Source organism: Micromonospora sp. NPDC005205 (assembly GCF_040608275.1).
GTDB lineage: Bacteria > Actinomycetota > Actinomycetes > Mycobacteriales > Micromonosporaceae > Micromonospora.
Window position 1 is genome coordinate 114685 of the sequence record NZ_JBEXHV010000002.1, and the last position, 113100, is coordinate 227784.

Sequence of the window (113100 nt, forward strand, 5' to 3'; positions counted from 1 at the left end):
GCGTTCGGTCGACCCTTGAGGTACGCGAAGGTGGTCTCGTCCGGCGCGATCATGCCGGCCTTGGCGCCCCACTCGATGGACATGTTGGCGATGGTCATTCGCCCCTCCATGGAGAGGGCGCGGATCGCCTCGCCGCGGTACTCGACGATGTGCCCGCGACCTCCACCGGTGCCGACCTGCGTGATCAGCGCGAGCACCAGGTCCTTGGCGGTCACGCCTGGCGCGAGCCGGCCGGTGACGTTCACGGCCATCGTCTTCGGCCGGCTCTGCGGCAGCGTCTGGGTGGCCAGAACGTGCTCCACCTCGCTGGTGCCGATGCCGAAGGCGAGCGCTCCGAAGGCGCCGTGGGTGGCGGTGTGCGAATCGCCACAGACGATCGTCATGCCCGGCTGGGTGACACCGAGCTGCGGGCCGATCACGTGCACGATGCCCTGGTTGTCGTCGCCGAGCGGGTGCAGCCGCACTCCGAACTCGGCGCAGTTGCGGCGCAACGTCTCGATCTGCGTACGCGACGTGGGGTCCGCGATGGTGAGCAGGTCACCACGGCGGAGGCGGAACGCCGGGTCGTCGTACCCGGTCGGGGTGTTGTGGTCCTCGGTCGCGAGGGTCAGGTCGGTACGACGCACCCGGCGCCCGGCGAGCCGCAGCCCGTCGAAGGCCTGCGGGCTGGTCACCTCGTGCAGCAGGTGCAGGTCGATGAAGAGCAGGTCCGGCTCACCAGCGGCGGACCGTACGACGTGCGCGTCCCAGACCTTCTCGGCCAGGGTCCTCGGCTCAGGAGTGACTCCCACCATCTGGACATCCTAAATTCTGGGAGGTAAGTTTCGGCTTGTGGGACACAGTATGAGCGGTGTCGGCGTTCTCGACAAGGCGGTGGTCATCCTGGCCGCCTGCGTGGACGGCGCCAGCCTGGCCGAACTCGTCGAACGCACCAAGCTGCCCCGGGCCACAGCACATCGCCTGGCCCAGGCCCTGGAGATCCACCGAATGCTGGTGCGTGACACCCAGGGCAGATGGCGGCCCGGCCCCCGCCTGGGGGAGCTGGCGAACGCCGCACCGGACGTTCTGCTGACCGCCGCCGAGCCGCTGCTGGCCGCGCTGCGCGACGCCACCGGTGAGAGCGCGCAGCTCTACCTGCGCCGTGCCGACGAGCGGATCTGCGTGGCGGCGGCGGAACGCGCCAGCGGTCTACGGGACACGGTTCCGGTGGGCTCGGTGCTGCCGATGACGGCCGGCTCAGCGGCCCAGATCCTGCTCGCCTGGGAGCCGCCGGAGGCGGTCATGCCGCTGCTGCCGCGCAGCAAGTTCACCGGCCGCACCCTCGCCGAGGTACGCCGTCGCGGCTGGGCGCAGAGCGTCGCCGAGCGGGAGGCCGGCGTGGCGAGCGTCTCCGCCCCGATCCGCGACCGCACCGGCCGGGTCATCGCCTCGGTCAGCATCTCCGGCCCGATCGAGCGCCTGGGCCGCCGCCCCGGCGAACGCCACGCCATGGCAGTGGTGAGAGCCGGCCAACGCCTGTCCGGCCTCTAACCCCCACCCCCACCCCCTGCCCGCCCTCCACCCCGGCCCGCCCTCCACCCCGGCCCGCCCTCCACCCCGGCCCGCCCTCCACCCCGGCCCGCCCTCGTTGATCATGAAGTTATTGTCATGACACGCCGAGGGCGAGGGCAATAACTTCATGATCAACCGGGGCGGAGGTAGGTGCGCGGGGCGGGGTGGGTGCGGGTTGGGGTGGGGTGGGACGGGGTGGGACGGGGTGGGACGGGGTGGGACGGGGTGGGACGGGAAAAGGCTCATCTCGCTGGGCGAGATGAGCCTTTGGTTGTAGCCCCGACCGGATTCGAACCGGCGCTACCGCCTTGAGAGGGCGGCGTCCTGGGCCGCTAGACGACGGGGCCAGAACTTTTCCGTTCACCACCCTCGCGGGCGGTGCGAATGTAGTCTAGCGGCACCGTACCGGGGTGCGAGCGCGGGGTGCGCCGCCGCCCGAGGGCCCGGCGGAGGCCGGACGGGGCACCGAACGGCGGACACGAAACAGCCCGCCTCACGAGGTGAGACGGGCTGTGCACGCTGTAGCCCCGACCGGATTCGAACCGGCGCTACCGCCTTGAGAGGGCGGCGTCCTGGGCCGCTAGACGACGGGGCCAGAACAACTTTTGCTCCCCCACCTTGGCGGCGGAGGAGCTGCACTCTACCGAAGACCACCCTCCGCCCCCGAAGGGGCGGAGTCGAACTCCGTCAGAATCCAGCGTCTGGAAATTCTCGCGAACTCCAGCAGCGCTGGGGTACCAGGACTCGAACCTAGACTAACTGAACCAGAATCAGTCGGGCTGCCAATTACCCCATACCCCATTGGCCCCTTGCGGCGCCGGGAGTGAACTTTACCCTCCCGGTGCCGACAGGCCAAATCCGATCCCCCCGAACCACCGTGAGCTGCGGAAACAGGGGCATCATACGGATCAGGCGACGGGAACCACCGGGTTGGTGAGCTCGCCGATGCCGTCGATCCGCACGGTGACCGTATCCCCCTCGACAAGCGGGCTAACCCCGGCTGGAGTGCCGGTGAGAACGACGTCGCCGGGCAGCAGAGTCATGACGTGCGAGATGTACGACACCAGGCCCGGCACGTCGAAGACCATGTCCTTCGTCCGGCCGAGTTGGCGTACCTCCATCTCCTCCGGGTTGCGACCCACCTCACACCGGATCTCCAGGTCGGACACGTCCAGCCCGGTGGTGATCCACGGACCGATCGGGCAGAACGAGTCGAAGCCCTTGGCCCGGGTCCACTGCCCGTCCGACCGCTGGAGGTCCCGGGCGGTGACGTCGTTGGCGCAGGTGTAGCCGAAGATGGCGCGTTCGGCGGCGGCGCGGTCGGCGCGGCGGGCACCCGGCGCCCCGATCACGACCGCCAGCTCCGCCTCGTGCTCGACCTGCTTGGAGAAGATCGGCAGCCGGATGGCGTCCCGGGGGCCGATCACCGAGGTGGACGGCTTGAGGAAGAGCAGCGGCTCCTTGGGCACCTCGTTGCCGAGCTCGGCGGCGTGGTCGGCGTAGTTGCGGCCGACACAGACCACCTTGCTGGGCAGGATCGGCGAGAGCAGCCGAACGTCGGAGAGGGCCCAGCGGGCCCCACTGAAGGAGAGATTGCCGAACGGGTGGCCCTCGATCTCGGCGATGGTCAGACCCTGCGGCCCGGCCTCCGCTTCGCCTTCGACGGCACCGAACGACATTCCCTTGGCATGGGCGAAACGAGCGATACGCACCCGGCCAATCTAGCGCCGCCGGCACCCCGAACGGCCAGGACAGGCGGTCGGGTGTGCTCAACCCGTCAACGCGCGGCACCCTATCGGAGCTGGAGGTGACCGGGGCGGACTTCTCGACTTCGTACCCGCACGGAGGCGGCTGGCCCCTAGCGTCGGCTCCGGAGGTTCGTCGTATGCCTGCATCGACACGACACCACAGAGCCCTCGCAGTGTTCGTGCACTGCCTCGGCATCCTCGCCGCCGTGCCGGCCCTGCCGACGGCGGCCCCGGAGGCGGCGGCCACGCCACGACCACCGGCGGCCACGCCACAACCAACGGCCGCCGCACCACCGGCCGCCGCACCACAACCAACGGCGGTCGGGCCACCACCGGCCGCCACACCAGCACCAGTGGGAACCCGGCCGCCGGTGGCGATGGTCGCGCGGGTGACCGAGCCCACCCCGCCCTCGGCGCCACCGGCGATGGCACCACCGACCCGGGCACCGGCTTCGGCACCCCCGCAACAGGTCACTGTCGCGGTCGCCACGGAGAGCAGCCCGGCACCGAGGTACCGGATCCAGGTGCGCAACGTGAGCAACTCGCCGCTGGAGACCACTGTGCGTCAGGAACTGCCGCCCGGCTCGTCGACGACCGCGATCAGCGGTGGTGGCCGATCCAGCTCGGCCGGCGGGTCGGCCACCGAGGTGACCTGGCGGCTGCGGCTGCCCGCGCACAGCACCACCACCCTGGGCACCGCGCTCGCGGCGACCGCGCCGGGCCGGCCGCTGACCGCGCCGACCTGCGCGTTCACCAGTGACGGCAGCCGGCCGTACGACTGCGCCACGGCCACCTGGCAGGCGGCAGCGGCACCGCCGGCCGAGGTGAGCGAGGCGCCACCGTGGCGCCGTTACCCGGTGCTGCTCGCCGGACTGGCGGTCCTGCTGCTGATCAGCGCCGCAGTGGTCTGGGTGTGGCGACGTCGGCGCGGGCGTCGGGTGACGGCTGCCGCGCTCTCCACCGGCGGCGGCGCCGAGGGTGGCCGCGGGACGGTCTATCCCCGGCCGGCGGCCCCGAGTCCGGTGCGACGTCGGCGTACCCCGCCGGTGTGGATGTTGGTGGGTGCCGCCGTGGTGGTGCTCGCCGGCGTGGTCGGCACCGCGGGCTGGACGGCGACCCGGCAGGTCGCGGCGATCGACACGCAGAAACAGCCCACCAGCGGCGCGTGGGTGGGCACCGGGGTCGCCGGGGCCATGGGAGTGCCGCTGCGCGAGTCGGCGTTCGAGTTCACCGTGTACCGGATGACCTGCGGCGCGCCCGGCACCGCCGGGAAGACCGACGGTGGCGGTGCCGCACCGGCCAACGGGCGACGCTGCGAGGCCACCGTCGGAGTGCGCAACGTCACCGGCGACCACCAGCCCTGGCACAGCGAGCTGCAACGGGCGTACCTGCCCGATGGGCGCTGGGTGAGCACCGACGAGCCGGCCACCCGGACGGCGAACCTGGGTCGGGACGTCTTCGCCGACCCGATGGCGGCGGGCACCCGGATGGTGCTCCCGCTGGTCTTCACCGTCGACGGGCGGGACCCTCCCCAGCAGTTGGAGCTGCGCAGCGGGGTGTTCTCCGCAGGCGTCCGGGTGCAGATGCCCTGACCGGTGCGCGGGCGGCGGTCGTACCCTGGGGTGCGTGACCGCCGCCCTCGCCCCCGCCGTGCTCGACGCGGCGCAGTGGCAGGCCCGCCGGCGGGCCCACGAGGAGCGGGTGGATGTCTGGCTGACCCCGCACCTGGCCCGGCGACGACGCGGTGAGCGGCATCCGGTGGCCGACTTCCTGTTCACCTACTACTCGCACCGCCCGGCCCAGCTGCGGCGCTGGCATCCGGGGCCCGGGGTCGAGCTACGGGACGCCGACCCGGGCGAGTTCGGCCGCGACTACCGCGCCGGCACCGCCGGGGTCACCCTCGACACCGAGGGGGTACGCGCGCGGCGCGGCGAGTCGATCGCCTGGATCCGCTCCCTGCTGGAGGCGACGCGGGGACGGGCGCCGCACTTCGGCTGCTTCGGGATGCACGAGTGGGCGATGGTCTACCGGCAGACCCGGGAGGAGTTGCGGCACAACGCCTGGCCGTTGCGGCTCAGCGCGGAACGCACCGCCGAGGTCGTCGAGGAGCGGGGCGTGCGGTGCAGCCACTTCGACGCGTTCCGGTTCTTCACCCCGCCGGCCCGCCCGTTGAACCTGCTCACCCCGACCCGGGAGACGCAGCACGCGAACGAGCAGCCGGGCTGCCTGCACGCCAACATGGATCTGTACAAGTGGGCGTACAAGCTGTCGCCGTTGGTCACCTCGGAACTGGTGGCCGACGCGTTCGACCTGGCCCGGGACATCCGCACGCTGGACATGCGGGCCAGCCCGTACGACCTGGCTGCCCTCGGCTACCCGCCGGTGCGGGTGGAGACTCCGGACGGCCGGGCGGAGTACGCGGCGGCGCAGCGCGGCTTCGCCGAGCGTGCCGCCGTGCTGCGCGACCGGCTGCTCGCCGCCGTCCCGGGATAGTCGTCGGCGCGGCGCTGTCCCCGTTTGGGCTGGGGCCTAGTCGTCGTCGGCGCGGCGGTCCCGTTTGCGTTGGGACTGGCGCTTCTTCTCGGCCAGTCGGCGTTCCTTGGCCCCACGGGACGGCCGGGTGGCTCGGCGGGTCGGCGGTGGAGGCGCGGCGGCCTCCCGCAGCAGAGCTGTCATGCGGGCCCGGGCCGCCTCCCGGTTGGCCAGCTGGGCACGGTGCTCGCTGGCGGCGATCGTCAGCACCCCGTCGACGAGGCGGTTGGCCAGCCGGGCCAGCGCCCGCGCCCGCAGCCACTCGGGCACGGCCGGCGAGTTGGCCACGTCGTAGCTCAGCTCGACCCGGGAGTCCGCGGTGTTCACGCCCTGCCCGCCCGGCCCCGACGAGCGGGAGAAGCGCTCCCGCAGCTCCCCGGCGGGGACGACCCACCGGTCGGTCACCCGCAGTCCGTCGTCCACGCCCCGAGGCTAACCCGCGACGACCTGCCGGGGGTCATCGGTGCGGAGGCTCACTCTGCGTCGGGGACTGGCTGGGCGGCGGCCCGGCGGTCTCCTCGTCGGAGCCGACGGCCGCGTACGCCACCGCGCCGAAGAGCAGCACCCCGATGACCGCGGCCTTCACGACGACGCCGCGGATCAGTGACCAGGCGCCGCGGCGGGCGCCTGGCACCGATTTCTTGACGGTCTGGTAATCGTTCCACCCGCGCCGTGCCCGGGCGTACGCCGACCCCACTGCACATCCGATGACCAGGCCCACCAGCAGGAGGACCGTGAGAAGAGGACGCTCCACCTCAGCCAGTATCCATACCGAGCGTAATATTTCCATTGTCCGATGCCGTCCGGCCGGATATCCGACAGTGCTGGCACCGTCAGGGTGTTCGGGCAGCTCAGCCGCCCTTGCCGATGATCGTGTCGGCGGTCTGCTGCACCTGGTCGATCGGGATGGCGAACCCGATGCCAATCGAGCCGTTTCCATCGATGGTGGCGATCGCGGTGTTCACCCCGACCACTTCCCCGCGTGCGTTGACCAGTGGCCCACCGGAGTTGCCGGGGTTGATTGACGCGTCGGTCTGCACCGCGGTGTGCCGGTTGTTGCCGAGCCGCACCTCCCGGTCGAGCGCGCTGACGATGCCTGCGGTGACCGTCCCCGCCAGACCGAGCGGTGAACCGACAGCGAGCACCGGCTCACCGACCCGGGTCGCGCCGGGCTTGGCCAGGGGCAGCGGGGTGAGACCCGCCGATGCCGGCACCTTCAGCACCGCCAGGTCGCTGCGCGGCTCCCGTCCGACCACCTCGGCGGCGAACCGGCGACCGTCGGGCAGCTCGACGGTCACCGGTCCGCCACCCCCCTTGGCCAGGATGTGGTCGTTGGTGATCAGGTGCTGCTGGTCGTCCACGGCGAAGCCGGAGCCGGTCGCGGACCCGCTGGTCGCGCCGCCGGCCAGCACCGACACCACCCCGGGTACGGTCCGCTCGGCCGCGGTGACCAGCTCGGCCGGCACCGGAGCGGCGGACGCCGCAGCCGGGCCACCAGCCCCGTCCCGACTGGCCACCACGCCGCCGGCGAGAGCACCGGAGACGGCCGAGACCACCACCACGGCCAACACGGTGAACAGCCGCCCGGGCCCTCGCCTGCCCGGGTCGCGCTCGGGCGCGTCCCACCACCCGCGCCCGTCCGGGTCGAGTTCCGGTGAGATGAACCAGGGACCGCGCGGTTCGCCCAGTCCGGTCTGCACTGCCATGCGCACTCCTCACTGTCGACGTCGGTTGTGCGTGCAGGTCAGGGCAGCCGCGAGAACCAGCGCATCGAGCCGGCGGCGGCGCCCATCGCGAACACCAGTCCGAGGCCGATGAAGCGGGCCGAGATGTCCTGCCGCTCCGTGCGGTAGCCGACCGAACTGCCGATGTCGTCGTAGACGGCCCGCAGTTCGTCGGTGGTGCTGGCCTCGTGGAACATGCCGCCGGTCTCCTCGGCGACCGCCTTGAGGGTCTGTCCGTCCACCGGCACCTGGATGGGCCGTCCACCTCTGTCGACGAACCCGGACGGGGTTCCGAACGAGATCGAGTGCACCGGCACCTCTGCCTTCACCGCTTCCGCCGCCGCCTCCATGGGGTCCATTCCGGAGGTGTTGGCGCCGTCGGAGAGCAGGATGACCCGGGCCGGTGGGGTCTCCTTCGCGGCCTCGCTGTCCAGGCTCTTGACCGCACCGAGCGAGGTGTTGATGGCCTCGCCGATCGCGGTGCCCTGGACGCCGGTGATGCCCTCGGCGAGCCGGTCGATCCCCTCGTCGAGGGCGTCCCGGTCGGTGCTCGGGGGCACCAGTACGGCGGCACTGCCGGCGAACGCGACGAGACCGACGTTGAACTCGTCGGGCAGGCCATCGACGAAGCGCCGGGCGGCCTCCTTCGCCGCAGCCAGCCGGTCCGGTTCGACGTCGGTGGCGAGCATCGACGTGGAGACGTCCACCGCCACCATCACCGTGGCCCGTTCCCGGGGCACCCGGACCTCGGCGCTGGGTCGGGCGAAGCCGACCACGAGCAGCGCCAGCATGGCCAGGAAGAGTCCGGCCGGTACGTGCCGACGCCAGGCGGGCCGCTGCGGCGCCACCCGGTCCAGCAGCCGCAGGTTGGTGAAGCGGACCGCGTACCGGCTGCGTCGCCGCTGCAGCACCAGGTAGGCGACGACCAGGGCGAGCACGCCGAGCAGCAGCCAGAGGCGCAGCGGCGACTGCCAGATCACGCGGCACCTCCCCGGGGCCGGCCGGCCGGCGCGGCGGCCAGCCGACGCTGGGCGTGCACGTGCCGGACGATGTCGGCGCTCCAGTCGCCGTCGGTGCGCAGCGGCAGATGGGTGGCCCCGCTGCGGCGCAGCGCCTGGTGGACCTGTTCGCGCTGGGCGGCGGCGGCCTCGGCGTACCGCTCGCGCAGCCCACGGTCCGATGTGCACACCTCACGGTGCCGACCGGTCTCCGGGTCGACGAGCGTGATCAGGCCGACGTCCGGTAGTTCGAGCTCACGCGGGTCGGTCACCTCGATCGCCAGCACCTGGTGCCGGACGGCCAGCCGGCGCATGGTCCGCTCCCAGGGCGCTGTCTGGGCGGGGTCGTCGGGCAGTCCGTCGAGGAAGTCGGAGACCACCACGACCAGCCCACGCCGGTTGGCGATCCGGTGCAGCGCGTCGAGGCCGTCCGCCAGGTCGGGCGGTCGGGTCGCCGGCCCACGCCCCGGCCGGTCGGTGGGCGCGGTGGCCCGGGGGGCGGCGAGCAGCGCGCGGAGCAGGGAGAGCAGATGGGTACGCCCGCTGCGGGCCGGGAAGCGGCGTACCCCGTCGGCGCGGAGCACCTGTGCGCCGAGGCGGTTGCCGACGCCCGCGGTCAGGAAACCGACCGCCGCGACGGCAGCTACCGCCAGTTCCCGTTTGTCCAGTTCGGCGGTGCCGAACTCCATGCTGGCGCTGCCGTCGACGAGCAGCCAGGTGGTCAGCTCCCGGTCGGCGTCGACCTGCCGGACGTGCGGCACGGCGGTCCGGGCGGTCACCGCCCAGTCCATCCGGCGCACCTCGTCCTCGCCCGGCCGGTATTCGCGACTGCCGGAGGGTTCACTGCCGGGACCGGGCAGCAGACCACGGTACTGGCCGTGCAACAGGCCGTTCAGCCGGCGGGTGACGGTCAGCTCCAGGCGACGCAGGCGCTGGTCCGGGGCCAGCTCGGCCAGGCCGGGGTCGGCTGGCGCGACAGTGGCGCGCCTCATGCCGCCGCCAGATCCGGTGTCTGCAGCGGGTGTCCGGTGGCCAGCCGGGGCGGCGGCACCGCCTCCACAAGCCGTCGCACCACGCTCTCGGCCGTCACCCCGTCGGCCACCGCGTCGAAGGAGAGCACCAGCCGGTGGGCGAGGACGTCGACTGCCAGCTCGCGGACGTCCTCGGGCAGCACGTACTCCCGCCCTCGCAGCAGAGCCTGCGCCCGGGCCGCCGCGACCAGGCCCAGTGTTGCTCGGGGACTGGCCCCGTACGCCAACAGCGGGGCGATCTCCGGTAGCCCGAACCGACCCGGGTCGCGGGTGGCGAGGATCAGCCGCACCACGTACTCGGCCAACGCGTGGTGGACGAAGACCCGCTCGGCGTGGATCTGGAGGTCCCGCAGCCGTTGGGCGTCGAGCACCTGACGCGGGGTCGGCCGGTCGGTGCTCATCCGGTAGAGGATGGCCAGCTCGTCGGCGTCGCTGGGGTAGTCGACAACCACCTTCATCAGGAACCGGTCACGCTGCGCCTCCGGGAGCTGGTAGACCCCCTCGGACTCGATCGGGTTCTGGGTGGCCAGCACCAGGAACGGCTCCGGCACCGGCCAGCTGCGCCCGCCGATGGAGACCTGCCGTTCGGCCATCGCCTCCAGCAGCGCCGACTGGACCTTGGCCGGGGCCCGGTTGATCTCGTCGGCCAGCACCAGGTTGGCCATGATCGGGCCCAGCTCGATGTCGAAGGTCTCCTTCGACGCCCGGTAGATCCGGGTGCCGACGATGTCGGAGGGCACCAGGTCCGGGGTGAACTGGATCCGGGAGAAGGTGCCGCCGACCACCGTCGCGAGGGTCTGCGCGGCCAGTGTCTTGGCCACGCCGGGTACCCCCTCCAGGAGGCAGTGTCCGTTGGCGACCAGGGCGGTGAGCAGGCGTTCGACGAGGCGATCCTGCCCGACGATCACGCGTTTGACCTCGAAGAGGGTCTGTTCCAGCTCGATGCCGGTCGGCTCCGGATCGACCGGGCTGGGCATGCTGGCCAGGGTGTCCGAGATGTCCGTCACGGTGCTTGCTTCCCGGGCACAGGCCCGGCAAACGTGGGATTGTGCGGGCCGGACCGCCCCGCAGTGGCCGGAATGGGGATGAGCCGCGCGTAAGGGTGACGACCGTCGCGAGCCTGCCGAGGGGCGCCCAACCGGCAGGTGACCGACCGCAGGGTGCCCGACCGGGGACGAACCGGTCGAGGACGGCCCTCGCCGACCGCCGATCTGGCGGCGGCGGCGAGCGCGCCGATCCGCTCGGTTTCAGGGCAGTCGGGGCGTCCGCATCCTCAGGACACCCCGACTTGGGCGAAAGCCGAGCGGATCGGGTTGTCCGGCCGGGCCGGCCGAGGGAGCGGCCAGCGGGCCGGCACGCTGGAGCGGACAAGGTCCGGCCCCCGCGCCGGATGCGACGGGGGCCGGGTGTCGGTTTGGTCAGGGTGTGTGGGTGAGCAGGGTGAAGCCCAGGTTGGCCGGTGTCCCGGCCGAGTTTCGGGTCTGCACGAAGACCGCGTTGGGCGTCAGCAACCGCGGGGCGACCGAGACCTCGCCGCCCGGCGGAATGCAGCAGGAGCCGGAGAGGGACAGGGTGGCCAGGAAGGCACCGGCCGAGACGGTGTAACCGAAGATCACCTCGTACTCCCCGACGCCCAACTTGACCACGGTGCCGGTGCCGCGCGCCTTGGTGCCGTTGGAGTTGACGACGGTGAAGACGTTGGTGGCCACCAGTGGGGTGGCGGCGCTCGCCTTCAGCGCGGCTTTCGCGATACGCGCCGACTCGGCGCTGACCGGCGGCTGGGAGTTTGTGCCGCGTGCCGGCTGGACCGTTTCCTGCGGCGCCTTCGCCGACGGCTGGGCGATAGCGATGCCCCCGCCGGCGAGACTGAGCCCCAGGACAGCGAACGTGACCGCCGCCACCTTACGTCGGAAGGATGTGCTCATGACAGGTCCCCCTTGTGTGAGCGTGCGAATTCGGCCGACCCGCGGGGCGGGACGGATGACTGCCAACAAATAGGCGTACGACGACAGTTGGGCGGGGAAAGCTGCCTTGCTCACACCCGGCGAGATTGACTTCTCAGCAATCCGCATCCCCTCTGAGCTGCTGTTACTACTCAGAGTTGCGTCGTTTAAGCCAGATGGAACGTAGCACCGGAAAAAGCTGCCAGTCAATAGTTGATCTCGCTTTTCCGGGGTGTCAACCACCCGTCAGACAATTATGAAATGTGAGCGCATCACCATTCATGAAATGGTTTCGTCGAGCCCGACTACGATCATCTTCGTGATCGTCGACGCACCACCCGCGCACCGGAACGCCCGGCTCGGCACTGCGCTCTGCTGGCTTGCCGTCGTACCCACCACCCTCTGGGCGGCCGCCCGACTGCTCGGCCTGGACCGGGGGCCGTTGGTGCAGGCGCTCGCGTTCACGCCGTACGTCGCGGGAGTCAGCGTGCTCGTCCTGGCCCTCGCGCTCGCCCTGCGGCGCTGGTGGCCGGCGGCGGTCGCGGCCCTGGCGGCGGTGGCGTTGCTCGGCACCGTCGCACCTCGGGCGCTGGCCAACCCGCAGCCGGCAGCGGCCGGGCCGACCATGCGGCTGCTCACCGCCAATCTGCTCGCCGGCGGCGGCGACGCGCGGACACTGGTGGAGCTGGTCCGGCGACACCAGGTGGACGTGCTCACCGTGCAGGAGTTCACGCCGGACGCGCAGGCCGCACTGGATCAATTCGGCCTCGCCGCGCTGCTGCCGCACCGGCAGCTCAACCCCGAGATCGGCACTCCCGGCTCCGGGCTCTACTCGCGGTGGCCCATCACCGACGGCGGCGTCCGACGCAACCTCGAGGGCTGGGGCTTCAGCCAGGCGTACGCGACGGTGTCCGTCCCCGGCGGGCCCCCGGTCCGCGTCGAGTCGGCCCACCCCTCGGCGCCGTACGCGCTGGACCAGGTGGGTGCCTGGCGTGCCGACCTGACCGCCCAACCACCGGCCACTCCCGACGGTGGCCTGCGGATCCTCGCCGGAGACTTCAACGCGACCCTCGACCACGGTCCACTGCGGGCACTGCTGCGCAGCGGTTACGTCGACGCCGCCGATGCCACCGGGGCGGGCCTGACCGGCACCTGGGGTCCCTACGACGGCGACCTCATCCCACCCGTCACCATCGACCACGTCCTGGTCGACCACCGGATAGCAGTCCGCTCAGTCCAGGTGTTCACCCTGCCCGGCAGCGACCACCGTCCCGTCCAAGCCACCCTCACCCTCCCCCAAACCCCCTAACCCCGCCCCCGCGCCCGCGCCCCCTAACCCCGCCCCCGCGCCGATCATGGACTTGTGGTGGGGGTTTTGGGCACCGAAGCCCGGTACGTACACCACCACAACTCCATGATCGACCAGGAAGGGCGGGTGGGGCGGGGGTGTGGGGTGGGGTTAGACGGAGGTGGGGGCCAGGCCGTAGGTCAGGGCGTCTACCAGGGCGTGCCAGCTGGCCTCGACCACGTTGGGGTGGACGCCGACAGTGGTCCAGTCGCGGCCATTGCCGTTCGAGGTTTCCAGCAGGACCCGGGTGACCGCGCCGGTGCCGTGACTGCCCTCCAGGATCCGCACCTTGTAGTCGGCCAACTCGAAGTCGCGCAGTTGCGGATAGTGCCGCGTCAGCCCCACCCGCAGCGCCTCGTCGAGGGCGTTGACGGGGCCGTTGCCCTCGGCGGTGGCGATCACCCGCTCACCGCGAACCCGGATCTTGACGGTCGCCTCGGAGACCACAGCGCCGTCCTCACGGTGCTCGACCAACACCCGGTACGACTCCAGGGTGAACGGTCGGGCCGGGCTGCCCTCCGGCATCTCGGAGCGGACCAGCAGCTCGAACGAGGCGTCGGCCGCCTCGAACGACCAGCCGCCCGCCTCCAGCTCCTTGACCCGCTTGGTGACCCGGTTCAGGGCGTCCGGGCTGGCGGCCAGGTCCAGGCCGAGCTCACGACTCTTGAGCTCGACGCTGGCCCGACCGGCCATCTCCGTGATGAGGATCCGCATGTCGTTGCCCACCACCGACGGGTCCACGTGGTTGTAGAGCAACGGGTCGACCTTGATCGCGCTCGCGTGCAGCCCCGCCTTGTGGGCGAAGGCGGCGGCTCCGGCGTACGCCTGGTGGGTGTCGGGGGCGATGTTGGCGATCTCGGCGATGGCGTGCGAGACCCGCACCATCTGTGCCAGGCAGCCCTCCGGTAGGACGGGCATGCCGAGCTTGAGTTGAAGGTTGGCGACGACAGCGAAGATGTCGGCGTTGCCTGGGCGCTCGCCGTACCCGTTGGCGGTGCCCTGCACGTGGCGGACGCCCGCCTCGACGGCGGCGATGGTGTTGGCCACCGCGCAGGAGGTGTCGTTCTGGGCGTGCATACCGAGCAGCCCGGCGTCGATCCCCAGCCTGTTCGTCAGGTCGTGGATCACGGCGCTCACCTGGGACGGCAGCATGCCGCCGTTGGTGTCGCAGAGCACCATCCGCTCGGCGCCGGCGGCGAGCGCGGTCTGCACCACGGCGGCGCCGTACGCGGGGTCGTGCCGGTAGCCGTCGAAGAAGTGTTCGCCGTCGACGAAGACCCGTCGACCCTCGCGGACAAGGTGGTCGACGGTGTCGTGGATCATCGCGAGGTTCTCCGCGCCGGTGGTGCGCAGCGCGCGCTCGACGTGCCGGGTGTCGGCCTTGGCGACCAGGGCCACGGCCGGGGTCTGCGCGTCCAGCAGGGCGCGTACCTGGGGGTCGTTCGCAACCGCGACGCCGGCCTTGCGGGTGGCGCCGAACGCGACGAGTACGGCGTGCCGCAGGTCCAGTTCGGTGCGGGCGCGGCGGAAGAACTCGGTGTCCTTGGGCACCGCGCCCGGCCAGCCGCCTTCGATGAAGCCGACGCCGAACTCGTCGAGCAGCCGGGCCACAGCCAGCTTGTCGACCACCGAGTAGGTGAGCCCCTCGCGCTGAGCGCCGTCGCGCAACGTGGTGTCGAAGACCTGGAACGTCATCAGGATCCTTTCTCGGAGCAACAAAAAGACCTCCCGCGGATGCGGGAGGTCTGCGCGCTCGGCAGAGGGGAGAGCCGGCGCGCTAGGTCGCAATAATCAGGGCGGTGCTGGTCACGATGGCCACTCTGCCACCCCTCCCCCGAATGTGGGAGGAACAATCCATATAGCGGGATGGTGACGGAGGGTTCGTACGCCCCGAACCGCCGCTCGTGATCGGCTTCACAAGCCACCCAGCCCACTCATCGGGGGAACCAGCCATGCGGAAGCATCTGGAACGGATCCGATGATGGCCACCGTGCCGTCTGCAAGGAGGACCTGTGCTCACCGTCAGTGACCGCTTACCTGAGCACGGCCTCGCCGCCTGCGTATCGCTGGGCGCCAACAAGGCGTCCACGGCGGTCAACCACACGTCCCACGAGGGCACGTGGTGTGTGGTCTTCGTCGGGCCGATGGGTTTCACCTCCATCAGCCCGACGGGGATCGCCGACGAGACCTCCGCCGCCGGATTCTGACCATGGGCCTGGACGCGATCAAGGCAGCCCTGCCGGAGTACGCCAACGACATCAGGCTCAACCTGGGCGCCACAATCGGTTCCTCGGCGTTGACCCCGCCGCAGACCTGGGGCGTCGCGCTGGCCTGTGCGGTGACCGCTCGCAACCCGGTGGTCCTGCGGGAGATCGCAGCCGAGGCGCTCGGGCACCTCGGGCCGGACGGTGTCGAGGCGGCCAAGGGCGCTGCGGCGATCATGGCGATGAACAACATCTACTACCGGGCCAAGCACCTGATCGGCGACGAGCGGTACGCCTCGATGCCGGCCCGACTGCGGATGCGGATCATCGCGCGGCCGGGGGTGGACAAGGGCGACTTCGAGCTCTGGTGTTTCGCCGTGTCGGCCATCACCGGTTGTGAAGTGTGCCTGGAGTTGCACGAGAAGAAGCTGCGCGGCAGCGGCTTCACCAGGGAGCAGCTGCACGAGGCCCTGCGGATCTCCGCCGTGGTGCACGCCGCGGCGGTCACCCTGGACGCCGAGACCGCCCTGGCCTGACCACAGCCGCCCGAAACGGGCCGACGCCGCACCTCGCCGTACAGCGGCCTGTCGCCGTGCCGCGCCCTGATCGCCGTTTCCGGCCCCCGACGGCCGGGTAGCTCCTGCGGGGACGCACCCAGCTTCGGCGAGACGATCGGCGACAGTCAGGAGTCAACGGCATGGACAGGATCGATCCGCACGCCACCCACGCGGGGCCGGACCCGCTGCGCGGCGGCGACCAGGGCGCGGTGCCCGGCGGCGCGCCGGCCGGCACGTTCGACCCCTGGCGCTACCGGGACCAGGCCGGCGTGGCCGACGTCGACCTGGTCGGCTACAAGGTCGAGGCCACCGACGGGGGAATTGGCAAGATCGACAGCGCCAGTCACGAGGTGGGCGGCAGCTACCTGGTCGTGGACACCGGGCCCTGGATCTTCGGCAAGAAGGTGATGTTGCCGGCCGGCACCGTCAACCAGGTCGACCACGACCAGCGCACAGTCTCCGTCGACCGGACCCAGGACCAGATCAAGGCCGCCCCGGAGTACGACGAGACCAGCCACAGCGACCCGAGCTACCGGGATCAGCTCGGCGGCTACTACGACGAGACGTACGGCGCGCTCCCGCCCGGCACCGCACGCTGACTGTTCGACCCGACGGCCGGTGGGGCGCTGTCCCACCGGCCGTTACCGTGTGAACGTGGACGTCACCGAGAACAACCCCCAGCTCTCGCTCCCCGCCACCTTCAACTTCCGCGACGTCGGTGGCCACCTCGGCCACGACGACCGGTCGGTACGCCGAGGTCGGCTCTACCGCTCCGACTCGCTGCACCGCCTCACCGAGCAGGACCGCGACGCGTTCGCCGCGATCGGGATCCGCACCGTCATCGACCTGCGCCGCCCCACCGAGGTGGAGCGCGACGGCCGGGTGCCGGAGTACCAGGGACTGACCTACCGGAACATCCACCCGGAGCACGCCGACTGGGCGGGTACGCCGCACGAGGAGGGCGCCAGCCTGGCCCGCTACCTCGCGGACCGGTACGCCGACCTGGCCCAGACCGGCACCGCCGGGCTGGCCGAGGCGGTCGGCCTGATCGCCGACTCCGCCAACGCCCCGGTGGTGGTGCACTGCGTCGCCGGCAAGGACCGCACCGGCATCGTGTGCGCGTTGACCCTCGCCGTGCTCGGCGTCGACGACGCGGACATCACCGCGGACTACGCGTTGAGCAGTGTGGCGTCGGCCCGGTACAGCGCCTGGCTGGCTTCCGTGACCCCGGGCGGTGTGGACGTGCCGGCGCCGTTCCTGAGCTCACCCGCGGAGGCGATGCAGATCTTCCTCGACGAGTTGCGCGCGGGGCACGGCTCGGTCGAGGCGTACCTGAACCACGCCGGGGTGACCGAGGAACAGCTCGCCGCGCTCCGCGACCACCTGCTCGACGAGCCCACTGAGGCGCAGCCCAGCGACGCGTAGCGCCGACTGCGCCGGCCCGTCCGGGTGGACGGGCCGGCGCGGCGACGGAGATCAGAAGACCCGCTGCACCCAGCCGTGCGGGTCGGCCGCCTTGCCCCGCTGGATGTCGACCAACTGCTGACGCAGGGCCATGGTGACCTGACCGGGCTCGCCACCACCGATCAGGAACTCGCCGTCCGGGAAGCGGACCCCACCGATCGGGGTGACCACCGCGGCGGTGCCGCAGGCGAACACCTCCTTCAGGCGTCCGCTGGCGGCGTCGGCCTGCCAGTCGGCGAAGCTCACCGGCCGCTCCTCGACCTGGTGTCCGGCCCCGGCGGCCAGCGCGAGGACGGCGTCGCGAGTGATGCCCGGCAGGATCGTGCCGGTCAACGGTGGGGTGACCACTGTGCCGTCGTCGTAGACGAAGAAGACGTTCATGCCGCCCAACTCGTCGACGAAGCGGCGCTCCACCGCGTCCAGGAAGACGACCTGGTCGCAGCCGGCCTCGATGGCCTCCGCCTGGGCGGCGAGCGACGCGGCGTAGTTGCCGCCGCACTTGGCCGCGCCGGTGCCGCCGGGCGCGGCCCGGGTGTAGTCCGGGGAGACCCAGACGGTGACCGGCTTGACGCCACCGGTGAAGTACGCCCCGACCGGTGAGGCGATCACCATGTAGAGGTACTCGTTGGCCGGCCGGACGCCGAGGAAGACCTCGCTGGCGAACATGAACGGCCGCAGGTAGAGGCTGCCGTCCTCGCCGGTGGGGATCCACTCCCGGTCGATCTCGATGAGCTTGTGCAGCGAGTCGACGAACACGTCCGGCGGCAGCACCGGCATCGCCATCCGCTGCGCGGAGGTGGCGAAGCGGGCCGCGTTGGCGTCCGGCCGGAACATCGTCACGCCACCGTCGGCGGTGCGGTACGCCTTGAGCCCTTCGAAGATCTCCTGCGCGTAGTGCAGCACCGCGCTGGCCGGGTCCATCGGGATCGGGGCTCGGGCCTCCACCCGGGCGTCGTACCAGCCCTTGCCGTCGGCGTAGCGGACGGTGACCATGTGGTCGGTGAAGACCCGGCCGAACCCGGGGTTGGTCAACAGTGCGGCCCGATCGGCGACGGATACCGGCGCGAGATTCGGACGGATCTCGAAGTCGAGCTTGTCACCACCGCTCATCGCGCTGACCTCCCTGCGGGACAACGGCATGCGGGACCGCACACCGACATGGCTGTGCCAGAAACTTACCCCGAACGCTCGTTCAGCGGGTAACGCCGGTCGGCTGCCTGCGGCAGACCGGTCGCCGCGCGGGCCGGGATGATCAGGCTACGGCGTGGGCGGCGAGCCGGTCGCCGACCTCTTCGGTACGCAGCGTCACGCCCGGCACGCGGCTGGCCAGCTCGGCGGCGACCGCCGCGTTGACCCGAGCGGCCGACTCGCTGTGCCCGAGCTGCTCCAGCAGCAACGCGGCGGAGAGCACCGCGGCGACCGGGTCGGCGATGCCCTGCCCGGCGATGTCCGGCGCCGAGCCGTGCACCGGCTCGAACATCGAGGGGTACGCCCCCTCGGGGTTGATGCAACCGCTGGCGGCCAGCCCGATGCCGCCGGTGACGGCCGCGGCGATGTCGGTGAGGATGTCGCCGAAGAGGTTGTCGGTGACCACCACGTCGTAGCGCTGCGGCTGGGTGACCAGGAACATGGCCGCCGCGTCGACGTGCTGGTACTCGGTCTCGATGTCCGGGTGCTCGGCGGCGACCGCGTCGAACGTACGCGCCCAGAGCGACCCGGCGTGGGTGAGCACGTTGGTCTTGTGCACCAGGGTGACCTTGCGCCGTTCCCGGCGGCCGGCGCGGGCGAACGCGTCGCGGATCACGCGCTCCACGCCGTGCCGGGTGTTCAGGCTCTCCTCGGTGGCGACCTCGGCCGGGGTGTCCCGGTGCAGGGAACCACCGGCGCCGGCGTAGAGCCCCTCGGTGCCCTCGCGCACCACCACGAGGTCGACCTCGCCCGGCTTCACGTTGCCCAGCGGGCCGGCGACCCCGGGCCAGAGCCGGGACGGGCGCAGGTTGACGTACTGGTCGAAGGCGAAACGGAGCTTGAGCAGCAGCCCACGCTCCAGCACACCCGGCGGGACCGTCGGGTCACCGACCGCGCCGAGCAGGATCGCGTCGTGCCCGGCCAGCTCGGTCAGCACCGAGTCGGGCAGCACCTCTCCGGTACGGTGCCAGCGGGCGGCGCCGAGGTCGTACTCGGTGGCCTGCACGTCGGGCAGCACCGCGTCGAGGACCTTGCGGGCCTGCGCGACCACCTCGGGCCCGATGCCATCTCCGGCCACCACCGCGATCCGCGCCACGACCGCACTCCTCTGCTCAACGGTTGTTCGGGCAACGGTACGTCGCCGTCCCGCCTCCCGGTACGCGGCGTCCACGATTTGGGATTCCCGGATGCACAGCACCCTCTCAGCTGGGACTCATGAGGCGGTCATCTCCGCTGCCTACGGTAGTACCCAGTGGGTCGCGGGGGCCTGCTGACCAACGGGGTCGCGGTGACGCGGCACCATGTGCGAGGGGGCAGATGCGATGCGCATCGACGAGCAGCCGCGGACCCGCTGGCCGGACACGTCCGCGTTCCGCAACCGCCGGCCGGACCTTCGACTCGGCAGCCGCCGGCACCGGATCGACCCGGCCGCCGCCACCGAGGGCCGGATCGCGGTGCAGCACACCGTACGCACCGCGACCGCCGAGTACACCCTGCTGCTCAACGCCCCCGAGTGGCTCGGCCGCCGGGGCGTGGGCGAGGCGTTGCGGGACAGCGTCGCCGAACTGCGCGCCATCGACCTCACCTACGGGCCCAACCGGCCGGAGAGCCTGGTCTCCCGGCTGCGTCGGGGCGAGATCAGCCCGGAGTCGTACCCTCCGCTCGCCGATCTGGTGGACCGCTGCGCCGCGATGCGCGCGGCCACCGACGGGTGGTTCGACGCCTGGGCGGTGCCCGGCGGCTTCGACCCGGGCGGCCTGCTGGGCGGTTGGGCTGTGGAACGGGCCGCCGAGCGACTGCGCAACGCCGGCATCCACGACTACGCCGTAATCGCCGGCGCTGACCTCGTCGTCCGGGGCCGCGCGCCGCACGGCGGACCCTGGCGGGTCGCGGTGCACCACCCGACCGCACCCGAGCGCGCGCCGCTGGTGCTGGAGATGACCGCCGGCGCGGTCGGCACCTCCGGGGTGACCGGGCGGCAGGGGCACGTGGTGGACCCGCACACCGGCGAGCCGGCCGATCACCTCGTCGCCGCCACTGTGGTGGGCCCCGACCTGACGATCGCCGACGCCTACGCCACAGCGCTCTACGCCGCCGGCCCCACCGGCCTGGCGTGGTTCCGGGGCAACTCCGACTATCGTGCGCTCTTCGCCCACCGTCGCTGAGCGGAACGACGTAGCGATCGGCCCCCACGGTCTCGGCAACGACAGTGGGGGCCGGTCAGCGACGAGTGCGCGTGGCTCGCACAACCGAGGGGTGCGGACCGGTCGGGCCGGACGTCGACCGCGCCACCCGAAGACGGGCCGGCGCCTCGAACTCGGCCAGTGACCGCAGTGCGTACGCTAGCGAATCGACGCAACTCAACGCAAGAGTCTCCACACCGGACCGTCGCTACCGGAGACTGCGGTGATCGGTGGTTGACCGGCGGCGAGGCAGTTTCGACATGATGAACGACGGATGGCACGCTATCCGCCGTGAGTTTCGATCTGAGCGTGTGGGCCCTGGAGGACAGGGCGACGCCCGAGGACGTGCGGACAGCGGTCAACGGTTGCCGGCAGGGGCGGCACGTGGACCGCTACCCCGATCCGCGGGTGGTCAGCTTCTACCGGGCGATCACCGCCTCCTATCCGGACCGTCACCCCGGCCCGAACAGCCCGTGGGCGGTGGCGCCACTGCACGCGGCCCACGACCACGTCGAGCTGAACCTGCACCCGACCTGCGCGGACCAGGTGCTACTGGACATCGAGCGGCTGGCCGGCGAGCACGGGCTGATGCTCTTCGACCCGCAGGACGGCTCGGTCTACCCGCCGCCGGCGCGGCTGCCCGGCTGACCTGACCGGCGGCACGGACGGGAAATGACGAGGGGCCCGGCGAATCGCCAGGCCCCCCACGGTGTTTGTCGTCTACTACTCGTCGCGCAGGTCGGCGGCGCTGGCCGCCGTGGCGCCGATCGAATCGGCGGCCGACGTGAGCAGGTCGGCACCGAGCGCCTGGTCGACGGTGAGCGTCATCAGCGTTTCACCGCCCGCCTCCCGACGAGCCACCTGCATGGCGGCGATGTTGATGCCCGACTCGCCGAGCAGGGTACCGACAGTGCCGACCACACCCGGCCGGTCGGCGTAGCGCAGGAAGAGCAGGATGCCCTCCGCGCCGATCTCCACGTCGAAGCCGTCCACCTCGGTCAGCTTCAGCACGTCCCGAGCGCCCGAGTGGGTGACAGTGCCGGAGACGCTGACCGTCCGGCCGTCCGGCAGCGCGCCGCGCACCGTGACCAGGGTCGGCTGCTCGGCCGTCTCGGCCAGCGTGGCCAGGGTGACCTCGACGCCACGCTCGGCGGCCAGGTGCGGGGCGTTGACGTAGGTGACCTGCTCCTCGACCACCGAGCTGAACAGGCCCTTGGTGGCGGCGAGCTTGAGCACCGAAACGTCGTGGCTGACGATCTCACCGCGGACCTCGACAGTGACGCTGGCGGCGACCCCACCGGCGACCGCAGTGAACGCCCGGCCGAGCTTCTCCGCCAGCGGCAGCAGCGGCCGAACGTCCTCGGCGACCACACCGCCGGCCTGCACGTTCACCGCGTCCGGAACGAACTCGCCCTGCAACGCCAGCTTGACGCTCTTGGCCACGGCGAGACCGGCCTTGTCCTGCGCCTCGTGCGTGGAGGCGCCCAGGTGCGGGGTGGCCACCACGTTGTCGAAGGCGAACAGCGGCGACGAGGTGCACGGCTCCTTGCTGTAAACGTCGACACCGGCGCCGGCGACCCGACCCTCGGCGATCGCGTCCGCGAGCGCCTGCTCGTCGACCAGCCCACCACGGGCGGCGTTGATGATTCGAACGCCGGGCTTGACGAGCGCCAGCTCCTTCTCACCGATCAGCCCCACCGTCTCCGGCGTCTTCGGCAGGTGGATGGAGATGAAGTCGCTCTCCCGCAGCAGCTCCTCCAGGCCGACCAGGCGGACGCCGAGCTGCGCCGCGCGGGCCGGCTGGATGTACGGGTCGTACGCGATCAGCCGGGTGCCGAACGCGGCGATGCGAGACGCGAAGAGCACCCCGATACGGCCGAGCCCGACCACGCCCACCGTCTTGCCCTGCACCTCGACGCCTGTGTACTTCGACCGCTTCCACTCCCCCGCCTTGAGCGCGGAACTGGCGCTCGCGGTGTTACGGGCGACGGCGAGCAGCAGCGCGACGGCCTGCTCGGCGGCGGAGACGATGTTGGAGGTGGGCGCGTTGACGACCATGACGCCCCGCGCGGTGGCGGCCGGCACCTCGACGTTGTCCAGCCCGACGCCCGCCCGGGCGACCACCTTGAGTCGCGGCGCGGCGGCGACCGCCTCGGCGTCGATCTGGGTCGCGCTGCGCACGATGACGGCGTCGGCCTCGGAGAGCGCCGAGAGCAGGGCCGGACGGTCGGTGCCGTCGACGTGACGGACGTCGAAGTCGTGGGCGAGCACCTCGATGGCGGCGGGGGCGAGTTCTTCGGCGATCAGTACGACAGGGTTCATCGGTCCTCGTAGAGGTCGTGTATGCGATCGGCCCGGGCGGCGGGGGCGCCGCACTGCGCCCTGCGCTGATCCGTGCCGTGGCCGTCAGGTGCCGGCTGCTGCACCTACAGGCGATCGTAGGGGCCCCGCTGGTCGGCGTGTTCCGGTCTTCGGGGTGAGTGCCCTCACACGCCCGGTCGAGCGCCGGACATCGGCCGTTCACCGCACCGACACGGTTGCTCCGGCCGCGCCGAGCACCGGCGGCGCTGGTCAGCCGGTCACTGCGGGAGAGTCGTGGCGCACGAACACTGCCGCCCGACGTATCGATGGGCGGCAGCATGCCGGGCAGCCCCGGGGCGGCGCTGGGGAGAGCGCCGGCCCAGGGGCTGTCGGTGGATCGTCGGTCGGACGGGTCAGGCGGTCTCGGTGATCGGGCGGTCGACCCAGCTCATCATGCCGCGCAGCTTCTTGCCGGTCTCCTCGATCGGGTGCGCCGCACCCTCGGCCTGCCACTTGGTGAAGTTGGGCCGGCCGGCCTCGTCCTCGGCGACCCACTCGCGGGCGAACTCGCCGGACTGGATCTCACCCAGGATCTTGCGCATCTCGTCCTTGACCCGGGAGTCGATGATGCGCGAGCCGCGGGAGAGGTCGCCGTACTCGGCGGTGTCGGAGATGCTGTAACGCATCTTCGCGATGCCGCCCTCGTACATGAGGTCGACGATCAGCTTCAGCTCGTGCAGGCACTCGAAGTAGGCGATCTCGGGGGCGTAGCCCGCCTCGGTGAGCACCTCGAAACCGGTCTGCACCAGCGCCGAGGCGCCGCCGCAGAGCACCGCCTGCTCGCCGAAGAGATCGGTCTCGGTCTCCTCGGTGAAGGTGGTCTTGATCGCGCCGGCCCGGGTGCCGCCGATCCCCTTGGCATAGGCGAGGGCGAGGGCGAAGGCGTTGCTGCTGGCGTCCTGCTCGACGGCGACGAGACAGGGCACGCCCTTGCCGTCGCTGTACTGGCGGCGGACCAGGTGGCCGGGGCCCTTCGGCGCGACCATCGCCACGTCCACGTCGGCCGGCGGCTTGATCAGGTCGTACCGGATGTTGAAGCCGTGGCCGAAGAAGATGGCCTTGCCCGGGGCGAGGTTCGGGGCGATCGACTCCGCGTAGATTCCGCGCTGGGCGGTGTCCGGTGCGAGCACCATGATCACATCGGCCTCGGCGGAGGCCTGCGCCGGCGTGAGCACCCGGAAGCCCTGCTCCTCGGCCTTGGGACGGCTCTTCGAACCCTCCGGCAGACCGATCACCACGTCGACGCCGGAGTCACGCAGCGACAGCGCGTGGGCGTGGCCCTGGCTGCCGTAGCCGATGACCGCGACCTTCTTGGCCTGGATCAGGCCGAGGTCGGCATCGTCGTCGTAGTACACCTCAACGCTCATGAGAACTTCCCTTTCGTACGACGGCCGGGGCGGCCCGTCGTGGTCTGTGCGGATGAATGCGCCGGACGGCCGGCCGAGGCCGACCGGTGGCGGGTCAGGCGGCCCGCAGCGCGGGACCGGCGGTGATCGAACGCGAGCCGCGCCCGATGGCCACCAGCCCGGACTGGACCATCTCCTTGATGCCGAAGGCCTCGAGGTCGCGCAGGAGCGCGTCGAGCTTGTCCGGGGTGCCGGTGGCCTCGATGGTCAGTGTGTCCGGTGCGACGTCGACCACCCGGGCGCGGAACAGGTTGACGGTCTCCAGCACCTGCGACCGCGCGGCCCGGTCGGCGCGCACCTTCACCAGCAGCAACTCCCGGGCGACCGAGACCTGGGGATCCAGCTCAACGATCTTGAGCACGTTGACGAGCTTGTTCAGCTGCTTGGTGACCTGCTCCAGCGGGGACGACTCCGCGTTGACCACGATGGTGATCCGGGAGACGTCCGGGTTCTCGGTCTCGCCGACCGCGAGGCTGTCGATGTTGAAGCCGCGCCGGGAGAACAGGCCGGAGACCCGGGCGAGCACGCCCGGCTTGTTCTCCACCAGCACGGACAGGGTGTGCATGGTCATGCCACGGCCTCGCTTCGCTCGGTCATGGCATGACCATGCGCATCACTGAGCTTGATGATTCGTTCGCTTCGCTCACTCATTAAATGTCATCCTCGTCGAAGACCGGGCGGACGCCACGGGCGAACATGATCTCGTCGTTGCTGGTGCCGGCCGCGACCATCGGCCAGACCATCGCGTCCTTACCGACCACGAAGTCGATCACCACGGGGGCGTCGTTGATCTCCATGGCGGCGGCGATGGTCTTGTCCACGTCATCGGCGCTCTCGCACCGCAGCCCGACGCAGCCCAGGGCCTCGGCGAGCTTGACGAAGTCGGGGATGCGGTGCTTGTGGGTGCCGAGCTCGGTGTTGGAGTAGCGCTCGTTGTAGAAGAGCGTCTGCCACTGCCGGACCATGCCGAGGTTGCCGTTGTTGATGACGGCGATCTTGACCGGGATGCCCTCCAACGCGCAGGTGGCCAACTCCTGGTTGGTCATCTGGAAGCAGCCGTCCCCGTCCACCGCCCAGACCACAGTGTCCGGCTTGCCGACCTTGGCGCCCATCGCCGCCGGCACCGCGTAACCCATCGTGCCGAGACCGCCGGAATTCAACCAGGTGTACGGCTTCTCGTAGGAGATGAACTGCGACGCCCACATCTGGTGCTGGCCCACCCCGGCCACGAAGATCGCGTCCGGGCCGACGATCTCGCCCAGCCGCTTGATCACGTACTGCGGGGACAGGGTCCCGTCGACCGGCTCGTCGTAGCCCAGCGGGTAACGGTCGCGCAGGTCGTTCAGCTGCGTCCACCAGTCACCGAGGTCGGCGGTGCGCCCCGACGACCGCTCGGCGGTGACAGCGGCGATCAGCTCGTCGATGACGTGCTTGGCGTCGCCGACGATCGGCACGTCCACGTGCCGGTTCTTGCCGATCTCGGCGGGGTCGATGTCCGCGTGCACCACGACCGCGTCCGGGGCGAACGAGTCCAGTTTGCCGGTGACCCGGTCGTCGAAGCGTGCGCCGAGCGCGACGATCAGATCCGCCTTCTGCAGGCCGTAGACCGCGGCGACGGTGCCGTGCATGCCGGGCATCCCCAGGTGCTGCTGATGCGAGTCGGGGAACGCGCCGAGCGCCATCAGCGTGGTGACGACCGGGATGCCGGTCAGCTCGGCCAGCCGCCGCAGCCCGTCGGTGGCACCGGCCTTGAGGACCCCGCCGCCGACGTAGAGCACCGGGCGTCGGGCCGCGGCCATCAGCCGCGCCGCCTCCCGGATCTGCTTGCCGTGCGGGTGCAGGGTGGGCCGGTAGCCGGGGAGGTCCAGGGTGGGCGGCCAGGAGAAGGTGGTCGACGCCTGGAGCACGTCCTTGGGGATGTCGACCAGCACCGGACCGGGTCGCCCGCTGCTGGCCAGGTGGAACGCCTCGGCCAGCACCCGGGGGATCTCCTCGGCGTTCTGCACGAGGAAGTTGTGCTTGGTGATCGGCAGGGTGATGCCCTGGATGTCCGCTTCCTGGAAGCCGTCGGTGCCGATCAACGGGCTGGCCACCTGCCCGGTGATGGCCACCATCGCCACCGAGTCCATGTACGCGTCCGCGATCGGGGTGACCAGGTTCGTCGCCCCCGGGCCGGAGGTGGCGATGCAGACCCCGACCTTGCCGGTGGCCTGCGCGTAGCCGGTCGCCGCGTGCCCCGCGCCCTGCTCGTGCCGCACCAGGATGTGCCGGACCGTCGAGTCGTAGAGCGGGTCGTACGCCGGCAGGATCGCGCCGCCCGGAATGCCGAAGACGACGTCGACCTCGAGCGCCTCAAGGGACCGCACGAGCGAGCCGGCCCCGGAGATCGGGGTCGCGGCGGCGGGCCGTACCGCCGGGGCGGCCGGGTTGGCCGTGCGCGTGGCGGCCTGGTCGACGTCGACGGTCGGGTCGGCGGTCGCGCGGGCCCGGCGGGCGGTGTGGGCGAGGGTCTCGGGCGTGGGTCTCGTCATGGCGGTTCTGGCCTTCGGCTGGAGTGGCTGGTGGCTAGTCAAGCGATGCGACGCGGGCGGGGCCCGCTCGCCAGGTTCCGATGGCAATAAAAACGGCCCTCGTGCAGATGCACGGGGCCAGCGCACTCTCGGTGAGGGAGAGTGCGCTCAGGTAAGTACTCGCAGCGACCGGTACGACGACATGCGGCTAAGCCTGACGCATCTCACGCGATGAGTCAACTGATCCCACATGTTGGTTAACGGAGGTCGGCGCGTCGACCGGCGACGCGCCATCGGCGGGCGGGTTGAGCTGCCCGGACATGCCCGGAACGCGGCGTGGCGCGGGCACCGGAGCGGGACGCGCACCCGGTGACGTGGCCGCCTCCAGCATCGCCTCCAGGTGCTCGGCCGGCACCCCCCAGCCGAAGAGCGCGCCCTGGCCGAAGCGGCAACCGGCCGCCACCACCGCGGCCAACTCGGTCGGGGTGGTCACCCCCTCGGCGATCACCTCCAGCCCCAACTGGTGACCCAGGCGCATGACGATGTCGACCATCGGGGCGAACGCCGGGCCGTCCTGGCCGACCGGGCGGACCGGCTCGTGCTCGGCGACCAGGCTGTGATCGATCTTGAGGATGTCGATCGGCAGCCGGCGCAGCTGCCCCAGCGACGAGTAGCCGGCCCCGAAGTCGTCAAGCGCGATCCGGACACCGGTCAACCGCAGCGCGGTCAGCCGCCGGATCAGCTCGTCCAGGTCGGTGGCGACCGCGTGCTCGGTGACCTCCAGCACCAGCCGCTGCGGCGGCACGTGGTGGGCGCGCAGCGCCTCGGCGACCTGAACCACGTACTCAGGGGCGTGCAGCTCGCGCGGGGAGACGTTGACCGACACCCAGACGTCGTGCCCGTCCGCCAGCCACCGGGAGAGCTGGTAGCAGGCCTGATGCAGGACCCAGGCACCGAGCGGGGCGATCATGCCGCACTCCTCGGCGAGCGGGATGAACTCGTCCGGACGCACGTTGCCCAGCTCAGGATGGTGCCAGCGGAGCAGCGCCTCGGCGCCGACCGGCCGCACCGACGGCAGCGACGCCACCGGCTGGAACGCCAACCGCAGCTCGTCGCGGTCGATCGCGCCGCGCAGTTCGTGCTCCACAGTCGTACGCCGGCGCAGCAGTTGGTCGTACGCGGCGTCGTACCGCTCGATCCGGTTCTTGCCACGCTGCTTGGCGTAGCGCAACGCCAGGTCGGCGTGGCGCAGCAGCAACTCCACGTCCGGCTCGTCGGCCCAGTCGGCCACCCCGATGCTCACCGACAGGAAGACCGGCCCCTCCGGCTGGTCGTAAGGGCGGTTGATCACCCCGAGGAGTCGTTCGGCGACCCGGTCCGCCTCGACCGGTCGGCCCTGCATGAGTACGGCGAACTCGTCGCCACCCAGCCGGGCGGCCACGTCGCCGGGGCGCAGGTTGCCGCGCAGCCGCCGGCCCACCTCGGCCAGCACGGCGTCGCCCACGTCGTGGCCCCGCATGTCGTTGACGTTCTTGAAGCCGTCCAGGTCCAGACCGAGCAGCACACACGGGTTGTGGTCGGCGGCGTTGTGGTGCAGCGCCCGGAGCAGCCCGCGCCGGTTGGCCAGTGACGTCAGCGGATCGGTGTGCGCCAGCTCACGGAAGTGCGCCTCCCGCTCGGCCAGGCGGCTCGCGTACGCCCGGACGTCGCGAAGGGTGAGGTACTGCCGTGCCACCAGGGCGAAGCCCTCCACGCTGCCGGCCACGATGCCCGCCGCGGTGAACCGGCCGTCCTGGGCGAGGTGGTACATGGCCGAGGCGGCCATCGCCAGCATCGGGGCGATCGCGTACTCGCCGTCGCTACCGACCAGGTCAAGGTCGATCTGCCCCGGTCGGTCGGCCCGGTGAACAGTGAGCGCCACGGTCAGCAGGCCGGCGGCGAGCACCACCGCACCGGTCAGCGCCATTGTCGGCCCGGCCTGGCAGAGCCCGGCGCTCAGACCCAGCCCACCGCAGGTCACCGCGCTGATGCCGGCGCCGAGCGCGGCGAGCCGTCGACGTGGGGTGGCGGCCCGGAAGACGATGATCACGACGAGCCCGGCGCTGAGCGCGGCGCTCACAGTGGCCACCAGGATCGCCGGGCAGGCCATCGGGGTGGCGGCACCGAGCAACCGGGTGGGCTCGGAGAAGAGCACCCAACCGACGAACCACAGCGCCGCCGCCATGACCAGGCCGTCCAGGGCGAGCCGGGCCGTTCCGGCCGCGGTGGCGGCCACCCCGGGCAGCCGGAGCAGACCGGCCGCGAAGGCCAGCCCGCTCACCGCCGTGCCGATCGCCACCATCGTCGCCCAACCGGTGCGCTGCCCCTGCTCGTGGGCCCAGTGGTCGTTCGCGCTGAGCGTGGCGACCACCCCGGCCAGGAGGCTGAGCAGGGCAACTCCGGCGGCGCCTGCGAGCAGCACGTGTGCCGGCCGACGCGGCACCGCCCGCCGCCGGGCGACGACGGTCAGCAGCACGGCCGCCACCGCGGCGACGAGCCCGCTGAGCGCCGCGACAGCGACCATGCCCGGTGGAAAATGCACGCCTCCAAGAGTGCCGGATGGGCGCACGTCATGGGGGGCTGAGTGTGCATCTGTTGGGACACGGCAGATACGGGGGCGGGCCGGCGCGTCGACGGTGTCATGCTGGTATGCATGCCTGAGCTGCGGTCGAGGACTTCCACACACGGTCGGACGATGGCCGGCGCCCGGGCCCTCTGGCGGGCCACCGGGATGACCGACGACGATTTCGGCAAGCCGATCGTCGCCATCGCCAACAGTTTCACCCAGTTCGTGCCCGGTCACGTACACCTCAAGGACATGGGTGGCCTGGTCGCCGACGCGGTCGCCGAGGCCGGTGGGGTGGGCCGGGAGTTCAACACCATCGCTGTCGACGACGGCATCGCGATGGGCCACGGCGGCATGCTCTACTCGCTGCCCAGCCGTGAGCTGATCGCCGACGCTGTCGAATACATGGTTAACGCGCACTGCGCGGACGCCCTGGTCTGCATCTCCAACTGCGACAAGATCACCCCCGGGATGCTGCTGGCCGCGCTGCGGCTCAACATCCCGACCGTCTTCGTCTCCGGCGGCCCGATGGAGGCCGGCAAGACGATGGCGATCGAGGGCGTCGTGCACAGCAAGATCGACCTGATCGACGCGATGATCGCCTCCTCCAACGAGGCGGTCACCGACGAGCAGCTCGGTGAGATCGAACGCTCCGCCTGCCCGACCTGCGGTTCCTGCTCCGGCATGTTCACCGCCAACTCGATGAACTGCCTCACCGAGGCGATCGGGCTCGCGCTGCCCGGCAACGGTTCGACGCTTGCCACCCACGCCGCCCGCCGGTCACTGTTCGTCGAGGCCGGCCGGACCGTCGTGGAGATCTCCAAGCGGTGGTACGACGGCGACGACGACTCGGTGCTGCCGCGTACTGTCGCCTCCAAGGCCGCCTTCGAGAACGCTGTCGCCCTGGACGTGGCGATGGGCGGCTCCACCAACACGGTGCTGCACCTGCTGGCCGCGGCCCGCGAGGCGGAAATGGACTTCGGCGTCACCGACATCGACGCGATCTCCCGCCGGGTGCCGTGCCTGGCCAAGGTCGCACCGAACTCGCCGAACTACCACATGGAGGACGTGCACCGGGCCGGCGGCATCCCGGCGATCCTCGGTGAACTGGACCGGGCCGGGCAGCTCAACCGGGACGTGCACGCCGTGCACTCCCCCTCGCTGGCGCAGTGGCTGACCGACTGGGACGTGCGCGGCGGCTCCCCCACCCCGACGGCTGTCGAGCTGTTCCACGCCGCTCCGGGCGGGGTGCGTACCGTCGAGCCGTTCTCCACCACCAACCGGTGGTCGTCGCTGGACACCGACGCGGCCGGCGGCTGCATCCGGGACCGCGAGCACGCCTACTCCGCCGACGGTGGGCTGGCCATCCTGCACGGCAACCTGGCACCCGAGGGCAGCGTGGTGAAGACCGCCGGCGTGCCCGACGACTGCCTGACCTTCCGCGGCCCGGCGAAGGTCTACGAGTCGCAGGACGACGCGGTGACCGCGATCCTCGCCAAGCAGGTGGTCGCCGGGGACGTCGTGGTGATCCGGTACGAGGGGCCCAAGGGCGGCCCCGGCATGCAGGAGATGCTCTACCCCACCTCGTTCCTCAAGGGCCGCGGGCTCGGCCGCTCCTGTGCGCTGCTCACCGACGGCCGTTTCTCCGGTGGCACCTCGGGGCTCTCCATCGGGCACGTCTCCCCCGAGGCGGCCTCCGGCGGGCTGATCGCCCTGGTCCGCGACGGCGACGAGGTCGTCATCGACATCCCGGGCCGCTCGATCTCACTCGACGTGCCGGAGGACGAGCTGGAGGCTCGCCGGGTGGCCGAGGAGAAGCGCGACAAGCCGTACACCCCGACCGATCGGCAGCGGCCGGTGTCGGCGGCGCTGCGCGCGTACGCCTCGATGGCCACCTCGGCCAGCGACGGCGCCTACCGTCGCGTCCCGGAGTAGAAAGCCGCTTCCGCCCGTACTGCCGACATCCGTGATGTCGGGGTATCCCGTCGAACGGGACACCCCGACATCAACGTTCTACAGCGCACTTAGCCGGGTCGAACATCGGATCCTCGATCGCCTTCAGCAGCGGTCGGGATGCCACATGCTCCGGCCTGATGTGCCGCCCGAGCACCACGACCGCCACCGACGACGCGCCAGCGTTCTTCAACGCGTACGCCAGCGACTGCGCCCGGGAACCTGTCGTCCAGGTGTCATCCAGAACCAGCGGCCGAACGCTGACGCTCTCGACCGGAGGCTGGACCGTGAACCAGTCGCGCTGGAACGTCCGCGTCTCAGATCCGTGGCGGGGGTTGGACAGCGCCGTGAGCCACGGCAGTCCAAGACGATCACCGATCAGATCCTGCAGGGGGTGCGGGTGAGACTGGCCCCGGGTACTCGGCACGACCACCACGTGGGTAGGCGCACCGCCCATCCGGTCAGCGACGCAGTCAAGGTGCCGCTGCAGGAACAGCAACAGCAGTGCGAGCAGATTCCACCTAGCCTGGGCCGACCCTGGCGTCGACTTGTACACACGCAGGTGGTGATGATGCTGACCGGTACGCGGCGAGTAAGCGATTGGAGCGACCACGTCGGCGAGCAGGCCACCAGAAGCCGTCTGGTGTTCCTGGCAGGGGTAGCAGTAGTCGAACCCAGCAGTGCGGACACCGCGACACGTCGGGCAGATCCAGGGGAGGATGGGCAGGGGATTTCGAAGGAAGTTCCGCTGGGTCTCGACGTACTCCCGGACCCTGGCCCACGGGTCAGAGGCTGGCGAAATCAGGAAAGCCCTCGAACTCGGCCGCAGCCGGTGAACGGTCGATAATGGCGTCGACCGCCTCCACCAGCTCCATCGTCCCGTGCGCGACGTGGACGCCGGGCCGGGCGGCGAAGGCGCGTGCCCAGTCGTGTCGCATCACCTGGCTGGTGAGTACCACGGGCCGACCGTGCTGGAGAGCGAGCCGCGCCTGGATCCGGGCTCCACTGCGTTCACCGGCTTCGATGACCACGGTGGCAGCGGCGTAGCCGCTCATCACCGCGTTTCGCATCGGGAAGCTCTGCTTTGTCGGGGCGGCATCGGGCCAGAACTGGCTGAGCACCAGCCCAACCTCTGCGATGTGCTCCTGGAGCGCACGGTTGACCGTCGGGTAGTGATGACGAATTCCGGTGCCGATGACCGCGACGGTGCGGCCCCCCGCTGCGAGTGCCGCCTGGTGGGCCGCGGTGTCGATTCCTTTCGCCAGACCGCTGACCACCGTCACCCCACGGCGGGCCAGCGATTCTGATACCGAGCTGGCGATCTCGACTCCTCGATCGCTCGCTTCGCGGCTGCCGACCACAGCGATGGCCCGAGCGTCGGGGCGCGACTCACCTCGGGCGAAGAGCACTGGCGGCATCTCACGGATGTCACGCAGCTGGGAGGGGTAGTCGTCGTCGAAGAAGGCCCGCACGGTGATGCCCTCGGCCCACCAGCCCGCGAGGTCGCCGGCCGCCGCCTCGATCAGCGAGTCGACGGAGCGGGTGTCGGGAAAGAGCGTGTCGGTCTGCCCGACGACCCGGCGCAGGACTGCCAGCGCGGTGCCGACCTCTTGAATGTCGTGCACGACGTCAGACCAGCCGAGGTCCGGCTGCCGCAGCAGCGCGATCAGCGCAGCCCGCTCCACCGTCACCCGGTCCATGCCCCTGATCGTAGAGGCAAGTCCTGGCAGCCCGGCCCACCGGCCACGCGGAGCCGGTAGAGAAGCCCGGCGCACCTCAGCTCGCTCCACGTGATCGAACATATGTTCCCTCAGCCCTCAGGTCAACCGAAGATCGCGCAGGTCGGAAGCTTCGGCGAGGAGGCGTACGCCGTCGTCGTCGTGTCGGTGCACGGTGCAGCCGGCGCGGGTGAAGCGCACGGTGACCACCTGCCCGGCGTGCCGGGCCGCCAGGCGCACCAGGTCCTGCTCGGGGTCGGCGACGTCACGCGGCCCCGAGCCGGGCACCGATATCGGAGAGGTCGGGTCGGTTGGGGCGGCCCCGGCGACGGCGTCGGTCAGGCACTCGACGCACCAGGCGAGCGCGGCGGCCAGACTCGGCCGGTGCGGGAAGTCGTCGGGGCGGACAGGTGCGTCAAGTGGCTTCACCTCGACCGACCAGCGCAATCCGTCGGCCAGCAGTGGGTCTGCGGCGTTGTGCAGCAGGTCGCACGCGGACACCACGAGGGCCAGGTCAAGGCCGAGGGCGAGCCGCAGCAGCTCGGACAACGGCGGCGCGTCCGGACGTGCCGCCACCACGATCAGGCGGCCGGCCGCCGTGCCCCGGCCGGCGTGGCGCACGTATTCCCGCACCGGGTCGGCCCCGGCCCAGGGCAGGGTGATGTAACCGTCGCGTAGGTCCCGGTCGATGTCGTGCCCGCCGTCGGCGTCGCGGAGGTCCTCGGGCCGCGCGCCGAGGACAGCCGCCCAGGAGCCGAGCCGGTAGCGGTCCGGGAGCTGCACGACGGGCCGGCCGTTGGGTTGGGTGGCGACCAGCGGAGTGACTTCGGGTGTGCCGGCCTGCCAGGCCAGGTGCACCACCCGGTGCCGCAGGTCAGTGACGGTGACCGACACGGTCCGAAGCAGACGGTGAGTGTCGCCGCAGGTGAAGCAGTGCAGCGCGGATGGGCGCAGGCCCGCGCCGCAGCAGTGCGGGCAGTCCGGGTCGGCCGCGCTACCGCCGAGCCGGCAGTCGCAGGCGCGTAGCCGGCTGTGTGGTCGGCAGTCCGGGCAGGGCCGCCGGGCGACGGGTGCACCCAGCCAGGGCGGGTCCGGTGGTGCGTAGCCGCGGGTCACCGGCACATCCACGCGGCGAAGCACCTGACCGGTGGGCTGCTCCGCAAAGGTCTCCACCGGCTCGCCGGCGCGAAGGGTGGTGTGCCACCAGCGGCCGTCCCGCCACAGTGCCTGCGCGCCGGGCAGCTCGTCACCGTTGGTCGCATCGACGCAGTCGGCCAGGACGCGGCGTTCAAGCTGGTCGACGTCCACGGCCGGGGCGAGCGGTGGGCGTGGCGAGTCGGGGCGGAACAACCGGGCCGGGGCGGTCCGGCCGCGCTCGGCGAGGCCGGTGAGCGCGGTGGTCGCGGAGGTGGTGGCCAGCGCTTCCGGCAGGTCCCGGCACCAGCTGGGCGACCCGAGCGGCACCGGGGAGCCGGGCACCTCGTACCGGACGGCCCAACCGAACCCCGCACCCTGCCGGCGGGCCTCGACGACCAGGTCGAGCAGCAGCAGGTCGGCCAGCGCACACAACCGGGCCAGCCGTGCAGTCGGGTCGACGGTCGCCGGGGCGGTGGATCGGCCCAGCACCAGCCGCCAGGGGGCGTGATCGGCCCGCAGGATGGCGTGGGCCTCCAGCTCGAGCCGCAGCGTTGCGGGCAGGTCGGGTCGCCACTGCCGGTCCAGCCACAGCGAAGGCGCGTCGGCCTCGTCCAGGACCGCGCCGACGGTGGCGGCGAGTTCGCGTACCCGGGAAGCAAGGTCGACCACCCAGCGGCCCGTAGGGTCGGGGTGGGGGTCGAGGCCACCCGGCACGACCTGGTGGGACGCGACAGCGCCGGTGTCCAGGTTGGCGACGGTGACCACGAGCTGCGCCCGCCGCCGGCCGCGCCGCCCACAGCGATGACAGGGGTACGCGACGGTGCCCGCGCCGCGACACTGCTCGCAGCTCCGGTACGCCTCCCGGCGCGGCCCGAGCGCGTCGGCGTCGGCGAGGAACCGGTCGCCGTAGGTGGTGCACCGGCACGGTTCCAGCGTGAAGGTCATCCCGTCGCAGTCCGGGCAGACGGCTACGGGTATGGCGGTCACCGACACCGCCGGGCCGCGCAGTCACCGTCGTGCTCCACCCGCCGCACGCACCGCCTACCGCCGTCGAGCGGCTGGTCACAGAACACCCGATGGCGTACGCCCTGCGCGTCCTCGGCGGACACCGTGGTCTCGCCCGCGTCCACTTCGGTGAGGAAGGTCAGGGAGCGGGCCAGGGTGCCGGCGAAGTGTTGGGCGGCCGGAAGGTCGGCGGCGGTGAACGGCAGGTGCGCCACCCAGCGGGCGCTCATCGGCGGGCCGCCAGGTCCTCGCGGGCCCGCTGGGACTGCCAGCGCTTCAGCGCGTCCTTGATTCGCTCGGTCTCCCGTCGGCTGCTGCCCAGCGCCGCGTACACCTCGGCCATGTCGTCGGCGACCTGGCCCAGGAACTCGGCGACCTCCACGGCGTCCACGCCACGCCGGCCACGGCGGGTGAACCGGCGTCCGCGGACCTGCCAGGGCTTCAGGGGTACGTAGTTGGCCGCCCGATAGGGCGCCGGCCGGGGTGGCTCGGCCCGGAAATGACGGAGAAACGCGCGCACGACAGTGCCCTCCTCGGCAGGTGACCCTGGAGGCGATGTCGCCCGAGCAGCATCGATCAGACGGCGTCGCCCACCCCATCGCCGTAGCTTGTTCAGCGGTACAGCAGCGGAGTGCTGCCCAAAGCAGACCGGGTGTCGTGGATCTGCGATAGACAACAGGGGTTAACCCGATGCTGTTAACCGCCGCCACTTAGAATAGGGACACGGTTACGGCAAGCTGAACCCGCCATCATCGATCGGCAGGGGGCTATGGCGAATCACCTGCGTCGCGCTCGTCTTGCCAGGGGTTGGTCCCAGGCAAGGCTGGTCCACGAGATCGAGCAGTACGGCCGCCGACGCATGGTTAGGATTGCCTCCACCAGCAGCCTCGGCGTCTACGTCTCCGAGTGGGAAAACAATCGACGGAAGATCTCCAGCAGTTACGCGGCCATCCTGCGGAGCCTTCTCGGCACGACCGATGAAGAACTATTTTCCGATAACGCGCCCGTTGGCGACGACGGGAACGGTTACGCTCGACTGGTCGAACGACTCGACACCTCGCACTCGGTCGGTCAATCGATGGTGCACACCCTTCGGCATCAGACGGAACTCCTTCGCACCATGGACCGTCAGCTCGGGGCAGCGCAGTTTGTCGACCAGATGCAGAGCCATCTGTCCCGTCTTCAGGAGAACCTGTCATTTACCGTGCTGCCATCTGCCAGGCAACCGCTCGCCCGCGCTCTGGCAGAAGCCGCATCGCTCGCGGCGTGGCAGGCCCTCGATGTCGGAGCGGCGGATCGCGCCTGGCGCCACTACGAACTGGCGAAGAGCGCCGCGCGGGAGGCGGACGACCCGCTTCACCTCGCCCATGCGATGGGCGAGCAGGCATACGTCCTGGCCGATGCCGGTCGACCGGAGCTGGGGGCGCAGCTCGTGCAGGAAGCACAGGCTTGCGGAGGAAGTCGGTTGTCGCCTCGACTGTCGTCCTGGTTGGCCGCCGCAGAAGCAGAGCTGTGGGCGCTCAGCCGACGCCCGGACGACTGCCGCCACTCCCTCGACCGAGCGAGCCGACATCTCTCAGGCCTCACGGGAGTTCGCGACCCCAATCTGCCAGGGATTTTCCTCGACGAAACTCACCTCCGCCGATGGCGGGGACATTCGCTGGCGCTGCTGGGCGACCCTCGGTCAATCGACGAGTTGTCGGCTGCTTTGGTCGCGATGGACGACACCTTTGTACGAGCCGCAGCGGGAATGCGCTGCGATCTCGCGCAGGCGCATTTGGTTCGGGGAGAAAGTGAGGAGGCCCGCTCTCATCTACGGGAAGCCGGCTCGCTGGTGAACCTGACCGGATCTGTGCGATACCGACGCCGGATAGATCGGATCAAGGGCTTGACAGATTCCGCGTCAGGCCAGCGATGACGTGCAGGATGGCGACCAAGGTTCCCGACCCCGCCAACTCGCCGCGCGCCATCAGGTCCGGCATGTCACTCAGCGGCAGCCACTCGACACGACCGGCCTCCTCCGCGTCCGTTGGCGGGCCGACATAAGTGGCACCACGCCCAACGAAGATTTCATGTGGCGAGTCGACCATGCCGATCATCGGCTGGTAGGTGACCACACGGGTCAGGGGCGATGGCCGCCAGCCGGTTTCCTCCTCCACTTCCCGGCTTGCCGCCGCTACCGCCTCCTCGCCCGGTTCGACGATGCCGCCGGGCAGTTCCCATCTTGTTTCACCAGGAATGAATCGGTAGCGCCGCAACATCAGAACTCGGTCGTGCTCGTCAAGCACGGCGACGACGGCGACACGATCCAGCCGAACGACATGGTGGGCGAAGGGTTCGAGTCCTGGCGGCTCCACGTCGACCAGATCAAGTCGCAGCCAACGGTCCTCATACACCGTCCGCTCGCCCAGAATCCGCCATGGCCCCGGCTCGCCTGTCGTGTTCTCGTGCACCCTGTGAAGCTACCGTCGCCCACCGCACCGGACATCCCATCCGTAATGGCGCTACCTGATCTTGGCTCGTGGATGCAGGGCTGCGTGCCGACTTCCTGTCGGATAGTGTCCGTCCGACCACGCAGACGTGAACCGTTAGCGCGATCGGCAGACGGAGGCGGCATGGCCAGCATCGAGGAAGTCAAGGCGGCGCTGATACAGGCCGCCGAGCAGGGCCACGCCACAATCAATCAGATCCGGGCAGCCGCCGACAACACCGAACAGATGCTGGCCCGGCTGCGCGCCATCGCCGCCGGCACCGGCCACCCGACCATCACCGAAGCCATCGCCCGAGGCGAGCAGAGCAAGCAGCGCCTGGCCGAAGCCATGGCCCTGGTGCAGGGCAGCTCGGAGGCGGCACGCCGCTACATCAGCGTGCTCGGCTGAACAATCAAACTTCACGATGAGCGTCGGCGAAATCAAGGTAGCCCTGCGTGCCGCCATCGAAGCGGCCCACCAAGGGTTGGAGGTCTTCGATCGGGCCTCCGCTGAAGCGAACGCAGCGACCGCAGCGGCAGAAGCCACCTTGCACGACAGCCGAGACGAAGACGTGAGAGCTATCCACCAGGCACTTGCCGCCGCGAGTGCAGAGGTTGAGCCGACCCGCCGCCGATTCGTCAACACTGCTGAACACACGACCCGCTACCTCAAACAACTCGGATGAGCGGCAGCATCGGCGAACTCGTCGCGCAGCTTTTCGCCGTACGTGGAAAGCTCGACGCCGCCGCCATCACGGCCTTGCGCGCCCGCACGGACGCGGAGCATGCCTTGGCCCTCCTGAACGAAGTCCAGCGAGGCAGCAGGACCCGCAGTTGCGGGCAGCCGCCACCGACGCCGCCGTGGCCCGCGACAAGGCCGGCCGCTACGCCCGCCTCCTGGCCGCCGCCGCCCGGCACATCACCCGCTACGTCAACACCATCGCCCCCGGCGCCGCATCATCCGGGCCAGACGATGCCGCATCACCTTCGGGGGAACGGCTGGTGGAGGAAGCCGAAGGCCGCAGCAGCAAAGCAGAGGCGTTCCTCCGCCGTCACGTCCAGAAAGCAGACGACTCCGAGGACACTCTCAAGCAGACCGAGCAGTCGGTCACCACCGGCCTTCGGGAGCTACAGAAAAGCATCAAGGGCCCGAAATCAACTGGCAGCACGACGTCGACCCCCGCCAACCCCGGCACACCGGCAGATCGTCCCCAGTTGGAGCACCCCGTTACATCAGTCATCATGGCTGCTGGCGCGGTCGTCGTAGGACTTCGAGGTGTCTGGAACATGGCGAAGAAGCGCCGCGAAAGGAAGCGATCTGATGAGCAGCCCTGAGATGGTCGATTACATCCGGACGATGATCAGAGGTGACCACGAGGCCAACGACCGGATCGAAGCCCGCCTAGACGAGCTTGGCTGGGACAACTTCCCGACCCTGCTCGGCGCAGTCTTCTACTTCGCGGTCAACCGACGCTTCGACGAGCGGACAACCCCTGGTGAGATCATGCGGTTCGTGGCCGAGATGCGGGCGAGCACACCGGCCGGCACACCAGAGATCGACGCCAACGCGGCCGAGCGGCTGATCCGCGCTGCCATGGACCCTGACATGGAGACCAACATCGATCCGCAGATGGCCGGAAGGGTTCAGGGTCTAGTGATCTTGCAGATTCTGGGCGACGGCGCCACTTCCGACGAAGATCTGGACGCGCTCCTCGTCGAGGCGGCAGACCTCGCCAGCCGGGTATGAGCTGCTCTTGAGCGTACGGATTGAGTTCAGCGACCTGATCCGCGCGATGGCACGGCGTGACTGGGGCGCGGTGGACCAACTCCTGAGCGGGCTGGAGAAATCCGGTTGGGGTGGCGGCAACCAGATGATCAGTGCTGCGTTCGCCATCGCCGTCAACGACCATTCCTCCAGCGCTCACTCCCCTACCGATGTCACCCGCTTCGTCGCCGAGACGCGTACTCAGTTTCCGGGCGCGGAGTCGCTGCCCACCCTGGAGATGGAAGCGCTCGTCCGCGCGGCCCTCGGTGAGGTCGGGCTGATCGACAACCTCAGCCCTGAGATCGCCCTCAAGATGCAGATCGTATTCCTCGGCAAGCTGCTTCAGGACCGCGATCCCACCGAGACGCAGCTCGAAGAGTTCATCGCCGACGTGGAGCGCACGGCCGCCGAGTACTCACGGGCCTGAGGCGCGCAGCTTCGGCATTGACGGCATGCGCCGTGACCAAGAGCGCCGCCAGCGGCACGGCTGGCTGCGTTGGCCCTTTGTGCCGCCTTCTCGTGGTTTACTCGCAGAGATGTACTTGTAACCGCCCACGAGCTAGGGGCACGCGGCCAATGCTGCTGAGTTTTCGCTTCGCCAACCATCGTTCGTTTCGCGACGAGCATCAGCTGAATCTGACGCCCGTCTACGGCGACGGGGCCGAGACCGACGAGCCGGCTCCGCAGGCGGTCCAAATCGTCGGCATCTTCGGAGCCAACGCGTCGGGCAAGTCGAACTGCCTGGGCGCGCTGGCGTTCATGCGGCAATTGGTCGTGGAGTCCGACCGGGCGGTCGAGCCCGGTGTGGGCCTGTCCCGGGAACCGTTCCGGTTGGATCCGGAGGAAGCCGTCCAGCCATCGCGCTATGTCGTCGACCTTCGGCTCGGCGGAGTCAGACACACCTATGGCTTCACGATCGACGACGACCGGGTGCTGGAGGAGTGGCTCTACCACTTTCCACTAGGGCGCCGGCGGCGCGTATTCGAGCGAGACGGTGACGCCTTCAACTGGGGCGAGGAGTCGGGCCGGCGCAGCGACCTGGAGCAGATCGCTGGCATCACCGCGCCAACAGCTCTATTTCTCAGCACTGTCGCTCGCTTTGGCCAGAGCCGCCCCCAACCGGATCCGACAAACCCACAACCGTTGCACGACACCTACCGGTGGTTTTACCTGACAGGCCAACGGACTGACCCCACCTCCGGGCTGTCCGCCCTCGTCCGTATCGGCCAATCGGATGCCGACGAGGTACGCCGCCTGGTCGTTGACCTGTTGCAGGCTGCCGATGTGGGGATCGTCGACGTCGTTATCGCTCCTGATTCGGGTGATGATCAGGCCGACTGGTCCGTCCTACCAGCCCGGAGATTGAGCGACCGGCTGAAGAAAGCCGTCGCGGCTATCCGGCCCTCGCCCCGCGTCCAGTTCGCTCATCAGGGTCCGCACGGCACCGCACTGCTCGACCTGCAGGACCAGTCGACCGGCACCCGGCAACTACTGACCCTGGGTCTGCATGCCGCAGCGATGCTACGTACCGGCACCACAATGCTGATCGACGAGATAGATGCGAGCCTGCACCCGATCCTGACCGCCAAGCTCATCAGCCTGTTCCGCAGCCCGGCCGCGAACCCGCTTGGCGGCCAACTCATCTTCACCAGCCACGATGCCGCCCTGCTCGGCACCCTCGACGCTGAGGAGATCCTCCGCCGCGATGAGATCTGGTTCGTGGAGAAGGACAACGAGGGTGCCTCCTCGCTGTATCCGTTGACCGACTTCAAGCCTCGAAAAGAAGGCGAGAACCGTCAACGCCGTTACTTGAACGGCAACTACGGCGCAGTTCCCAACCTGTCCACCGACCTGTTTGAGCAGGCCCTTGCCACACGTGGAGGCTCGGACGACGCCCCGGCAGGGTGATCGGCGTACCTCGGGCTCGACGCGGTCCGGCCGTGGCCGCGAGACCGATCTCCGACGACGGGCGTCGACCAGGGAGCAGCGGACAACCGTGCTGATCGCCACCAACGGTGAGTCCACGGAACGGGATTACTTCACCGGCCTCAAGCAGGAGGCATGGGTACGGCCTCGGGTGGTCGTCGTGGCAGAACGCGGTTCGCCGGTCAACGTCGTACGAGGTGCGGCGCGCCGCCGCCAGCGCGACGACTTCGACGAAGCGTGGGCCGTCTGCGACGTCGATGATTTCGCCACCGAGCCGGCGTCCCGCGAAGCTGTAGACGCGGATGTCAATCTGGCCTGGTCCAGCCCCTGCTTCGAGGTGTGGCTGCTGCTCCACTATGGCAACTGCAGCCGGTTCGTGGAGAACGCCAAGAGAGCCCGCGACCTGCTGCGGGAGCACGACCCCTCCTGGGACAAGACCAAGCTCGACTTCGGCAACTTCCGCGACCGGATTGAGGACGCCTGCCAGCGGGCTGATCGACTCGACCCGCCCCCGGATGGCAATCCGTCGACCTCCGTCGGGCACATAATCGCTGCGCTTCGTTGATCAACGGTCTGCCGGGGCGGGGCTCACCAGGTCAGGATGGCGCCCACGGGCCGCTGACGAACTGGCCGTTGCCGACGAACGGCTTGACGTTCGGCACGCACCCGCCCAGGCCCATCGTCTGCGTCATCATGACCGGGGCCGGTTTGCCGCGACCGCCACACTTCATGTGGGCGAAGCCGAGGAAGTGGCCGAACTCGTGATTGATCACGCCGGCGTGGTACTCGTCGATGCTGACCGGGTATCCCGGTGAGCCCTGGAGCCACCGCCGCAGGTTGATCATGATGGTCTTGCCGTACTTGCAGGAGTAAACGCCTTCGGTGTCGACGCCGCTCGCGCCGCAGAGTCGGTCCACTGTCCTCGGTGTCGCGAGCCGCACGTCGACGTCGACAGTCGAGCTGCCGACCCGCTGGAACGACCAGGACGCCCGGTTCAGGTTCACCGCCGCGTTCGTGACCGGGTGCTGCGCCGACGTGGCCCATCCGTTCGGTGCGGCCAACACCTGCTCGATGCTCGCGGCGAACCGGGCCGGCTTCCAGGCGGGGATGTCACCCCAGGCGATGCCCTTCTCCACCGAGACGCTGTAGCGCACCCGCTTCTTGCCCTTGCCGATCACCCGACCGTTGCCGGTGGCGGTGGTGAAGGTACCGGCGGCCCTGGTGGGGACCTGCGCGTCGGTCGGGATGTCCGGGGTCGGGCTGGAGGTCGGCGTGCCGTCGGGGCTCGGAGCTGAGCTCTGCGTACTCGGGCCGGAACGGGGGACTTCGGCCTGCCCGGACGCCGGTGCCGACAGGCCACAGGCGGCGGTCGCCAGCACCGCTGCCAACGAGATCGGCACGAGCAGCCGTCCGTTGATCCGCACGTCGGAACCTCCAGGAGCAGTCACGGGTGGGTGAGGAACACCGGAAGGCTACGTGACTGCCTGTAAGGAAAATGTCAGGATGATCAGTGCCGACGCACGCGCAAAAGCATATAGATCCGGCATGAAACACAGAGGCGGATAACCCTGGGTGATCAGTGCGGTCGCTGTGAGCGAGGTCAGGCGGCCGCTACGACGTGGTCGATCACCAGGTGGGCGGCACCGGTGATGCCGACGTCCTGGCCGGCTGCGACCCGTTCGATGAGCAGGGTCTGAGTGGCCAGCGGGAGGCACCGCTCGTAGAGGGTGGCCCGCATGCTGGCCAGCAGCGGCTCACAGTCGGCGAGCCGACCACCGATGGCCACCACCTGCGGGTTGAAGAAGTTGACCACCACGGCCAGGATCTCGCCGACGGCGCGGCCGGCCTGCCGGGCGAGGGCGGTGGCCTGCCGGTCACCGTCGTCGATCAGGCGGATCACACCGGTCAGGTCGGAGACCGGCACGCCCTGCTCCCGGAGCGCGGTGACCAGGGCGGCACCGCTGGCCACGGCTTCCAGGCAACCGGCGTTTCCGCAGGTGCACGGTGGCGCGGGATCGGCCACCACCCGGCAGTGGCTGATATCCCCGGCCGACCCCTGCGCGCCTCGGTGCAACCGTCCACTGGAGATCACACCGGAGCCGATTCCGGTGCCAGCCTTGATGTAGACGGCGTGGTCCAACTCGGAATGCGCGGTGCGGTGCGCGCCGAGTGCCATCAGGTTGGCGTCGTTGTCCACGACGACCGGCACGTCGACACGGCCGGCGCAGAACGCGGCGACGTCGAAGCCGTTCCAGCCGGGCATCCGCGACGGGCTGACGATCCGCCCGGTGGAGTGCTGCACCGGGCCGGGGATCCCGATGCCGACGCCGCGGAGCGCACCTGGCGCCAAGCCACCGGTCACCACCCCGCCGCCGGCCGCCGGATCGCCGCCGACCAGCGTGGCGACCTCGGCGAGTAGCGCGCCGAGGACCGCCTCCGGGCCGTCCTCGATGCGGACCGGCAGGGTGCGGGCCTGGACCACCCGCCCGGAGAGATCCAGTGCGCCGACGCGGGCGTGATGCGCGCCGAGGTCGATGGCGCCGACCACCGCGCCGCCGGTGGGCACGGCGAGTTGACGGGGACGCCGTCCACCCCGGGACCGCCCTGCGCCGGCCTCCTCCAGCAGCCCCTGGCTGATCAACGCCTCGACCCGCTGGGAGACCGTCGACGGGGAGAGCCCGGAGAGGCGGGACAGGTCGGCCCGACTGACGGCCGCACCGGTGGCCACCCATCGCAGTAGCTCCCGGGGGCCGCCCCGGAGGGCATCGCGTGGCGCGTCGTCAATCGTCACGTCAGCTTCTTAGCACCCGAAGTTTGTTCAAGCAACCGGTTGACTTAGTTTGCTGGCTACCTTTAGATGGCGCTGTTGGTTCGATATGAAGCTGACTTAGTTTTGTAGTCGAAGGAAGTGAGGCCGTCTGGTGGCACCGGAGACGACGGGTGCGAACCGACCGATGGTGTCGGTACGCGGCCTGAACAAGTGGTTCGGTCCGCTGCACGTGCTCAAGGACATCGACCTCACGGTGGCCGCCGGCGAGGTGGTCGTCGTGGTGGGGCCTTCCGGCTCCGGCAAGTCGACACTGTGCCGCTGCCTCAACCGGTTGGAGACCATCGGGCAGGGCAGCGTCGAGATCGACGGTGAGCCGCTGCCCGCCGAGGGCCGCGCGCTGGCCCGGCTGCGCGCCGATGTCGGCATGGTCTTCCAGTCGTTCAACCTCTTCGGCCACAAGACGGTGCTGGACAACATCACCCTCGGCCCCACCCGGGTCCGCCGGATCGCCCGACCCGAGGCGCGGCAGCAGGCGATGGCCCTGCTGGAGCGCGTCGGTATCGCCGACAAGGCGGACCACCACCCGGCCCAACTCTCCGGCGGGCAGCAGCAGCGGGCCGCGATCGCCCGAGCCCTGGCGATGCAACCGAAGGTGCTGCTCTTCGACGAGCCGACCTCGGCCCTCGACCCGGAAATGGTCAACGAGGTGCTCGACGTGATGGTCTCCCTCGCCGCCGAGGGGATGACCATGATCGTGGTGACCCACGAGATGGGCTTCGCCCGTCGCGCCGCCGACCGGGTGGTCTTCATGGACGACGGCCGGATCGTCGAATCCGGCGCACCCGACGACTTCTTCGCAGCTCCGCGCACCGAGCGGGCCCGCGACTTCCTATCCAAGATCCTCCAGCACTAGCCCCCAACGGGAGGGTGTCATGTCAATCCTCAAGATGAGCTTCACCGGGCGGCGGTCGCTCGCCCTCACCGCCACCGCGGTGGCGGTGGCCCTCGCCGCCACCGGCTGCGGCGGCGACAGCGGCGGCAGCGCTCCGACGCTGCCCGGCAACCCCGGTCTGGGCGGCGACGGCGTGGTCGCCCAGTCGGTGTACGACGCGGCTCCGGTGGCCACCGACGCGGAGATCCCGGCCGGTTCGACGATGGAGGCGATCCGCAAGCGCGGCTACCTGAACATCGGCGGATCCCTGGACGCGCCGCTGCTCGCCCAGCAGAACCCGGTCAGCGGCACCATCGAGGGCTTCGACGCCGACATGGCGAAGTTGCTGGCGAAGTACATCATCGGCAAGCCCGAGGTGAAGACGACGACCATCGGCACCCAGACCCGGGAGGCCATGCTCCAGGCCAAGTCGGTGGACGCGGTCTTCCAGACGTACACGATCACCCCGCAGCGGGCCACCCAGGTCGCCTTCGCCGGGCCGTACCTCACCTCCGGCCTCGCGGTCGGGGTCCGCAAGGACGACACCTCGATCAAGGGCGTCAAGGACCTCGCCGGCAAGACAGTGATCGTCGGGGCGAACACCCCCGCCGTCACCGCGCTGCCCACCGCCGCGCCCGGCTCGAAGCAGATCGCCTTCGGCACCGACCCGCAGGCGTTGCAGGCGCTGCTGCAGAAGCGCGGCGACGCGTACGTGCAGGACTTCACGCTGCTCGCCTCGGGCGCCAAGGCGAACCCGGGGATGAAGGTGGTGGGCGAGCCGTTCACCACCGAGGCGTACGGCATCGGCCTCAACAAGGACGACGCGCAGTTCAAGGAGTTCGTCAACAACTGGCTGAAGAAGATCCAGGCCGACGGCACGTGGGCGAAGGTCTGGGAAGGCACCCTCGGCTCGGTGGTGGAGGGTGGGGCGCCCACCCCGCCCGCCCTCGGTTCCGCCGACGGCTCCTGAGCAGTCTCTCGTACCGATGGAAGCCCTCACCGACCACCTGAGCGAGCTTGGCCACGGCCTGGTCACGACGGTCGAACTGACCGTCGTGACCACCGTCGGCGCGATGCTGCTGGGCATCGTCGTGGCCACCCTGCGGATCGCCCCCGTCCCGCTGCTGCGCGCCATCGGCACCGCGTACGTGGAGGTGTTCCAGAACCTGCCGCTGCTGGCGCTACTGGTGCTCTTCGTGTTCGCGCTGCCGACGATCGGTATCACGTTCCCGCTGTTCACCTCCGCCGCGATCGTCATCGCGGTGTACGAGGGGGCGTACCTGGCCGAGGCGATCCGGGCCGGGATCAACACGGTCGGTGTGGGCCAGGCTGAGGCGGCCCGAGCCATCGGGCTCACCTTCGGCCAGTCCCTGCGGCACGTGATCCTGCCGCAGGGACTCCGGGCGGTGATCCAGCCGATCGGCAACATCTGCATCGCGCTGCTGATGAACACCTCGCTGGCCGCCGCCGTCGGCGTGGTCGAGCTGACCCAGGCGGCCAACACCGTGAACCTGGTCGAGGCTCAACCGATCGCTGTCTTCACCGGCGCGGGCCTCGCCTACATGCTGCTGGCGCTGATCATCGGTCAGGTCACCGGCCTGCTCGAACGAAGGCTGGCGATCGTCCGATGAACAAGACGCAACAGATCCTCTTCGACGAGCCCGGCCCGCGCGCCCAACGGCGGATCCGGATCGCCACAGTGCTGGGCGCCGTCGTCCTGGCCGGTGCCCTGGTCGCGGCGGTATACCAGTTCGCCAGCCACGGCGAGTTGGCTGCCGCCCGGTGGGAGCCGTTCACCACCTGGCCCATCTGGCGGTACCTGCTCAACGGCCTGTGGGCCACGCTGCGCGCCGCCGCCGCGACCGCCGTGCTGAGCGCCGCGCTCGGGCTGTTGCTGGCGCTCGGCCGGCTGTCGACACATCGACCGCTGCGCTGGCTCGCCGGCGCGTACGTGGAGATCTTCCGGACCGTCCCCACCCTGCTGCTGATCTACGTGACGCTGTTCGCGCTGCCGCAGTACGGGCTGAACTTCCCGCTGTTCTGGAAGCTCGTGGTGCCGCTGGTGGTCTCCAACTCGGCGGCGTTCGCGGAGATCTTCCGGTCCGGCATCCTGGCGCTGGACCGAGGGCAGACCGAGGCCGGCCTCGCGGTCGGGCTGCGCCGCGGGCAGGTGATGGCGCTGGTGGTGCTGCCGCAGGCGCTGCTCCAACTTGCCCCGTCCCTGGTCAGCCAGCTGGTCGGGCTGCTCAAGGACACCTCGCTCGGCTTCGTTGTCAGCTACACCGAGCTGCTCTACAGCGGGCAGGTGTTGTCCTCGTACACCCACCTGCTGATCCAGACGTTCCTGGTGGTGGCGCTGATCTACCTGGTGGTCAACGCCTCGCTGTCGAAGTTCGCCCGCGTACTCCAGGCCCGTAACGGCCGCTTCGGCGGACGGCGTGGCCGGCGGGCCGCCGAACTGCCCCCGCCACTCCTCGAAGGGAACACCCCCCGGTGAGCATCTTCCGCTACGCCGAACTGGCCCGGGTCGTGCGTAACGGCTTCGTCGAGAGCCGGCACTACGGCAGCGTCGTGGTGCTCGCCCCGGACGGGGCTGTCGCCCTCGCCGCCGGCGTACCCGACGAGCCGGTGCTGCCCCGCTCCACCCTCAAGCCGGTGCAGGCACTGGCCTGCCGGACCGCTGCTGGCGACGAGCTGACCGGCCCGGCGCTGGCCGTCGCCGCCGGCAGTCACACCGGCGACGACCGGCACGTCGAGGTGGTTCGGGCGATGCTGGCCGGGGCCGGCCTGACCGAGGACGCGCTCGGCTGCCCGGTGGACTGGCCGGAGGACGAACCGACCCGGGACCGGCTGATCCGCGCCGGCGGACAGCGCGACCGGATCCGGATGAACTGCTCCGGCAAGCACGCCGCGATGCTCGTCGCCTGCGTCGCCAGGTCCTGGAGCACCCACGACTACCTCGACCCCGACCACCCGCTCCAGCGGGAAACCGCCGCCGCCGTCGCCCGGCTGGCCGGCACGCCGGTCGCGCACCACGCTGTCGACGGCTGCGGTGCACCGCTGTTCGGCCTGTCGCTGACCGGCCTGGCCCGCACCTTCCAGGCGTTGGTCAACGCGCCCGCCGGCAGCGACGAGGCGCTGGTCGCGCAGGCCATGCGCCAACACCCGGAGTACGTCGGCGGCTGGAACGGGCACCCGAACACCGACCTGATGCGGGCGCTGCCCGGCGTCCTCGCCAAGGGTGGGGCCGAAGGCGTGCTCGCGGTGGCCGCACCGGATGGTCACGCGGTGGCGGTGAAGGCGATCGACGGTTCGCCCCGAGCCACCACCGCAATCGCCCTCGCCGCCCTCGCCGCCGTGGGCGTACCGGTGGGTGGAGCCGACGCGCTGCGCCAGGTGCCGGTGCTCGGCGGCGGCGTACCCGTCGGTGCCGTCACGGCCGTCATCGACTGGGCCACAGCATCGTCTCGGACCGAAGCGGCATCGCCTCGCACGGAAAAGGAAGAATCATGAACACATTCGAGATCTGCATCGACAGCGTCGAGGGAGCGGTCGCCGCCGAGGAGGCCGGCGCCGACCGGGTGGAGTTGTGCTCCGCGCTCTTCGACGGCGGGCTGACCCCCAGCCTGGGCACCATCGAGACGACAATGCGCGCGGTCAGCCGGATCCGGGTACACGTCATCGTCCGCCCCCGGGCCGGCGACTTCATCTACTCGCCGTTCGAGATCGAGGCCATGGAGCGGGACGTCCGGGCCGCCGTGGCGGCCGGCGCGCACGGCATCGTGATCGGCGCGTTGACCGCCGAGGGTGACGTCGACGTGCCGACCACCCGCCGGCTGATCGCCGCCGCGGGCGACGCCAGCATCACCTTCCATCGGGCGTTCGACATGACCCGTGACCCGCAGGCGGCGCTGGAGCAGCTGATCGAGCTGGGCGTGCACCGGGTGCTCACCTCGGGTCAGGAGGTCAGCGTGCTGGAGGGTGCTCCGCTCATCGCCGACCTGGTGCGCCGGGCCGCCGGCCGGATCATCGTCATGCCGGGCGGTGGCATCACCCCGCGCAACATCGCCCGGATCGTCGAGGCGACCGGCGCCGACGAGTACCACTTCGCGGCCCTGGTCAGCTCGGACAGCCCGGCCGTGCACCGCAACCCGGCGCCCCTGATGGGTGGCAGCCTGAACCGGCCCGAGTACGAGCGTTCGGGCACCTCGGGCGCCCTGGTCGGCCAGGTGCTCGCCGCCGCCCGGGCCTGACCCGCCGCACGGTCTGACGAGCGGTGGACCTGGAGGAGATGTTCTCCAGGTCCACCGCACGTGCCTGTTCCGGCGGCCAGCACCGCACGAAGTCACCGTGCTCTGACGGCAGCCAACCTCAGTACGCGACCAGGGCGATTATCAGCGAGGACACCGCGGCGACCACGAGCACGACGCCGGTGCCGAGCCCGACCACCGCACTCACCGCCAGGGCGCGGGCCCGGGCCACCGGCACGGCTGCGAGCGCCACCACGGTGACCAGCGCTGCGACCACATGGATCAGTGGGTAGTCCATCAGCGCCGCCACCGGGAAGAGGTGCAGGCCCACGACAAGGGCCACCCAGGGGGCGGTCAGCTCACGGCGCCGTAGCAGGGCGAGCACCCCGGCACCGACGGCGGCAACCCCGAACTCGATCCCGACGACGATGCCGAAGGTCCGGCTGGTGTCGTCGTCGAACGCTGTTCCGTCCGACCAGTGCCTCCAGGCGAGGAGGCCCCCGGCGGTAGCCGTGAGCAGTGCGAGAACCGAACCGGCGATGAGCACGGGCCGCCAGGACCTCGGAGGCGCTTCCTGAGCCCAGCCGAACCAACTGGAGGCGAAGAACCCGAAGACGAAGGCCGTCGCCGCCGCATCTCGGACGAGTTCCGTGATCATTTGTGCTCCCGGGGTACCGCGCGACCGGCTTCGTCGCTGTCGGCCGCGCTGTCACCAGCGGCCACGAACCGGTAATACTGCCCTGACGGATGCGCTCGCCGGCAGCCGGGGGTTGCAGTCGAACGTGCTCGAACACGGAAGTAGTGGCCTCCCCTGTCGACGGAGACCACTACTTCCTGGATCGAGCGCGATCGTGGCGTGCTAACTCGACGTCACGTCGTTGACGCAGCGCAGCACCGGGCGGGCGGCGAGAGCTGCGGCGTCCAGCGGGGTGTCGGCGTGGACGGTGAAGGTCGTCGACTCGCCGGGCAGCAGGGTGACCAGTGCCTCGTCGACCTCGGCGGACGGGTCCAGCCGGTCCGCGAACAGCGTCAGGTCGCGCAGCACGGTGCGGGCCGTGACCCGGACCCGCTGCCCACCGTCGACCGGCTCGACCGTCGCGTCCCAGGCCGCCGCCGGCCAGTCCACCTCCCGGTCCTCGGCGAAGAACCACAGGGCGCGCTCCGCGGTGCCACCGGACTCCGCGACCAGCAACTCGCGCCGGGCATCCTCCGGCCGCGCCAGGTCCGCCGGCAACGGCAGCACCACCGAGGAGTACGCCGGGACGTCGAGGTCGACCGAGGTCTTCGCCCTCGGCTCCCCGGTGAGCGTGAACCGGGTGACCGCGGCCGGTACGGCCCACGCCTCGGCGGTCTCGTTGACCGCTACCAGGGCCAGGCCGCCGTCACGGGGTTGCACGGTGAGCAGCCGGTCGGCGTACGCGCGGCGCAGCGCGTACCACAGGGGTTTGCGGCGGCCGTCGCCGTCGACGGCCGACCAGGAGGTGACCGGCCAGCAGTCGTTGAGCTGCCAGACGATGGTGCCGGCGCAGACGTCCCGGTGGGAGCGGAAGTGCTCCACCCCGAGCTGGATCGCCCGGGCCTGGTTGAGCTGTGTCAGGTAGTGCCAGTCGTCGAAGTCCGCCGGGGTGGGCAGGTGCGCGTCGAGGCCCCGCTGGAGCTTGGCGTCACCGCCGGCCGCCTTCTGGTGGTGCGCCATGCCCGGTGAGTCGTGGGCCAGGGGTTCGTCGCTCAACGCGCGGCGCAGCGTCGCGTACGCCGGTGGGGCCTGGTAGCCGAATTCGGCGACGAAGCGCGGGACGTACTCCCGGTATCTGGTGTAGTCGTCGGTGTTCCACACGTCCCAGATGTGGGTGGTGCCGTGCGCCGGGTCGTTGGGGTGGAGCGCCTCGCTGCCCGACCAGGGGCTGCCCGGCCAGTACGGGCGGGTCGGGTCCAGCTCGCCGACGATCCGGGGCAGCACGTCGAGGTAGTAGCCGCGCCCCCAGGTGCGCCCGGCGAGGGCCTGCTGCCAGTCCCAATCGTGCCAGCCCCAGATGTTCTCGTTGTTGCCGGTCCAGAGCACCAGCGACGGGTACGGCGCGAGCCGGGTCACCTGCTCGACGGCCTCGGCGGCGACCTCGGTGCCGAACGGCTCCTCCTCCGGGTACGCGGCGCAGGCGAAGAGGAAGTCCTGCTGGACGAGCAGGCCGCGCTCGTCGGCGAGGTCGTAGAAGTCCGCCGACTCGTACCGGCCGCCGCCCCAGACCCGCAACAGGTTGACATTGGCCGCGACCGCCTGGTCGAAGCGCTCGGCCAACCGGGCGCGGGTGATCCGGGTGGGGAACGCGTCATCCGGGATCCAGTTGACCCCGCGGACGAAGACCGGGACGTCGTTGACCGACAACGCGAACGGGGTGCCGTGCGCGTCGGGGGTGGTGTCGAGCCGTACCGATCGGAAGCCGATCTGGTGCGACCAGTTGTCCACTGTGTCGCCGTCCGGTGCGTGCAGTGTCACAGCGATCGGGTGGCGGGCCTGCTCGCCGTACCCCCGGGGCCACCACAGCGCGGGCTCGCGGACGGTGAGGGTGAGCACGGCCGTGCGCTGCCCGGCCGGGACGACCACCTCGGCGCGGACGCCGGCCACTGCGGCGCGGACGGTCAGCGGGACGTCCGCGACCCGCTCGACCTCGACGTGCACCTCGACCCGGCCGTCGCGACCGTCCATGGTGACCAGCGGACGGACGGTGGCCAGTCGAGCGGTCGACCAGGAGTGCAGGCTGATCTCCTGCCAGATGCCGGCGGTGACCAGTGTCGGCCCCCAGTCCCAGCCGAAGTTGCAGGCCATCTTGCGGATGAAGTGGAACGGCTCCGGGTAGGCGTTCGGCCGGTCGCCGAGCCGTTCCTGCTGTGCCTCGGCGTAGCGGTACGCGGAGTCGAACGTGACGACCAGGTCGTTGCTGCCGTCGCGCAGCAGCGGTCGCACGTCGAACCGGTAGCCGCGGTGCATGTTCGCGGTCCGGCCGACCTCCACCCCGTTGACGGTGAGCGTGGCGACGGTGTCCAGGCCGGCGCAGACCAGGTCGACGCGCTCCTCGTCGCCCGCCCGGTGGACGAATGTGGTCTGGTAGACCCAGTCGGTGCGCCCGATCCAGGCCAGCGCCAACTCGTTGTCGTCGAGGTACGGGTCTCCGATCAGCCCGGCGTCGAGCAGATCGGTGTGCACGCAGCCCGGCACTGTCGCCGGCACCGACCGGCCGGCGACCTCCTCGGGCACCTGCGCTCCGGGGGCCGCCCGCACCGTCCAACCGTCGTAGAGTGCCTGTCGACTCACGATGTCACCGCACCTTCCCGCATCGAAAGATGCCAACTGAACCGGATAAGCTGAGCCACGCTACGGTCCGGAATCAGGGCTGTCAACGGCCAGAGAGCGAAGGAGCACGCCGGTGAAGCGGCCGACCATCGCCGACGTCGCCCAACGCGCCGGGGTGTCCAAGGGCGCTGTGTCGTACGCGCTCAACGGGCAGCCCGGCGTCTCCGAGGCCACCCGGCAGCGAATCCTCGCCATCGCCACGGAGATCGGCTTCAGCCGCAGCAGCGCCGCCCGCGCCCTCTCGGCCGCCACCGCCGGGGCTGTCGGCCTGGCCCTGTGCCGCCCGGCGCGGACCCTCGGCGTCGAGCCGTTCTTCATGGCGCTGATCAGTGGCGTCGAGGCCGAACTCTCCGCCCGCTCGTACGCGCTGACCCTCCAGGTGGTGGCCGACCCGGACGCCGAGATCGCGGTCTACCGGCGTTGGTGGGGCGAACGACGGGTGGACGGGGTGCTCGTCTGCGACCTGCGCACCGACGACCGTCGCATCCCCGCACTCGAACAGCTGCAACTGCCTGCGGTGGTGATCGGCGGCCCCGGCGGCACCGGTGAGCTGGCAAGTCTCTGGTCCGACGACGCCGCCGCGCTGACCGAGACGGTGGAGTACCTGGTCGCGCTCGGGCATCGCCGGATCGCCCGGGTCGCCGGTCTGCCCGAGCTGCGGCACACCGAGATCCGCACCGACGCCTTCGCGGCGGTCTGCCAGCGGCTCGGCCTGGTCGACGCGGTCACCGTCTGGTCCGACTACACCGGCGAGGAGGGCGGCCGGGCCACCCGCCGGTTGCTGAGTTCGGCCGGCCGGCCCACAGCTGTCGTCTACGACAACGACGTGATGGCCATCGCCGGGCTCTCCGTCGCTCAGGAGATGGGCCTTACCGTGCCCGGCGACCTGTCCATCGTGGCCTGGGACGACTCGCCGCTGTGTCGGCTGGTGCACCCGCCGCTGACCGCGCTGGGCCGGGACATCCCGGCGTACGGCGCGCACGCCGCCCGGCAACTGCTCGCCGTCGTCGCCGGGCAACCGGCCGGGCGGGTGCAGGACGAGACACCCCGCCTCACGCCGCGCGGCAGCACCGCACCGCCGCGAGGAAGATGAACCGGTTCAGCGGGACGCTGAGGGAAATTCCTCGAAGTACGCCTCGACCCGCTCGGCGGTCGCCGGCCGGGACAGCGCGAACCCCTGCCCGTACCGGCAACCGCCCCGGCGTGCGCCCTCGACCTCCGTCGACGACTCCAACTCCTCGGCGACGATCTCGACGCCCAACCGCTCGCCCACGTTGACCACCACGTCGATCAACGGCGGTTGCCCGTCCGGCCGTGCGCCCACCAACTCCGGGCCCACCTTGAGCAGGTCGATCGGCAGGCGGCGAAGCTGGGCCAGCGAGGCGTGCTCGGCCCGGAAGTCGTCCAACGCGGTGCGGACGCCCAGCGACCGCAGCCCGGCCAGCCGAGCCACCACCGTCGACAGGTCACCGGCGACCCTCGGCTCGCTCACCTCCACCACCAGTCGCTCCGGCGGCACCCCGTACGCGGCCAGCACGGCCGCGAGCCGCTGGACGAAGTCGGGAGTGGTCAGCTCCCTGGTGGTGACGTTGACCGCCATCCACAGCTCCCGGACGCCCACCGACCAGTTGGACAACTGCCGGCAGGCCCGGTCCAGCACCCACCACTCCAACTCGCCGACCAGGTCCAGGTCCTCGGCGACCGGCAGCAACTCGGCCGGGAGCACAGTGCCGAGCACCGGGCTGCGCCACCGCAGCAGCGCCTCCGCGCCCACCGGCTGCCCGTCGGCCAGGTCGACCACCGGCTGGTAGACGAGGTCCAGCTCCCCGCGCGCCACCGCACCGGGCAGCTCGCGTTCCAGGTCGAGCCGGCGCACCAGCTGTTCCTCCAGGAACGCGTCGTACCACTCCACCCGGTCCCGGCCCAGTTGCACGGCCCGTCGCCGGGCCAGCTCGGCCTGCCGGAGCACGTCCGCCGGCCCGGCGCCGCTCACCTCGGCCAACCCGATGCTCGTCTGCACGCGCAGCATCGCACCGGCCAGCCGGTAGGGCGGGTCGAGCGCGCTCAACAGTCGGGTGCCCAGCGCGTACGCCAGCACCGGGCCGGCGGCCGTGACCACAGCGAAGCCGGTTGCCGTGCAGCCGGTGACCAGATCGTCCGGGGCGATGACCGAGCGGGCCCGGTGCACCGCCTCGGCCAGCACGTCCTCCCTAGCCGTCGGGCCGAACCCCTCGGTGCCGTGCAGGTCAACGAGCAGCAGCGCACCGGCCGGCGCCGGAACGTCGCCGATCGCGGCCAGGGCGTCCAGCAGGGCGGCCCGGTCGCCGGGGGTGCCGCCCGCCGACGCGGCTGGCCGGTTGAGCCCCGACCACGCGGAACTGTGGTCAGGCGACCAGGTGGAGCCGACGCCCGTCGCGGTGGCCGCGCCCTCCGGGACGCCGAGGGCCTGCTCGGGCGGCGGCTCCGGCGTGCCCGGCCAGCGTGCCGGCACCGCTCGGCGGTGCCGCAGCGAACGGCCGGCCGGTCGTCGATGAGCGGCCCGCCGGACGGACCTGGACGCGTCCCCGGCGCGCAGCAGCTCGCGCAGCACCAGGGGCGGCACCGCCACCAGAGCCAACAGCACGCTCGTCTGGTCCGGTGCGCGGCCGGCGCTCAGGTGCAGACCCGATGCCAGCAGCAGCACCGCCGCGGGAAGCACCGACCGGGGCCAGGCCGCTGCGACCGGCTCCACCGGCTCCGTGTCGTCAGCCGCATCCGCCGCGCCGACGGCGACGAGCAACATCCCGAACACCAACGGGGGTACGGCCAGCAGCGCCACCCGACCGGCCGGCGCGGCCGGCAGCGTGGCCAGCAGCACCAGCCCGCCCAGTGTGAGCAGCACGCCGCCCCGGCAGACCGCGGCACCCGAGCGCCGTCGTGGCCCCGCGAACGCGTTCAACGCGGCCATGCCCAACCCGCCGAGCGTCAACGCGGCGACCAGCCGGACCGGGGCCGGTGGGCTGTCGGGGGGCAGCAGCAACCAGCCGGCGAGAGCCAGACCGACGGCCGGGCCGGTCGACTCGACCAGCCACCGCAACCGGACCGGGGCCGCCGCCCGGGATCGGCCGGGGAGCCGGTGCAGACCGGCCGTCGAGAGGGCCGCCACGACCAGCGAACCGATCAGCACGGCGACGGCGTGCCCGATGCCGGCCAGCGGCAACACGACGGCGGTGAGACCCGCCGCCACCACCGCCGCGTCGAGCAGCACCCCCGCCGCACGCGGTGTCGGGTCGATGCCACGCCGGGCGGCCAGCCGGGACAGTCGAAGGCCCGCGAGCGTGGCGCCGGCGCCGGCGGCCAACGCGATCACCACCGAGGGCGGGACCAGGTCGACGGAACCGGCGAGAAGGAGCAGCGCCACCGCCACGGACGTGGCGGCCTCCGGTGCCGCACGGCGGGGGACGAGAACGCGGAACGGGTACGCGAGGAGCACGGCGGTCGCCTTCGTGAGGGGGCACGGGGGCGGTGCGGCGGTGCGGGACATCGGACGTTGCGAGTCCGCTACCCACGATTGGCAACGATGGACGGCCGAATTGGTTACTTGCCGGTCACTCAGTGGAGACAACGACCTGTGTCACTGTACGGCGTACCGCACGCTCCCGGCACCGCCCGCCGCGAGCCGAAACAACCCGGAGTGGGATCATCGGAGGGTGAGTAAGCCCGACACGGTCCGCTTCCGGTACAACCAAGCCATCCTGGTGGCCGCGATCATCGCCTTCGTCGGCGCCCTGCCGCTGGCCAACGCCCGGGACTACCTGCTGCCGGTGCTGCTCGTCCCACTCGCCGTCGCGGTGTGGGCCTGGCGGGCCGGCACCGACGCCGACGCGCGGGAGCTGCGCATCCGGGCGCTGGTCGGGCAGCGTCGGATCGACTGGAACCAGGTCCTCGAGCTGACCACCGACCAGCGCGGGCGCGCGGTGGCCCGGCTCGACGACGGCCACCAGGTCACCCTGCCGGCCGTCCGAGGAGCGGATCTGCCCCGACTGGTCGCGGCGACCGGCCAGTCGCTGCCGGACGCTGCGGCGGAGACCCCCGGTCAGTAGCCGTCGACCACCGTGTTGATCAGCGGTTGCCCGGCGGCGAACCGGCGGATCTGATCGCCCACCAGCCGGTAGGCCCGTGGCAACAACCCGCGCACCGACCCGCCGACGTGCGGGGTGAGAAGCACGTTCGGCATGACCCAGAGCGGCGAGTCGGCGGGCAGCGGCTCCGGGTCGGTGACGTCCAACGCCGCCGAGATCCGGCCGGTCCCCAGCTCGGCGACGAGCGCCTCGGTGTGCGCCACCGGGCCCCGGGCGGCGTTCACCAGCAGCGCCCCGTCGGGCATCGCGGCCAGGAACTTCTCGTCGATCAGGCCACGGGTCTGGTCGGTGAGCGGCACGATCACCACCACCACGTCCGCGTCGGGCAGCAGCCGGGGCAGCTCCTCGACGGCGTGCACCCCCTGCTCCGGGCGGGCCGTCCTGGCGACAAGGGTGAAGCTCACGTCGAACGGGGCGAGCCGGTCGCGCACGGCCGCGCCGATCGAGCCAGCCCCGACGATGAGCACCCGCTTGCCGGTCAGCTCGTCGGTCGGGGTGTTCTCCGCGAACGTCCAGCGCCGCTCGGCCTGTGCCCGGACGAACGCCGGGAACGCCCGCAGCTGGGTGAGGATCGCGGTGACGACCCACTCGGCTGTGGACGGGTCGTGCACGCCCCGGGCATCGCAGAGCGTCACCGCAGGCGGTGTCCGGCCGGCCCAGGCGTCCGCCCCGGCGGAGAGCAACTGCACCACCGCCAGGTCGGGCAGCTCCCGCAGCACCGCCGTCCCGTCCGAGCCACCCAGGAACGGCGGCACCCAGAAGCGGACGTCGGCCGGCTCGGACGGCATCCGGTCGGTGTGCTCGAAGACCTCCACCGTCACGTTCGCGGGCAGCTCGCCCAGGAGGTTCAGGCCGGCCTGGTGCGGAATCCATACCTTCACGTCCGCCGACGATAGTCCCCGACGCGGCGGCTGGTGCGGGCACGGCGGCGAACGGGTATGCCGGGCTGTGGCGCACGAGGCCGGGACGGGCGAGACTCAGCACACCGACGTTCGGCACGAGCCCGTGCGAGGTATAACGAAGGGTCGGAGGGCCGGTCCGCCTCCGCCCGGCAGACAGGTGCAGGATGACCGACGGCTCCCCCGCCACCAACCGGCGTTCGATCGCCCCACCCGCGGCGCTCGGCGATCCGGAACGGTTGCGCGCGCTCGCCGACACCGGGCTCGACGCCACCCCGGACGAGGCGTTCGACAGGTTCGCCCGGCTGGTCAGCGACCTGTTGGACGTGCCTGTCGCGTTGGTCTCCCTGGTCTCCGCCGACCGACAGTTCTTCCCGGGCGCTGTGGGGTTGCCCGACCCCTGGTCGCAGCGGCGGCAGACTCCGTTGAGCCACTCGTTCTGCCAGCACGTGGTGGACATCGAGGCCCCGATGGTGCTGCCGGACGCCCGGCTCTACCCCCGCGTCCGGGACAACCTGGCCATCGACGACCTCGGCGTGGTCGCGTACGCGGGAATGCCGCTGACCGACCTCTCCGGCCGGGTGCTCGGCTCGCTCTGTGCCATCGACAGCAAGCCCCGCGCCTGGACGGCAGCGCAGCTGCGGACCCTGGCCGACCTTGCCGCCGCCTGCTCTTCGGAGCTGCGGCTGCGGATCGCGCTCGACGGCGCACAGGAGGCGCAGCGGCGGGCCGTGCAGGCAAACGAGCGGCTGGAGCTGCTGGCCGGGGTGAGCGAGACGTTGGCCGGCACCCTGGACGTAGGCATCGCGCTGCGCCGGCTCGCCGCCGCCATGGTGCCACTGCTCGCCGACTGGTGCCTGCTCACCCTGATCGGGCCGACCGGCCTGCCCCGCGAGGTGGTGTCGGTGCATCGGGACCCAGCCCGCACCGCGGACATCGACCGGTTCGGCGAGCTGCTGGGCAGCGGGCTGAGCGCCGAGTCGGTCATCCGGGCGGTGCTCCGGACCGGCCAGCCCCGGCTCGGCAGCGTGGCGTCGCTGGCCGACGTCACGAGGGGCAGCACAAACCCGGAGATGACACTCATCGCGCAGCGCCTGGGCATCGCCTCCTACCTGAGCGTGCCGGTGCGGGCCGCCGGCGGCACGGTGCTGGGGGCGATCACGCTCGTCAACGGCGGCCAGCGTCAGCCGTTCGACGACCGCGACCTGCTCACCGCAGTCGACATCGGCCGCCGGGCCGGCCAGGCCGTCGGCAACAGCTCGATGTACGGCGAGCAGCGGCACGTCGCCGAGGTCCTGCAACACAGCATGCTGCCCCGGCTGCCGGTGGTGGCGGAGCTGGAGCTGGCGGCCCGCTACCAGCCGGCGGCCGACCGGGTGGAGGTGGGCGGTGACTGGTACGACACCTTCGTGCAGCCCGACGGCGACGTGATCGCGGCGATCGGGGACGTGGCCGGGCACGACATCGAGGCAGCAGCGACAATGGGCCAGCTGCGCAACCTGGTGCGGGGCGACGCCTTCGGCCGGCCGGACGCGGTCGGGGCGCTGATGAGCAACCTGGACGGCGCGATCCGTGGCCTGCGGCTGCCGATCGCCGCCACCGCGACGCTGGTGCGGATCTGTCCGCAGCGCGCCGGCGTGCACGAGATGACCTGGTCCAACGCGGGGCACCCGCCGGCCCTGGTGGTCCGCTTCGGCGGGGCGGTCGAGGTCCTCCAGGCCACACCGGAGCCGCTGCTCGGCCTGGCCCGTCCGTCGCCGCGGAGCAGCCACAGCACCAGCCTGGCCACCGGCGACACCCTGCTGCTCTACACCGACGGGCTGATCGAACGGCGGGACCGCTCGATCGACGAGGGGTTGGCCGAGTTGGCGGGCCGGCTGTCCGAAACCGACAAGCTGCCCCTCGACGACCTGTGCGACCTGCTGCTCGCCTCGATCCAGCACCGTGAGGACGACACCGCGCTGCTGGCCCTGCGGGCTCGGTGAGTGGCCCACCGGGGCTCATCGGGCGGGTCCATCGGCATCCGTTGCATCTCGACGGGCCCGGCCGGGTCGCGCGGCGGGCTACCCTGGGCCGGGTGAGCGCCCGTCCCCCGTACCCTCGCATCCGCCGCCTCCGGGCGGCCCTCGCGGCGTCCTGCGCGGCGCTGCTGTTCACCGCCGGTTGCAGTTTCGGTGAGCCGGAGCCCGACCCGGCCGGCGAACCGCCCAACCTGCCCACCCCGTCCGCGTCGGCGGGCCCCGGTGGCGCCGGCCAGCAGGCGGTGGCGACTGTGCTCGCCAAGGGGCTGCGGGTGCCGTGGGCGATCGCCTTCCTGCCGGACGGCGGCGCGCTGGTCACCGAACGGGACAACGGCCGGATCCTCCAGGTCGGGCCCGAGTCCGGGCCGGACGGGCTGCGGGTCCGCCCGGTGCAGACGATCCCCGACGTGGCGGCGGCGGGCGAGGGTGGCCTGCTCGGCATCGCCGTCTCCCCCGACTACGCCCGGGACCGGACGGTGTTCGTCTACTACACCGCCGAACGGGACAACCGGGTCGCCCGACTGCAACTCGGCGGGCAGCCCACCCCGATCCTCACCGGCATCCCCAAAGCCAATGTGCACAACGGCGGAGGGCTCGGCTTCGGCCCGGACAAGCAGCTCTACGTCAGCACCGGTGACGCCGGCCAGCGCCCCCTCTCGCAGGACGTGAAGAGCCTCGGCGGCAAGATCCTGCGAATCACCCCGGACGGCAAGCCCGCCGCCGGCAATCCGTACCCCAACTCCCCGGTCTGGTCCCTGGGGCACCGCAACGTCCAGGGTTTCGCCTGGGACGCCGCGAAGCGGATGTACGCCGTCGAGTTCGGCCAGAACACCTGGGACGAGATCAACCAGATCACCAAGGGCGGCAACTACGGCTGGCCGGAGGTCGAGGGCCAGGCCGGCGACAAGCGGTTCACCGACCCGATCGTGCAGTGGGCGACGTCGGACGCGTCCTGCTCCGGTCTGGCCGCCACGGACCGGCTGCTGGTCACCGGCTGTCTGCGCGGCAAGCGCCTCTGGGTGATGGAGCTGACCGACACCGGCACCCTGCTCGGAAAGCCCAGTGAGCTGCTCACCAACCGCTACGGTCGGCTGCGTGCGGTGGCCGCGGCACCGGACGGGTCGCTCTGGGTGAGCACCTCCAACCACGACGGCCGGGGCGACCCGGCGGGCGACGACGACCGGCTCCTGCGGGTGGTCTTCGCGGGTGGTGACGGCGGACGCAGCTGATTGCGTCACCATCCGTTCAGGTTTGCCAAGATCTTCCGACGGGCAGGTCAGAATCTCAAGCATGGACGGGCAACGCGACGAGCGGCAGGACGACGCCGATGACCGGGACGACCCGGTGACCGGCGACGATCGGCCGCGCCCGACCGGTTGGTGGGTCGGAGCGGCCGGCCCGCTGCGTCGCCTCGGGCTGATCGTCGCCGTCCTCGCCGTGGCCTTGGCCGGGGCGGTGCTCGGGGTGCTGGCCGGTGGCCAGGTGAGCACCGACATCGGCCCGTTCCGGGCCAATCTCAGCATCTCCCCCGCCCGGGACGGCGGCACCACCGTCGACATCCCGCCGCTCGGCGCGCTGCTGCTCGACAGCCACGACGGGCCGACCCATCTCACCGTCCGGCTGGGGGCCCTCGACCAGGGGCGCACCGAGGCGCTGATCGACGACCCCGCCAGCATCAGCCGGGCCAGCCAGAGCGCGGTGGAGGACGTCCGCTCCGGGGTGATGCGCCTCGGTCTGCGTACCCTCGGCGCGTCGGTGCTCGTCACGTTGATCCTGGCCGGGCTGATCTTCCGCGACGTCCGGCGGACCGCCTGGGCGGGAGGGTTGGCGCTGCTGGTCACCGCCAGCAGCCTCGGCACGGCGGCGGCCACCCTTCGCCCGCAGGCCATCGAGGAACCGCGCTACGAGGGGCTGCTGGTCAACGCGCCGGCCATCGTCGGTGACGCCCGCCGGATCGCCAACGACTACACCAAGTACGCGGAGCAGTTGCAGCGCCTGGTCGGCAACGTCAGCCAGCTCTACACGACTGTGTCGGCGCTTCCGCTGTTGGAGCCGACCCCGGGCACCACCCGGGTGCTGCACGTCTCCGACATGCACCTCAACCCGACCGGCTGGCAGCTGATCCGAACGGTCGTGGAGCAGTTCGGCATCGACGTGGTGATCGACACCGGGGACATCACCGACTGGGGCAGCGAACCGGAAGCCTCCTTCGTGGCCTCGATCGGCCTGCTGAAGAAGCCGTACGTCTTCATCCGTGGCAACCACGACTCCGGCAAGACCGCCGCCGCGGTGGCCCGTCAGCCGAACGCGATCGTGCTGAACAACACGACGACGACTGTCGCCGGGCTGACCATCGCCGGCATCGGCGACCCGCGCTTCACCCCGGACAAGAACACCTCCCCGGCCGGCAGCGGGTTGACCCAGCAGGTGGCCGACCAGGTGATCGCGGCCGGCAACCAGCTCGCCGCGACGGTCCGCAGCTCACCGCGACCGGTCAACATCGCGCTGGTGCACGACCCGGCGTCGGCCGGGCCGCTCGCTGGCACGTGCCCGTTGGTGCTGGCCGGGCACACCCACTCCCGGCAGGTCTCCGAGCTGCCGCAGGCGCCCGGGCAGCAGCCCACCACGCTGATGGTGGAGGGCTCCACCGGCGGTGCCGGGCTGCGCGGCCTGGAGGGCGAGAAGCCCACCCCGCTGTCGATGAGCGTGCTCTACTTCGACCAGCAGAAGCTGCTCCAGGCGTACGACACCATCACCGTCGGCGGCACCGGGCAGGCCCAGGTCAACCTGGAACGACGCCTGGTGGAGAACCCGACCGCCGGCGTCCCCGCCACACCCACGCCGACACCGACGCTGAGCGGCGGCGTCCCCGCCACACCCGCGCCCACCCCGACCGGCTGAGCCGACGCCGCCGCCCGCCGGCGGGCCGGCGGGTCAGCGCAGGGCGATGGCGGCCAGGGCGGCGTTGACGATGCTGCCGGGCAGCAGGTCGTGCAGTTCGTACAGCTCGGCGACGCTGCCGGACTGGCCGAACTCGTCCACACCGAGCGGCACCGCCGGTGCGCCGACCGCCGAACCGAGCCAGGCCATCGCGTGCGACGCGGCGTCGTGCACCGACACCACCGGCACCCGATCGGCGAACGCGGACCGCAACGCGCCCGGAACGCTGGGCACCGTGGCCGTCCGCACGCCCTGGCGAAGGGTGCGCTGCCAGGCCCGGTAGAGCCGGTCCAGCGAGGTCACGTCCACCACGTGCGCGGCGACGCCCTCGTCGGCCAGCTCCGCAGCGGCGGCGAGCACCTCGGGCAGCACCGCGCCGGAGGCGGCCAGCTGCACCACCGGGGCGTCGACCAGGTGCGGGTACGCCTGGTGCGCGTCGACCAGCCGGTACGCCCCGGCGACGACCTGCCGGCGCAGCACCGCGTCGCCGAGCCGCGCCCGGGCCGCCTCGAACGGCGCCTGGTCCAGCGGTCGGGTGCTCAACCGGAAGTAGTACGCACCGTCCTCGGCGGGTGCGGCGGTGGCGGCCGGAGCCGACCCACCGGCGATCTGACCGAGCGCGTCGCAGAGCAGCCAGTCGAGGGTGGCCGCGTACGCCGGCTCGATGAAGGTCACCCCGGGCAGCTCCAGGCCGACCGACGCGGTGATCGTGGACTGGTGGGCGCCGCCCTCCGGGGCGAGGGTGATGCCCGACGGGGTGCCGGCCACCACGAACCGGGAGCCGGAGTACGTGCCGTACAGGAACGCGTCCAGGCCGCGCAGCACGAACGGGTCGTAGACGGTGCCCACCGGTAGCAGCGGCTGCCCGGACAGGTCCCAGGACAGCCCGAGCTGACCGAGCAGCAGGAACAGGTTCATCTCCGAGATGCCCAGCTCGATGTGCTGCCCAGCGGGGCTCTCCGTCCAGCGCAGCATCCGGTCCTCGGTCCAGGAACGCTGCTCGGTGGGGGCGAACACCCCGGTCTTGTTGATGAACCCGGCGAGGTTGGTGGAGGTGGCCACGTCCGGGGCTGTGGTGACCAGGTAGCGGCCCACCTCCCGGTCGCGCGCCAGGTCCACCAGCACCCGACCGAAGACCTCCTGGGTGGAGATCGGCTTGGTCGCGCGTACTCCTGTGCTTTCCGGAACGGTGACCCCCAGCGCACGCTCGCGCGGCGCACGGGACAGCGCCTCCCGGCGGGCGCCGGCCTGGATCCCGGCGGGTGACGCCGGGTCGAGGCGGTCCCACTCGGTCTCGGCGGTCAACCCCTGCGCGGCGCGCAGCGTGTCGACCTGCTCCGAGCTGAGCAACGCGGAATGGTTGCGCGGGTTGCCGGCGATGGGCAACCCCCAACCCTTCACCGTGTACGCGAAGACGACGCTGGGCCGGTCGGTGACCGCGTCGCACTGGGCGTACGCGTCGAGCATCGCCTGAAGGTCGTGCCCGCCCAGGTCGGTGACGAGCGGGCCGAGGTCCTCGTCGTCGATGCCGGCGATCAACTCGGCGATCCCGGCCGGCGCGCCGTCCAGGAACTGCTTGCGCAGGGCCGGCCCGACCAGCCCGAACAGCGACTGGTACTGCTCGTTGGGCATCGCGTCGATCCAGTCGCGCAGCGCCTCACCGCCCGGCCGGGCATACGCCTCGGCGAGCTTACGGCCGTACTTGACCTCCACGACGTGCCAGCCGGCCGCCTCGAACTGGCCCCGCCACTGGTTGATCCGGATGCCGGGGACCACCCGGTCCAGCGACTGACGGTTGAAGTCGACGAGCCACATGACGTTGCCCAGCCCGGTGGTCGCCGGGTCGGCCACCGCCTCCCAGATGTTTCCCTCGTCCAGCTCGGCGTCGCCGATCAGCGCCACGAACCGGGAGTGCGGGCGGGCCCCGAAGTGCGCGTCGACGTACCGCCGGGTGGCGGCGGCGAAGAGCGGCGCGGCAGCCCCCAGGCCCACCGACCCGGTGGAGAAGTCCACAGCGTCCGGGTCCTTGGTGCGCGACGGGTACGACTGGAGGCCGCCGCGGGCCCGCAGCCGGGGAAGGTAGGAGCGGTCCAGGTTGCCGAGCAGGTACTGGATGGCGTGGAACACCGGAGACGCGTGCGGCTTCACGGCGACCCGGTCCTCGGCGTCCAGGTGCGCGAACCAGAGCGCTGTCATCGCCGTGACCAGCGAGGCGCTGGACGCCTGATGGCCGCCGACCTTCACACCGTCGCCGGTGGCCCGGTCATGATTGGCGGCGTCCACGATCCGGGTGGCGAGCCAGAGCACCCGCCGCTGGATCTCGTCGAGAACATCAAGGTCGTGCCGGGCCACGGTAACTCCATCCAGGCGTCGCCGTTGACGCCCTCGCGAGGGGTGCGGTACACGTTGATCATGAGGTTGACCGCGGTTGTCGATCTTCGAACCGCCGTCAACCTCATGATCGACGCTGGGGCGTCGGGTCAGTCTTGGACGCCGAGGCGCTGCAGGATCAGCTCGCGCAGGGTCTTCGCGTCGGCCTGACCACGGGTGGTCTTCATGACCGCGCCGACCAGCGCGCCGACCGCCGCGACCTTGCCGCTGCGGATCTTGTCGGCGATGCCGGGGTTCGCGGCGATCGCCTCGTCAACGGCGGCGGTGAGCGCGCCGGTGTCCGACACGACCTCCAGGCCCCGGCTGGTCATGATCTCGGTGGGCGAACCCTCGCCGTCGACCACGCCCTCCAACACCGTGCGGGCCATCTTGTCGTTCAGCTTGCCGGCGTCGACCAGACCCTGAAGCTCGGCGACCTGGGCGGGGGTGGCACCGATCTCGGCCAGCTCCACACCGCTCTCGTTGGCCCGGCGGGACAGCTCACCCAGCCACCACTTGCGGGCCGCCGCCGGGGTGGTGCCGGCAGCCACGGTGGCCTCGATCAGCTCGACCGCGCCAGCGTTCAACACCGACTGCATGTCCAGGTCGGAAAGGCCCCACTGCTCCTGAAGGCGACGCCGGTGCACCCGGGGCAGCTCCGGCAGAGCGGCCTTCAGCTCGGCGACCCAGGCCGGGTCCGGGGCGATCGGCACCAGATCCGGCTCGGGGAAGTACCGGTAGTCGGTGGCCGTCTCCTTCGAGCGACCCGGGGTGGTGTCACCGGTGTCCTCGTGGAAGTGACGCGTCTCCTGGGTGATCCGGCCGCCCGCGTCCAGCACCGACGCCTGCCGCAGCATCTCCGAACGGACCGCCCGCTCCACCGACCGCAGCGAGTTGACGTTCTTCGTCTCGGTACGGGTGCCCCACTCCGCGCCCGGCAGGTTGAGCGAGGTGTTCACGTCGCACCGCAGCGACCCCTCCTCCATCCGCACGTCGGAGACGCCCAGGGTGCGGATCACGTCCCGCAGCTCGGCGACGTACGCCTTGGCCACCTCGGGGGCGAGCGCACCGGTGCCCGTGATCGGCTTGGTGACGATCTCGACCAGCGGAATGCCGGCCCGGTTGTAGTCGACGAGCGACTCCGTCGCCCCGTGGATGCGGCCGGTGGCGCCGCCGACGTGCAGCGTCTTGCCGGTGTCCTCCTCGAGGTGCACCCGCTCGATCTCGATCCGCACCGTCTCGCCGCCCACCTCGACGTCCAGGTAACCGTCGACGCAGATCGGCTCGTCGTACTGGCTGATCTGGAAGTTCTTCGGCATGTCCGGGTAGAAGTAGTTCTTCCGGGCGAACCGGCACCACTCGGCGATCGAGCAGTTCAACGCCAGGCCGATCCGGATGATCGCCTCGATGGCCGCCTTGTTGGCCACCGGCAGCGACCCGGGCAGGCCCAGGCACACCGGGCAGACCCGGGTGTTCGGCTCGCCGCCGAAGTCGGTCGGGCAACCGCACCACATCTTGGTGTTCGTGCCCAGCTCGACGTGGGTCTCCAGGCCGATCACCGGTTCGAAGCGCGCAACGACCTCGTCGTACGCGGGCAGTGTCGTGGTCATGAGACGCTCCAGGCGCGATCCGGACAGAACCTGTCCAGCCTAATGGGGTTGTCCGATCAATCCTCGGGCGGGTTTCGTCAGGGGCGCGTGGCGTCGTCGACGGCGGGGTAGGGAACGGCGATGACGAATACGGGGAGAGAGTCAGGAGTGCCGGCCCGACCAGCCACGGAGGCCCGACGGCGCTCAAGCCGGATGACCAGGGCCGCGGTCGTGCTGTTGGCGGCCACCGTCCCCGCAACGTTCGCCATCGGGATGCTGATCTCCGACGGGAAACGGGACGCAGGCGACTCGCTGATCCAGCTGCTGTTCCTGCTGGTGACAGCGGCGTTGGGCGTCGCCGTCATCCTGCTGATCAACGCGTGGATGACGAGAAACTCTTCCCTGTCCGACGGCGCCGACCCGGCCAGCCGCCGACGGGTGAAGGCGGCACTGCGCGACGGGTCGACCGCCGACCCGCGAATCGACGCGCTGGCCCGCAAGGAGGCCGAGCAGCAGGTACGTCGACGGTGGGTGTTCTGGGCCCTCGGTGCGGTCATGGCGTTGCAGACGCTGAACGCCATCAGCACCGACCGGACGTCCACCCGCTGGACGGCCGCGCTGGCCGCGCTGTTCTGGGCGGTGCTGCTCTACCAGCACTGGCGCACCACCCAACGGGCCCGCCGCTACCTCGCCGGCCCGACCTGAGGTTACGCCGAGCGGTAACCCAAGCGCACCAGCGCATCGCATGTGTCACTCCACCACTGTTGGTACGCGGGCACCCCCTGAAGACGAGCCAGCGAGACCAACTCGCCAAGTTGGCCGTAGTGGTCCGTGGTTGAGCGGCTCACCCGGCCCATCACGCTGTTGAGCGCGCTCTTGGGATCGGCCACTCGCTCCACCAGTCGCGGCTGCGCAGGAAGCCCCATCTCGGCATCGGTCCACCTGACGCCGAGAGCACTTCGCAGTGCATCACCATCCGCGAGAAGCCACGCCTCCGTCTCGCGCACCGGAACCACTGCTACCAGTTGCTCCGCACGCTCCCCCCACGCCTCACGCAGCGGTCGCAGCCACTCCGCGGCAGTCCGCTCGGCGTTGGCGCCCTGATCATGATGAAAGAAGATCAGGGAGAAGCTTGCCGGATTCTGCTCGACGAGCCCGATGACATCAGCGATCGAGCACGGGCCTTTCCGGTCGCGTAACGGCTGGATGTCAGCCACCTCGACCGCGTCCTCAAATTCGGTCAAGCAGATCTCGGTCAACGCCCTGGCAAGCAACCTGGGAAGAAACTGATCATCGGTGACGCCCTCGGAGACCAACGCGGAGGTCAGATAACGCATCAGTTGTCCAACTCCGCCATGACCTCAAACTCAGCAATCTCCCTCGGGCTCACCACGCTTCCGACATCAAATTCGTCGTCGATCGTAAGCTGCTGAGCCCCGGCAATCGATCTCCACCGACTGACCCGACTACGGGCCTGGCCGCGTTGGACGCGACTGACAACGTCCATGAAGACGGCGTCGGTTCGCGTCCGGGCCTGGGCGGGTTCCAACGCCCGCAGGATCGCCGGCGAGTGACTGCTCAGGATGAGCTGGGTCAGAGCAGCGCCCTCGGTTCTCGCGTCGATGGCCCGATCGACGAGGTTCCGGAGGTACCTGACGAATTGCGCCAGCCGTTGCGGAAAGATGCCGTTCTCTGGCTCTTCGAAACAGATGAGACCGGCGCCCCTCGGGTCGTACAGTGCCGCCAGGAGGGCGATCGCCCGGAGGGTGCCGTCCGAGGCCACCCTGGCTGAGAACGGCGCCTCCTCTCGGGTCAGCACTTCCACCTGCCGCTGCCGGCGGGCTTCATCCTCAGCGAGGCGAACCCGGATGACACCCGGGATGACGGCGGCCAAGTCGGCGGACAGGTCGTTCAGCGCCCCTTCCGGCCTGTCGTCACTGCCGGTCTCATCCGCCAACCGCCGCAGCGTATTGGCCAGGTGACCTCCATTAGCGGCGAGGCCGTCGGGGTCATCGTAGGAATCAGGGGCGCGCAGCGCGCTGGGATCCAGGTGCAGGAGACGCCACGACTGCATCTCTCGCTTGAGCGCGTACAGCAGCGGGAAGTCTGTCGCCGTGGTCAGGCTGGACAGAACGGTTGCAGTGGCAGCCGTCGCGGGAAGGCGACGCTTACGCCCCTGATTGCCCTGCTGCCTGATGCTGAAGACAGCCCGGTTCTGCTCGTCCTGCTCCGTCTCCAACGGATCGGCACCGGTGCGGTAGGCCGCCAACCGCTTACGCTGCTCGGCGTCGAACCGGGCGACCCAGGTGTCGTCGGCCCGCCGGATTCTCCGAACCGCCTCACGGACGACATACGGCCGCTGCGTCCCGCTGTGACCGGTCGACCTGAGTTCAAGCGTCAACTCGTAGCGAAGTCGCGAATGATTGACTTCGGCCGTGTCGCCGAACGCGTCGGTGACCGATCTGTCCAGCAGCACTTCCACGGCGAACGACATCACCTCGACCGAGGATCCGTCGGTGTGCTTGTGAAAGAGGTCCACGATGTCGCCACGCATGTGTTGAGCGGCTTCGAGGACCGGGTCGCCGGCCAGTCGACCGAGGAACTGGATGGCGTCGAACAGGTTTGACTTGCCTGCCGCATTCCGTCCGATGATCACAAGGAAGGGCGGGATGTCCAACGAAAAATCACGGAAAGACTTGAATCCGTCGATCTCGATCCGCGTCAGCATCCCGCCCGCCCTCAGAGCGCCGGCGGGGTGAACGTGCCGATCGCCGACTCCAACGCGGCGGCGACCCGGTACATCCGGTCGTCGGCCATCGTCGGGGCCATCACCTGCAGACCGACCGGCAGCCCCTCGGAGAGCCCACACGGCACCGAGATGCCCGGCCCGCCGTACAGGTTCGTCGGAATCGTGTAAAGGTCGGCCAGGTACATCTGGTACGGGTCGGCGGTCCGCGCACCCATCGGGAACGCCACCGACGGGGTGGTCGGCGAGATCAGCGCGTCGACCCGCTCGAACGCGGCAGTGAAGTCCCGGGTGATCAGCGTCCGGACCTTCTGCGCCTGCCCGTAGTACGCGTCGTAGTAACCCGACGACAGCGCGTACGTGCCGATCATGATCCGGCGCTTGACCTCCGGGCCGAAGCCGGCCTCGCGGGTCAGCGACATGACCTCCTCCAGCGACCGGTTGCCGTCGTCGCCGACCCGCAGGCCGAACCGGACACCGTCGAACCGGGCCAGGTTGGAGGAACACTCGCTCGGGGCGATCAGGTAGTACGCCGGCAGGGCGTACGCGAACGTCGGGCAGGACACCTCGACGACCTCGGCGCCCATCTTGGTCAGGGCGTCCACCGACTCACGGAACGCGGCCATCACGCCCGGCTCGGCACCCTCGCCCACGAACTCGCTCACGATGCCCAGCCGCACACCGGTCAGGTCACCCGTGGCGCCGAGCTTCGCCGCCGCCACCACGTCCGGCACCGGCTGCGGGATGGAGGTGGAGTCGCGCGGGTCGTGCCCGCCGATCACCTGGTGCAGCAGGGCCGCGTCGAGCACGTTGCGGGCACACGGGCCCGGGGTGTCCAGCGACGAGGAGAAGGCCACCAGCCCGTACCGGGACGTGCCGCCGTAGGTGGGCTTCGCGCCCACGGTGCCGGTGACCGCGCCGGGCTGACGGATCGAGCCGCCGGTGTCCGAGCCGATCGCCAGCGGCGCCTCGTACGCGGCCAACGCGGCAGCGCTGCCACCACCCGAACCACCGGGGATCCGGCTCAGGTCCCACGGGTTGTGCGTCGGGCCGTACGCCGAGTACTCGGTGGACGAGCCCATCGCGAACTCGTCCATGTTGGTCTTGCCGAGCATCACCGTGCCGGCCTCCCGCAGCCGCTGCACGATCGTCGCGTCGTACGGCGGGCGCCAGCCCTCCAGGATCTTCGACCCCACGGTGGTCGGGATGCCCCGGGTGGCGAGCACGTCCTTGACCGCGACCGGCACACCCGCGAGCGGGCCCAACTCCTCGCCGGCGGCCCGGCGCTCGTCCACCGCGCGGGCAGCGGCGAGCGCGCCCTCGGTGTCGACGTGCAGGAAGGCGTGCACCCGGTCGTCGACCGCGGCGATCCGATCCAGGTGCGCCTGGGTCACCTCGACGGCCGAGGTCTCGCCCCCGGCGACCAGGGCCGCGATCTCCGTCGCGGTCATGCTGATCAAGTCGCTCATGCCGTCACTCCGCTTCGCTCCGCGACGCCATGAGGCACCACGGCGCTGGACTGCTGATTCGCTCGCTGCCGCTCGCTCATGAGGCCACATCCTCGGTCAGGATCCGCGGTACGCGGAACCGCTGGTCCTCGGCGTCGGGCGCGCCCGACAGCGCTTCCTCCGGGGTCAGGCACGGCGTGACGACGTCCTCGCGGAAGACGTTCGTCAGCGGCACCGAGTGCGAGGTCGGCGGGATGTCCGCGGCGGCGACCTCGCCGACCTGGGCGACCGCCTGGAGGATCACGTCGAGCTGGCCGGCGAACGTGTCCAGCTCCTCCTCGGTGACGGCGAGCCGCGACAGGCGCGCCAGGTGCGCGACCTCCTCGCGGGAGATGGCGGCCATCCGTGCCCCCTTCTGAATTCCTGCTGGTCGGGCGGTGTGCCGGCCGCGCGACAGGTGGAGCGTGACACGCGGTGACCGGAGCGAGTCTATTGTTCCGCTCCGGTGCCGCGTCCCCGACTCCCCCTCCAGCGGCACTCGCGCCGGGTCAACGGGTGGGGCGGCGAGCGGCATCCGGCTGCGGGTGCCCGCCGGTCGGCCGGACCGGCCGGTACCGGGTCAGCCAGGTGACCAACTCCTCGGCCGGCATCGGCCGGGCGTAGAACCAGCCCTGCGCGGCGTCGCAGCCGGCGGCGTGCAGCATCCGCCAGGTTCGTTCGTCCTCGACACCCTCGGCCACCACGCGCAGCCCCAGCGCGCCGGCCAGCTCGATCATCGACCGGACGATCGCCGCGTCGTCGGTGTCGTCGGCCATGCCGAGGACGAACGACCTGTCCACCTTCACCTCGGACAGCGGCAACCGGCGCAGGTGCTGGAGCGAGGAGTAGCCGGTGCCGAAGTCGTCGAGCGCGATGGCCACCCCGATCCGGTGCAGCCGGGAGATGGTGGCCAGCACCCGACGCGGGTCGGCCATCAACGCACCCTCAGTGATCTCGACCTGAAGCCGCTCGGCCGGCACCCCGTAGCGGGCCAGCCGGTCGGCGATCTGGTCGGCGATCTCGCCGGTGTGCAGGTCACGGACGCTCACGTTCAGCGCCGCACGCAGGCCGATGCCGGCCGCCGACCACTTGGCGAGCTGCTCCACCACGTCGTCGACGACACGACGGGTGAGCAGTCGCATCACGGCGCTCTGCTCGGCGACCCGGATCAGTTCCTCCGGGTCGACCATGCCCCGACGGGGGTGCCGCCACCGCAGCAGCGCCTCGACGCCGACCACCTCGCCGGTCGCGATGGCGATCTGCGGCTGGTAGTACATGGTGATTTCCCCGGCGTCGTCGGCCGGCTCCTCGTCCGCGTGTGCCCACCCGGTCGGTTCGAGCGGCTGCCCGGGCGTACCCGGCCCGACGTCCCGCCGCGCCCCGGTGCGACCCCTGCCCAGCGCGCTCCCGTTCGGGGACCGCCGGCCGATCCCGCCCCCGGCGCGCCGCTCCCGGGCCGAGCCGGAACGGGTGCCGGCGACAGTGGCACGGGCGTTGCGGCCCCGGATCGGGTCTGCTCCGGTGGCGATCCGGTTGATCAGCTCATCGGAGTGCACCAGGTCGGTGTCGATGTGCCGACGGCGGGCCCACCACCGGGCAGCTCCCGGCCGTGCTGTGGCGACCGCTGACGCCGGGTCCGCCGCTGGCGCGGACCGGTCCGACGCCGCGGTGGCCAGCGCCCCCTCGGCCGACGCGCCGGTGGGCAGCGCCGCCCCGTCACCGCCGCGCACCTCCGCCGACGCGACAAGGGGTACGTCGGCAGTCCGCTCGGCGTCGCTCGGCCCGCTGTGCCGGCCGTTGCTGTCCGGCTGCGTGTCCTCCTCCTGGGCTGCCGCTCCGACCTCTGCCGGCAACTCGGTCGACGGGCTGGCTTCCAGTACGCGCCGCAGGTCGGCGAGGAGGCCGAGTCGCTCGGCGGAGTTGTGGTCGGACTCCGGGGCGTACACGGAGACCGTGTCGTTGCGGTGCTTGGCGTCGTACATCGCCACGTCGGCGTGGCGCATCAGGGTGGCGAAGTCCTCACCGTGCTCGGGGAAGAGGGCGATTCCGATCGACCCGCCCACGTCCAACGGCAGCCCGTCGAGCGGCACCGGCTCGGCCAGCGCCTGGACCACCCGGTCGGCCAACTCCCGCGCCTGAGCGACGTCGGTCAGCCCGGTCATCACGATCGCGAACTCGTCACCGCCGAGCCGGGCGATCATCTGTGGTCGGGGCTGCATATCGGTCAGCCGGGCGCTCACCTCGACCAGCAGCCGGTCGCCCACGGCGTGGCCGAGGGCGTCGTTGACGTTCTTGAAGCGGTCCAGGTCGATCAGCAGGAGCGCGAGCTGCCCGTCGGGTTCGCCGCGGGCGGTCCGCTCGGCGTGCAGGTGCACCTGCTCGGCCACCTCGGCCAGCAGCGCCTTGCGGTTGGGCAGACCTGTCAGCGGGTCGGCGGCGGCGAGCTGCTGCTGTTCGTTGGTCAACCGCGCCATCCGGTAGACGGCGAAGAGCGGCACCAGCACCAGCGGGATCAGCGCGGCGCTGATCTGCGCCGCCGCGACCAGCACCGGGGCGAGCAGCAGCAGCGAGCCGGTGGAGAGCAACTCGAAGCCGAGGCCCTGGCGGAGGGTGGGCCACCACCGGTCCCCGAAACGCAGCCGCACCGCCCAGCTGACCAACCCGTAGTTGACGACGAACCAGGCCAACGCGGCGCCCCCGACGGCGGCCACGTCGGTCCAGTGCAAGCGCCCGCCGGAGAAGATGGTGCCCGAGCCGAGCTGGATCACCCCGTACGCGGCGGCGAGGGCACACGCGTACTGGCCGACGTTGAACGCCGTGCGCCACGCGGCGTGCCGCATCCGCCAACCCGAGACGACGACGCCCACCGCCTGCACCACCACCGCCGGGCCGAGACCCCAGCCGAGCAGGATCGCGAAGGTGAAGCAGGTGGACGGGAACACCGCCGACGTCTGCCGGCGCCCCGGTGGCACGAACGGACGCGCGTCGCAGACCACAGCGAGCGCGGCCATCGTCCAGAACGCCACCGGCAGGTCGGGCAACTCATCGGGGAGCGTCGCGAGTGGAACGGCGGCGGTCAGCGCGGCCACCGCCAGGATGCCGGCGACGAAGGCGGCGAACGGTGCGACCCGTCCCGCAGGAAGCGAGTTGCGTGGGTCGGCGACCTCCACCACACCTCCCGACCGACCATCGGCGTGCCGGTGCGCGCGCCGTGACCCAATGAAACGCCCTCGGCCCCCAGTTTCCCGGTATGACAGTCACGAATCGGTCGTAGTCGTAATTAAGTTGGTATACGCGGCCAGTCGCCGCGCCCAGCCACCGGCCGGGTCAGTCCCCCAGCTGAGCGACCTCGCGCGCGGCGTCCGGGCCCGCGTCCAGCAGGAGCCGGAACCCGTCCTCGTCGAGCACCGGCACCTTGAGACTGACGGCCTTGTCGGCCTTCGACCCGGGGTTGTCACCCACCACCACGAAGCTCGTCTTCTTGGAGACCGACCCGCTGACCTTGCCGCCCCGGCTCTGCACGGCCTCGGCGGCCTGGTCGCGCGAATAGCCGGCGAGGGTGCCGGTCACCACCACAGTCAACCCCTCCAGCGGGCGCGGCCCCTCGTCGACGGCCTCCTCCGCCATCCGTACGCCGGCCTCGGCCCACTTGCGGACGACCTCGCGGTGCCAGTCCACAGCGAACCATTCCCGGATGCTGGCGGCGATGGTCGGCCCGACGCCGTCGACGGAGGACAGCTCCTCCTCGGTGGCCGCGTCGATGGCGTCCATCGAGCGGAAGTGCCGGGCGAGCGCCTGGGCAGCGGTCGGGCCGACGTGCCGGATGGAGAGCGCCACCAGCACCCGCCACAGGTCCCGTTCCCGGGCGACAGCGAGATTGTCCAGCAACTTGGTGGCGTTGGTGCCCAGGCTGCCGTCCTTGTTGACGAAGAACGGCGACCGGGACAGCTGCTCGGCGTCGAGGTGGAAGAGGTCGCCCTCGTCGCTGATGATCTCCGCATCGAGCAGGGCGGCGGCGCCCTTGTAGCCGAGCACCTCGATGTCGAAGCCACCCCGACCGGCGAGGTGGAACACCCGCTCCCGCAACTGCGCCGGGCAGCTGCGGGTGTTGGGGCAACGGATGTCCACGTCGCCCTCCTTCGAGGGCGCGAGCGGGGTGCCGCAGGCCGGGCAGCTGGTCGGCATGACGAACGGCCGGGCGTCGGCGGGCCGCAGGTCCACCACCGGGCCGAGCACCTCGGGGATCACGTCGCCGGCCTTGCGCAGCACCACCGTGTCGCCGATCAGCACCCCCTTGCGCTCCACCTCGCGTGCGTTGTGCAGGGTCGCGAGCGCGACTGTGGAACCGGCCACGCGCACCGGCTCGAGCACGGCGAACGGGGTGACCCGCCCGGTGCGCCCCACGTTGACGTCGATGTCGAGCAGCTTGGTGGTGACCTCCTCCGGCGGGTACTTGAAGGCGATCGCCCAGCGGGGGGCACGACTGGTCGACCCGAGCCGGCCCTGGATGGAGACCGGATCGACCTTGACCACCACGCCGTCGATCTCGTGCTCGACGTCGTGCCGGTGCTCGGCGTAGTAGGCGATGAACTCCGCCACGCCGGCCAGATCCGGGACGACCCGCCACCGGTCGCTGGTCGGCAACCCCCACGACCTGAGTGCCGCGTACGACTCGGACTGCGCCGTGGGCTGGAACCCCCGGCGGGCGCCGATGCCGTGCACCACCAGGCGCAACGGCCGGGTGGCGGTGACCCGTGGATCCTTCTGTCGCAGGCTGCCGGCGGCGGCGTTGCGGGGGTTGGCGAAGGGCGCCCTGCCCTGCTCCACCAGACCCGCGTTGAGATCGGCGAACGCCGCGATCGGGAAGTAGATCTCGCCCCGGACCTCCACCAGCTCGGGGACGTCCGGGAATTCGGCGGACGCGACGAGCTGGCTGGGCACGTCCCGAATGCTGCGCACGTTTGCCGTGACGTCCTCACCGGTGCGCCCGTCGCCCCGGGTGGCGGCCCGGACCAGCCGGCCGTTCTCGTAGGTCAGGTTGATCGCCAGCCCGTCGACCTTCAGCTCGCACAGGTAGGGCACCGGACCGCCCGCGTCCCGTTCGACCCGCTCGGCCCAGGCTGCCAACTCCTCGTCGGCGAAGGCGTTGTCGAGCGAGAGCATCCGTTCGGCATGGGTGACCGGGGTGAAGTCGGTGGAGAACGTGCCACCCACCCGCTGGGTCGGCGAATCGGGCGTCCGCAGCGCCGGGAACTCCTCCTCCAGTGCCTCCAGCTCGCGCAACTGCCTGTCGAAATCGGCGTCGGGGATGGTCGGCGTGTCCAGCACGTAGTAGCGGTACTGGTGCTCGGTCAACTCCTGACTGAGCGCGGCGTGCCGTTCCCTGGCCTGCGGCGTCGGCTCAGCCCCGGCCGCCGCCTCCTGCGCCGGGCTGACCTGCTGACCGATCTGCTCCTCGGACACACCGCCACCTTCGGACACGCCTGCGACCTCCCTGATCACGCTACTCCGGCACCGTATCGGGCCGGTGGGACAATCCGTCGCCCACCCGCGCCCGAAGCGACCCCGCCCTCAGCCGCGTCCGGTGATCCCGTGACGCTCGGTAGCCGTCGGCCGGCCGTTCCACCTACCGACCCACCGAGTGGCGGCCGGCGTGGCGTCGTCGAGGTGTGCGTGCGGCGCGGCGGTGGGGCGGCCGCGGTGTGGTTGGCGGGCGGCACGGGCGGCGGCGTGCAAGGATCGCCGGACGGTGCGACCGGCGGGTCGCCGGGACGCGGAGGTACGGATGCGCGAGGCACTGCTCTGGGCGGTGGCGATCCTGCTGGCCGTGGCCGCCGGCTGGGCGTGGAACAGTTGGCGGCACCGGGTGGCCAACCGGCGTCCGGGCACCCGGCCGGATCGGGGCGACGCCGGTGGCCGTCGTTCCACCCCGCCGCGCCCCCGTGGCGCCGAACGGCCCTCCACCAAACCCCGCTCGCGCGACACCGACCGGCACGGCGACGCCCCGGCGGCCGGCGAGATCTGGTGGGCCGACGTGCCGTACGCCGATGGCACCGGGTCGAAGGTGCGCCCGTGCCTGGTGCTGCGTGCCGACTCCCGGGGCGCCGACGTCCTGAAGATCACCAGCCAGGACAAGAGCGACCGGGACGACCACGTGCGGATTCCCACCCGGGACTGGGACCCGGGCGCGGAGCACGACAGTTACCTCAGCCTCACCGAGCCGATCCGACTCAACTCGGCCGCCTTCGCCGACCACGCCGGCCGCTGCGACGCGGACCTGTGGCGGAAGGTCCGCAGCCTGCGCCACCTCCCCACCTCCTGACCACCCCCCGTGGCCGCCCGCCGACCACCCTCGACCGCCTTCATGCCCGCCCGTCATCCATGATCGACTCGGGTTCCTGAAAGTCGCGGTGTCCTGAGCTCCCGGATGCCCCGGTTTACAGGAACCCGAGTTGATCATGAGCCGCGTGCCCGGCCGCGCGGGTCGGGGCAGACCGCCCAGCGGGGCCGGTCGGGGCAGACCGCCCCAGCCGCGCCGGCCGGGGCAGACCGCGCCGGCCGGGGCAGACCGCGCCGGCCGGGGCGGGTCAGTCCCAGGTCGCGCCGAGTGTGGCGAGCTGGTCCGCGTACTCGATGCGGTTGACCCATTCGCGCGGCCAGGCGGTCATGCCGACGGCCGCGCCCACGAACGCGCCGGCCAGGGCGGCGATCGAGTCGGAGTCGCCGGCGGTGGTCGCGCCCCGTGCCAGTGCCGCGACCGGGTCGTCGGCGTGCCGTACGGCGCAGAGCAACGCGGTGGCCAGCGCCTCCTCGGCCACCCAGCCCTCCCCGGTGGCCCGGCACGGGTCACCACCGTCGTCCGGCTGCGCCAGTGTGTCTGCCAGTCGGCCCAGCACCGCCAGGCACTCGTCCCAGCCTCGCGCGATGAACTCCTCCGGCGAGCCGACCCCCGGGCGCTGCCAGAGGTCGCCCAGCCACCGCTCCCGGTAGATCCCACGTTGGGCGAGCGCCCGCTCGGTGAGCAGCGCGGGCACCTCAGGCAGGGTGGCGCCCGCGCGCAGCACGAAGACCGCGTACGCGGTCAGTTCGCTGGCGGCCAGCCCGGTCGGATGGCCGTGGGTCAGCCCGGCCTGCAACTGCGCCAACCCGGCGAGCGTGTCGAGGTCCACGTCGAGCAACCCGACCGGGGTGACCCGCATGTTGGCCCCGCAGCCCTTCGACCCGCTCACGGTGGCCTCCTGCCAGCGCACCCCACGGCTCAGCTCGGCGCAGGCGCGCAGGCAGGTCATGCCCGGGGCACGGTTGTTGTCCGGGCTGACCGCCCAGGCGAGGAAGCGTCGCCGCAGCAGTGGCTCGACCGCCTCCGGCGTGAACGACGGCGCCTCGTGCAGCGCCCAACCCACCGCCAGGGCCATCTGGGTGTCATCGGTGACCAGTGCGGGCTCGCCGACCAGCTCACGTGGACCGGTCGGGCCGTATCGGCGCTCGATCTCGGCGACGGTCAGGAACTCGGTCGGCTTGCCCAGCGCGTCACCGTAGGCGAGGCCGAAGAGCGAACCGGAGGCGCGAAGCGCAGAGGTGTGGATCACGGCGGCCATGATGCCCGGCCGCCGCAACCCACGCCGGTCCGGCCAGCTCTTCCGAAACCAGCGCCCTAAGGCCTGTTTCCTAAGAACTGGCCGGCCTGCGCCGGGCCCGGACGACGACCGGCGGCGTTGCGGTTTCGTCCGGATACAACACCGGTATCCGGACGAAACCGCGCCTTGCCGGATCGCCGCCCGGACACCGCCTCGGCTCGACCGCCCTCAGGAAACAGGCCTTAGTCCCAGCAGAGGCAGAACGGGTGGCCGGCCGGGTCGGCGTAGACGCGGAAGCCCTCACCCTCGCCTGGCAGCCGCCGTGCACCCAGCGCGAGCGCAGCCTTCTCGGCAGCCTCGATGTCGTCCACCGTCACATCGAGGTGGAACTGCTGTGGGCGCTCGGGATCCGGCCAGACCGGTGGGCGCAGGTTGAGCGCCCGTTGGAAGGCGAGGCGCGGCTGGTGACCGGGCGGGCCGCCCAGCACCACCCAGTCGTCATCGGAGTCGCCCTCGGCGAACGGTACGCCGAGCAACTCGGCGTAGAACGCCGCCAACGCCCGCGGATCCGGGCAGTCGATCACCACTGAACGCAGCTGTCCAATCATGACCGTCATCCTGCCCACCGGGTACGACAGGAAACCTCAGTCCTCGGCGAGGCGCCGCCCGGCGTCCCGGCACGCGGCGAGCACCGTCCGCGCGTACTCCGGGGTGGCGCCGGCGAGGCCGCAGGCCGGGGTGACCACCACCTGTTGGGCGAGTTGGCGACGAGGGAAGCCGAGGCGGTCCCAGACCTGGCGTACCCGCTCGGCGATCTGCGCGGAGGTCGGCGCGCCACCGGCCGACGGCGGCCGGGTCGGTGCGGCCCCGGCCAGCAACCCGAGGCCGGCGTCGATCGCCTCGCCCAGCGGGTCGAGCTTGGTGACCAGGTCCAGGTCGAGGGCGACCGCGACGGCGCCGGCGGAGCGGATCAGCTCCAGCGGCACGTCCGGGGCGCAGCAGTGCACCAGCGTCGGCACGCCGACCGCCTCGACGACAGTGCGCAGCAGGGCGGCGGCGTCCACCGAGTCGACCGCCCGGTACGCGCCCAACCCGCTCTCGGTCGGCACCCGCCCGGCCAGCACCGTCGGCAGTGACGGCTCGTCCAGTTGCAGCAGGACCGACGCCTGGGGCAGCCGGCGGACGACCGCCGCGACGTGCGCGCGCAGCCCTTCGGCAAGGGAGCCGGTCAGGTCGCGGACCGCGCCGGGATCGCGCAACAGTCGACCACCGATCGGCAACTCCAGCGAGGCAGCCAGCGTGAGCGGGCCGGCGGCCTGCACCTTTATCGGCCCGGCGTACCCCTCGGCCTGCTCGGCGAGCTGGTCCAGGTCGCGTTCCATCAGGTCGCGGGCCCGGCGCAGGTCGCGGCCTGGGCGTGGGGCGACCCGCCACCGCCCCGCGTACACCTCGACCGGCAGCTCGACGAGCAGTCCGGCGGACCGGCCGATGATGTCCGCTCCGGGGCCACGGGCCGGCAACTCGGGCAGGTGGGGCAGCTCGGGGAGCTCACCGAGGACCACCCGCTGAGCCTCGCCGATGTCGGTGCCGGGCAGCGAGCCGATTCCGGTTGCCGCGCCGGCCGGCCAGGGCCACGCCTGATCTGTCACGGGCGAAGGCTATCCCGCGAACACCCGGGCCGTGCGGTCAGCCGGTGATGGTCGCGGAGCCGAGGACCACGTCGCCGGCCGGATCCGGTCGGTACGCCACCAGAGCCTGACCGGCGGCGACGCCGCGTACCGGTCGGCGCAGCTCGGCGTGCAGCCGGTCACCATCGAGGGCGACGGTCGCCGGCACCACGTCGCCGTGCGCGCGCAACTGCACCTCGCACTCGACCGGGGCGTCCGGCCGGGCGCCGCCGGTCCAGACCGGACGTACGGCGTGCACGTCGGACACGTCCAGGGCCTCGGCCGGGCCCACAGTCACCGTGTTGGTCTTCGGCGTGATGGAGAGCACGTAGCGTGGCCGACCGTCCGGGGCGGGCCGGTCCAGGTGCAACCCGCGACGCTGCCCCACCGTGTACGCGTACGCGCCGCTGTGACTGCCGACGACAGCGCCGGTGGAGGCGTCCACCACGTCGCCGGGTGCCTCGCCGAGCCGGCCGGCCAGGAAGCCGCGGGTGTCCCCGTCGGCGATGAAGCAGATGTCGTGTGAGTCCGGCTTGTCGGCCACGGCCAGGCCACGCTCGGCGGCCTCGGCACGGACCTGCGCCTTCGTCAGGTCACCGAGCGGGAAGATCGACCGGTCGAGCTGCTCGCGGGTCAGCACGGCGAGCACGTACGACTGGTCCTTGGCCAGGTCGACACTGCGCCGCAGCAGCCCGTCCGCGCCGAGCCGGGCGTGGTGCCCGGTCACCACCGCGTCGAAACCCAGGGCCACCGCCCGGTCCAGCACCGCCGCAAACTTGATCTTCTCGTTGCAGCGCAGGCAGGGGTTCGGCGTACGACCGGCGGCGTACTCGGCGACGAAGTCGTCGACCACGTCCTCGTGGAAGCGGTCGGCCATGTCCCACACGTAGAACGGAATGCCGATCACGTCGGCCGCCCGCCGGGCGTCCCGGGAGTCCTCCAGGGTGCAGCAGCCGCGCGCGCCGGTCCGGTAGGTCTGTGGGTTGCGCGCGAGGGCCAGGTGTACGCCGGTCACCTCGTGCCCGGCCGCCACCGCCCGTGCCGCCGCCACGGCCGAGTCAACCCCACCCGACATCGCCGCCAGAACCCTCACTGACCCACTCCCCTTCCCCGTCCCCGCCCGTTCCCCCACAACAACCCTATCCACCAGCCCCGAACCCCCCGCCACCCCACAAACCCCAACGACCAATCCCAACCCCACGCCCACGCCCACGCGATCTTGCACTTTCTGCTGCGACATATGCCGCACAAGACGCGAACGGACGACCGAAAGTGCAAGATCGCGGAAATCAGGGGGTGGGGGCCCGGGGGCGTGGGGTGGGGGGTTAGCGGGGGGTGCGGAGGGCTGCTGCTCGGCGGGCTCGGTCTACTGCTGCCGGGAGGGCCGCGATGAGAGCGTCGACGTCGGTCTGGGTGCTGGTGTGGCCCAGTGTGAAGCGCAGCGAGGAGCGGGCGCGGTCGTCGTCGGCACCCATCGCCAGCAGCACGTGCGAGGGCTGTGCCACGCCGGCCGAGCAGGCGGAGCCGGTCGAGCAGGCGATTCCCTGCGCGTCGAGCAGGAGCAGCAGCGCGTCCCCCTCACAGCCGGGGAAGGAGAAGTGCGCGTTGCCGGGCAGCCGATCGGTCGGGTCACCGTTGTAGATCACCTCGGGCACCGCCTGGCGGACCCGCTCGATCAGGTCGTCGCGGAGCGCGGCCACCCGGGCGGCGTACTCCTGCTGACCCTTCACCGCCGTCTCCACGGCGACCGCGAAGGCGACGATGCCCGCAGTGTCCAGGGTGCCGGAGCGGATGTCGCGTTCCTGGCCGCCGCCGTGCAGCAGCGGCGTGGCCGGCACGTCCCGGGCGAGCAGCAAAGCGCCCACTCCCATCGGGCCGCCCAACTTGTGCCCGGTGACGGTCAGCGCGGCGACCCCGCTGGCGCCGAAGTCGACGGGCACCTGTCCAACCGCCTGGATGGCGTCGGTGTGGAAGGGCACACCGTGTTCGGCGGCGACGGCAGCCAGCTCGGCCACCGGCTGGACGGTGCCCACCTCGTTGTTCGCCCACATCGCGGTGACCACGGCCACCTGGTCGGCGTGCGCGGCCAACTCGGCGCGCAGGGTCTGCGGGTCGAGCCGACCGACGGCGTCCACCGGCAGCCAGCCGACCTCGGCGCCCTCGTGCTGGGCCAGCCAGTCGACAGCGTCCAGCACCGCGTGGTGCTCGACGGCGCTGGAGACCACCCGGCGGCGGTCGGGGCGGGCTGCTCGGCGGGCCCAGAAGACGCCCTTGACAGCGAGGTTGTCGCTCTCCGTGCCACCACCGGTGAAGATCACTTCAGAGGGCCGGGCGCCCAGCACAGCGGCCACCTGTTCGCGTGACTCTTCGACCCGGCGGCGGGCACGGCGGCCCGACGCGTGCAGGGAGGACGCGTTGCCGACCTCGCGGGCGGTAGCGACGTACGCCTCCAGTGCCTCATCGAGCATGGGAGTCGTCGCCGCGTGATCCAGGTAAGCCATCACCGTTCAGCGTACGGCCGACACCTGGGGGGCCGGATGCCGGAGGGGACCGCACGCAATGGGCCGGGGTGGAAACTCCACCCCGGCCCGATGCGCGGACCCGCTCAGGCGGGCACCGCGGTGACGACGATGTTGTCGCGGTACTTGCGCGCCTTGGCGTCGAACGGCCCACCACAGGTGATCAGGGTCAGCCGCGGCTTGCCGTCGCGGGCGAAGTAGCGCTCCAACGGAATCTTGGTCTTGTCGTACTCCTCCCGGGCCACGACCCGGTACTTGCGGGCCTCGCCATCACTGCCGGTCGCGGTCAGGGTGTCGCCCTGATCGAGCTCCCGCAGCCGGAAGAACGCGCCCTTGCCCTGCTGGGCGCTGTCCACGTGACCAGCGATGACGATCGAGCCGGCGTCCGCCTCCAGGCCGGGACCGTACCGGTACCAGCCGATCTTGTCGACGCTCGGCGGCACCTCGAAATCGTCGGTCCGCTTGTTGATGCCGACCGCGTTGATCGTGGCGGTGACATCGATCGCCGGGATCACCAGCCGCACCGGCGGGACGATCTCCGCCCCGGCCGGCAGTTCGCCGACGGTCACCGGGACAGACTGGCCATCGGCCGCGCTGGCCGACGGGGTCGGGGTGGCGGTCGCGAGGTTGGCCGCCTCGTCGCCGCCCACGTCCTCGGCCGGCTGCGAGCCGCACGCCACGAGCGCGGCGACGGTGAGCGCGGCAACGCCGGCGGCCAGGGCCGCCAGCGCGCCGCGATTGCGCACCGTCACTTGCGGCCGGTCCGCGCGGTCGCCATCCGCACCCCACCACCAAGCAGCAGGAGTACGCCGGCACCGGTGAGCACGTACCACCAGGTGTCCACGCCCGTGCCGGCCTGGCCGCCGTCACCGCTGGGCACGCCACCCGGGGCGGAGTGCAGGCCGGTGATGGTCTGGGCCACCACGTCGAGGGTCTTGCCCTCGGCGGAGCCGATCGCGTAGACGATCGTGGCGGTGCCCTCCTTGAGGTTGAGGTCCGCCGGGCCGATGGCCACGGTGTCGGTGCCGGCGAGCACCACGTCCGCCTTCACCTCGCCCGCGTCGACGTCACCCTTGGCCTCGTTCGGGTTGGTGAGGTCCTCGAAGACCGGCTTGCCACCGGCGCGGACGTCGACCGCCGGAGCGGCGGCGGTGTGCCGGACGATCAGCCGCGCCTTGCCGGCGTCGACCTTCGAGACGTCGTTCACGAACGGGGTGATCTTCGGCTGGCCGGCGGCGTCGAGGTGGGCCGCGATGCTGATGTTCGCACCGCCCGGCACCGCGGCGTTGTCGGCCTTGAGGATCGCGCTGCCGATCGGCTCGCCCGGCTTGGTGAGCGCGATGTCGTATTCGCCCTCCTCCAGGTTCAGCGGGCCGGCGACGTCACCGGGCTTGAAGTTGTCCAGCGTCTTCTTGCCGTTGACGTAGACGTCGACCGGGGTGTCCGGAATGCCGTGCACGACGGAGACCTCCGACGTGGCGGCGTACGCCGGGCCGGCGGTGAGCCCACCGACGCCGGCGAAGGTCAGCGCGGCTACCGCGCCGCCCGCGGCGACCCGACGGAAGTACGAGAGCTGCATGTCTGCCTCCTGGTGATAACTGCTAATTCGTCAGGCCTGGCTTGCAGAACGGGTTACGCCGGCTGCCGGACGGGCGGATGCGCCCCGGAGGCACTTTTCTTTTCCGGCGCCGACCGCATCCGCAACGGGGTCGGGAGACGAAGAGCAGGTGAGATGACATCGACCGGGGAAGTGGGGCGGAGACTGTGGCAGCTACAGTCGGGTATGCCCCATCGAAGGCGAGCCGCCCGATGACGGCGCTACGACAGGAACCGGACCCTCCGGTGGACGACCTCGATCGCAGGTTCCGTGACGGTGACGACGTGGCGCTGCGCGAGGCGTACGACCGCTACGGTCGTGCCGTGCTCCATCTGGCCACGTCCATGCTGGCGAACCGCAGCGACGCCGAGGACGCCACCCAGGCGACGTTCGTCGCCGCCTGGTTGGGCCGCGACACGTTCGACCCGTCCAAGGGGTCGCTGATCGGTTGGTTGCTCGGCATCGGCCGGCGGAAGGTGATCGACCGGATGCGCGCCTCGGCCCGGGAGACCCGGGTGGTGGAGACGGTCCGACAACTGCCCGAGCCGGCGCAGACCGAGCCGGATCCGGACCGCGTGGTGGACCGGTTGGTGATCGCGGACGAGTTGGCTCGCCTCCCGGACGACCAGCGCCGGATGCTGGAGCTGGCCTTCTACGACGACCTGACACACCAACAGATAGCCGCGGTGACCGGCGTGCCGTTGGGCACCGTGAAGAGTCACATCCGTCGCGGAATGGCGAGCTTGAAGCGCAGATGGGAGGTGGACGGTGCAGCACCTGGACCACGACCGGCTGGTATTTCTGGCACTCGGTGAGAGCGAGGCGGACAACGGGGAGAGCACCCACCTCGCCACCTGCGCGCTCTGCCGCGCGGAGGTCGCGAGCCTTCAGCAGGTGGCGGGGCTCGGCGCCGAGACGCAGGGCCTGGCCGACCTGCCCGACCCACCGGAGCACGTCTGGCAGGGCATCGAGGCCCAGGTCAGGGCCGCAGAGGCCGGGCCGTTGCTGACCGAGACCCGCCGACACCGGGTGCCCGGGCAGGCCGACATCACGACGGCCGGGCAGGCCGACACCACGACGGCCGGGTCGACGGTGACCCGGCTGGACCCGGCGCGGCGATCCCGCCGGAGCCGCGGCTGGTCCGGTTGGGTGGCCACAGCGGTGACCGCGGCCGCCGCCGCGGCGGTCGCCGTCGTGGGCACCGTCTCGGTGCTCCGACCGGACGATCAGACGCCCACCCCGACGCCGGTGGTGGTGGCGAGCGCTCCGCTGGCCGCGTACGGCGCGACCCCGCCGACGGCCAAGGGTGACGCCCGGGTTTTCCAGGACGGCCAACTACATCTGCATGTGGCGAATCTCCCGAGCGTCCCGGGGTACTACGAGGTCTGGCTCATCAATCCGACGACCATGGAGATGTTCTCGGTCGGCACCCTGGGTGGCGGCTCGGACGCCCTGCTACCCCTGCCTCCGAATGTCGACCTCAAGAGCTACTCGGTGGTCGACGTCTCCGCCGAGCAGTACGACAACAACACCCGTCACTCCGGTGACAGTCTGCTGAGGGGCTCCCTGACGGGCTGATCGGCGGGCCGGCTCAGCTCCCCGGCTCGCCGATCAGCTCCCACACGGCAGTGGCCGCCCGTGCGAACGGGCGGCCACTGACGTACCGCTGGCTTACTTGCGCTTGCGGATCTCCTCGGCGGCCTGCGGGACGATCTTGAACAGATCGCCCACCACCCCGAAGTCGGCCAGTTCGAAGATCGGCGCCTCGCCGTCCTTGTTGACCGCGACGATGGTCTTCGAGGTCTGCATGCCGGCCCGGTGCTGGATCGCACCGGAGATGCCGAGGGCGACGTAGAGCTGCGGGGAGACCGTCTTACCGGTCTGGCCCACCTGGAACTGGTGCGGGTAGAAGCCGGAGTCGACGGCCGCGCGGGACGCGCCGACGGCCCCGCCGAGCAGGTCGGCGAGCTCCTCGACCAGCTTGAAGTTGTCGGCGTTGCCGACGCCCCGACCACCGGAGACGACCACGCCGGCCTCGGTCAACTCGGGGCGGGAGCCCTTCTGCTCGGCGACCCGCTCGACGACGGTGGCCAGCTTGTCGGTGTCGGTGACCGACACGCTGAGCTGCTCGATCGCCGGGGTCGCCGCCGCCGGGGCGGGGGTGACCGAGTTGGGCCGGACGGTGACCAACGGCAGGCCCTTGGTGACCTTGGACTTGACGATGGTGGAGCCGGCGAAGGCGACCTGGGTCGCGGTGCCGTCGGCGTCCAGGCCGACCACGTCGGTCAGGATGCCGTTGTCGAGCTTGACGGCGAGCCGGGCGGCGATCTCCTTGCCCTCCTGGGCGGACGCCAGCAGCACGGCGGCCGGCTGCACCCGCTTGACCAACTCGGCCAGCACCGTCGCCTTGGGGGCCACCAGGTAGCCGTCGATCTCGTCACCCTCGGCGGCGTAGATCTTCTCCGCGCCGTACTCGCCCAGCTTGCCGCTCAGCGCCTCGGCGGCGCCGGCGCCGCCGAGCACCACAGCGCTCGGGGTGCCCAGCTCACGCGCGAGGGTGAGCATTTCCAGGGTGACCTTCTTGACGCCGAATTCCTTTGTGGCTTCGACGACGACGAGAACCTCGGACATGTCAGACCCCCCTCTCACACGAACTTTTCGGTGGCGAGGAACTCGACCAGCTTGACGCCGCCCTCGCCCTCGTCAGTGATCTTGGCGCCGCCGGAGCGCGGGGGGCGCTTGGTGTGTTCGACGACGGCGCTGGTGGCGCCGTCAAAGCCCACCTCGTCGGCCGCGACTCCGAGGTCGGCCAGCGAGAGCGTCTGCACCGGCTTCTTCTTGGCGGCCATGATGCCCTTGAAGGAGGGGTAGCGCGGCTCGTTGATGGTGTCCCAGACGGAGACCACGGCCGGGGTGGCGGCGGTGACCACCTCGTAGCCCTCCTCGGTCTGCCGCTCGACGGTCAGCGTCGCGCCGTCGACGGTGAGCTTGCGGGCACCGGTGAGCGCCGCGACGCCCAGCCGCTCGGCGATCATGTGCGGCAAGACCTGGACCCGGCCGTCGGTGGACTCTGCACCGCAGATGACCAGGTCGGCGTTGAGCTGACCGAGCGCGGCGGCGAGCACCTTCGAGGTGGCGACGGCGCACGAGCCGTGCAGGGCGTCGTCCAGCACGTGCACGGCCTTGTCCGGGCCCATGGAGAGCGCCTTGCGGATCGACTCGGTCGCCCGGTCCGGACCCATGGTCAGGATGGTGACCTCGCCGCCGTGCGCCTCCTTGATCTTCAGCGCCTCCTCGATGGCGTACTCGTCCATCTCGTTGATCACGTTGTTCGCCGAACCGCGGTCGACGGTGTTGTCGTCATTGCGCAGGTTGCGGTCCGCGCCCGAATCAGGCACCTGCTTGACGAGTACGACGATGTTCATCGCGCTTCGACGACCCTCCTGTGTGGTGTTGCGATTCGCTCGCCCGGTATGGGGCGCAGCGTCGCGCGTCGGTCGACGCCAGGTCAACCGCGGGCGGTTGTGCAGTTGCCCACGGCGCAATGTTACCTGCCAGTAGGTTGCACTCCCGCAGCACTCAGAGTGACACAGCTCACCGACGCGCGGCCGGTCAGGCCGGCTCAGCCAACGCGACCCGGATCTGGTCGATGGCCGCCGCCTCGGAAGGCACCACCCCGTCGTGGGCGCGGGCCACCTGGTCCGCCGCCGCCAACACCAGATCGCGGTACGCGTCCACGTCCCGTGGGGACTTCTCGCGCAGGATCCGCACCGCCTCACCCAGCGCCGGCAGCACCACCGACTCGATCTCCAGCTGCGAGTCCCGGGGAAGTCGCGGCAGCGGGCCGGTGGTCAGCGCCTCCTTGACAGTGCCACTGGCGTCGGCCAGCGCGCCGGAAGCGGCGATGCTCTCCCGGATCACCCCCAGCACACCGGGATCGGCGTTGGAGACCAGGAAGACGGCACCGAAGGCACCCGTCTTGAGGGTCAGGCGCTCCTCGTCCGTCAACCGCTGCTCCACGATCACGGAGTGTAGACGTACGGGGTGGTGGTGGTGACCGCGACGAGGCCGAGCCGCTCGAGGATGGGCCGGCTGTCCTCGGAACAGTCGACCTGCATGAGCGTCCGACCCCGCTGCTCGGCGAGCCGCGCCCGGTAGTTGACCAACGCCCGGTAGATGCCCTTGCGCCGCCACTGCGGCAGGGTCGAGCCACCCCACATCGTGGCGAAGCCGGTGTTCGCCGGGAACCGCACCCAGCCCGCGCTCACCACCGTCCCGCCCGCCTCGGCCACCACCACGGTGATCGAGTTCGGGTCGGCGTCGATCTCCTTGGCCAGGCCCGTCACGAGGTGCGAGCGATCCTCCTGCCAGACCTCCTCCTCCATGGCGGCGATCCGCTCCAGGTCCTCCCGGGCGGTCACCTCACGCAGGCGTACCCCCTCGGGAACGACAGGCAGCGCGGCGGCCAGCGGGGCGACCGGCCCGACCACGACGGTCTCGCGGTCCTCCGGCACGAAGCCGGCGGCGCGCAGCCGGTCCGCCAGATCGGCCGGCTCGTCGTGCTCGTTGAGCTTCCACTCGACCGACTGGCCGCGCTCACGGAACAGCTGCACCTGCCGGGCGATCAGCTCGTCCAGCGCGTCACCTGTCAACCCGCCCAGGGTGCGGTAGGTGAGGAACCCGCCGGCGTCGAGCCCGATGATGCGGACCAGCGGCCCGTCCCGCTCCACGGAAACTCCGGCCGGAACCGGGTCGGGGATCTCCGGGCGGAGTTGGTTGTCGTAGGCGTCGCGCAGCGTCTGTACGTCGAGATCAGTCACCGGACCAGGCTAAGCGGGAAGGGAAACGGATATTCTCCCACTGTGTGGGAGGCGATCAGGCGGTGGTTCGACCCGGCGGAGGCACGCGCTGTCGGTGAGACACCGGACTACCGCTTCTCCCTGGCCAACGAACGGACCTTCCTCGCCTGGCTACGCACCGGGTTGGCGCTCGTCGGTGGCGGGCTGGCCACCGCGCAGTTCCTGCCACCCCTGCCGATGAGCCACCTGCGGGAGGTGATCGCGGTGTCGTTGCTGCTGCTCGGCGCGGCGGTCGCGATCCGCGCTGTGGACCACTGGGCTCGTACCGAGCGGGCCATCCGGCTCGGTCAGGAGCTGCCCGCGTCCCGGTTTCCCGCCATCCTGGCGCTCGCCGTCGGCGTCGGCGCCTTACTGCTGGTGGTCGCCGTCCTGCTCCGCGCGGTCGGCGGGCGGTGAGCACCGGACGCGACCCGGGGCTGCAACCGGAGCGGACCCGGCTGGCCTGGCGGCGCACCCTGCTCACTGTGACCGTGGTGAGCGTGCTCGCCGTCCGGCTGGCGGCGACGGGCGACCCGACCGGTGCGCTGATCGCCGGCGGCACCGTTCTGGTGTGGGGCACCCTGCTGGTGCTCTGCTGGCCCCGGGGCACGGGCACCGGTCCGGCCCGCACCGGCGGCCGGACACTTCCCCTGGTCACTGTGGGCACCGTGGTGCTGGCGTTACTGGGGGTGCTGCTGGTTCTGCGCGGACTGTGGTGACGCGCGCCGGTGCGTCATCATGGGTGCATGGCCCGGCTTGGCGTACTCCTCTTCCTGGTGCAGATTGTCCTCGCCGTCTGCGCGCTGATCAGCTGTCTCTCCGCCGAGGAGGGCAAGATCCGCGCCCTTCCCCGGATCGCCTGGGTGCTGATCATCTTGTTCTTCCCGCTGGTCGGCTCGATCGCCTGGTTCATCGTCGGCCGGGAGCCCAGCCCCGGCGCCGGCAAGGGTTGGCCGGGCGGCGGCGAGCGGCAGCGTCCACGGCAGGTGGCCCCCGACGACGACCCGGAGTTCCTGCGCTCCGTCGAGGAACGCGCCCAGCAGCAGGACCAGGAGCTGTTCCAACGCTGGGAGGAAGACCTGCGGCGACGCGAGGACGACCTGCGCCGCCGCGACGGTGAGCCGCCGCGCGAGGGCGACCGACCGGAGGTGTGAGCGCGCCGCCGCCGCCGACGCGGGAGCGACGGCGGCGGCGGGTGCGACTCAGGCCAGGTTCGACGACCGGGGGTACGCGTCGGTCGGGTCGGTGAGCACGTTCACCAGGTACGGCACTCCGGAGTCGAACGCCCGCTGGAGCGCCGGGCCCAGGTCGGCCGCCTTGGCGACCGTCTCCCCTGCCCCGCCGAGCGCGCTGACCACCGTGTCGTACCGCAGCTCCGGCTGGAGGTCGGCGGCAACGTCGTAGCCGTACATGGCACGCATCGGGTGCTTCTCCAGCCCCCAGATGCCGTTGTTGCCGACGACGATCACCACCGGCAGCTTCTGGCGGACCAGCGACTCGACGTCCATCAGCGAGAAGCCCGCCGCGCCGTCGCCCATCAGCACGCAGATCTGCCGGTCCGGGTGACTGACCCTGGCCCCCATCGCGTAACCCATGCCGGTGCCGAGGCAGCCGTACGGGCCCGGGTCCAGCCACGTGCCGGGCTGGGCCGGCTCCAGGTACCGCCCGGCGTACGACACGAAGTCGCCGCCGTCGCCGATGGTGATCGCGTCCGGGGCGAGCGCCCGACGCAGCTCGCCGTAGATCCGGGCCGGGCGGATCGGGTCGGTCTCGGCAGCCATCTCCGCGGCGTCCCGAGCCTTCGCCGCGTCCTCGGCAATGCGCAGGTCGGCGATCCAGTCGGAGTGGTCGGCCCGGTCACCGGAGTGATCGGCGAGCGCGGAGAGGATCAGGCGCAGGTCACCGGCGGGTGCGGCGGCCGGCTGCACGTGCGTCGCCCGCTGGCTGGGGGCGTCGACGATGTGCACCACCTTGGCGTCACCGAAGTCACCGAAGCTGAGCCGGAAGTCCAGCGGAGTGCCCACCACCACGACCACGTCGGCGCCGGAGAGCGCGGCCCGTCGGGCCTTGGCGAACGCCAGCGGGTGCTCCGGCGGGAGCGAGCCGCGACCCATGCCGTTGGCGAAGACCGGCACCTGCAACGCCTCGGCCGCCTCGCGCAGCGCGGCGACCGCGTCGCCCGCGTACACGTCGGAGCCGGCGATGATGACCGGCCGCTGCGCCCCGGCGATGAGCAACGCCGCGCGGCCGACCTCCTCCGGATCCGGGGCGATCGGGTCGACACCAGTCACGGTGGGCAGCTCGGCCTCCGCGACCGAGAAGACCGTCTCCAGCGGGAAGTCGAGGAAGGCCGGGCCCCGGTGCGGGGTGAGCGCGGCGTTCAGCGCCGCACCCACCGCACGCGGGATGTCGTCGGTGCTGAACACCGTCTCGGCGTGCTTGGTGACCGGGGCGACCAGCGGCAGGTGGTCCATCTCCTGGAGGCTGCCCGAGCCCCAGCGGAACGCGGGCGCGCGCCCGCCGAGCACCAGCACCGGCGAGGCGTTGAAGAACGCGCTGGTCATGCCGGAGATGCCGTTGGTGACACCGGGCCCCGCGGTGAGCACGGCGAGGCCTGGGCGGCGCTGGAGCTTGGCCACGGCCTCGGCGGCGAAGACCGCGGACTGCTCGTGCCGGACGTCGTAGATCGGGAAGTCGGTCTTGTACGCGGCGTCGTATAGCGGGAAGACGTGCCCGCCGGACAGCGTGAACATCTCCCGTACGCCGTGCGCGCGTAGTGCCGCGAGCGCCAACTCGCCGCCGTGACCCTCGATCCGCTCCGTCATGTCGCTCCCATCGTCCGTGGCCGGGATCACAGGTTACCGGCCAGTCACTTGGCCCTGCGACCGTGGCCCCGGCCGGTGGACGGTGCCGAGGTCAGGGCGCCGTCGGGGCGGGAGGCGACGGGTCAGCGGCCGGTGAAGCCCGGCTTGCGCTTCTCGACGAAGGCCGCCATGCCCTCGCGCCGGTCGTCGGTGGCGAACAGCGCCGCGAAGAGCTGACTCTCCCAGGCGAGGCCCGAGTTCAGGTCCATGTCCAGGCCGCCGTCGACCGCCAGCTTCGCCGCGCGCAGCGCCTGCACCGGGCCCGTCAGGTACGGCTTCACGTAGGCGACAGCGGCCTCGTAGACCTCGGCGGCCGGGACCACGCGGTCGGCCAGGCCGATCCGCAGGGCCTCCTCGGCGTCGACCATCCGGCCCGTCATGATCAGATCCTTGGCGCGGGCCGGGCCGACCAGGCGGGCGAGCCGCTGGGTGCCGCCGGCACCCGGGATGATGCCGAGCTTGATCTCCGGCTGGCCGAGCTTGGCGTCCTCGGCGACGATCCGCCAGTCACAGGCCAACGCCAGCTCACAGCCGCCACCGAGGGCGTACCCGGTGATCGCGGCGACCACCGGCTTGGGGATCCGGGCGATCGCGCCGAGCGCGCTGGACAGGTTCGCCGCCCGGTCGGCCATGTCCACGTAGGACATGTCAGCCATCTGCTTGATGTCGGCGCCGGCGGCGAAGACCTTCTCCCCGCCGTACACGATGACCGCGCGGACCTCGGGATCGGCGGTGGCCGCCGTCGCGGCGGCGCGCAACTCCTCCTGCACCTGGGTGTTGAGCGCGTTCATCGGCGGCCGCTCCAGCCGGATCGTGCCGATGCCGTCAGTGGTCTCCAGCCGAACGAACTCGCCCACGCTGCCCTCACTTCCTCGTCGAAGTCGCGTGCCAACCTTACGACCCGGCTCGTTTGGGTAAGTAGTGTGGTGTCAGCCCCGTGGGCGGGAGTCCAGCCATGATCACGTATTACGACGACAGGTCGGTGCAGGTCACCTCCACCACTCTTCGCGTGGACGGTCGCAGCTACAAGCTTGCCGACATCACCATGATCTGGCACCGCCGGGGCACCCGCTCCTGGCGTGTGCTGGTGGGGCGGGGCGCGCTCGGCGCTGCGCTCGCCGGCCCGCTGGTCGCGGCGGTGCTCGGCATCGGCGTGGCCGTCTGGCTGCACCGCTCCCCCACCGTGACGATCGCGATCGTCGGCGCGTCGGTGCTTGTCGGCCTGGCCGTCGGGCCGGTGGCCGACTTCCTCTTCGAACACCTGGACCGCTCGTACGCCCGGGGCAGCCGCCAACTGGAGATCTGGGCCCGTTGGCGGGGCCAGCCGGTGCGTCTGCTGCACACCGGTGACGCGCTGCGCTTCGGGCAGATCTACCGGGCGGTGCAACGCGCGGTGGAGCACAGCCAGCCGGCCCACCCCGTCACGCGCCGCTAGCCGGCCTGTCCCGTTCGAGGCACGGGCACGGCAGACCGCACGGGCACGGGCACGGCCGGCCGACCCCGCCGAGGTTTGCACCGCGGTGGTTAGGCTTAGTGATGACCCTCTATTACCGGGACGACGCGGTGCAGGTGACCTCCGAGTCGATCCGGGCGGGTGGTCACGTGATCGCCCTGTCCGACGTGACGTTCGTCTGGCACGCACGGGGGCAGAAGACCCTCGCCGTACGCGGCCGTGTGCTGGGGCGCGGTGTCCTGGTCCTGCTGCTCTCGCTGCCGCCGCTGGTCGCCGTGGTCTGCGTGCTGTCGCTGGCCTGGTCGGCTCAGGATCGAGGCAACTGGCAGCTGGCGCTGATCATCCTGGCCGCCTGCGCGGCGGGGGCGCTCGCGCTGGCACCGTTCCTGGAGATTCCCCTCGGCTGGCTGGACCGCTCCTACGAGCGCGGCAGCCACGTGCACGAGTTGTGGGTGCAGCACCACGGCCGGGAGGACCTGCTGGTGCGCACCCCGGACGCGCTACGGTTCGGGCAGATCTACCGGGCCGTGCAGCGCGCCGTCGAACAACAGGGGGACCACCGATGACCACCCGCCGCCGCGAGGCCGTCGCCCTGGCCGGCCTGCTCGCGACGGCCGGCGTCACCCATCTGGTACGCCCCGGCGTCTACGACCCGATCGTGCCGCGTGCGCTGCCCGGCCCGCCCCGTTTCTGGACGTACGCCAGCGGGGTCGCCGAACTGGTGGTGGCTGCGGCTGTCGCGAACCCGGCCACCCGGCGGGCCGGCGGCCGCGCAGCCGCCGCCCTCTTCGTCGCCGTCCTGCCGGCGAACGTCAAGATGGCAGTGGACTGGCGGCGCCGACGCCCGACACAGCGGGCCATCGCGTACGGCCGGGTGCCGTTGCAGGTGCCGCTGATCTGGTGGGCGCTGCGGGTGGCCCGCGCCGACACCGCCGGTCGACAGTCACGCTGACCTGTCGACAGTCACGCTGACCTGCTCCGACGGGCGGTTGTGGCACGGCCGACGCACACTTGACCCCATGGCGATTCCCCTCCCCACCCCGACTGCCGTGGTCGGTCTGACCCGCTACGCCCTCGACCAGGCGCTCGGCTCGGCCGCCTCGATGGCCGCCGTGCCCGCCCGCGCGTTCGCCGTGCTCGACGGGGTGGAGCAGCTGCTGGCCAGGATCAACGGCGTGGTCGACCGGATCGAGACGACCCTGGACCGGACCGACCAGGTGCTCAGCGACGCCGAGGGCGCGGTCCGCGAGGTGGCAGTCATCAGCGCCGCCGCGACCACCGCCATCGACACGGCCACCGAGGTGGCCTCCGCCGCCGCCGTGGTGGTCGCCGAGGCCGACCGGGTCTCCCGGGTGGCGGGCACCGTGGTCGCCGAGGCCGACCGGGTCGCGAACCGCGCCTCCGTCACCGTGGGCACCGCGACGGAGGCCGCCGCCACCGCAGCCGAGTTGCTGGCGGCGTACGAGCCGGCGCTGCGCCGGGCCGCACCGATGGCCGAGCGGTTCGTCGGGGAGCTGAGCCACGAGGAGATCACCGCGGCGATCCACCTGATCGACGAGCTGCCGAAGCTCCGGGAGCATCTGACGGCGGACATCCTGCCGATCCTGGCCACACTGGACCGGGTCGGCCCCGACCTGCACGACCTGCTCGACGTCACCCGTGACCTCAAGCTCGCCGTGGCCGGCATCCCCGGGCTGGGCATGCTGCGCCGCCGTGGCGAGAAGCTCGCCGACGAGCCGGTGGGGTGAACGCCAGCCCGCCCGTGCCGTGGATCAGCAGTCGCAGGTGATCGTCGTGGCGGGCGCGGTGAGGTCGTCGACCGGTCGTCGGGTCAGCCCGGCCTCCGTCACCACCGGCAGCCCCTCCCTGACCCAGTATTCGAACCCGCCGAGCATCTCCTTCACGGGATGGCCCAGCCGGGCGAACTCCAGCGCCGCCCGGGTCGCGCCGTTGCAGCCGGGACCCCAGCAGTAGGTCACAACCGCCGACCCCGGCGGGATCAGGTCCGCCGACCGGGTCGCGATCTCAGCGGTGGGCAGGTGCACCGCGCCGGGGAGGTGCCCCTGCGCCCAGGCGGCCGCGCCCCGGGAGTCGACGACCACCAGACCCGGGGTACGGGCCGACAGGTCGGCGTGCACGTCACTGACGTCGGTCTCGACGCTGAGCCGATTGCGGAACCAGGCGGCGGCGGTGGCCGGATCGGCCTGCGGAACGGCGAAGGTGAAGGTCATGCACCGATCCTCGCCAGCAGGCCACCTCGGAACGAGTGGCGGGAACGACATCCTGCGCTAACATCCCGCCATGCCGATCCCGACGGCCACCACTACCGGTCCGCGACCGCTCCCCGCGCCTCGACGACGGGCGGCCGCGCACCGGGTCGCCGTGCTCGCGTACCCGGGGATGTCGGTGTTCGAGACCGGGATCGTGACCGAGGTGTTCGGACTGGCCCGGCCCGAATTCGACGTCGACTGGTACGACCTCGTGGTCTGCGCCGAGCGGCCGGGGCCGGTGCCGGTGGTCGGCGGAGCGAGCCTGCACACCCCGTACGGCCTGGCCGAGCTGGCGGCGGCGCGGACGGTGATCGTGCCCGGCGTACCGGACGTGACCGCTGACCCGTCGCCCGAGCTGGTGACCGCGCTGGGTGAGGCGCACCGGCGCGGTGCCCGAATCATGTCGATCTGCTCGGGCGCGTTCGCGCTGGCGGGGGCGGGCCTCCTGGACGGCCGCCGGGCCACTACCCACTGGCGGTACGCGGAGCTGCTGGCGCGGCGCTACCCACTGGTCGAGGTGGACCCGGACGTGCTCTACCTCGATGACGGCGACCTGCTCACCAGTGCCGGCAGCGCGGCCGGGCTGGACCTCTGCGTACACGTGATCCGGCGTGATCACGGCGCGGCGATCGCCAACGCGGTCGCCCGACGACTGGTGATCCCGCCGCACCGCGACGGCGGGCAGGCCCAGTTCGTCGAGGCGCCGGTGCCCGCCGACCCGGCCGACGACCGGATCGCGGTCAGCCTCGACTGGGCACTCGCCCACCTCGCCGAGCCGTTGAGCGTCGCCCAGCTCGCCGACCGGGCGCACATGTCGTCCCGCACGTACCTGCGGCATTTCGCCCGAGCCACCGGCACCAGCCCGATCCGTTGGCTGGTCGAGCAGCGGGTCCGCGCCAGCCTGGCACTGCTGGAGGAGACCGACGCCGCTGTCGAGCAGGTCGCCCGCGCGGTGGGCTTCGACACCCCCGTGACCTACCGCCACCACTTCGGCCGGGTCATGCTGACCTCACCGTCGGCGTACCGCCGGGCCTTTCGCACCGGCGCCGGCGAGCGGGCGTGACACGCCGCGACGGTCGGACCGGCTCAGCGCGGACCGCGCTCAGCCGGCTCAGCGCGGAACGCGCTCAGGCCGGTACGTACAGCTCGTCGATCTCGGCGCGTTGCGGCAGCGCCACCGAGGCGCCGAGCTTGCGGACGCAGGCAGCGCCGGCCGCCGACGCCCAGCGCACCGCGTCGACCAGGTCGCGCCCTTCGCCCCAGCCGACGGCCAGCGCGGCGGTGAACGCGTCACCGGCGGCGGTGGAGTCGACCACGTCGACCCGTACCGCCGGCACGTGCACCTCGGCGCCGTCCCGGTCGACGTACCAGGCGCCCTCCCCGCCGAGAGTGAGCACGGCCCGGGGAGTCAGGTCGAGCAGCGCGCGCGGCTCCTCCCGACCCCGGCCGGCGAGCGCCTGCGCCTCACCCTCGTTGACGACCAGCAGGTCCACGGCGGCGAGCAGCTCGGGTGGGAGGTCCCGCGCGGGGGCGGCGTTCAGGATGACCCTGGTGCCGGCCTCGCGGGCGGCCACCGCGGCGGCAGTCACGGTCTGCACCGGGATCTCCAGTTGCGCGACCAGGACGTCCGCCGTACGGACGGTGGTCAGCTCCTCCTTGCTGAGGCCGACCAGGGCGTCGTTCGCGCCGGGGGTGACCACGATGGCGTTGTCCCCCTGGGCGTTGACCATGACCAGCGCCACTCCCGAGGTGCCGTAGACCACGCGAAGCTGACTGGTGTCCACGCCGGCCGCTGTGATGCGGGCCTTGAGGGTGACGCCGAAGGCGTCCGAGCCGATCGCGCCGAGGAAGGCACAGGAGGCGCCGGCCCGGGCCGCGGCCACGGCCTGGTTGGCACCCTTGCCGCCGGGCACCATCACGAAGTCGGTGCCGAGCATGGTCTCGCCCTGTCGGGGCAGCGCGGGGGCCATCGCGACCAGGTCCATGTTCGCGCTGCCCACCACGGCGACCCGGGTCTGCGGCACGGCCGTCTCCGCCTGTCCGATGCTCAGGCGGCGCGGGCGGTGAAGCGGTCGCCCGACCGCTCGACGACGAGTGGCAGCCCGAAGGTCTTGGAGAGGTTGTCACCGGTCAGCGTCTCGGTGAGCAGGCCCTGGGCGACGACTCCGCCCTCGCGCAGGAGCATCGCGTGGGTGAAACCGGGCGGGATCTCCTCGACGTGGTGGGTGACCAGCACCATCGCCGGGGCGTCCGGGTCGTACGCCAGCTCGGCCAGTCGGGCGACCAGGTCTTCCCGACCGCCCAGGTCGAGCCCGGCGGCGGGCTCGTCGAGCAGCAGCAGCTCCGGGTCGGTCATCAGGGCACGGGCGATCTGCACCCGCTTGCGCTCACCCTCGGAGAGGGTGCCGTAGCGGCGTTCGGCGAGACCACCGACGCCGAGTTGACTCAGCAGTGCCCGCGCCCGCGCCTCGTCGCCACGGTCGTAGTTCTCCCGCCAACGGCCGACCACCGACCAGGCGGCGGTCACCACCACGTCGCTGACCCGCTCGTCGGCGGGCAGCCGCTCGGCGATCGCGGCGGTGGTGAGCCCGATCCGGGTACGCAGCTCGTTGACGTCGGTGCGGCCGATCCGCTCGCCGAGCACGTGCGCGACACCAGTGGTGGGGTGCAGCCGGCCGGCGGCGAGGTTGAGCAGTGTGGTCTTGCCGGCACCGTTGGAGCCGAGCACGACCCACCGCTCGTCCAACTCGACACGCCAGGTCAGGTCCTCTAGGAGGGCGGTGCCGGAGCGGCGCACGCCGACGCCGTCGAGGCTGACCACCAGATCCGGGTTCACCGCACCATCCAACCACGCAGCGCCGGGGTGCCCCCCATGGGCGGCACCTCAGCCATAGGGTGAAGCGCCGTGTCATTGATCACCAAGCCCGAAGGACGACCCATGCCCAGCCGACGTACGGAGCTGCGCAGATGAGCGCGGTCATTGAGATCGAGGGTCTACGCAAGAGTTTCCGCAGCCTGCGCAGCGGCCGACGGGTGGCGGTGGACGGGTTCGACCTGCTGGTCGAGGCGGGCCAGGTCCACGGCTTCCTGGGCCCCAACGGCTCGGGCAAGACCACCACCCTGCGGGCCCTGCTCGGGCTGGTACGCGCCGACAGCGGCCGGATGATGGTGCTCGGCGAACCGTCGCCGGAGTTGCTGCCCCGGGTGGCGGGTCAGGTCGGCGCCATCGTGGAGAGCCCGCAGTTCTTCGGCAACTTCACCGGCTACCGCACGCTGCGATTGTTGGCCCGCGCCGGTGGTGTGCCGGTCTCGCGGGTGGACGAGGTGCTGGATCTGGTGGGCCTGCACGACCGGGGCGATGAGCGGGTGAAGGGCTACTCGCTGGGCATGAAGCAGCGTCTGGCGGTGGCGTCCGCACTGTTGAAGGACCCACGTCTGCTCATCCTGGACGAGCCGGCGAACGGGCTGGACCCGGCGGGCATCCGGGAGATGCGGGACCTGATGCGGTCGCTGGCGGCCAACGGGGTGACAGTGCTGGTGTCCAGTCACATCCTGGGCGAGATCCAGCTGATCTGCGACCACGTCACGATCATCTCTCGGGGGCGGCGGGTCGCGACCGGTCGGGTGGACGAGGTGCTGGCGGGCCACGACCGGCACGAGTTCCTGGTCCGGGTGGCCGAGCCGGAGCGGGCCGTCGAGCTGCTGCACGCGGCCGAGCTGACGGCGGTGGTGGACGGCGGAGCGTTGGTGGTGAGCGGGGTGAGCGACCCGACGGCGATCAGCCGGGTGCTCGGTGAGCAGGGTCTGTGGGTGGGCGAGCTGACGCCGCTGCGACCGGATCTGGAGAGCGTCTTCCTGGAGCTGACCGGCGCGTACGAGCATCCGTCGGTGCCCCGGCAGGTCGGCGACCCGTCGCTGCCGCAGGGCGAAGCTGTGATCGACCTCAATCGGGGAGTGGACGCGTGAACCTGGTGCGTGCCGAGTTGGAGCGACTGTCCGCGCGTCGCTTCGTGCAGCTCATGGTCGTCCTGTTGGCGTTGGCGTTCGCCGTCACGGCGGCGACCACCCTTGCCGGCTCCCACAAGCCGAGCGTCAGTGAGCTGAACTCGGCGCGGACGCAGGCCGCCGAGGCGCGGCGCGACCTGGAGGCCACCCACCAGGAGTGCCTGGCCCGCCAGGACGGCACCTCGACCTCCGACACGGACAGGTACTTCCCCAGCGACTGCTCCGAGATCGACCCGATCCGGCAGGACCGGCTGCCGATCGCCGCCGACTTCCTGCCGGGTGTGTTCAGCTTCGCCGAGCAGGCCCAACCGCTGCTGTACTTCCTCATCGCGTTCCTGGTGTTGTTCGGGTTCCTGGTCGGCGCCTCCTACATCGGCGCGGACCTGACCTCGGGCGGGGTGGTGAACCTGCTGCTCTGGCGGCCGCGCCGGTTGACGGTGCTCGCGACCAAGCTGGGCACCCTGCTCGGCGCGGTGCTGGTCCTGGCCCTGCTGGCGTCGGTGGCCTATCTCGCCACGTTCTGGGTGATCGGGCAGGCTTTCGGGTTGCCGGGCCGGCTGGACGGTGACTTCTGGCGCTCACTCGGCGCGGTGCACGGCCGTGGACTGGTGCTGGTGCTGCTGGCCTCCGCGCTGGGCTTCGCGATCTCCACGCTGGGTCGGCACACGTCCGCGGCGCTCGGCGCGCTCGCCGCGTACGCGGTGGTCTGGGAGTTGGGTGGCCGAGTGGTCCTGGAGATCATCGACGCGCGGAAGTCGGACCTGTTCATGCTGTCCAGTCACATCGGGGCGTGGCTCAACGGCGAGGCGCGGTTCTATGACGAACAGGTCTGCCGGGGCAGCGGCCAGCTCCCCTACTGCGATGGGTTCTATACGGTGACCTGGCTGCCGGCGCTGTTGGTGCTGCTGGCGATCACCGGCGGTCTGACCGCGGCGGCGTTCGCCGTGTTCCGTCGCCGCGACCTGATCTGAGTCGAGGCCGTCGGGTCGCCCCGGTCCGGGCGGCCCGACGGAACGGCCGAGCCGACGCCCGGCAGGAGCTTGCAAGCTGTGAGGGCACGGTGAAATATTCCTTCACATGACCGCCGCAGCGGGCTCAGCCGACGGTGGAGCCGAACACCTCGTCGCGCACGGCGTTGAGGGCGGTGCGCAGCGCGCCGTGCAGGATCGGCTCCTCGGTCAGCCCGGTCGGCACCACTCGCGGCTGGACCAGGGTGATCGCGGCGACCTCCTGCTGCACCCGGTCGGCGAGCGCCGCCCCACCGGCCTGGCCCACCTCGCCGGCGAGCACGACCAGCGGTGGGTCCAGCACGACGCAGGTGCTGGCCACGCCGAGCGCGAGCCGACGGGCCAGTTCGTCGAGCATCGGGCCGCCGTCAGCGCCGGCCGCGACGGCCGCGCGGACCGCCTCGGCGGCGTCGGCGTCCGGGTAGCCGTGCTCGCGGGCCACCGCGCGCACCGAGTCCGCACCGATCAGCTGCTGGAAGGCCGGCTTGGCGCGACGCGAGACGTCGCGCGGGATGGGCGCGCCAGGCACCGGAAGGTAGCCGATCTCGCCGGCCGCACCGCTGCTGCCGTGGTGCAGCCGCCCGCCCAGCATGATCGCCAGGCCGACGCCGGCGCCCACCCAGACCAGCACGAAGTCCGACAGCCCTCGCGCCTCGCCGGACTGCGCCTCGGCCACGGCGGCCAGGTTGACGTCGTTCTCGAAGACCACAGGTGTGTGCAGGTCGTCCCGCAACGCGGCGAGCAGACCGCTGTGCCAGCGCGGCAGGTTGAAGGCGAAGGTGATGTCGCCGGTGCCGGGGTCGACCAGGCCCGGCGTGCCGAGCACGATCCGTCGTACGCTGCTCAGCTGCGCCTGGGCGCTGCTCGCCGCCTGCACGACGGCGTTGTGCACCACGCCCACCGGGTCGTCGGTGTCCCGGGTCGACTGCTCCACCCGGCCGATGACCGCGCCGGTGATGTCGGCGCACGCGGCCACCACCCGGTCCGGCCCGACGTCCACGCCGACGACGTGCGCGCTGCTCGGGCGGACGGCGTAGAGCTGGGCGTTCGGCCCCCGCCCGCCGGCCTGCTCGCCGACCCGCGCGACGAGGCCGCGCTCCTCCAGCCGCTCGACAAGTTGCGAGGCGGTGACCTTCGACAGACCGGTCAGCTCGCCGAGTCGAGCCCGGGTCAGCGGGCCGCGTTCGAGGAGCAGTTCCAGCGCGGCACGGTCGTTGAGCGCCCGCAACAGACGGGGGGTGCCGGGCAGCCGGGTCGCACTCATGACACGTCCTCTAGTTTTAGTAAACTTTGCTAACTGTAAACCGACCTGCGAACGGGTAGCCGTAGCGTAACGGTCACCCGACGGTGGGACGCTCGGCCGAGTCGGCAGGGCCAGGACCACCACCGGTACGACGTTTCGTACCCGCGGGGGCACCGAAGGGGGAAACACGTGGGGTTGGATCCAGGACTGCGCCGGCTCGCGCTGGGCACGCTGCTGGCCGCGTACCCGGGACCGGTTCCGCCGGACTGGGCGGTCGACCTGCTGGCCGACGGGCTGGCCGGGCACACCCTGTTCGGCACCAACGTGCACGACCCCGTGCAGGTGGCGGCGAGCACCGCCGCACTGCGCACCGGTCGACCCGACGCGCTGATCGCGATCGACGAGGAGGGTGGCGACGTGACCCGGCTGGCGCACGCCACCGGCAGCCCGTACCCCGGCAACGCCGCCCTGGGTGCGATCGGCGACGTGGCCCTCACCCGACGGGTCTACCAGTCGATCGGCGCCGAACTGGCAGCGCTCGGCATCACCGTCAACCTCGCTCCCACCGTCGACGTCAACACCGCCGACGACAACCCGGTGATCGGCACCCGGTCCTTCGGCGCGGATCCGGTGCGGGTGGCCGCCCACTCGGCCGCCGCCGTGGCCGGGTTGCAGGCCGCCGGGGTGGCCGCCTGCGCCAAGCACTTCCCCGGGCACGGTGCCACCGTCACCGACTCCCACCACGAACTGCCCACGGTGGATGCTCCGCTGGGCCTGCTCCGCCAGCGGGACCTACCGCCGTTCGCGGCCATCGTCGCCGCCGGGGCGCGCGCCGTGATGACCGCGCACATCCGGGTTCCGGCGCTCACCGGCGCCGACCCGGCCACCTTCAGCCGAGCCGTCCTGGTCGACCTGTTGCGCACCGAGTACGGCTTCACCGGCACCGTCATCACCGACGCGCTGGAGATGAAGGGTGCCGCGGTGGCCGCCGGTGGAGTCGGGCCGGCTGCGGTCCGGGCCCTGAGCGCGGGTGCCGACCTGCTCTGCATCGGCGCGAAGGTCGACGCCGAACTGGTCGAGCGGGTGGCCGCCGAGATCGTCGACGCGCTCGCCGACGGCCGGCTGGCGAGGGCGCGGGTCGAGGAGGCGGCCGGCCGCGCCGCCGATCTCGCCGCCTGGACCCGGGCCGTCAGCGGGTCACCGGCCACCAGCGACACCGAGCTGGGGTACGCGGCGGCGCGTCGAGCGGTCCGGGTGGATGGCCTGCTCACCGGCCTGGACCAGCCGCTTGTGGTGCAACTGCACACCGAGTCGACGATCGCCGAGGGGCGGGTCCCGTGGGGCCTCGGTCCGCACCTGGACGGGGTGTCGGAGATCCGGGTGATCGCCGCCGAGACCGACCCGGCCACGCTGCGCGGGCTGGCGGGCGACCGTCCCATCGTCCTGGTCGGACGACACCTGCACCGGCTGCCCGGCGGCCCGGACCTGATCGCCGACCTGGCGGCCCAGCACCCGGTGACAGTGGTGGAGATGGGCTGGCCGGCACAGTGGCGGCCCGTCGGCGTCCGCGCCTTCGTCACCACCTACGGCGCGAGCCACGCCAACGGTCGCGCGGCGGCCGAGGTGCTCGGCCTGGCCGGCTGAGCCGCGGCGTTCTCCGGCCGGGCTGAAAAGCTCGGCCGGATGTCGCGCTCCGGCACCGGCCCCGAAGTGTCCACAGTCACTGGTCGCCACTTCTTGAACATGTTCAACATCGGCCCTAGTCTGATGACGTCGGTAGTTGAACACGTTCAAGAAGGGCGTCCACATGGACACCAAGGTCTGGATGTACGTGATCTACCTCGCGGTCAGCATCGGCCTGACCATCTGGGTGGCGCGAGCGCTGTCCCGCAACGGGCAGGTCTTCCTGGAGGAGGTGTTCGCCGAGGAACGACTCGCCCGGGCTGTCAACAGCCTCCTGGTGGTCGGCTTCTACCTGCTCAACCTCGGCTACGTCACGGTGGCGATGAAGCACCCCGACCCGGTCGACTCGACCAGCCAGGCCATGGAGGAGCTGTCTCTCAAGATCGGCTTGGTGCTGCTGGTGCTCGGCGCGCTGCACTTCTTCAACGTCTTCGCGCTCGGCCGCTACCGCCGAAACCGACTCCGCCAGCTCGCCACCCACCCCCCGCTCGCTCCGATCGGCCGACTCCCCATGCCGTCCGCTCCTCCCGGATCGCAGTTGGTCGGCGCGTACCCGGGCGGACCGCAGCCGACCGGTGCACACCCGGCAGGACCCCCGCCGGCTGGCCCGCAGCCGGGCGTCGGCCCGACGAACAACCCACAAACCCGATGACCGGACCCCCGACCGGTGGCGGCGGTCGGCTCCCGGATCCCACCGCTCACTCCGGCGGTGGGATCCGGGGGTTCACCGTCCTGTTCGACGCCGCCTGCCCGATCTGCCGCGCCGCCCGCCGCTGGTTGTCGTCCCGCGCCCAGCTCGTACCCCTGGAGTTCGTGCCGGCCGGGTCCGCCGAGGCCCGGCGACGCTTCCCCGGCCTGAACCACGACGCGACGCTGCGCGACCTCACCGTCATCGCCGACACCGGCGAGGTGTACGCGGGCGACGGCGCCTGGTTCGCCTGCCTCTGGGCGCTGACCGACCACCGGTCCACGGCCGAGCGGCTGGCCCGACCGCACCTGCTGCCCCTCGCCCGCCAGACGGTGGCCGCCGCCTCGGCGATCCGCGAGCGGATCCGCGACCCGTGGGCCGAGCCGACCGACGAACCGGCGGGATACGGTGACCTCGATGACCGAACAGCCTGCGCAGACGACCACTGCGGGTGACCCAGCCACCGCCCGAGGCGAGCAGACCCGGCAGCTGATCCGGGACACCGCGATGCGGCTGTTCCGCGAACGCGGATACGCCCAGACCACCATGCGGGCGATCGCGCAGGAGGCCGGCGTGGCGGTCGGCAACGCCTACTACTACTTCGGCTCCAAGGACCACCTGATTCAGGAGTTCTACGCCCAGTCCCAGGTCGAGCACCGGGCCGCCGCGCAGCCCGTGCTCGATCGGGAAGAGGCGTTCGGTCCCCGGCTCGCCGGAGTGCTGCACGCGGGGATCGACGTGTTGACGCCCTCACACGGCTTCGCGGCGACCTTCTTCAAGACGGCGGCGGAACCCACCTCGCCGCTGAGCCCCTTCTCCGCCGAGTCCTCCGGCCCACGACAGGCGGCCATCGACCTCTTCGGCGAGGCGTTGACCGGCTCGACGGCCAAGGTCGACGCTGAGCTGCGTCCACAGCTGCCCGAGCTGCTCTGGCTCGCGTACATGGGCGTGATCCTCTACTGGGTGCACGACCGATCGCCGGGCCAGACCAAGACCCGCCAACTGATCGACGGGGCCGTGCCGCTCATCGATCGGCTTGTGGCGCTGTCCCGACTTCGGGTCCTTCGGCCGGTGACCCGACAGGTGCTCGACCTGATTCGCACGCTCCGTCACTGACCCGGTCGACCTCCTTCGGCCGGCGAAGCCGCAGGTCAAGTCCGCTTTTAGACACTCCGAACCGACAGCTTCAACCTTGCCCCGAGCCGGTTCGATACGTAGCGTGATCGACACGTAGCGGCCCGCCGCTACACCCGGAACCGGGGCCTGGGGGGAGGTTGCGGACCGTGGATCCGGCCCGGGATCCACGGTCCGCGCCCATCACCCCGCCCCGCCCCGCCCCGCCCCGCCGATCTTGCAGGTTCGGTGGTCGAGATGCGTGGAATGCCCGGGTGTGTCGCGACAGAAAGTGCAAGATCGCGGGCAGCTGCGGCTTCGGGCCGGTCAGCGCGGATAGACCCCGTACGCGCGCCAGCCCCGGTCCGGGAAGCCGGCCGCTTCGGCTACCCGGGCCGAGGCGTGATTGTCCCGCTCGTGCAGGTAGGTGGGGATCGCTCCCTCGTCGAGCACCCGCCGCGCAGCCTGGGCCACCAGCCGACGGGCGAGGCCGCGCCCCTGGGCGGCCGGCACTGTGCCGACTGCCAACTCGTGCCCGTACGCGTCGTGCCGTTTGATCGCGGCACCGGCCAGATAGGCGCCGTCCGGGTCACGGACCACCAGCACCGGCCGGTCGAAGAGTCGCAGCCACGGCGGCAGCCCGGTGGCGGTCGGCTCGGTCCACTCCCCCACGTCGGGCAGCGGAGCGGGTGTCCGGCTCCACCGGAAGGGACCGTCGTGTACGCAGAATTCGGGCCGGCCGACGGCCTCCGGCAGCGCGGCGAGCAACCGAGCCGGCGTACGGCGAACCAACGCGCGGATCGCCGCCACCCGGTCCGGCGCCACGGAGAGCACGGCGCTCTGCCCGGTGTCCACGGCGAGCGCGGGGCGTAGCCGGCCGTCCCAGGCCGGTTCGGCACGCCGCTGCGAGGCGACCACGTGCAACCCCGGCCCGGCCGGCCACTGGCCGAGCCAGATGGCCAGGTGCAGGTGAAGTCGCCGGTCGAGCATGCGCACCTCCCCGCGTCACCCGACCCGTCGTCGATCACCGTACGCCGGACGGCAGGGCCGGGCGCAGGATACGTCAGGGCCGAACGGAAAAGGGGCCGGGAACCGAGCACCGGGATTGACCGTCATATGTATTTCCTTATCTGGACACCTTTGTTTGGGACGGTGAACGCATGCCGATTCAGCCGAGCGACCACTACCAGCAGGACCCCGAGCGACTCTGGCGGGCGACGGAGGCCGTCGGGGGCAATCCGCCCCAGCCGCGCTACCGGAACCCTCGGACGGTCGGTGGCGGCGCCCTGTCGTGGGCCGGCCTGAACAAGCTCTCCGTCGGCAGCTCCAGTCGGCACCGCCTGAACAACCATTGACGCACCACCGAGCGGGTGGCCTCTGACGTTCGCTCGGGGGCCGACACACCGGAGGAGGTCCAGCGGGGGCTTTCGCACACCTGTCGGGTAATTTCTTGTGGTCCGCCATCCCGGCCTACGACAGGAGAAGCTCCGCGCATGGGCAAGAAGACGATCCACGTCTCCGACTTCACCGGCACGGTTCTGCAGCAGGACGACGAGGTGGTCCGCGTCGTCGTACTGGAGCACCCGGACCTGGTCGCCGGGCCCGTGCAGTTGGACGCCACCCCGGGCGAGGTGGAGAACATCGACGACGCCGCGCTGGACGTGGCGGTGGTGGAGATCCACGATCGGCACGGCCACGGTGAGCCCCGCCGGGTGGTGTTGACCGCCAGCGAGTTCGACGCGATGGCCACCGACGTGCCGATGGCGCAACTGTTGAAGACGGCCGAGCGGGTCCGCCCACCCAAGGCCCGCAAGACCACCGAGAAGATCGACTACGGCACGCTGGAGCACGCCGGCAAGCCACACCGGGGCCGGGTCACCGAGGAGGAGGCCCGGCTGGTACGCGAGCAACTCGACGAGGTCAACAAGCGACTCGCCGACGCGGGCGTACGCCAGATCGACAGGGCCGATCCGGAGCACGCCCTGCGTTACGGCTTCCCTGAGGCGTCCTGACCCCGGGTTCTCACTTCTTTCCGACGGCGGCGGCGAGGGCGCTGGCCAGGTCGCCCTCGACCGTCGCCTTGTCCAGGCCCAGGTTGGTGAGCACGCCGGCGCCGTCCTCCTGCTCCAGCAGGGCGAGCAGGATGTGCTCGGTGCCGATGTAGTTGTGCCCGAGGCGCAGCGCCTCCCGGAAGGTCAGCTCCAGCGCCTTCTTGCCGCGCGCGTCGTACGGAATGAGGTCCGGCACCTGCTCGGCGCGCGGTGGCAGGACGGCAGCGACCGTCTCCCGTACCGCCTCGGGGGTGGCGCCGCGACCGGCCATCACCCTGGCGGCCAGCCCTTCCGGCTCGGCCAGCAGGCCCAGCACCAGGTGCTCCGGGCCGATCTCGGCGTTGCCGCTGGCGCGGGCCTCCTCCTGCGAGGCCATCACCACGTTGCGGGCGCGCGGGGTGAACCGGCCGAAGCCGGCGTTGGGGTCGAGCGCGGCCGCGTCGGTCGCCTTCGGCACGAAGCGCTTCTGGGCGGCCTGCTTGGTGACGCCCATGCTGCGGCCGATGTCGGTCCAGGAGGCGCCCGAGCGCCGGGCCTGGTCGACGAAGTGCCCGATCAGATGATCAGCGACCTCGCCGAGGTGGTCGGCGGCGATGACCGCGTCGGTGAGCTGGTCGAGCGCGTCGGTGTGCGCTGTCTTGATCGCCTGGATCAGGTCGTCGAGCTTGACGGTGCTGCCGATCTGAAGAGGATCTGTCATGCGTCAACCATAGGTTGACGAATCTGTCTCGTCAACCCCGAGTTGACGATGGTGGTCCCATCAAGCGGCGTACTCCGGCAGGAGCTGCGCAACGGCCTCCGGCGACGGCATGCTGGCGATCTCCTCGGAGATCAGTCGTGCGGCGTCGCGCTGTTCGACCTGACCACGCCGCGGCAGCAGGAGGTGTGTCTGCTCGGCGATGGCGCTCGCGTCCACCTCCCCGGGGAGGAGCCGAAGACCGACCCCGGCCGCGGTGAGGGCCTCCGCGTTGGCGAACTGGTCCGCGCCCTGCGGCAGCAACAACTGGGGTACGCCCGCCGCGAGCGCGCCGAGGGTGGTGCCGCTGCCTCCGTGGTGCACCACCACGTCGGCGAGCGGCAGCAACTCCGCCTGCGACACCCACGGATGCACGCTGACCTGGTCGGGGATCTCTCCGAGCTGTTCCACTGGCACCCGGCCCGCCGCGACCACCACCTGCGCGCCAAGCGTCGCCAGACCGGCGATGACAGTGCGGAGCAGCTCCGGCGTACCGAACGCGGTGCCGAGGGTCAGGTAGATCAGCGGCCGGCCCACGCGAGCGGGCAGTGGGGCCGGCGTCGAGAAGGCGACAGGTCGCAGCTCGATCCGGCGTTCGGTGGCGAGGAAGTCCCTGTCCTGCAGCGAGGGTGGCCAGATGTCCAGGTGCGGCCGACCGACGACCTCGGCGTTCCTGGTCGGGAGTTCCAGGCCGATGCCCTCGGGAAACAGCCGGCCGAACCCGTGCCACAGGCCCGGGATCCCGGCCCGGTGAGCCGCCACGGCCGCCCCCGGCAACCCCCACTCGTGCACCACCAGGTCGGGCCGCAGCCGCGCCAGCTCCGGTGCGAGGTCCTCGGCGTACACCTCGTAGAAGGCGTCGCCGGGGCGGAACGGCCGCAGGCCGTGCGCGGCGAGTGGCGCGTGGACCTCCGTACCGGCGGCGAAGTGGACCTCGTGCCCGGCGTCCCGGGCGGCGATCGCCAGCGGGATCAGCGGGTAGGTGTGACCGACGGACGCAAGACTGGCGAACAGCACACGCATGGCGACGGACCCTACCTGCCGGACCGTGGCCTCGCCGGGTCCGCCGGCCCGGATACGGTGGGCTCCGGTCAAGTCGGGAGGGCGGTCATGCGTCTGCACGTGGGGTGCGCGATGTGGAGTCACCGGTCGTGGCCGGGTCACCGGCTGCCGCCCACCGAGCGCCTGGCGCACTACGCCAGTTGGTGTGACGCAGTGGAGGGCAACACCACGTTCTACGCGACCCCGGCCCGGGAAACCGTGGCCTCGTGGGCCGCCCAGACGGGCCCCGACTTCCGGTTCGTCCTCAAGCTTCCCAAGGTCATCACGCACGAACGCCGGCTCACCAACGTCGACGAACCACTGCGCGCCTTTCTGGACGCCATCGAACCGCTCGGCCCGCGCGCCCACGCACTCTGGATCCAACTGCCCGGCTCGTTCGCGCCCGCCGACGTCCCGGCCCTGGGCCGTTTCCTGCAACAGCTTCCGCAGTCCCACAGGTACGCGGTGGAGGTGCGCCATCAGGCGTTCTTCACCGAGGAGCGAGCGGCCCGACTGCTCGGGGCGACCCTCGCCGCCGCCCACGCCGAGTGGATCCCCTTCGACACGACTGCCTTCTTCGCGAGCCCGCCCACGAGTGACGCGGAGCGGGACGCCTGGACCAAAAAGCCCCGCGTGCCGCTCCGGTCCCTCGCGCTGACCGACCGGCCGATCGTCCGCTACCTCGGCCGCGACGACCCGACGCGCACGGTCGAGGGGTGGCAGCGCTGGATCGACGTGACAGTGACCTGGCTGCGCGAGGGGCGCTCGCCGACGATGTTCATCCACACCCCGGACAACGCCGAAGCCCCGACGCTCGCCCGCAGGTTCCACGACGAGGTACGGGCACGCGTACCCGGGCTCGACGCGTTGCCCGAGCCGATCCCGGTCGAGCCGTTGACGCTGTTCTGACCCGGGCGGTCAGCGCTGATCGTCCAGCAGGAGGTTGAGGTGGTTCGCGGTGCTGATCAGCGAGAGGTGGCTGAACGCCTGCGGAAAGTTGCCGATCTGCTCGCCGGTCGGCGCGATCTCCTCGGAGTACAGGCCGAGCGGGTTGCTGTAGGTCAGCATCTTCTCGAAGGTGAGCCGGGCGTCGTCGAGGCGGCCGGCCTGGGCGAGGGCTTGGACGTACCAGAAGGTGCACATGCTGAAGGTGCCTTCGGTGCCGGCGAGGCCGTCCGGCGAGGCGTTCGGGTCGTAGCGGTAGACCAGGCTGTCGGAGACCAGGTCAGCGTCTATCGCGCGCAGCGTCGATTCCCACATCGGGTCCAGTGGTGAGATGAAACCGACCCCGGGCATGGCGAGCAGTGAGGCGTCCATGATGTCCGTGCGGTAGTGCTGCACGAACGCCTGCCGGTCGGGATGAAAGCCGCGCGTCATGATCTGCTCATAGATGGTGTTGCGTTCGGTCGTCCAACGGGTGATGTCGCCTGGGCGGCCACGACGTTGCGCGAGGCGGACGGCGCGGTCCAGCGCCACCCAGGCCATCACGCGCCCATAGGTGAAGTCCTGACGCCCGGAACGCGTCTCCCAGATGCCGTCCTCGGGCTGGTCCCAGTGCTCGCAGAGCCAGTCCATCAACTCTGCCGTCTTTCGCCAACCCTCGTACGGTGCGACCAGCCCGTTGCGGTCGGCGAGCTCCAGGGAGTTGAGCGCCTCGCCGTGGATGTCGAGTTGCAGCTGACTCGCCGCGCCGTTTCCGATCCGCACCGGTGACGAACCACGGTAACCCTCCCAGTGGCCCAGCACCTCCTCGGGCAGATCCGGTGAGCCGTCGATGCGGTACATGATCTGTAGGGGCAGATCCGGGTCTCGGGCTTCCCGGATGCGCGCGTCCAGCCAGAGCAGGTACTTCTCGGCCTCGTCGGTGAAACCGATGCTCAGGAGCGCATGGACGGAGAAGGACGCGTCTCTGATCCAGGTGTAGCGGTAGTCCCAGTTCCGCTGCCCGCCGATCTGCTCCGGCAGCCCTGCGGTGGGGGCGGCGACCAGGGCGCCGGTCGGCGCGTACGTCATCAGTTTGAGAGTCATCGCCGACCGCTCGACCGCCTCCCTCCAACGGCCCCGATAGCGGGAACGGTCCACCCACCGCCGCCAGAAGTCGCGGGTTTCGGCCAGCAGTTCGCACGCCTCGTCGGTGCTCAGCGCTCGCGGCGGGTGCGGGCCGGCGGCGGTCTCCAGAACCACCCCACCGACGTCGCCAGCGTGCAGCGTGAACCGGGCCGACACACCCTTCGCGTCGCGGTGGATGGCTCCCGCGTCGATCAACCCTCTTCTGCCTGTGAACGGGGCGAGGGTCAGGCTCAGAGTGCGACTTCGGAAGACGTCCCCCTCGGGGTGGACGTCCAGCTCGAACGGGTCGCGTCCATAGTTGAACCGGGGTTGGCAGTCGAAACTGAACGACATGCTTCCCCGGACCATGCGGACCAGGCGGATCAACCGATGCCGGTCGGTGGCCTCCGCACCGGTGACGGGCATGAAGTCCAAGAGCTCCCCGACACCGTCAGCGCTGTGGAAGCGGGTGATCAGGATCGGCGTACCGGGCAGGTAGAGCTGTTTGCTGGAGTAGTCGACGCCGTCGGGCGAGAGCTGGAAGTGGCCACCGTTGCGGCGGTCGAGCAGCGCGCCGAAGACGCTCGGCGAGTCGAAGCGCGGCGCGCAGAACCAGTCGACGGTGCCGTCCGTGCTGATCAACGCAGCGGTCTGTAGGTCACCGATCAGACCGTGGTTCTCGACTGCCGGGTAGCTCTGCACGTTGTCCCCCGCCATCCGTGCTGGCAATGGCAGCGACTACCCGGGGACCGCCGAAAGATGCGGCCCGCCGCCCGACACGGTCGAGACCCACAGCTCATTGCGGAAGCGAAGCCTCCGCAGCGGTCGATACCGTCACCACCAACGACATCGACGAGAGGACACCCGATGAGCCTGCGAGGATTCGCCACACTGAACATCTGGGCGGACGACGTGGCAGCGGCCACGGCCTGGTACGCGGACTTCCTCGGGATCGAGGCGTACTTCATGCGCCCCGGCCCGGACGGACGCCCGGCCTACACCGAGTTCCGCATCGGGGACTACCAGGCCGAGCTGGGCATCATCGACAGTAGGTACGCGCCGGCCGGCGCGGCGACCGGGCCCGGCGGCGCGGTCATGCACTGGTGCGTCGACGACCTCGAGGCGACAGTCGCGCGGCTGTTGGCGATGGGCGCCACGGAGTACCAGCCGATCACCCCGCACGGGGACGAGGGGTTCGTCACGGCGGCGGTCGTCGACCCGTTCGGCAACGTGCTGGGCGTCATGAAGAACCCGCACTACCTCGAAATCCTCGCCTCGCTCACGACGACCTGACGCGCCAGGCTCAGCCCCACCCGTCCAGGTCCGCCGTCCGCCGCACCAGCTTCGCCGCCCGGTCGGCATCCAACCCGCTGGCGATGAGCAGGTCCTGTGCCGCCGTACGAAAATCACCGGCGGCGATCATGCCGGAGTAGCCCAACCGGTGGGTGTGCGGGCGGGTCGGATCCGGTGCGGCTGCCCCCTGCGCCTTTCCGATCAGCTCGACGGCCGCCAGGATCTGTTGGCGGGCCTCCCGTGGCTCCTCCCGTGCGCGGATCGCGCATCTGAGGGTCTGCACGCTCGTTGCCAGCAGGTCGATCGCCGCGGGGAACTCCTCGGATATCGGCTCGTCGTCCCGAAGGGCCTTCGCGAGCCGCCTCGCGACGGACCGGCAACTGTGCAGGCTGCGCTCCATGTGGCGGACGGCTTCGGTGTAGAAGGCCAGGGATGGTCGTTCACGCCAGCGCAGTGGCGCCAGTCGGACCACCTCCTGTGCAGCGTCGAGCCCTTCGTCCAGCGCGGTCAGTCGAGGGCTGAGTGTCCGCAGCGCGCCCAGACCCCGCTGGGCCGCGCCGAGATCGCGTTGGCGGAGCGCTGCGGCCAGGTCGTGCAGGGCGGTGA

111 protein-coding genes and 3 tRNA genes (2 of these 114 cut by a window edge) are annotated in these 113100 nt (G+C 71.3%); 52 read left to right on the top strand and 62 right to left on the bottom strand.

Annotated elements, in window-relative coordinates; genetic code table 11:
* Nucleotides 1-794, bottom strand: partial view of a 3-isopropylmalate dehydratase large subunit gene (gene leuC / locus ABZU43_RS05175; RefSeq protein ID WP_355005287.1) — the 5' portion only. 652 nt of this gene lie to the left of the window's left edge; 794 of the gene's 1446 nt are visible here — the first part of the coding sequence; it begins with the start codon at nt 792-794; the stop codon falls past the left edge of the window.
* 49 nt (nt 795-843) lie between these two features.
* Between leuC and ABZU43_RS05180 the strand changes: the two genes are divergently transcribed.
* On the top strand, nt 844-1530 hold the full coding sequence (locus ABZU43_RS05180; RefSeq protein ID WP_007456408.1) for an IclR family transcriptional regulator: 687 nt from the start codon (nt 844-846) through the stop codon (nt 1528-1530).
* A 295-nt stretch (nt 1531-1825) separates the two neighbouring features.
* Here the strand turns inward: ABZU43_RS05180 and ABZU43_RS05185 are convergent.
* The 4 genes from ABZU43_RS05185 to ABZU43_RS05200 form a co-directional block, all read right to left on the bottom strand.
* A tRNA-Glu gene (locus ABZU43_RS05185) sits at nt 1826-1898 on the bottom strand.
* A gap of 175 nt (nt 1899-2073) precedes the next feature.
* Nucleotides 2074-2146: transfer RNA gene (locus ABZU43_RS05190), tRNA-Glu, on the bottom strand.
* A 134-nt stretch (nt 2147-2280) separates the two neighbouring features.
* Nucleotides 2281-2352, bottom strand: a tRNA-Gln gene (locus ABZU43_RS05195).
* A 107-nt stretch (nt 2353-2459) separates the two neighbouring features.
* A complete protein-coding gene (locus tag ABZU43_RS05200) occupies nt 2460-3263 on the bottom strand; it encodes a fumarylacetoacetate hydrolase family protein (protein WP_091393135.1) in 804 nt (267 codons plus the stop codon).
* A gap of 173 nt (nt 3264-3436) precedes the next feature.
* Between ABZU43_RS05200 and ABZU43_RS05205 the strand changes: the two genes are divergently transcribed.
* Together ABZU43_RS05205 and ABZU43_RS05210 are read left to right on the top strand one after the other, a co-directional pair.
* A complete protein-coding gene (locus ABZU43_RS05205) occupies nt 3437-4891 on the top strand; it encodes a hypothetical protein (RefSeq protein ID WP_355005288.1) in 1455 nt (484 codons plus the stop codon).
* 34 nt (nt 4892-4925) lie between these two features.
* Nucleotides 4926-5792 (top strand): 3-methyladenine DNA glycosylase, encoded by an 867-nt coding sequence (locus tag ABZU43_RS05210; protein WP_355005289.1) that lies wholly within the window; start codon nt 4926-4928, stop codon nt 5790-5792.
* A 36-nt stretch (nt 5793-5828) separates the two neighbouring features.
* Here the strand turns inward: ABZU43_RS05210 and arfB are convergent, their stop codons facing one another.
* From arfB to ABZU43_RS05245, 7 genes are all read right to left on the bottom strand, one after another.
* Complete coding sequence (arfB, locus tag ABZU43_RS05215) at nt 5829-6254, bottom strand: alternative ribosome rescue aminoacyl-tRNA hydrolase ArfB (protein WP_355005290.1); 426 nt, start codon at nt 6252-6254, stop codon at nt 5829-5831.
* A 34-nt stretch (nt 6255-6288) separates the two neighbouring features.
* Nucleotides 6289-6585 carry a hypothetical protein gene (locus tag ABZU43_RS05220; protein WP_355005291.1) on the bottom strand — a complete coding sequence of 99 codons (297 nt, stop codon included), beginning with the start codon at nt 6583-6585 and terminating at the stop codon, nt 6289-6291.
* Between the two features lie 97 nt (nt 6586-6682).
* Nucleotides 6683-7537, bottom strand: a complete 855-nt coding sequence (locus ABZU43_RS05225; protein WP_355005292.1) for a trypsin-like peptidase domain-containing protein — start codon at nt 7535-7537, stop codon at nt 6683-6685.
* A 38-nt stretch (nt 7538-7575) separates the two neighbouring features.
* Entirely contained in the window at nt 7576-8535 is a 960-nt protein-coding gene (locus ABZU43_RS05230) for a VWA domain-containing protein (RefSeq protein WP_355005293.1), read from the bottom strand.
* Nucleotides 8532-9545: a DUF58 domain-containing protein gene (locus ABZU43_RS05235; protein WP_355005294.1), complete on the bottom strand. Its 1014-nt coding sequence runs from the start codon at nt 9543-9545 to the stop codon at nt 8532-8534. Before ABZU43_RS05235 ends, ABZU43_RS05230 begins: the two co-directional genes overlap by 4 nt.
* Nucleotides 9542-10591: a MoxR family ATPase gene (locus ABZU43_RS05240; RefSeq protein WP_355005295.1), complete on the bottom strand. Its 1050-nt coding sequence runs from the start codon at nt 10589-10591 to the stop codon at nt 9542-9544. The genes ABZU43_RS05235 and ABZU43_RS05240 overlap by 4 nt, the downstream gene beginning before the upstream one ends.
* 411 nt (nt 10592-11002) lie before the next feature.
* The gene (locus tag ABZU43_RS05245; RefSeq protein WP_355005296.1) at nt 11003-11509 is read right to left on the bottom strand and encodes a hypothetical protein; all 507 of its coding nucleotides are present in this window, start codon (nt 11507-11509) and stop codon (nt 11003-11005) included.
* Between the two features lie 340 nt (nt 11510-11849).
* Here ABZU43_RS05245 and ABZU43_RS05250 point away from each other — a divergent pair, with 340 nt between their 5' ends.
* Nucleotides 11850-12836, top strand: a complete 987-nt coding sequence (locus ABZU43_RS05250) for an endonuclease/exonuclease/phosphatase family protein (protein ID WP_355005664.1) — start codon at nt 11850-11852, stop codon at nt 12834-12836.
* A 150-nt stretch (nt 12837-12986) separates the two neighbouring features.
* Here the strand turns inward: ABZU43_RS05250 and cimA are convergent, their stop codons facing one another.
* The gene (cimA, locus tag ABZU43_RS05255) at nt 12987-14570 is read right to left on the bottom strand and encodes a citramalate synthase (RefSeq protein WP_355005297.1); all 1584 of its coding nucleotides are present in this window, start codon (nt 14568-14570) and stop codon (nt 12987-12989) included.
* A gap of 317 nt (nt 14571-14887) precedes the next feature.
* Here cimA and ABZU43_RS05260 point away from each other — a divergent pair, with 317 nt between their 5' ends.
* From ABZU43_RS05260 to ABZU43_RS05275, 4 genes are all read left to right on the top strand, one after another.
* On the top strand, nt 14888-15082 hold the full coding sequence (locus ABZU43_RS05260; protein ID WP_355005298.1) for a hypothetical protein: 195 nt from the start codon (nt 14888-14890) through the stop codon (nt 15080-15082).
* A 2-nt stretch (nt 15083-15084) separates the two neighbouring features.
* Nucleotides 15085-15615: a carboxymuconolactone decarboxylase family protein gene (locus tag ABZU43_RS05265; RefSeq protein WP_355005299.1), complete on the top strand. Its 531-nt coding sequence runs from the start codon at nt 15085-15087 to the stop codon at nt 15613-15615.
* 161 nt (nt 15616-15776) lie between these two features.
* Complete coding sequence (locus ABZU43_RS05270; RefSeq protein WP_355005300.1) at nt 15777-16235, top strand: PRC-barrel domain containing protein; 459 nt, start codon at nt 15777-15779, stop codon at nt 16233-16235.
* A 55-nt stretch (nt 16236-16290) separates the two neighbouring features.
* Nucleotides 16291-17061, top strand: a complete 771-nt coding sequence (locus tag ABZU43_RS05275) for a tyrosine-protein phosphatase (RefSeq protein ID WP_355005301.1) — start codon at nt 16291-16293, stop codon at nt 17059-17061.
* A 51-nt stretch (nt 17062-17112) separates the two neighbouring features.
* On the opposite strand, the gene ABZU43_RS05280 is transcribed toward ABZU43_RS05275, so the two are convergent.
* Both ABZU43_RS05280 and ABZU43_RS05285 read right to left on the bottom strand, forming a co-directional pair.
* Nucleotides 17113-18210, bottom strand: a complete 1098-nt coding sequence (locus ABZU43_RS05280; RefSeq protein ID WP_355005302.1) for a branched-chain amino acid aminotransferase — start codon at nt 18208-18210, stop codon at nt 17113-17115.
* 142 nt (nt 18211-18352) lie between these two features.
* Entirely contained in the window at nt 18353-19384 is a 1032-nt protein-coding gene (locus tag ABZU43_RS05285; protein WP_112582053.1) for a 3-isopropylmalate dehydrogenase, read from the bottom strand.
* A 226-nt stretch (nt 19385-19610) separates the two neighbouring features.
* On the opposite strand from ABZU43_RS05285, the gene ABZU43_RS05290 reads away from it, so the two are divergent.
* Both ABZU43_RS05290 and ABZU43_RS05295 read left to right on the top strand, forming a co-directional pair.
* The gene (locus ABZU43_RS05290) at nt 19611-20453 is read left to right on the top strand and encodes an FAD:protein FMN transferase (protein ID WP_355005303.1); all 843 of its coding nucleotides are present in this window, start codon (nt 19611-19613) and stop codon (nt 20451-20453) included.
* Between the two features lie 309 nt (nt 20454-20762).
* The gene (locus tag ABZU43_RS05295; protein ID WP_355005304.1) at nt 20763-21119 is read left to right on the top strand and encodes a hypothetical protein; all 357 of its coding nucleotides are present in this window, start codon (nt 20763-20765) and stop codon (nt 21117-21119) included.
* A gap of 75 nt (nt 21120-21194) precedes the next feature.
* Here ABZU43_RS05295 and serA read toward each other — a convergent pair whose 3' ends face one another.
* From serA to ABZU43_RS05320, 5 genes are all read right to left on the bottom strand, one after another.
* Nucleotides 21195-22793: a phosphoglycerate dehydrogenase gene (serA, locus tag ABZU43_RS05300; protein WP_355005305.1), complete on the bottom strand. Its 1599-nt coding sequence runs from the start codon at nt 22791-22793 to the stop codon at nt 21195-21197.
* 392 nt (nt 22794-23185) lie between these two features.
* Complete coding sequence (gene ilvC / locus ABZU43_RS05305) at nt 23186-24199, bottom strand: ketol-acid reductoisomerase (protein WP_355005306.1); 1014 nt, start codon at nt 24197-24199, stop codon at nt 23186-23188.
* Nucleotides 24200-24293: 94 nt separating this feature from the next.
* Nucleotides 24294-24809 carry an acetolactate synthase small subunit gene (gene ilvN, locus ABZU43_RS05310; RefSeq protein ID WP_088991111.1) on the bottom strand — a complete coding sequence of 172 codons (516 nt, stop codon included), beginning with the start codon at nt 24807-24809 and terminating at the stop codon, nt 24294-24296.
* Between the two features lie 79 nt (nt 24810-24888).
* A complete protein-coding gene (locus ABZU43_RS05315) occupies nt 24889-26769 on the bottom strand; it encodes an acetolactate synthase large subunit (protein ID WP_355005307.1) in 1881 nt (626 codons plus the stop codon).
* 187 nt (nt 26770-26956) lie between these two features.
* Nucleotides 26957-29329: an EAL domain-containing protein gene (locus ABZU43_RS05320; RefSeq protein ID WP_355005308.1), complete on the bottom strand. Its 2373-nt coding sequence runs from the start codon at nt 29327-29329 to the stop codon at nt 26957-26959.
* 111 nt (nt 29330-29440) lie between these two features.
* Between ABZU43_RS05320 and ilvD the strand changes: the two genes are divergently transcribed.
* Entirely contained in the window at nt 29441-31288 is a 1848-nt protein-coding gene (gene ilvD, locus ABZU43_RS05325; RefSeq protein WP_355005309.1) for a dihydroxy-acid dehydratase, read from the top strand.
* A gap of 70 nt (nt 31289-31358) precedes the next feature.
* Here the strand turns inward: ilvD and ABZU43_RS05330 are convergent, their stop codons facing one another.
* The 5 genes from ABZU43_RS05330 to ABZU43_RS05350 form a co-directional block, all read right to left on the bottom strand.
* Nucleotides 31359-31862 (bottom strand): phosphoribosyltransferase, encoded by a 504-nt coding sequence (locus tag ABZU43_RS05330; RefSeq protein ID WP_355005310.1) that lies wholly within the window; start codon nt 31860-31862, stop codon nt 31359-31361.
* Nucleotides 31863-32091: 229 nt separating this feature from the next.
* Nucleotides 32092-33006, bottom strand: coding sequence for a DNA-processing protein DprA (locus ABZU43_RS05335; protein ID WP_355005311.1), 915 nt, complete (start codon nt 33004-33006; stop codon nt 32092-32094).
* A 117-nt stretch (nt 33007-33123) separates the two neighbouring features.
* Nucleotides 33124-35148 (bottom strand): hypothetical protein, encoded by a 2025-nt coding sequence (locus ABZU43_RS05340; protein ID WP_355005312.1) that lies wholly within the window; start codon nt 35146-35148, stop codon nt 33124-33126.
* Nucleotides 35145-35396 (bottom strand): hypothetical protein, encoded by a 252-nt coding sequence (locus tag ABZU43_RS05345; protein WP_355005313.1) that lies wholly within the window; start codon nt 35394-35396, stop codon nt 35145-35147. Before ABZU43_RS05345 ends, ABZU43_RS05340 begins: the two co-directional genes overlap by 4 nt.
* Nucleotides 35393-35686, bottom strand: a complete 294-nt coding sequence (locus ABZU43_RS05350) for a DivIVA domain-containing protein (protein WP_355005314.1) — start codon at nt 35684-35686, stop codon at nt 35393-35395. The genes ABZU43_RS05345 and ABZU43_RS05350 overlap by 4 nt, the downstream gene beginning before the upstream one ends.
* Before the next feature lie 249 nt (nt 35687-35935).
* Between ABZU43_RS05350 and ABZU43_RS05355 the strand changes: the two genes are divergently transcribed.
* Nucleotides 35936-37084 carry a helix-turn-helix transcriptional regulator gene (locus tag ABZU43_RS05355; protein ID WP_355005315.1) on the top strand — a complete coding sequence of 383 codons (1149 nt, stop codon included), beginning with the start codon at nt 35936-35938 and terminating at the stop codon, nt 37082-37084.
* On the opposite strand, the gene ABZU43_RS05360 is transcribed toward ABZU43_RS05355, so the two are convergent.
* On the bottom strand, nt 37047-37619 hold the full coding sequence (locus ABZU43_RS05360) for an NUDIX hydrolase (protein ID WP_355005316.1): 573 nt from the start codon (nt 37617-37619) through the stop codon (nt 37047-37049). The two genes, ABZU43_RS05355 and ABZU43_RS05360, sit on opposite strands and share 38 nt — an antisense overlap.
* Nucleotides 37620-37781: 162 nt before the next feature.
* Between ABZU43_RS05360 and ABZU43_RS05365 the strand changes: the two genes are divergently transcribed.
* The 7 genes from ABZU43_RS05365 (at nt 37782) to ABZU43_RS05395 (ending at nt 41892) form a co-directional block, all read left to right on the top strand.
* Nucleotides 37782-38045: a hypothetical protein gene (locus ABZU43_RS05365; RefSeq protein ID WP_355005317.1), complete on the top strand. Its 264-nt coding sequence runs from the start codon at nt 37782-37784 to the stop codon at nt 38043-38045.
* 16 nt (nt 38046-38061) lie between these two features.
* Nucleotides 38062-38322 (top strand): hypothetical protein, encoded by a 261-nt coding sequence (locus tag ABZU43_RS05370; RefSeq protein WP_355005318.1) that lies wholly within the window; start codon nt 38062-38064, stop codon nt 38320-38322.
* A gap of 175 nt (nt 38323-38497) precedes the next feature.
* Nucleotides 38498-38971, top strand: a complete 474-nt coding sequence (locus ABZU43_RS05375) for a hypothetical protein (RefSeq protein ID WP_355005319.1) — start codon at nt 38498-38500, stop codon at nt 38969-38971.
* Complete coding sequence (locus tag ABZU43_RS05380) at nt 38958-39383, top strand: hypothetical protein (protein WP_355005320.1); 426 nt, start codon at nt 38958-38960, stop codon at nt 39381-39383. The genes ABZU43_RS05375 and ABZU43_RS05380 overlap by 14 nt, the downstream gene beginning before the upstream one ends.
* Before the next feature lie 7 nt (nt 39384-39390).
* Nucleotides 39391-39828 carry a hypothetical protein gene (locus ABZU43_RS05385; RefSeq protein WP_355005321.1) on the top strand — a complete coding sequence of 146 codons (438 nt, stop codon included), beginning with the start codon at nt 39391-39393 and terminating at the stop codon, nt 39826-39828.
* 149 nt (nt 39829-39977) lie between these two features.
* Nucleotides 39978-41309 carry an AAA family ATPase gene (locus tag ABZU43_RS05390; protein WP_355005322.1) on the top strand — a complete coding sequence of 444 codons (1332 nt, stop codon included), beginning with the start codon at nt 39978-39980 and terminating at the stop codon, nt 41307-41309.
* A gap of 88 nt (nt 41310-41397) precedes the next feature.
* Entirely contained in the window at nt 41398-41892 is a 495-nt protein-coding gene (locus ABZU43_RS05395) for an RloB family protein (protein WP_355005323.1), read from the top strand.
* 31 nt (nt 41893-41923) lie between these two features.
* Here ABZU43_RS05395 and ABZU43_RS05400 read toward each other — a convergent pair whose 3' ends face one another.
* Both ABZU43_RS05400 and ABZU43_RS05405 read right to left on the bottom strand, forming a co-directional pair.
* Nucleotides 41924-42751 (bottom strand): DUF3152 domain-containing protein, encoded by an 828-nt coding sequence (locus tag ABZU43_RS05400; protein ID WP_355005324.1) that lies wholly within the window; start codon nt 42749-42751, stop codon nt 41924-41926.
* A gap of 176 nt (nt 42752-42927) precedes the next feature.
* Nucleotides 42928-44118, bottom strand: coding sequence for an ROK family transcriptional regulator (locus ABZU43_RS05405; RefSeq protein WP_355005325.1), 1191 nt, complete (start codon nt 44116-44118; stop codon nt 42928-42930).
* A gap of 163 nt (nt 44119-44281) precedes the next feature.
* Between ABZU43_RS05405 and ABZU43_RS05410 the strand changes: the two genes are divergently transcribed.
* The 6 genes from ABZU43_RS05410 to ABZU43_RS05435 are packed head-to-tail and all read left to right on the top strand — an operon-like array spanning nt 44282 to nt 49281.
* A complete protein-coding gene (locus ABZU43_RS05410) occupies nt 44282-45010 on the top strand; it encodes an amino acid ABC transporter ATP-binding protein (RefSeq protein WP_355005665.1) in 729 nt (242 codons plus the stop codon).
* A 19-nt stretch (nt 45011-45029) separates the two neighbouring features.
* Nucleotides 45030-45998, top strand: coding sequence for a glutamate ABC transporter substrate-binding protein (locus tag ABZU43_RS05415; RefSeq protein WP_355005326.1), 969 nt, complete (start codon nt 45030-45032; stop codon nt 45996-45998).
* Between the two features lie 16 nt (nt 45999-46014).
* Nucleotides 46015-46659, top strand: a complete 645-nt coding sequence (locus ABZU43_RS05420) for an amino acid ABC transporter permease (RefSeq protein ID WP_350863012.1) — start codon at nt 46015-46017, stop codon at nt 46657-46659.
* Nucleotides 46656-47525, top strand: a complete 870-nt coding sequence (locus ABZU43_RS05425; protein WP_355005327.1) for an amino acid ABC transporter permease — start codon at nt 46656-46658, stop codon at nt 47523-47525. Before ABZU43_RS05420 ends, ABZU43_RS05425 begins: the two co-directional genes overlap by 4 nt.
* Nucleotides 47522-48541: an asparaginase gene (locus tag ABZU43_RS05430; protein ID WP_355005328.1), complete on the top strand. Its 1020-nt coding sequence runs from the start codon at nt 47522-47524 to the stop codon at nt 48539-48541. Before ABZU43_RS05425 ends, ABZU43_RS05430 begins: the two co-directional genes overlap by 4 nt.
* Nucleotides 48538-49281 carry a copper homeostasis protein CutC gene (locus tag ABZU43_RS05435; RefSeq protein ID WP_355005329.1) on the top strand — a complete coding sequence of 248 codons (744 nt, stop codon included), beginning with the start codon at nt 48538-48540 and terminating at the stop codon, nt 49279-49281. The genes ABZU43_RS05430 and ABZU43_RS05435 overlap by 4 nt, the downstream gene beginning before the upstream one ends.
* 118 nt (nt 49282-49399) lie before the next feature.
* Here ABZU43_RS05435 and ABZU43_RS05440 read toward each other — a convergent pair whose 3' ends face one another.
* Together ABZU43_RS05440 and ABZU43_RS05445 are read right to left on the bottom strand one after the other, a co-directional pair.
* Nucleotides 49400-49936: a hypothetical protein gene (locus ABZU43_RS05440; protein WP_355005330.1), complete on the bottom strand. Its 537-nt coding sequence runs from the start codon at nt 49934-49936 to the stop codon at nt 49400-49402.
* A gap of 201 nt (nt 49937-50137) precedes the next feature.
* A complete protein-coding gene (locus ABZU43_RS05445) occupies nt 50138-52588 on the bottom strand; it encodes a glycoside hydrolase family 2 protein (RefSeq protein ID WP_355005331.1) in 2451 nt (816 codons plus the stop codon).
* 112 nt (nt 52589-52700) lie between these two features.
* Here ABZU43_RS05445 and ABZU43_RS05450 point away from each other — a divergent pair, with 112 nt between their 5' ends.
* Nucleotides 52701-53720, top strand: coding sequence for a LacI family DNA-binding transcriptional regulator (locus ABZU43_RS05450; RefSeq protein WP_355005332.1), 1020 nt, complete (start codon nt 52701-52703; stop codon nt 53718-53720).
* Between the two features lie 6 nt (nt 53721-53726).
* Here ABZU43_RS05450 and ABZU43_RS05455 read toward each other — a convergent pair whose 3' ends face one another.
* Nucleotides 53727-56099: a GGDEF domain-containing phosphodiesterase gene (locus ABZU43_RS05455; RefSeq protein ID WP_355005333.1), complete on the bottom strand. Its 2373-nt coding sequence runs from the start codon at nt 56097-56099 to the stop codon at nt 53727-53729.
* A 217-nt stretch (nt 56100-56316) separates the two neighbouring features.
* Between ABZU43_RS05455 and ABZU43_RS05460 the strand changes: the two genes are divergently transcribed.
* On the top strand, nt 56317-56709 hold the full coding sequence (locus ABZU43_RS05460) for a PH domain-containing protein (protein ID WP_355005334.1): 393 nt from the start codon (nt 56317-56319) through the stop codon (nt 56707-56709).
* Here ABZU43_RS05460 and ABZU43_RS05465 read toward each other — a convergent pair.
* Nucleotides 56703-57629, bottom strand: a complete 927-nt coding sequence (locus tag ABZU43_RS05465; RefSeq protein ID WP_355005335.1) for a 2-hydroxyacid dehydrogenase — start codon at nt 57627-57629, stop codon at nt 56703-56705. The genes ABZU43_RS05460 and ABZU43_RS05465 overlap by 7 nt on opposite strands.
* A 185-nt stretch (nt 57630-57814) precedes the next feature.
* On the opposite strand from ABZU43_RS05465, the gene ABZU43_RS05470 reads away from it, so the two are divergent.
* From ABZU43_RS05470 to ABZU43_RS05480, 3 genes are all read left to right on the top strand, one after another.
* Complete coding sequence (locus ABZU43_RS05470; RefSeq protein ID WP_355005336.1) at nt 57815-59632, top strand: SpoIIE family protein phosphatase; 1818 nt, start codon at nt 57815-57817, stop codon at nt 59630-59632.
* A gap of 92 nt (nt 59633-59724) precedes the next feature.
* Nucleotides 59725-60897, top strand: a complete 1173-nt coding sequence (locus tag ABZU43_RS05475; RefSeq protein WP_355005337.1) for a PQQ-dependent sugar dehydrogenase — start codon at nt 59725-59727, stop codon at nt 60895-60897.
* Nucleotides 60898-60958: 61 nt separating this feature from the next.
* Complete coding sequence (locus tag ABZU43_RS05480; protein WP_355005338.1) at nt 60959-62569, top strand: metallophosphoesterase; 1611 nt, start codon at nt 60959-60961, stop codon at nt 62567-62569.
* Between the two features lie 33 nt (nt 62570-62602).
* Here the strand turns inward: ABZU43_RS05480 and ABZU43_RS05485 are convergent, their stop codons facing one another.
* On the bottom strand, nt 62603-64960 hold the full coding sequence (locus ABZU43_RS05485) for a pyruvate dehydrogenase (RefSeq protein WP_355005339.1): 2358 nt from the start codon (nt 64958-64960) through the stop codon (nt 62603-62605).
* Between the two features lie 128 nt (nt 64961-65088).
* A complete protein-coding gene (gatB, locus tag ABZU43_RS05490) occupies nt 65089-66588 on the bottom strand; it encodes an Asp-tRNA(Asn)/Glu-tRNA(Gln) amidotransferase subunit GatB (RefSeq protein WP_355005340.1) in 1500 nt (499 codons plus the stop codon).
* A gap of 192 nt (nt 66589-66780) precedes the next feature.
* On the opposite strand from gatB, the gene ABZU43_RS05495 reads away from it, so the two are divergent.
* On the top strand, nt 66781-67272 hold the full coding sequence (locus ABZU43_RS05495) for a hypothetical protein (RefSeq protein WP_355005341.1): 492 nt from the start codon (nt 66781-66783) through the stop codon (nt 67270-67272).
* 2 nt (nt 67273-67274) lie between these two features.
* On the opposite strand, the gene ABZU43_RS05500 is transcribed toward ABZU43_RS05495, so the two are convergent.
* The 6 genes from ABZU43_RS05500 to ligA all read right to left on the bottom strand — a co-directional run bounded on the left by ABZU43_RS05500 (nt 67275) and on the right by ligA (nt 76263).
* Nucleotides 67275-67904 carry a DUF4276 family protein gene (locus tag ABZU43_RS05500; protein ID WP_355005342.1) on the bottom strand — a complete coding sequence of 210 codons (630 nt, stop codon included), beginning with the start codon at nt 67902-67904 and terminating at the stop codon, nt 67275-67277.
* On the bottom strand, nt 67904-69295 hold the full coding sequence (locus ABZU43_RS05505) for an AAA family ATPase (RefSeq protein WP_355005343.1): 1392 nt from the start codon (nt 69293-69295) through the stop codon (nt 67904-67906). Before ABZU43_RS05505 ends, ABZU43_RS05500 begins: the two co-directional genes overlap by 1 nt.
* A gap of 11 nt (nt 69296-69306) precedes the next feature.
* Complete coding sequence (gene gatA, locus ABZU43_RS05510; protein WP_355005344.1) at nt 69307-70782, bottom strand: Asp-tRNA(Asn)/Glu-tRNA(Gln) amidotransferase subunit GatA; 1476 nt, start codon at nt 70780-70782, stop codon at nt 69307-69309.
* 76 nt (nt 70783-70858) lie between these two features.
* Nucleotides 70859-71164: an Asp-tRNA(Asn)/Glu-tRNA(Gln) amidotransferase subunit GatC gene (gene gatC / locus ABZU43_RS05515; protein ID WP_354889995.1), complete on the bottom strand. Its 306-nt coding sequence runs from the start codon at nt 71162-71164 to the stop codon at nt 70859-70861.
* Nucleotides 71165-71309: 145 nt separating this feature from the next.
* Nucleotides 71310-73970, bottom strand: a complete 2661-nt coding sequence (locus ABZU43_RS05520) for a bifunctional diguanylate cyclase/phosphodiesterase (RefSeq protein WP_355005345.1) — start codon at nt 73968-73970, stop codon at nt 71310-71312.
* Nucleotides 73971-74127: 157 nt separating this feature from the next.
* The gene (gene ligA, locus ABZU43_RS05525; RefSeq protein ID WP_355005346.1) at nt 74128-76263 is read right to left on the bottom strand and encodes an NAD-dependent DNA ligase LigA; all 2136 of its coding nucleotides are present in this window, start codon (nt 76261-76263) and stop codon (nt 74128-74130) included.
* A 322-nt stretch (nt 76264-76585) separates the two neighbouring features.
* Here ligA and ABZU43_RS05530 point away from each other — a divergent pair, with 322 nt between their 5' ends.
* Nucleotides 76586-77122, top strand: coding sequence for a type II toxin-antitoxin system PemK/MazF family toxin (locus tag ABZU43_RS05530; RefSeq protein ID WP_355005347.1), 537 nt, complete (start codon nt 76586-76588; stop codon nt 77120-77122).
* Between the two features lie 265 nt (nt 77123-77387).
* Here ABZU43_RS05530 and ABZU43_RS05535 read toward each other — a convergent pair whose 3' ends face one another.
* The 7 genes from ABZU43_RS05535 to ABZU43_RS05565 all read right to left on the bottom strand — a co-directional run bounded on the left by ABZU43_RS05535 (nt 77388) and on the right by ABZU43_RS05565 (nt 84142).
* Nucleotides 77388-78398, bottom strand: coding sequence for an ADP-ribosylglycohydrolase family protein (locus ABZU43_RS05535; protein ID WP_355005348.1), 1011 nt, complete (start codon nt 78396-78398; stop codon nt 77388-77390).
* 221 nt (nt 78399-78619) lie between these two features.
* Entirely contained in the window at nt 78620-78985 is a 366-nt protein-coding gene (locus ABZU43_RS05540; RefSeq protein WP_355005349.1) for a VOC family protein, read from the bottom strand.
* A 36-nt stretch (nt 78986-79021) separates the two neighbouring features.
* The gene (locus ABZU43_RS05545) at nt 79022-80026 is read right to left on the bottom strand and encodes a methionine synthase (protein WP_355005350.1); all 1005 of its coding nucleotides are present in this window, start codon (nt 80024-80026) and stop codon (nt 79022-79024) included.
* A gap of 37 nt (nt 80027-80063) precedes the next feature.
* Nucleotides 80064-81137 carry a tRNA 2-thiouridine(34) synthase MnmA gene (mnmA, locus tag ABZU43_RS05550; protein WP_355005351.1) on the bottom strand — a complete coding sequence of 358 codons (1074 nt, stop codon included), beginning with the start codon at nt 81135-81137 and terminating at the stop codon, nt 80064-80066.
* Nucleotides 81138-81369: 232 nt separating this feature from the next.
* Entirely contained in the window at nt 81370-82545 is a 1176-nt protein-coding gene (locus ABZU43_RS05555) for a cysteine desulfurase family protein (protein WP_355005352.1), read from the bottom strand.
* 104 nt (nt 82546-82649) lie between these two features.
* The gene (locus ABZU43_RS05560; RefSeq protein ID WP_355005353.1) at nt 82650-83315 is read right to left on the bottom strand and encodes a class F sortase; all 666 of its coding nucleotides are present in this window, start codon (nt 83313-83315) and stop codon (nt 82650-82652) included.
* Nucleotides 83312-84142 carry a DUF4397 domain-containing protein gene (locus ABZU43_RS05565; protein ID WP_355005354.1) on the bottom strand — a complete coding sequence of 277 codons (831 nt, stop codon included), beginning with the start codon at nt 84140-84142 and terminating at the stop codon, nt 83312-83314. Before ABZU43_RS05565 ends, ABZU43_RS05560 begins: the two co-directional genes overlap by 4 nt.
* Nucleotides 84143-84372: 230 nt before the next feature.
* Here ABZU43_RS05565 and ABZU43_RS05570 point away from each other — a divergent pair, with 230 nt between their 5' ends.
* Both ABZU43_RS05570 and ABZU43_RS05575 read left to right on the top strand, forming a co-directional pair.
* Entirely contained in the window at nt 84373-84975 is a 603-nt protein-coding gene (locus tag ABZU43_RS05570) for a sigma-70 family RNA polymerase sigma factor (RefSeq protein WP_355005355.1), read from the top strand.
* Nucleotides 84929-85738: an anti-sigma factor gene (locus ABZU43_RS05575; protein ID WP_355005356.1), complete on the top strand. Its 810-nt coding sequence runs from the start codon at nt 84929-84931 to the stop codon at nt 85736-85738. The genes ABZU43_RS05570 and ABZU43_RS05575 overlap by 47 nt, the downstream gene beginning before the upstream one ends.
* A gap of 93 nt (nt 85739-85831) precedes the next feature.
* On the opposite strand, the gene ABZU43_RS05580 is transcribed toward ABZU43_RS05575, so the two are convergent.
* From ABZU43_RS05580 to ABZU43_RS05595, 4 genes are all read right to left on the bottom strand, one after another.
* Nucleotides 85832-86791, bottom strand: coding sequence for an electron transfer flavoprotein subunit alpha/FixB family protein (locus tag ABZU43_RS05580; RefSeq protein WP_091393283.1), 960 nt, complete (start codon nt 86789-86791; stop codon nt 85832-85834).
* 14 nt (nt 86792-86805) lie between these two features.
* Nucleotides 86806-87585, bottom strand: coding sequence for an electron transfer flavoprotein subunit beta/FixA family protein (locus tag ABZU43_RS05585; protein WP_355005357.1), 780 nt, complete (start codon nt 87583-87585; stop codon nt 86806-86808).
* 187 nt (nt 87586-87772) lie between these two features.
* On the bottom strand, nt 87773-88186 hold the full coding sequence (locus ABZU43_RS05590) for a hypothetical protein (protein ID WP_355005358.1): 414 nt from the start codon (nt 88184-88186) through the stop codon (nt 87773-87775).
* Complete coding sequence (locus tag ABZU43_RS05595; RefSeq protein WP_355005359.1) at nt 88183-88980, bottom strand: GNAT family N-acetyltransferase; 798 nt, start codon at nt 88978-88980, stop codon at nt 88183-88185. The genes ABZU43_RS05590 and ABZU43_RS05595 overlap by 4 nt, the downstream gene beginning before the upstream one ends.
* Before the next feature lie 42 nt (nt 88981-89022).
* On the opposite strand from ABZU43_RS05595, the gene ABZU43_RS05600 reads away from it, so the two are divergent.
* From ABZU43_RS05600 to ABZU43_RS05610, 3 genes are read left to right on the top strand one after another with little or no spacing between them, the layout of a single operon-like run.
* Entirely contained in the window at nt 89023-89415 is a 393-nt protein-coding gene (locus tag ABZU43_RS05600; protein ID WP_355005360.1) for a DUF202 domain-containing protein, read from the top strand.
* A complete protein-coding gene (locus tag ABZU43_RS05605; protein WP_355005361.1) occupies nt 89412-89717 on the top strand; it encodes a DUF202 domain-containing protein in 306 nt (101 codons plus the stop codon). Before ABZU43_RS05600 ends, ABZU43_RS05605 begins: the two co-directional genes overlap by 4 nt.
* A gap of 27 nt (nt 89718-89744) precedes the next feature.
* Complete coding sequence (locus tag ABZU43_RS05610) at nt 89745-90152, top strand: PLD nuclease N-terminal domain-containing protein (protein WP_355005362.1); 408 nt, start codon at nt 89745-89747, stop codon at nt 90150-90152.
* A gap of 48 nt (nt 90153-90200) precedes the next feature.
* Here the strand turns inward: ABZU43_RS05610 and ABZU43_RS05615 are convergent, their stop codons facing one another.
* The gene (locus ABZU43_RS05615) at nt 90201-91823 is read right to left on the bottom strand and encodes an acetolactate synthase (RefSeq protein ID WP_355005363.1); all 1623 of its coding nucleotides are present in this window, start codon (nt 91821-91823) and stop codon (nt 90201-90203) included.
* A 122-nt stretch (nt 91824-91945) separates the two neighbouring features.
* Nucleotides 91946-92719, bottom strand: coding sequence for an enoyl-CoA hydratase-related protein (locus ABZU43_RS05620; protein ID WP_355005364.1), 774 nt, complete (start codon nt 92717-92719; stop codon nt 91946-91948).
* 98 nt (nt 92720-92817) lie between these two features.
* On the opposite strand from ABZU43_RS05620, the gene ABZU43_RS05625 reads away from it, so the two are divergent.
* The 4 genes from ABZU43_RS05625 to ABZU43_RS05640 all read left to right on the top strand — a co-directional run bounded on the left by ABZU43_RS05625 (nt 92818) and on the right by ABZU43_RS05640 (nt 95063).
* Entirely contained in the window at nt 92818-93297 is a 480-nt protein-coding gene (locus tag ABZU43_RS05625; protein WP_355005365.1) for a DUF6232 family protein, read from the top strand.
* 101 nt (nt 93298-93398) lie between these two features.
* The gene (locus tag ABZU43_RS05630; protein WP_355005366.1) at nt 93399-93881 is read left to right on the top strand and encodes a DUF6232 family protein; all 483 of its coding nucleotides are present in this window, start codon (nt 93399-93401) and stop codon (nt 93879-93881) included.
* Entirely contained in the window at nt 93878-94267 is a 390-nt protein-coding gene (locus ABZU43_RS05635) for a hypothetical protein (RefSeq protein WP_355005367.1), read from the top strand. Before ABZU43_RS05630 ends, ABZU43_RS05635 begins: the two co-directional genes overlap by 4 nt.
* A 67-nt stretch (nt 94268-94334) precedes the next feature.
* Entirely contained in the window at nt 94335-95063 is a 729-nt protein-coding gene (locus tag ABZU43_RS05640) for a hypothetical protein (protein WP_355005368.1), read from the top strand.
* A 24-nt stretch (nt 95064-95087) separates the two neighbouring features.
* Here the strand turns inward: ABZU43_RS05640 and ABZU43_RS05645 are convergent, their stop codons facing one another.
* The gene (locus ABZU43_RS05645) at nt 95088-95546 is read right to left on the bottom strand and encodes a rhodanese-like domain-containing protein (protein WP_355005369.1); all 459 of its coding nucleotides are present in this window, start codon (nt 95544-95546) and stop codon (nt 95088-95090) included.
* A 169-nt stretch (nt 95547-95715) separates the two neighbouring features.
* Between ABZU43_RS05645 and ABZU43_RS05650 the strand changes: the two genes are divergently transcribed.
* Nucleotides 95716-96648: a helix-turn-helix domain-containing protein gene (locus ABZU43_RS05650; RefSeq protein ID WP_355005666.1), complete on the top strand. Its 933-nt coding sequence runs from the start codon at nt 95716-95718 to the stop codon at nt 96646-96648.
* A 64-nt stretch (nt 96649-96712) separates the two neighbouring features.
* Here ABZU43_RS05650 and ABZU43_RS05655 read toward each other — a convergent pair whose 3' ends face one another.
* Together ABZU43_RS05655 and ABZU43_RS05660 are read right to left on the bottom strand one after the other, a co-directional pair.
* Nucleotides 96713-97609: a ribokinase gene (locus tag ABZU43_RS05655; RefSeq protein ID WP_355005370.1), complete on the bottom strand. Its 897-nt coding sequence runs from the start codon at nt 97607-97609 to the stop codon at nt 96713-96715.
* A gap of 23 nt (nt 97610-97632) precedes the next feature.
* Nucleotides 97633-98433 (bottom strand): ABC transporter ATP-binding protein, encoded by an 801-nt coding sequence (locus ABZU43_RS05660; protein WP_355005371.1) that lies wholly within the window; start codon nt 98431-98433, stop codon nt 97633-97635.
* A 119-nt stretch (nt 98434-98552) separates the two neighbouring features.
* Here ABZU43_RS05660 and ABZU43_RS05665 point away from each other — a divergent pair, with 119 nt between their 5' ends.
* Nucleotides 98553-99551, top strand: a complete 999-nt coding sequence (locus ABZU43_RS05665) for an ATP-binding cassette domain-containing protein (RefSeq protein WP_355005372.1) — start codon at nt 98553-98555, stop codon at nt 99549-99551.
* Nucleotides 99548-100561: an ABC transporter permease subunit gene (locus ABZU43_RS05670; RefSeq protein ID WP_355005373.1), complete on the top strand. Its 1014-nt coding sequence runs from the start codon at nt 99548-99550 to the stop codon at nt 100559-100561. Before ABZU43_RS05665 ends, ABZU43_RS05670 begins: the two co-directional genes overlap by 4 nt.
* Before the next feature lie 124 nt (nt 100562-100685).
* Here the strand turns inward: ABZU43_RS05670 and ABZU43_RS05675 are convergent, their stop codons facing one another.
* Nucleotides 100686-101861, bottom strand: coding sequence for an ROK family transcriptional regulator (locus ABZU43_RS05675; RefSeq protein WP_355005374.1), 1176 nt, complete (start codon nt 101859-101861; stop codon nt 100686-100688).
* 168 nt (nt 101862-102029) lie between these two features.
* Between ABZU43_RS05675 and ABZU43_RS05680 the strand changes: the two genes are divergently transcribed.
* The 4 genes from ABZU43_RS05680 to ABZU43_RS05695 all read left to right on the top strand — a co-directional run bounded on the left by ABZU43_RS05680 (nt 102030) and on the right by ABZU43_RS05695 (nt 105327).
* A complete protein-coding gene (locus ABZU43_RS05680) occupies nt 102030-103484 on the top strand; it encodes a glycoside hydrolase family 3 N-terminal domain-containing protein (protein WP_355005375.1) in 1455 nt (484 codons plus the stop codon).
* A gap of 136 nt (nt 103485-103620) precedes the next feature.
* A complete protein-coding gene (locus tag ABZU43_RS05685) occupies nt 103621-104175 on the top strand; it encodes a hypothetical protein (RefSeq protein ID WP_355005376.1) in 555 nt (184 codons plus the stop codon).
* Nucleotides 104172-104666: a DCC1-like thiol-disulfide oxidoreductase family protein gene (locus tag ABZU43_RS05690; protein WP_355005377.1), complete on the top strand. Its 495-nt coding sequence runs from the start codon at nt 104172-104174 to the stop codon at nt 104664-104666. Before ABZU43_RS05685 ends, ABZU43_RS05690 begins: the two co-directional genes overlap by 4 nt.
* Complete coding sequence (locus ABZU43_RS05695) at nt 104629-105327, top strand: TetR family transcriptional regulator (RefSeq protein WP_355005378.1); 699 nt, start codon at nt 104629-104631, stop codon at nt 105325-105327. The genes ABZU43_RS05690 and ABZU43_RS05695 overlap by 38 nt, the downstream gene beginning before the upstream one ends.
* A 324-nt stretch (nt 105328-105651) precedes the next feature.
* Here ABZU43_RS05695 and ABZU43_RS05700 read toward each other — a convergent pair whose 3' ends face one another.
* The gene (locus ABZU43_RS05700) at nt 105652-106314 is read right to left on the bottom strand and encodes a GNAT family N-acetyltransferase (protein WP_355005379.1); all 663 of its coding nucleotides are present in this window, start codon (nt 106312-106314) and stop codon (nt 105652-105654) included.
* 170 nt (nt 106315-106484) lie between these two features.
* On the opposite strand from ABZU43_RS05700, the gene ABZU43_RS05705 reads away from it, so the two are divergent.
* Together ABZU43_RS05705 and ABZU43_RS05710 are read left to right on the top strand one after the other, a co-directional pair.
* Nucleotides 106485-106679 (top strand): DNA repair protein, encoded by a 195-nt coding sequence (locus tag ABZU43_RS05705; RefSeq protein ID WP_355005380.1) that lies wholly within the window; start codon nt 106485-106487, stop codon nt 106677-106679.
* 138 nt (nt 106680-106817) lie between these two features.
* On the top strand, nt 106818-107336 hold the full coding sequence (locus tag ABZU43_RS05710) for a hypothetical protein (RefSeq protein ID WP_355005381.1): 519 nt from the start codon (nt 106818-106820) through the stop codon (nt 107334-107336).
* A gap of 10 nt (nt 107337-107346) precedes the next feature.
* On the opposite strand, the gene ABZU43_RS05715 is transcribed toward ABZU43_RS05710, so the two are convergent.
* Together ABZU43_RS05715 and ABZU43_RS05720 are read right to left on the bottom strand one after the other, a co-directional pair.
* On the bottom strand, nt 107347-108075 hold the full coding sequence (locus ABZU43_RS05715) for a Clp protease N-terminal domain-containing protein (RefSeq protein WP_355005382.1): 729 nt from the start codon (nt 108073-108075) through the stop codon (nt 107347-107349).
* A gap of 60 nt (nt 108076-108135) precedes the next feature.
* Nucleotides 108136-109134 carry a glycosyltransferase gene (locus tag ABZU43_RS05720; protein WP_355005383.1) on the bottom strand — a complete coding sequence of 333 codons (999 nt, stop codon included), beginning with the start codon at nt 109132-109134 and terminating at the stop codon, nt 108136-108138.
* A 111-nt stretch (nt 109135-109245) separates the two neighbouring features.
* Between ABZU43_RS05720 and ABZU43_RS05725 the strand changes: the two genes are divergently transcribed.
* A complete protein-coding gene (locus ABZU43_RS05725) occupies nt 109246-110061 on the top strand; it encodes a DUF72 domain-containing protein (RefSeq protein WP_355005667.1) in 816 nt (271 codons plus the stop codon).
* Between the two features lie 9 nt (nt 110062-110070).
* Here ABZU43_RS05725 and ABZU43_RS05730 read toward each other — a convergent pair whose 3' ends face one another.
* Entirely contained in the window at nt 110071-111903 is a 1833-nt protein-coding gene (locus ABZU43_RS05730; RefSeq protein WP_355005668.1) for a glycoside hydrolase family 15 protein, read from the bottom strand.
* Between the two features lie 165 nt (nt 111904-112068).
* Between ABZU43_RS05730 and ABZU43_RS05735 the strand changes: the two genes are divergently transcribed.
* On the top strand, nt 112069-112494 hold the full coding sequence (locus ABZU43_RS05735) for a VOC family protein (RefSeq protein ID WP_355005384.1): 426 nt from the start codon (nt 112069-112071) through the stop codon (nt 112492-112494).
* A gap of 10 nt (nt 112495-112504) precedes the next feature.
* Here ABZU43_RS05735 and ABZU43_RS05740 read toward each other — a convergent pair whose 3' ends face one another.
* Nucleotides 112505-113100: the final stretch of an FUSC family protein gene (locus ABZU43_RS05740; protein ID WP_355005385.1), read on the bottom strand. The gene runs 619 nt beyond the window's last position; the window shows 596 of its 1215 coding nt (coding positions 620-1215); the start codon falls outside the window, past its right edge — the gene reads right to left on this strand; the stop codon is at nt 112505-112507.

Bases quoted from the DNA above. Each gene is read 5' to 3' on its own strand.
- ABZU43_RS05180 (WP_007456408.1), top strand. From the start codon at position 844: ATGAGCGGTGTCGGCGTTCTCGACAAGGCGGTGGTCATCCTGGCCGCC.
- ABZU43_RS05205 (WP_355005288.1), top strand. From the start codon at position 3,437: ATGCCTGCATCGACACGACACCACAGAGCCCTCGCAGTGTTCGTGCAC.
- ABZU43_RS05225 (WP_355005292.1), bottom strand. From the start codon at position 7,537: ATGGCAGTGCAGACCGGACTGGGCGAACCGCGCGGTCCCTGGTTCATC.
- ABZU43_RS05235 (WP_355005294.1), bottom strand. From the start codon at position 9,545: ATGAGGCGCGCCACTGTCGCGCCAGCCGACCCCGGCCTGGCCGAGCTG.
- ABZU43_RS05245 (WP_355005296.1), bottom strand. From the start codon at position 11,509: ATGAGCACATCCTTCCGACGTAAGGTGGCGGCGGTCACGTTCGCTGTC.
- cimA (WP_355005297.1), bottom strand. From the start codon at position 14,570: ATGACGTTCCAGGTCTTCGACACCACGTTGCGCGACGGCGCTCAGCGC.
- ABZU43_RS05265 (WP_355005299.1), top strand. From the start codon at position 15,085: ATGGGCCTGGACGCGATCAAGGCAGCCCTGCCGGAGTACGCCAACGAC.
- ABZU43_RS05270 (WP_355005300.1), top strand. From the start codon at position 15,777: ATGGACAGGATCGATCCGCACGCCACCCACGCGGGGCCGGACCCGCTG.
- ABZU43_RS05280 (WP_355005302.1), bottom strand. From the start codon at position 18,210: ATGAGCGGTGGTGACAAGCTCGACTTCGAGATCCGTCCGAATCTCGCG.
- ABZU43_RS05290 (WP_355005303.1), top strand. From the start codon at position 19,611: ATGCGCATCGACGAGCAGCCGCGGACCCGCTGGCCGGACACGTCCGCG.
- serA (WP_355005305.1), bottom strand. From the start codon at position 22,793: ATGAACCCTGTCGTACTGATCGCCGAAGAACTCGCCCCCGCCGCCATC.
- ilvC (WP_355005306.1), bottom strand. From the start codon at position 24,199: ATGAGCGTTGAGGTGTACTACGACGACGATGCCGACCTCGGCCTGATC.
- ilvN (WP_088991111.1), bottom strand. From the start codon at position 24,809: ATGACCATGCACACCCTGTCCGTGCTGGTGGAGAACAAGCCGGGCGTG.
- ABZU43_RS05315 (WP_355005307.1), bottom strand. From the start codon at position 26,769: ATGACGAGACCCACGCCCGAGACCCTCGCCCACACCGCCCGCCGGGCC.
- ilvD (WP_355005309.1), top strand. From the start codon at position 29,441: ATGCCTGAGCTGCGGTCGAGGACTTCCACACACGGTCGGACGATGGCC.
- ABZU43_RS05335 (WP_355005311.1), bottom strand. From the start codon at position 33,006: ATGGACCGGGTGACGGTGGAGCGGGCTGCGCTGATCGCGCTGCTGCGG.
- ABZU43_RS05345 (WP_355005313.1), bottom strand. From the start codon at position 35,396: ATGAGCGCCCGCTGGGTGGCGCACCTGCCGTTCACCGCCGCCGACCTT.
- ABZU43_RS05355 (WP_355005315.1), top strand. From the start codon at position 35,936: ATGGCGAATCACCTGCGTCGCGCTCGTCTTGCCAGGGGTTGGTCCCAG.
- ABZU43_RS05365 (WP_355005317.1), top strand. From the start codon at position 37,782: ATGGCCAGCATCGAGGAAGTCAAGGCGGCGCTGATACAGGCCGCCGAG.
- ABZU43_RS05370 (WP_355005318.1), top strand. From the start codon at position 38,062: ATGAGCGTCGGCGAAATCAAGGTAGCCCTGCGTGCCGCCATCGAAGCG.
- ABZU43_RS05380 (WP_355005320.1), top strand. From the start codon at position 38,958: ATGAGCAGCCCTGAGATGGTCGATTACATCCGGACGATGATCAGAGGT.
- ABZU43_RS05390 (WP_355005322.1), top strand. From the start codon at position 39,978: ATGCTGCTGAGTTTTCGCTTCGCCAACCATCGTTCGTTTCGCGACGAG.
- ABZU43_RS05410 (WP_355005665.1), top strand. From the start codon at position 44,282: ATGGTGTCGGTACGCGGCCTGAACAAGTGGTTCGGTCCGCTGCACGTG.
- ABZU43_RS05415 (WP_355005326.1), top strand. From the start codon at position 45,030: ATGTCAATCCTCAAGATGAGCTTCACCGGGCGGCGGTCGCTCGCCCTC.
- ABZU43_RS05420 (WP_350863012.1), top strand. From the start codon at position 46,015: ATGGAAGCCCTCACCGACCACCTGAGCGAGCTTGGCCACGGCCTGGTC.
- ABZU43_RS05425 (WP_355005327.1), top strand. From the start codon at position 46,656: ATGAACAAGACGCAACAGATCCTCTTCGACGAGCCCGGCCCGCGCGCC.
- ABZU43_RS05435 (WP_355005329.1), top strand. From the start codon at position 48,538: ATGAACACATTCGAGATCTGCATCGACAGCGTCGAGGGAGCGGTCGCC.
- ABZU43_RS05440 (WP_355005330.1), bottom strand. From the start codon at position 49,936: ATGATCACGGAACTCGTCCGAGATGCGGCGGCGACGGCCTTCGTCTTC.
- ABZU43_RS05470 (WP_355005336.1), top strand. From the start codon at position 57,815: ATGACCGACGGCTCCCCCGCCACCAACCGGCGTTCGATCGCCCCACCC.
- ABZU43_RS05480 (WP_355005338.1), top strand. From the start codon at position 60,959: ATGGACGGGCAACGCGACGAGCGGCAGGACGACGCCGATGACCGGGAC.
- gatB (WP_355005340.1), bottom strand. From the start codon at position 66,588: ATGACCACGACACTGCCCGCGTACGACGAGGTCGTTGCGCGCTTCGAA.
- ABZU43_RS05495 (WP_355005341.1), top strand. From the start codon at position 66,781: ATGACCAGGGCCGCGGTCGTGCTGTTGGCGGCCACCGTCCCCGCAACG.
- ABZU43_RS05500 (WP_355005342.1), bottom strand. From the start codon at position 67,904: ATGCGTTATCTGACCTCCGCGTTGGTCTCCGAGGGCGTCACCGATGAT.
- ABZU43_RS05505 (WP_355005343.1), bottom strand. From the start codon at position 69,295: ATGCTGACGCGGATCGAGATCGACGGATTCAAGTCTTTCCGTGATTTT.
- gatA (WP_355005344.1), bottom strand. From the start codon at position 70,782: ATGAGCGACTTGATCAGCATGACCGCGACGGAGATCGCGGCCCTGGTC.
- gatC (WP_354889995.1), bottom strand. From the start codon at position 71,164: ATGGCCGCCATCTCCCGCGAGGAGGTCGCGCACCTGGCGCGCCTGTCG.
- ABZU43_RS05530 (WP_355005347.1), top strand. From the start codon at position 76,586: ATGCGCGAGGCACTGCTCTGGGCGGTGGCGATCCTGCTGGCCGTGGCC.
- ABZU43_RS05535 (WP_355005348.1), bottom strand. From the start codon at position 78,398: ATGGCCGCCGTGATCCACACCTCTGCGCTTCGCGCCTCCGGTTCGCTC.
- ABZU43_RS05540 (WP_355005349.1), bottom strand. From the start codon at position 78,985: ATGATTGGACAGCTGCGTTCAGTGGTGATCGACTGCCCGGATCCGCGG.
- ABZU43_RS05555 (WP_355005352.1), bottom strand. From the start codon at position 82,545: ATGGCTTACCTGGATCACGCGGCGACGACTCCCATGCTCGATGAGGCA.
- ABZU43_RS05565 (WP_355005354.1), bottom strand. From the start codon at position 84,142: ATGCAGCTCTCGTACTTCCGTCGGGTCGCCGCGGGCGGCGCGGTAGCC.
- ABZU43_RS05570 (WP_355005355.1), top strand. From the start codon at position 84,373: ATGACGGCGCTACGACAGGAACCGGACCCTCCGGTGGACGACCTCGAT.
- ABZU43_RS05580 (WP_091393283.1), bottom strand. From the start codon at position 86,791: ATGTCCGAGGTTCTCGTCGTCGTCGAAGCCACAAAGGAATTCGGCGTC.
- ABZU43_RS05585 (WP_355005357.1), bottom strand. From the start codon at position 87,585: ATGAACATCGTCGTACTCGTCAAGCAGGTGCCTGATTCGGGCGCGGAC.
- ABZU43_RS05610 (WP_355005362.1), top strand. From the start codon at position 89,745: ATGGCCCGGCTTGGCGTACTCCTCTTCCTGGTGCAGATTGTCCTCGCC.
- ABZU43_RS05615 (WP_355005363.1), bottom strand. From the start codon at position 91,823: ATGACGGAGCGGATCGAGGGTCACGGCGGCGAGTTGGCGCTCGCGGCA.
- ABZU43_RS05625 (WP_355005365.1), top strand. From the start codon at position 92,818: ATGATCACGTATTACGACGACAGGTCGGTGCAGGTCACCTCCACCACT.
- ABZU43_RS05630 (WP_355005366.1), top strand. From the start codon at position 93,399: ATGACCCTCTATTACCGGGACGACGCGGTGCAGGTGACCTCCGAGTCG.
- ABZU43_RS05635 (WP_355005367.1), top strand. From the start codon at position 93,878: ATGACCACCCGCCGCCGCGAGGCCGTCGCCCTGGCCGGCCTGCTCGCG.
- ABZU43_RS05640 (WP_355005368.1), top strand. From the start codon at position 94,335: ATGGCGATTCCCCTCCCCACCCCGACTGCCGTGGTCGGTCTGACCCGC.
- ABZU43_RS05645 (WP_355005369.1), bottom strand. From the start codon at position 95,546: ATGACCTTCACCTTCGCCGTTCCGCAGGCCGATCCGGCCACCGCCGCC.
- ABZU43_RS05650 (WP_355005666.1), top strand. From the start codon at position 95,716: ATGTCGGTGTTCGAGACCGGGATCGTGACCGAGGTGTTCGGACTGGCC.
- ABZU43_RS05665 (WP_355005372.1), top strand. From the start codon at position 98,553: ATGAGCGCGGTCATTGAGATCGAGGGTCTACGCAAGAGTTTCCGCAGC.
- ABZU43_RS05675 (WP_355005374.1), bottom strand. From the start codon at position 101,861: ATGAGTGCGACCCGGCTGCCCGGCACCCCCCGTCTGTTGCGGGCGCTC.
- ABZU43_RS05690 (WP_355005377.1), top strand. From the start codon at position 104,172: ATGACCGGACCCCCGACCGGTGGCGGCGGTCGGCTCCCGGATCCCACC.
- ABZU43_RS05695 (WP_355005378.1), top strand. From the start codon at position 104,629: ATGACCGAACAGCCTGCGCAGACGACCACTGCGGGTGACCCAGCCACC.
- ABZU43_RS05700 (WP_355005379.1), bottom strand. From the start codon at position 106,314: ATGCTCGACCGGCGACTTCACCTGCACCTGGCCATCTGGCTCGGCCAG.
- ABZU43_RS05705 (WP_355005380.1), top strand. From the start codon at position 106,485: ATGCCGATTCAGCCGAGCGACCACTACCAGCAGGACCCCGAGCGACTC.
- ABZU43_RS05710 (WP_355005381.1), top strand. From the start codon at position 106,818: ATGGGCAAGAAGACGATCCACGTCTCCGACTTCACCGGCACGGTTCTG.
- ABZU43_RS05715 (WP_355005382.1), bottom strand. From the start codon at position 108,075: ATGACAGATCCTCTTCAGATCGGCAGCACCGTCAAGCTCGACGACCTG.
- ABZU43_RS05720 (WP_355005383.1), bottom strand. From the start codon at position 109,134: ATGCGTGTGCTGTTCGCCAGTCTTGCGTCCGTCGGTCACACCTACCCG.
- ABZU43_RS05725 (WP_355005667.1), top strand. From the start codon at position 109,246: ATGTGGAGTCACCGGTCGTGGCCGGGTCACCGGCTGCCGCCCACCGAG.
- ABZU43_RS05735 (WP_355005384.1), top strand. From the start codon at position 112,069: ATGAGCCTGCGAGGATTCGCCACACTGAACATCTGGGCGGACGACGTG.